Source organism: Arthrobacter sp. PAMC25284 (assembly GCF_019443425.1).
GTDB lineage: Bacteria > Actinomycetota > Actinomycetes > Actinomycetales > Micrococcaceae > Arthrobacter > Arthrobacter oryzae_A.
Genome location: NZ_CP080382.1, coordinates 1,261,757 through 1,376,092 on the forward strand (window position 1 = coordinate 1,261,757; position 114,336 = coordinate 1,376,092).

The 114,336-nt window shown below is 66.7% G+C and carries 95 protein-coding genes, 3 tRNA genes, 10 pseudogenes and 2 riboswitches (1 of these 110 running past the window's edge); of the genes and pseudogenes, 41 read left to right on the top strand and 67 right to left on the bottom strand.

All coding sequences use genetic code 11. The features are described 5' to 3' along the window. The 7 genes and pseudogenes from KY499_RS05950 to KY499_RS05980 form a co-directional block, all read right to left on the bottom strand. Window positions 1–483 carry the 5' portion of a CoA ester lyase gene (locus tag KY499_RS05950; RefSeq protein ID WP_219886467.1) on the bottom strand. Its footprint begins 351 nt before the window's first position, so the window shows 483 of its 834 coding nt (coding positions 1–483); the start codon lies at window positions 481–483; its stop codon lies beyond the left edge, outside the window. Beyond that, window positions 480–1,011, bottom strand: a pseudogene (locus KY499_RS05955) (MaoC family dehydratase). Before KY499_RS05955 ends, KY499_RS05950 begins: the two are co-directional and overlap by 4 nt. Window positions 1,012–1,082: 71 nt before the next feature. Further along, window positions 1,083–1,844 carry a CoA transferase subunit B gene (locus KY499_RS05960; RefSeq protein WP_123254522.1) on the bottom strand — a complete coding sequence of 254 codons (762 nt, stop codon included), beginning with the start codon at window positions 1,842–1,844 and terminating at the stop codon, window positions 1,083–1,085. Between the two features lie 2 nt (window positions 1,845–1,846). Continuing rightward, on the bottom strand, window positions 1,847–2,638 hold the full coding sequence (locus KY499_RS05965) for a CoA transferase subunit A (protein WP_123254523.1): 792 nt from the start codon (window positions 2,636–2,638) through the stop codon (window positions 1,847–1,849). Window positions 2,639–2,698: 60 nt separating this feature from the next. Next, on the bottom strand, window positions 2,699–3,862 hold the full coding sequence (locus KY499_RS05970) for an acyl-CoA dehydrogenase family protein (RefSeq protein ID WP_123254524.1): 1,164 nt from the start codon (window positions 3,860–3,862) through the stop codon (window positions 2,699–2,701). Beyond that, window positions 3,849–6,081: pseudogene (locus tag KY499_RS05975) on the bottom strand (acetyl/propionyl/methylcrotonyl-CoA carboxylase subunit alpha). The gene KY499_RS05970 and the pseudogene KY499_RS05975 overlap by 14 nt, the downstream one beginning before the upstream one ends. A gap of 7 nt (window positions 6,082–6,088) precedes the next feature. Beyond that, window positions 6,089–7,696 carry a carboxyl transferase domain-containing protein gene (locus tag KY499_RS05980; protein WP_219886469.1) on the bottom strand — a complete coding sequence of 536 codons (1,608 nt, stop codon included), beginning with the start codon at window positions 7,694–7,696 and terminating at the stop codon, window positions 6,089–6,091. A 146-nt stretch (window positions 7,697–7,842) separates the two neighbouring features. Between KY499_RS05980 and KY499_RS05985 the strand changes: the two genes are divergently transcribed. Together KY499_RS05985 and KY499_RS05990 are read left to right on the top strand one after the other, a co-directional pair. Beyond that, window positions 7,843–8,478, top strand: coding sequence for a TetR/AcrR family transcriptional regulator (locus tag KY499_RS05985; RefSeq protein WP_219886471.1), 636 nt, complete (start codon window positions 7,843–7,845; stop codon window positions 8,476–8,478). Window positions 8,479–8,894: 416 nt separating this feature from the next. Next, window positions 8,895–9,359, top strand: a complete 465-nt coding sequence (locus tag KY499_RS05990) for a hypothetical protein (protein WP_219886473.1) — start codon at window positions 8,895–8,897, stop codon at window positions 9,357–9,359. A 39-nt stretch (window positions 9,360–9,398) separates the two neighbouring features. Here KY499_RS05990 and KY499_RS05995 read toward each other — a convergent pair. From KY499_RS05995 to pdhA, 3 genes and pseudogenes are all read right to left on the bottom strand, one after another. Continuing rightward, window positions 9,399–10,812, bottom strand: a pseudogene (locus tag KY499_RS05995) (dihydrolipoamide acetyltransferase family protein). Beyond that, a complete protein-coding gene (locus KY499_RS06000; RefSeq protein ID WP_123254530.1) occupies window positions 10,809–11,819 on the bottom strand; it encodes an alpha-ketoacid dehydrogenase subunit beta in 1,011 nt (336 codons plus the stop codon). The pseudogene KY499_RS05995 and the gene KY499_RS06000 overlap by 4 nt, the downstream one beginning before the upstream one ends. Beyond that, on the bottom strand, window positions 11,819–13,063 hold the full coding sequence (gene pdhA / locus KY499_RS06005) for a pyruvate dehydrogenase (acetyl-transferring) E1 component subunit alpha (RefSeq protein WP_219886931.1): 1,245 nt from the start codon (window positions 13,061–13,063) through the stop codon (window positions 11,819–11,821). Before pdhA ends, KY499_RS06000 begins: the two co-directional genes overlap by 1 nt. A gap of 194 nt (window positions 13,064–13,257) precedes the next feature. Between pdhA and KY499_RS06010 the strand changes: the two genes are divergently transcribed. After that, entirely contained in the window at window positions 13,258–13,731 is a 474-nt protein-coding gene (locus tag KY499_RS06010) for an Lrp/AsnC family transcriptional regulator (RefSeq protein ID WP_123254531.1), read from the top strand. Between the two features lie 108 nt (window positions 13,732–13,839). On the opposite strand, the gene KY499_RS06015 is transcribed toward KY499_RS06010, so the two are convergent. Next, on the bottom strand, window positions 13,840–15,459 hold the full coding sequence (locus tag KY499_RS06015; RefSeq protein ID WP_219886476.1) for a cation acetate symporter: 1,620 nt from the start codon (window positions 15,457–15,459) through the stop codon (window positions 13,840–13,842). Further along, window positions 15,456–15,836 (bottom strand): DUF485 domain-containing protein, encoded by a 381-nt coding sequence (locus KY499_RS06020; protein ID WP_123254533.1) that lies wholly within the window; start codon window positions 15,834–15,836, stop codon window positions 15,456–15,458. The genes KY499_RS06015 and KY499_RS06020 overlap by 4 nt, the downstream gene beginning before the upstream one ends. Window positions 15,837–16,079: 243 nt before the next feature. On the opposite strand from KY499_RS06020, the gene KY499_RS06025 reads away from it, so the two are divergent. Genes KY499_RS06025 through KY499_RS06040 form a run of 4 tightly spaced genes read left to right on the top strand, consistent with a single transcriptional unit; the run spans window position 16,080 to window position 19,904 of the window. After that, on the top strand, window positions 16,080–17,297 hold the full coding sequence (locus tag KY499_RS06025; protein ID WP_219886477.1) for a sensor histidine kinase: 1,218 nt from the start codon (window positions 16,080–16,082) through the stop codon (window positions 17,295–17,297). Between the two features lie 48 nt (window positions 17,298–17,345). After that, the gene (locus KY499_RS06030) at window positions 17,346–18,065 is read left to right on the top strand and encodes a LytTR family DNA-binding domain-containing protein (RefSeq protein WP_123254534.1); all 720 of its coding nucleotides are present in this window, start codon (window positions 17,346–17,348) and stop codon (window positions 18,063–18,065) included. Next, window positions 18,062–18,430 (top strand): hypothetical protein, encoded by a 369-nt coding sequence (locus KY499_RS06035; protein WP_375141123.1) that lies wholly within the window; start codon window positions 18,062–18,064, stop codon window positions 18,428–18,430. Before KY499_RS06030 ends, KY499_RS06035 begins: the two co-directional genes overlap by 4 nt. A 7-nt stretch (window positions 18,431–18,437) precedes the next feature. Continuing rightward, window positions 18,438–19,904: a cation acetate symporter gene (locus KY499_RS06040; RefSeq protein ID WP_219886479.1), complete on the top strand. Its 1,467-nt coding sequence runs from the start codon at window positions 18,438–18,440 to the stop codon at window positions 19,902–19,904. Between the two features lie 15 nt (window positions 19,905–19,919). Here the strand turns inward: KY499_RS06040 and KY499_RS06045 are convergent, their stop codons facing one another. The 6 genes from KY499_RS06045 to rpsB form a co-directional block, all read right to left on the bottom strand. Further along, the gene (locus KY499_RS06045; protein ID WP_123254536.1) at window positions 19,920–20,498 is read right to left on the bottom strand and encodes a DivIVA domain-containing protein; all 579 of its coding nucleotides are present in this window, start codon (window positions 20,496–20,498) and stop codon (window positions 19,920–19,922) included. An 81-nt stretch (window positions 20,499–20,579) separates the two neighbouring features. Further along, window positions 20,580–21,500: a phosphatidate cytidylyltransferase gene (locus tag KY499_RS06050; RefSeq protein WP_123254537.1), complete on the bottom strand. Its 921-nt coding sequence runs from the start codon at window positions 21,498–21,500 to the stop codon at window positions 20,580–20,582. Then, window positions 21,500–22,057: a ribosome recycling factor gene (frr, locus tag KY499_RS06055; RefSeq protein ID WP_123254538.1), complete on the bottom strand. Its 558-nt coding sequence runs from the start codon at window positions 22,055–22,057 to the stop codon at window positions 21,500–21,502. Before frr ends, KY499_RS06050 begins: the two co-directional genes overlap by 1 nt. Window positions 22,058–22,184: 127 nt before the next feature. Continuing rightward, window positions 22,185–22,922, bottom strand: a complete 738-nt coding sequence (gene pyrH, locus KY499_RS06060) for a UMP kinase (protein WP_123254539.1) — start codon at window positions 22,920–22,922, stop codon at window positions 22,185–22,187. Window positions 22,923–23,111: 189 nt separating this feature from the next. Beyond that, window positions 23,112–23,948 (bottom strand): translation elongation factor Ts, encoded by an 837-nt coding sequence (tsf, locus tag KY499_RS06065; protein ID WP_219886481.1) that lies wholly within the window; start codon window positions 23,946–23,948, stop codon window positions 23,112–23,114. Between the two features lie 146 nt (window positions 23,949–24,094). After that, window positions 24,095–25,012: a 30S ribosomal protein S2 gene (gene rpsB / locus KY499_RS06070; protein WP_219886486.1), complete on the bottom strand. Its 918-nt coding sequence runs from the start codon at window positions 25,010–25,012 to the stop codon at window positions 24,095–24,097. Window positions 25,013–25,645: 633 nt separating this feature from the next. On the opposite strand from rpsB, the gene KY499_RS06075 reads away from it, so the two are divergent. Continuing rightward, the gene (locus tag KY499_RS06075; protein ID WP_123254542.1) at window positions 25,646–26,197 is read left to right on the top strand and encodes a M23 family metallopeptidase; all 552 of its coding nucleotides are present in this window, start codon (window positions 25,646–25,648) and stop codon (window positions 26,195–26,197) included. Window positions 26,198–26,273: 76 nt separating this feature from the next. Here the strand turns inward: KY499_RS06075 and KY499_RS06080 are convergent, their stop codons facing one another. Both KY499_RS06080 and KY499_RS06085 read right to left on the bottom strand, forming a co-directional pair. Beyond that, entirely contained in the window at window positions 26,274–27,464 is a 1,191-nt protein-coding gene (locus KY499_RS06080; protein WP_123254543.1) for an acyl-CoA dehydrogenase family protein, read from the bottom strand. Between the two features lie 267 nt (window positions 27,465–27,731). After that, complete coding sequence (locus KY499_RS06085) at window positions 27,732–27,959, bottom strand: hypothetical protein (RefSeq protein WP_219886488.1); 228 nt, start codon at window positions 27,957–27,959, stop codon at window positions 27,732–27,734. Between the two features lie 117 nt (window positions 27,960–28,076). Between KY499_RS06085 and KY499_RS06090 the strand changes: the two genes are divergently transcribed. Beyond that, window positions 28,077–29,567 (top strand): NCS1 family nucleobase:cation symporter-1, encoded by a 1,491-nt coding sequence (locus KY499_RS06090; protein ID WP_123254544.1) that lies wholly within the window; start codon window positions 28,077–28,079, stop codon window positions 29,565–29,567. A 205-nt stretch (window positions 29,568–29,772) separates the two neighbouring features. Here the strand turns inward: KY499_RS06090 and KY499_RS06095 are convergent. From KY499_RS06095 to KY499_RS06115, 5 genes are all read right to left on the bottom strand, one after another. Next, window positions 29,773–29,846: transfer RNA gene (locus KY499_RS06095), tRNA-Ile, on the bottom strand. Between the two features lie 136 nt (window positions 29,847–29,982). Beyond that, entirely contained in the window at window positions 29,983–31,179 is a 1,197-nt protein-coding gene (locus KY499_RS06100) for a glycosyltransferase (RefSeq protein ID WP_123254545.1), read from the bottom strand. A 105-nt stretch (window positions 31,180–31,284) separates the two neighbouring features. Continuing rightward, window positions 31,285–32,187 (bottom strand): DMT family transporter, encoded by a 903-nt coding sequence (locus KY499_RS06105; protein ID WP_123254546.1) that lies wholly within the window; start codon window positions 32,185–32,187, stop codon window positions 31,285–31,287. Next, entirely contained in the window at window positions 32,187–32,810 is a 624-nt protein-coding gene (locus KY499_RS06110) for a CDP-alcohol phosphatidyltransferase family protein (protein WP_219886932.1), read from the bottom strand. The genes KY499_RS06105 and KY499_RS06110 overlap by 1 nt, the downstream gene beginning before the upstream one ends. A gap of 56 nt (window positions 32,811–32,866) precedes the next feature. Continuing rightward, window positions 32,867–33,736, bottom strand: coding sequence for a phage holin family protein (locus KY499_RS06115; protein WP_219886490.1), 870 nt, complete (start codon window positions 33,734–33,736; stop codon window positions 32,867–32,869). 185 nt (window positions 33,737–33,921) lie between these two features. Between KY499_RS06115 and KY499_RS06120 the strand changes: the two genes are divergently transcribed. Both KY499_RS06120 and KY499_RS06125 read left to right on the top strand, forming a co-directional pair. Beyond that, window positions 33,922–35,145, top strand: a complete 1,224-nt coding sequence (locus KY499_RS06120; RefSeq protein WP_123254548.1) for a multidrug effflux MFS transporter — start codon at window positions 33,922–33,924, stop codon at window positions 35,143–35,145. 186 nt (window positions 35,146–35,331) lie between these two features. Then, window positions 35,332–35,739 (top strand): hypothetical protein, encoded by a 408-nt coding sequence (locus KY499_RS06125; protein WP_123254549.1) that lies wholly within the window; start codon window positions 35,332–35,334, stop codon window positions 35,737–35,739. Between the two features lie 73 nt (window positions 35,740–35,812). Here the strand turns inward: KY499_RS06125 and KY499_RS06130 are convergent. The 7 genes from KY499_RS06130 to KY499_RS06160 form a co-directional block, all read right to left on the bottom strand. After that, window positions 35,813–35,888, bottom strand: a tRNA-Asn gene (locus tag KY499_RS06130). A 136-nt stretch (window positions 35,889–36,024) separates the two neighbouring features. After that, window positions 36,025–36,097, bottom strand: a tRNA-Asn gene (locus KY499_RS06135). A gap of 53 nt (window positions 36,098–36,150) precedes the next feature. Further along, window positions 36,151–38,076 carry a DNA primase gene (dnaG, locus tag KY499_RS06140; RefSeq protein WP_123254550.1) on the bottom strand — a complete coding sequence of 642 codons (1,926 nt, stop codon included), beginning with the start codon at window positions 38,074–38,076 and terminating at the stop codon, window positions 36,151–36,153. Window positions 38,077–38,192: 116 nt separating this feature from the next. Beyond that, window positions 38,193–39,482 carry a deoxyguanosinetriphosphate triphosphohydrolase gene (locus KY499_RS06145; protein ID WP_219886492.1) on the bottom strand — a complete coding sequence of 430 codons (1,290 nt, stop codon included), beginning with the start codon at window positions 39,480–39,482 and terminating at the stop codon, window positions 38,193–38,195. Continuing rightward, complete coding sequence (gene dusB, locus KY499_RS06150; protein ID WP_219886494.1) at window positions 39,475–40,653, bottom strand: tRNA dihydrouridine synthase DusB; 1,179 nt, start codon at window positions 40,651–40,653, stop codon at window positions 39,475–39,477. The genes KY499_RS06145 and dusB overlap by 8 nt, the downstream gene beginning before the upstream one ends. Before the next feature lie 66 nt (window positions 40,654–40,719). Continuing rightward, window positions 40,720–40,890, bottom strand: coding sequence for a hypothetical protein (locus KY499_RS06155; protein ID WP_219886496.1), 171 nt, complete (start codon window positions 40,888–40,890; stop codon window positions 40,720–40,722). Between the two features lie 222 nt (window positions 40,891–41,112). Continuing rightward, on the bottom strand, window positions 41,113–42,489 hold the full coding sequence (locus KY499_RS06160) for an FAD-binding oxidoreductase (RefSeq protein ID WP_219886498.1): 1,377 nt from the start codon (window positions 42,487–42,489) through the stop codon (window positions 41,113–41,115). A gap of 355 nt (window positions 42,490–42,844) precedes the next feature. On the opposite strand from KY499_RS06160, the gene KY499_RS06165 reads away from it, so the two are divergent. From KY499_RS06165 to KY499_RS06175, 3 genes are all read left to right on the top strand, one after another. Continuing rightward, a complete protein-coding gene (locus KY499_RS06165; protein WP_258190991.1) occupies window positions 42,845–43,603 on the top strand; it encodes an alpha/beta hydrolase in 759 nt (252 codons plus the stop codon). 73 nt (window positions 43,604–43,676) lie between these two features. Then, a complete protein-coding gene (locus KY499_RS06170; protein ID WP_123254554.1) occupies window positions 43,677–44,474 on the top strand; it encodes a DUF1295 domain-containing protein in 798 nt (265 codons plus the stop codon). Window positions 44,475–44,558: 84 nt separating this feature from the next. Continuing rightward, window positions 44,559–45,428, top strand: coding sequence for a 1-acyl-sn-glycerol-3-phosphate acyltransferase (locus KY499_RS06175; protein ID WP_219886501.1), 870 nt, complete (start codon window positions 44,559–44,561; stop codon window positions 45,426–45,428). A gap of 102 nt (window positions 45,429–45,530) precedes the next feature. Here KY499_RS06175 and KY499_RS06180 read toward each other — a convergent pair whose 3' ends face one another. The 3 genes from KY499_RS06180 to KY499_RS06190 all read right to left on the bottom strand — a co-directional run bounded on the left by KY499_RS06180 (window position 45,531) and on the right by KY499_RS06190 (window position 49,179). Beyond that, window positions 45,531–46,523, bottom strand: a complete 993-nt coding sequence (locus KY499_RS06180) for a GNAT family N-acetyltransferase (RefSeq protein ID WP_219886503.1) — start codon at window positions 46,521–46,523, stop codon at window positions 45,531–45,533. A 2-nt stretch (window positions 46,524–46,525) separates the two neighbouring features. Then, window positions 46,526–47,911, bottom strand: a complete 1,386-nt coding sequence (locus tag KY499_RS06185) for a glycine--tRNA ligase (protein ID WP_123254557.1) — start codon at window positions 47,909–47,911, stop codon at window positions 46,526–46,528. Window positions 47,912–48,198: 287 nt separating this feature from the next. Continuing rightward, a complete protein-coding gene (locus KY499_RS06190) occupies window positions 48,199–49,179 on the bottom strand; it encodes a DMT family transporter (protein WP_219886505.1) in 981 nt (326 codons plus the stop codon). 33 nt (window positions 49,180–49,212) lie between these two features. Between KY499_RS06190 and KY499_RS06195 the strand changes: the two genes are divergently transcribed. Continuing rightward, a complete protein-coding gene (locus KY499_RS06195) occupies window positions 49,213–49,449 on the top strand; it encodes an RNA-binding S4 domain-containing protein (RefSeq protein WP_123254559.1) in 237 nt (78 codons plus the stop codon). Window positions 49,450–49,482: 33 nt separating this feature from the next. Here KY499_RS06195 and KY499_RS06200 read toward each other — a convergent pair whose 3' ends face one another. Further along, window positions 49,483–50,139, bottom strand: coding sequence for an alpha/beta hydrolase (locus KY499_RS06200; RefSeq protein ID WP_219886507.1), 657 nt, complete (start codon window positions 50,137–50,139; stop codon window positions 49,483–49,485). A gap of 148 nt (window positions 50,140–50,287) precedes the next feature. Between KY499_RS06200 and KY499_RS06205 the strand changes: the two genes are divergently transcribed. Both KY499_RS06205 and KY499_RS06210 read left to right on the top strand, forming a co-directional pair. Next, window positions 50,288–51,085, top strand: coding sequence for an SGNH/GDSL hydrolase family protein (locus KY499_RS06205; RefSeq protein WP_258191068.1), 798 nt, complete (start codon window positions 50,288–50,290; stop codon window positions 51,083–51,085). A gap of 43 nt (window positions 51,086–51,128) precedes the next feature. Beyond that, the gene (locus tag KY499_RS06210; RefSeq protein ID WP_219886509.1) at window positions 51,129–51,701 is read left to right on the top strand and encodes a hypothetical protein; all 573 of its coding nucleotides are present in this window, start codon (window positions 51,129–51,131) and stop codon (window positions 51,699–51,701) included. A gap of 7 nt (window positions 51,702–51,708) precedes the next feature. On the opposite strand, the gene KY499_RS06215 is transcribed toward KY499_RS06210, so the two are convergent. Beyond that, on the bottom strand, window positions 51,709–53,193 hold the full coding sequence (locus tag KY499_RS06215; protein ID WP_123254563.1) for a CoA-acylating methylmalonate-semialdehyde dehydrogenase: 1,485 nt from the start codon (window positions 53,191–53,193) through the stop codon (window positions 51,709–51,711). Between the two features lie 47 nt (window positions 53,194–53,240). Next, window positions 53,241–54,143 (bottom strand): 3-hydroxyisobutyrate dehydrogenase, encoded by a 903-nt coding sequence (mmsB, locus tag KY499_RS06220; protein ID WP_123254564.1) that lies wholly within the window; start codon window positions 54,141–54,143, stop codon window positions 53,241–53,243. 127 nt (window positions 54,144–54,270) lie between these two features. Between mmsB and KY499_RS06225 the strand changes: the two genes are divergently transcribed. After that, complete coding sequence (locus KY499_RS06225; protein ID WP_219886513.1) at window positions 54,271–55,176, top strand: LysR family transcriptional regulator; 906 nt, start codon at window positions 54,271–54,273, stop codon at window positions 55,174–55,176. Between the two features lie 118 nt (window positions 55,177–55,294). Here KY499_RS06225 and KY499_RS06230 read toward each other — a convergent pair. The 3 genes and pseudogenes from KY499_RS06230 to KY499_RS06240 form a co-directional block, all read right to left on the bottom strand. Continuing rightward, window positions 55,295–56,678, bottom strand: a pseudogene (locus KY499_RS06230) (MFS transporter). A gap of 166 nt (window positions 56,679–56,844) precedes the next feature. After that, complete coding sequence (locus KY499_RS06235; RefSeq protein ID WP_219886515.1) at window positions 56,845–58,050, bottom strand: homoserine O-acetyltransferase; 1,206 nt, start codon at window positions 58,048–58,050, stop codon at window positions 56,845–56,847. Window positions 58,051–58,061: 11 nt separating this feature from the next. Then, window positions 58,062–58,177, bottom strand: a riboswitch (SAM riboswitch). 183 nt (window positions 58,178–58,360) lie between these two features. Then, entirely contained in the window at window positions 58,361–59,677 is a 1,317-nt protein-coding gene (locus tag KY499_RS06240; protein ID WP_123254568.1) for a bifunctional o-acetylhomoserine/o-acetylserine sulfhydrylase, read from the bottom strand. 59 nt (window positions 59,678–59,736) lie between these two features. Continuing rightward, window positions 59,737–59,851, bottom strand: a riboswitch (SAM riboswitch). Window positions 59,852–60,000: 149 nt separating this feature from the next. On the opposite strand from KY499_RS06240, the gene KY499_RS06245 reads away from it, so the two are divergent. Beyond that, entirely contained in the window at window positions 60,001–60,639 is a 639-nt protein-coding gene (locus KY499_RS06245) for a VOC family protein (protein WP_123254569.1), read from the top strand. Window positions 60,640–60,729: 90 nt separating this feature from the next. Here KY499_RS06245 and KY499_RS06250 read toward each other — a convergent pair. Then, window positions 60,730–61,499, bottom strand: a pseudogene (locus KY499_RS06250) (CPBP family intramembrane glutamic endopeptidase). Between the two features lie 58 nt (window positions 61,500–61,557). On the opposite strand from KY499_RS06250, the gene KY499_RS06255 reads away from it, so the two are divergent. Continuing rightward, window positions 61,558–62,238, top strand: a complete 681-nt coding sequence (locus KY499_RS06255; RefSeq protein ID WP_123254571.1) for a histidine phosphatase family protein — start codon at window positions 61,558–61,560, stop codon at window positions 62,236–62,238. Here KY499_RS06255 and KY499_RS06260 read toward each other — a convergent pair. From KY499_RS06260 to tdh, 4 genes and pseudogenes are all read right to left on the bottom strand, one after another. Beyond that, window positions 62,235–63,473, bottom strand: coding sequence for an amidohydrolase family protein (locus KY499_RS06260; protein WP_219886516.1), 1,239 nt, complete (start codon window positions 63,471–63,473; stop codon window positions 62,235–62,237). The genes KY499_RS06255 and KY499_RS06260 overlap by 4 nt on opposite strands. Window positions 63,474–63,484: 11 nt before the next feature. Next, window positions 63,485–64,597 (bottom strand): FAD-binding oxidoreductase, encoded by a 1,113-nt coding sequence (locus KY499_RS06265; RefSeq protein WP_219886517.1) that lies wholly within the window; start codon window positions 64,595–64,597, stop codon window positions 63,485–63,487. A 77-nt stretch (window positions 64,598–64,674) separates the two neighbouring features. Then, window positions 64,675–65,883, bottom strand: coding sequence for a glycine C-acetyltransferase (locus KY499_RS06270; protein WP_219886520.1), 1,209 nt, complete (start codon window positions 65,881–65,883; stop codon window positions 64,675–64,677). Between the two features lie 58 nt (window positions 65,884–65,941). Then, a pseudogene (gene tdh / locus KY499_RS06275) lies at window positions 65,942–66,989 on the bottom strand (L-threonine 3-dehydrogenase). A 144-nt stretch (window positions 66,990–67,133) separates the two neighbouring features. Here tdh and KY499_RS06280 point away from each other — a divergent pair. Continuing rightward, window positions 67,134–68,051, top strand: a complete 918-nt coding sequence (locus tag KY499_RS06280; RefSeq protein WP_219886522.1) for a LysR family transcriptional regulator — start codon at window positions 67,134–67,136, stop codon at window positions 68,049–68,051. A 43-nt stretch (window positions 68,052–68,094) separates the two neighbouring features. Here the strand turns inward: KY499_RS06280 and gatB are convergent. The 13 genes and pseudogenes from gatB to KY499_RS06345 all read right to left on the bottom strand — a co-directional run bounded on the left by gatB (window position 68,095) and on the right by KY499_RS06345 (window position 81,220). Beyond that, a pseudogene (gene gatB / locus KY499_RS06285) lies at window positions 68,095–69,602 on the bottom strand (Asp-tRNA(Asn)/Glu-tRNA(Gln) amidotransferase subunit GatB). Beyond that, window positions 69,602–71,183 (bottom strand): annotated as a pseudogene (gene gatA, locus KY499_RS06290) (Asp-tRNA(Asn)/Glu-tRNA(Gln) amidotransferase subunit GatA). Before gatA ends, gatB begins: the two co-directional pseudogenes overlap by 1 nt. 4 nt (window positions 71,184–71,187) lie before the next feature. Further along, on the bottom strand, window positions 71,188–71,484 hold the full coding sequence (gatC, locus tag KY499_RS06295; RefSeq protein WP_219886526.1) for an Asp-tRNA(Asn)/Glu-tRNA(Gln) amidotransferase subunit GatC: 297 nt from the start codon (window positions 71,482–71,484) through the stop codon (window positions 71,188–71,190). Between the two features lie 196 nt (window positions 71,485–71,680). Next, on the bottom strand, window positions 71,681–72,064 hold the full coding sequence (locus KY499_RS06300; protein ID WP_219886528.1) for a RidA family protein: 384 nt from the start codon (window positions 72,062–72,064) through the stop codon (window positions 71,681–71,683). An 82-nt stretch (window positions 72,065–72,146) separates the two neighbouring features. After that, on the bottom strand, window positions 72,147–72,668 hold the full coding sequence (locus tag KY499_RS06305; protein ID WP_219886530.1) for a hypothetical protein: 522 nt from the start codon (window positions 72,666–72,668) through the stop codon (window positions 72,147–72,149). A 68-nt stretch (window positions 72,669–72,736) separates the two neighbouring features. Continuing rightward, on the bottom strand, window positions 72,737–73,240 hold the full coding sequence (locus tag KY499_RS06310) for a GNAT family N-acetyltransferase (RefSeq protein ID WP_219886532.1): 504 nt from the start codon (window positions 73,238–73,240) through the stop codon (window positions 72,737–72,739). 178 nt (window positions 73,241–73,418) lie between these two features. After that, a complete protein-coding gene (locus KY499_RS06315; RefSeq protein ID WP_123254583.1) occupies window positions 73,419–74,255 on the bottom strand; it encodes an inositol monophosphatase family protein in 837 nt (278 codons plus the stop codon). Next, the gene (gene ligA, locus KY499_RS06320; protein WP_219886534.1) at window positions 74,252–76,576 is read right to left on the bottom strand and encodes an NAD-dependent DNA ligase LigA; all 2,325 of its coding nucleotides are present in this window, start codon (window positions 76,574–76,576) and stop codon (window positions 74,252–74,254) included. The genes KY499_RS06315 and ligA overlap by 4 nt, the downstream gene beginning before the upstream one ends. A 64-nt stretch (window positions 76,577–76,640) precedes the next feature. Then, a complete protein-coding gene (locus KY499_RS06325; protein WP_219886536.1) occupies window positions 76,641–77,420 on the bottom strand; it encodes a PP2C family serine/threonine-protein phosphatase in 780 nt (259 codons plus the stop codon). A gap of 115 nt (window positions 77,421–77,535) precedes the next feature. Then, window positions 77,536–78,765: an adenylate/guanylate cyclase domain-containing protein gene (locus KY499_RS06330; RefSeq protein WP_123254586.1), complete on the bottom strand. Its 1,230-nt coding sequence runs from the start codon at window positions 78,763–78,765 to the stop codon at window positions 77,536–77,538. Then, window positions 78,762–79,355 (bottom strand): PH domain-containing protein, encoded by a 594-nt coding sequence (locus tag KY499_RS06335; RefSeq protein ID WP_219886538.1) that lies wholly within the window; start codon window positions 79,353–79,355, stop codon window positions 78,762–78,764. Before KY499_RS06335 ends, KY499_RS06330 begins: the two co-directional genes overlap by 4 nt. Further along, window positions 79,348–80,256 carry a biotin--[acetyl-CoA-carboxylase] ligase gene (locus tag KY499_RS06340; protein WP_123254588.1) on the bottom strand — a complete coding sequence of 303 codons (909 nt, stop codon included), beginning with the start codon at window positions 80,254–80,256 and terminating at the stop codon, window positions 79,348–79,350. Before KY499_RS06340 ends, KY499_RS06335 begins: the two co-directional genes overlap by 8 nt. 73 nt (window positions 80,257–80,329) lie before the next feature. Further along, the gene (locus KY499_RS06345) at window positions 80,330–81,220 is read right to left on the bottom strand and encodes an NAD(P)-dependent oxidoreductase (protein WP_219886540.1); all 891 of its coding nucleotides are present in this window, start codon (window positions 81,218–81,220) and stop codon (window positions 80,330–80,332) included. 239 nt (window positions 81,221–81,459) lie between these two features. Between KY499_RS06345 and KY499_RS06350 the strand changes: the two genes are divergently transcribed. The 4 genes from KY499_RS06350 to KY499_RS06365 all read left to right on the top strand — a co-directional run bounded on the left by KY499_RS06350 (window position 81,460) and on the right by KY499_RS06365 (window position 86,799). Further along, complete coding sequence (locus KY499_RS06350) at window positions 81,460–83,043, top strand: acyl-CoA carboxylase subunit beta (RefSeq protein ID WP_219886541.1); 1,584 nt, start codon at window positions 81,460–81,462, stop codon at window positions 83,041–83,043. Next, the gene (locus tag KY499_RS06355; RefSeq protein WP_219886543.1) at window positions 83,040–83,282 is read left to right on the top strand and encodes an acyl-CoA carboxylase subunit epsilon; all 243 of its coding nucleotides are present in this window, start codon (window positions 83,040–83,042) and stop codon (window positions 83,280–83,282) included. The genes KY499_RS06350 and KY499_RS06355 overlap by 4 nt, the downstream gene beginning before the upstream one ends. An 81-nt stretch (window positions 83,283–83,363) precedes the next feature. Further along, window positions 83,364–85,064, top strand: coding sequence for a DUF885 domain-containing protein (locus tag KY499_RS06360; RefSeq protein WP_258190992.1), 1,701 nt, complete (start codon window positions 83,364–83,366; stop codon window positions 85,062–85,064). 259 nt (window positions 85,065–85,323) lie between these two features. Then, window positions 85,324–86,799, top strand: coding sequence for a dicarboxylate/amino acid:cation symporter (locus KY499_RS06365; protein ID WP_123254593.1), 1,476 nt, complete (start codon window positions 85,324–85,326; stop codon window positions 86,797–86,799). 107 nt (window positions 86,800–86,906) lie between these two features. On the opposite strand, the gene KY499_RS06370 is transcribed toward KY499_RS06365, so the two are convergent. Then, window positions 86,907–87,467 (bottom strand): hypothetical protein, encoded by a 561-nt coding sequence (locus KY499_RS06370; protein ID WP_219886545.1) that lies wholly within the window; start codon window positions 87,465–87,467, stop codon window positions 86,907–86,909. A 168-nt stretch (window positions 87,468–87,635) separates the two neighbouring features. Here KY499_RS06370 and KY499_RS06375 point away from each other — a divergent pair, with 168 nt between their 5' ends. From KY499_RS06375 to KY499_RS06385, 3 genes are read left to right on the top strand one after another with little or no spacing between them, the layout of a single operon-like run. Next, window positions 87,636–88,025 carry a YbjQ family protein gene (locus KY499_RS06375; RefSeq protein WP_123254595.1) on the top strand — a complete coding sequence of 130 codons (390 nt, stop codon included), beginning with the start codon at window positions 87,636–87,638 and terminating at the stop codon, window positions 88,023–88,025. 38 nt (window positions 88,026–88,063) lie between these two features. Next, window positions 88,064–88,774, top strand: coding sequence for a TetR/AcrR family transcriptional regulator (locus KY499_RS06380; RefSeq protein ID WP_183164435.1), 711 nt, complete (start codon window positions 88,064–88,066; stop codon window positions 88,772–88,774). Window position 88,775: 1 nt separating this feature from the next. After that, the gene (locus tag KY499_RS06385; protein WP_219886548.1) at window positions 88,776–91,316 is read left to right on the top strand and encodes an MMPL family transporter; all 2,541 of its coding nucleotides are present in this window, start codon (window positions 88,776–88,778) and stop codon (window positions 91,314–91,316) included. Window positions 91,317–91,361: 45 nt separating this feature from the next. Here the strand turns inward: KY499_RS06385 and KY499_RS18090 are convergent. The 3 genes and pseudogenes from KY499_RS18090 to KY499_RS06395 form a co-directional block, all read right to left on the bottom strand. Continuing rightward, window positions 91,362–91,493, bottom strand: a pseudogene (locus tag KY499_RS18090) (DNA polymerase V subunit UmuC); the annotation flags it as partial. 128 nt (window positions 91,494–91,621) lie between these two features. Beyond that, entirely contained in the window at window positions 91,622–92,326 is a 705-nt protein-coding gene (locus tag KY499_RS06390) for a GNAT family N-acetyltransferase (RefSeq protein ID WP_219887069.1), read from the bottom strand. A 105-nt stretch (window positions 92,327–92,431) separates the two neighbouring features. Continuing rightward, window positions 92,432–92,851, bottom strand: a pseudogene (locus KY499_RS06395) (HNH endonuclease); the annotation flags it as partial. Between the two features lie 116 nt (window positions 92,852–92,967). On the opposite strand from KY499_RS06395, the gene KY499_RS06400 reads away from it, so the two are divergent. The 3 genes from KY499_RS06400 (at window position 92,968) to KY499_RS06410 (ending at window position 96,408) form a co-directional block, all read left to right on the top strand. Beyond that, window positions 92,968–93,633, top strand: a complete 666-nt coding sequence (locus tag KY499_RS06400) for a nucleoside triphosphate pyrophosphatase (protein WP_123254597.1) — start codon at window positions 92,968–92,970, stop codon at window positions 93,631–93,633. A gap of 137 nt (window positions 93,634–93,770) precedes the next feature. Then, window positions 93,771–95,612 carry an acetyl/propionyl/methylcrotonyl-CoA carboxylase subunit alpha gene (locus tag KY499_RS06405; RefSeq protein WP_375141124.1) on the top strand — a complete coding sequence of 614 codons (1,842 nt, stop codon included), beginning with the start codon at window positions 93,771–93,773 and terminating at the stop codon, window positions 95,610–95,612. 64 nt (window positions 95,613–95,676) lie between these two features. Beyond that, window positions 95,677–96,408, top strand: a complete 732-nt coding sequence (locus KY499_RS06410; RefSeq protein ID WP_123254599.1) for a glutamine amidotransferase — start codon at window positions 95,677–95,679, stop codon at window positions 96,406–96,408. 119 nt (window positions 96,409–96,527) lie between these two features. Here the strand turns inward: KY499_RS06410 and KY499_RS06415 are convergent, their stop codons facing one another. Beyond that, a complete protein-coding gene (locus KY499_RS06415; protein ID WP_123254600.1) occupies window positions 96,528–97,940 on the bottom strand; it encodes an MFS transporter in 1,413 nt (470 codons plus the stop codon). A gap of 306 nt (window positions 97,941–98,246) precedes the next feature. On the opposite strand from KY499_RS06415, the gene KY499_RS06420 reads away from it, so the two are divergent. From KY499_RS06420 to KY499_RS06455, 8 genes are all read left to right on the top strand, one after another. Then, complete coding sequence (locus tag KY499_RS06420) at window positions 98,247–99,647, top strand: MFS transporter (protein ID WP_219886550.1); 1,401 nt, start codon at window positions 98,247–98,249, stop codon at window positions 99,645–99,647. 1 nt (window position 99,648) lies between these two features. Further along, window positions 99,649–101,904 (top strand): molybdopterin oxidoreductase family protein, encoded by a 2,256-nt coding sequence (locus KY499_RS06425; RefSeq protein WP_219886552.1) that lies wholly within the window; start codon window positions 99,649–99,651, stop codon window positions 101,902–101,904. Further along, window positions 101,901–103,502 carry an FAD-dependent oxidoreductase gene (locus tag KY499_RS06430; RefSeq protein ID WP_219886555.1) on the top strand — a complete coding sequence of 534 codons (1,602 nt, stop codon included), beginning with the start codon at window positions 101,901–101,903 and terminating at the stop codon, window positions 103,500–103,502. The genes KY499_RS06425 and KY499_RS06430 overlap by 4 nt, the downstream gene beginning before the upstream one ends. A gap of 454 nt (window positions 103,503–103,956) precedes the next feature. Continuing rightward, on the top strand, window positions 103,957–105,030 hold the full coding sequence (locus KY499_RS06435; RefSeq protein WP_219886556.1) for a YHYH protein: 1,074 nt from the start codon (window positions 103,957–103,959) through the stop codon (window positions 105,028–105,030). 3 nt (window positions 105,031–105,033) lie between these two features. Further along, window positions 105,034–106,287, top strand: coding sequence for a HupE/UreJ family protein (locus KY499_RS06440; protein ID WP_219886557.1), 1,254 nt, complete (start codon window positions 105,034–105,036; stop codon window positions 106,285–106,287). A gap of 10 nt (window positions 106,288–106,297) precedes the next feature. Next, window positions 106,298–106,987: a hypothetical protein gene (locus KY499_RS06445; protein WP_219886558.1), complete on the top strand. Its 690-nt coding sequence runs from the start codon at window positions 106,298–106,300 to the stop codon at window positions 106,985–106,987. A 170-nt stretch (window positions 106,988–107,157) separates the two neighbouring features. Then, window positions 107,158–107,628 (top strand): hypothetical protein, encoded by a 471-nt coding sequence (locus tag KY499_RS06450; protein WP_123255279.1) that lies wholly within the window; start codon window positions 107,158–107,160, stop codon window positions 107,626–107,628. Window positions 107,629–107,738: 110 nt separating this feature from the next. After that, on the top strand, window positions 107,739–108,737 hold the full coding sequence (locus KY499_RS06455; protein WP_123255278.1) for an NYN domain-containing protein: 999 nt from the start codon (window positions 107,739–107,741) through the stop codon (window positions 108,735–108,737). Between the two features lie 142 nt (window positions 108,738–108,879). Here KY499_RS06455 and KY499_RS06460 read toward each other — a convergent pair whose 3' ends face one another. Both KY499_RS06460 and KY499_RS06465 read right to left on the bottom strand, forming a co-directional pair. Continuing rightward, window positions 108,880–109,413, bottom strand: a complete 534-nt coding sequence (locus KY499_RS06460; protein ID WP_219886559.1) for a flavodoxin domain-containing protein — start codon at window positions 109,411–109,413, stop codon at window positions 108,880–108,882. A 114-nt stretch (window positions 109,414–109,527) separates the two neighbouring features. Then, on the bottom strand, window positions 109,528–110,943 hold the full coding sequence (locus KY499_RS06465; protein ID WP_123255286.1) for an NAD(P)H-quinone dehydrogenase: 1,416 nt from the start codon (window positions 110,941–110,943) through the stop codon (window positions 109,528–109,530). Window positions 110,944–111,085: 142 nt separating this feature from the next. Between KY499_RS06465 and KY499_RS06470 the strand changes: the two genes are divergently transcribed. Beyond that, on the top strand, window positions 111,086–111,904 hold the full coding sequence (locus KY499_RS06470; protein WP_219886560.1) for a purine-nucleoside phosphorylase: 819 nt from the start codon (window positions 111,086–111,088) through the stop codon (window positions 111,902–111,904). Window positions 111,905–111,906: 2 nt separating this feature from the next. Here KY499_RS06470 and KY499_RS06475 read toward each other — a convergent pair whose 3' ends face one another. Further along, window positions 111,907–112,383, bottom strand: a complete 477-nt coding sequence (locus KY499_RS06475; RefSeq protein ID WP_258191070.1) for an Rrf2 family transcriptional regulator — start codon at window positions 112,381–112,383, stop codon at window positions 111,907–111,909. Between the two features lie 158 nt (window positions 112,384–112,541). Between KY499_RS06475 and KY499_RS06480 the strand changes: the two genes are divergently transcribed. After that, on the top strand, window positions 112,542–114,281 hold the full coding sequence (locus KY499_RS06480) for a phospho-sugar mutase (protein ID WP_219886561.1): 1,740 nt from the start codon (window positions 112,542–112,544) through the stop codon (window positions 114,279–114,281). The last annotated feature ends 55 nt before the right edge of the window (window positions 114,282–114,336 follow it).

Here is a 114,336-nt window from a genome sequence, read left to right on the forward strand (position 1 = left end):
GTCACCCCTCCCTGTCCGGCTGGAGGTCCCGCCCAAGGAAGCGATCAGGTCCTCGGCACCCCACATCAGGCCCGCCACGTTTGGTTCGGCGGCGATTGCCGCGGCGTTCAGGATGCCGGCGGCGGTCTCACAAAGCGCGATCACACTGAAGTCCGCGAGCGCCGTCAGCTGGGCCGGGTCTTCTGCCTTGGCGAGCATGATGTGCCGGTACGGGGTGTGCTTGAGGCAGTGCAGGTCCTTCTCGAACTCCTCCGTTCCGGCCGGATTGACCCGGATGATGGTCCTGCTCGGATCGAGTTCGGGGACGTCGCCGTTGGCGCCGAGCTGGGCGAGGATGGCGCCCCGGGCCCGCTGTTTGTCCGCGGGGGCGACGGCGTCCTCGAGGTCGACGATCACGCCGTCGGACCGCTCGGCAGCTTTCTGGTAGCGCTCGGGACGGTCGGCTGGGCAAAACAGCAGGGCCGGGCCCATCAATAGACTCATGCGTTCATTGTCCTCTGTTGCGGTGTCTTCTGCGCCTCGGCGTGGGCCTCGCGCGTCCACATCAGGCAGCTGCGGGTGGCCAGGGCCACGACGTCCCCATGCTGGTTCCGGCCGGTGTGTTTCATGGTGACGATTCCCTGTCCCGGGCGGGTTGCCGAGAGCCGCTTGCCGGTGACAACGGTTTCCGTATAGAGCGTGTCGCCGTGATAGAGCGGATGCGGGAAGGACACATCTGTCAGGGCCCAGCTGGGCAATGATGGTGCCCTGCGTCAATTGCGGCACGGACTGGCCCACCACCGTGGCGAGCGTGAACATTGAGTTCATCAGCCGCTGGCCAAAAGGCTGGCCTGCGCTCCACGCCGCGTCCAGGTGCAGCGCCTGGGTGTTCATGGTCATGGTGGTGAACAGGACGTTGTCCGTCTCGGTGACGGTCCGGCCCGGCCGGTGCGCGTAGACGACGTCCTCGTCGAGTTCATCGAAGTAGAGACCGCGCTGCTCGATCACCCGGGCAGGACGGTCCGGGGCCAGGCGTTCGGAGCCGCGAGGTTTGGGGTCATCGCGTTCGGGGTGATCGCGTTCGGACGCAGGTGTTTCCTCAGTCATACCGTCAGTTCCTGGTCTTCCTCAAAGAGTTCAGCGCCGGTCGCCGCGGCGACGTCCTCCACCGAGACGTTCGGGGCGAGTTCGCGCAGCACCAGGCGGGACGCCCCGCCATCGGTCACCACGTCGATCACGGCAAGGTCGGTGATGATCCGGTCCACGCACGCCCTGCCCGTCAGGGGCAGTGTGCAACGGTCGACGATTTTGGGCCCGCCGTTCCGGTCGACATGCTCCATCATCACGATCACCTTCTTGGCCCCGAAGACCAGGTCCATGGCACCGCCCATGCCCTTGACCATTTTCCCCGGGACCATCCAGTTCGCCAGGTCCCCGTTGGCAGCCACTTCCATGGCGCCCAGCACGGCCACGTCGACGTGGCCGCCGCGGATCATCCCGAAGGACGTTGCGGAGTCGAAGAACGCGGCGCCCTGGTTCACCGTGACCGTTTCCTTCCCGGCGTTGATCAGGTCAGGATCGACCTCATCCTCGTCCGGGTACGGGCCGACGCCGAGCAGGCCGTTTTCGGAATGCAGCACCACTTCCACGCCGACCGGAATGAAATTGGGGATCAGGGTGGGCATTCCGATGCCCAGGTTGACGTACTGGCCATTGTGCAGTTCCTGCGCCACCCGGGCCGCCAGCTCGTTCCGCGTCCAGCCTTTTTTGTCCGTACCGTCCTGATGGGCGACGGCGGCCAGCCGGTACTCGTGCCGTACTGCCTCGGGCCGGGGCGGGGCATCGGTAAGCTTGTTCGATTCCATGGCTAGGCTCCTGCCGTCTCTGTGGCGTGGCGGCCGCCGGACGCGGGCACCGCAATCGTCCGTTTTTCGATGCGTTTCTCGACCGCGGGCGCCAGAACCACCCGCTGAACGAAGATGCCCGGAACGTGGACGTGCTCCGGGTCCAGCTCCCCCGGTTCCACAAGTTCCTCGACCTCGGCGATGGTGATCTTCCCGGCCATGGCGCACAGCGGGTTGAAGTTCATCGCAGTGGCGTGGAAGACAAGGTTGCCGTGGCGGTCGCCCTTCCAGGCGTGGACCAGCCCAAAGTCCGGGGTCAGGGATTCCTCCAGGACGTAATCGGCGCCGCCGAAGCTGCGCACCTCCTTGGCCGTCGAAGCGATGGCGACGTTGCCGACGGCATCGTACTTCTGCGGCAGGCCGCCTTCGGAGACCTGGGTGCCAACGCCGGCCGGCGTGAAAAATGCCGGAATGCCGGCACCGCCGGCGCGAAGCTTCTCGGCCAGGGTGCCCTGGGGCGTGAGGACGACTTCAAGTTCGCCGGCGAGGTATTGCCGGGCGAACTCCTTGTTCTCCCCCACGTAGGAGCTCACGGTGCGCCGGATCCGGCCGTCCCGCAGCAGGATCCCCAGACCCCAGTCATCGACACCGCAGTTGTTACTGACGGTCTCCAGCTCCGTGGCTCCCTGCCGGTGGAGGGCATCGATCAGGGCCACGGGAATGCCGCACAGCCCGAAGCCGCCCACGGCCAGCGAGGCGCCGTCGTGAATATCGGCCACGGCCTCGGCAGCGGTGGCGACAACCTTATTAATCATCGTTGATCCCTTCAGGTCTCGACAGGCTCGACCGGTGCTGGCTTGAGAATCGGGGCCCGGTTAGAGTCCCAGTTCCCGGGCAATCAACATCAGCTGCACCTCCGTGGTGCCCTCCCCGATTTCCAGGATCTTGGAGTCGCGGTAGTGGCGTGCCACGGTGAACTCGTTGATGAAGCCATAGCCGCCGAACACCTGGGTGGCATCCCGCGCGTTGTCCATGGCTGCCTCGCCTGCGACCATCTTAGCGATGGCGGCTTCAGTCTTGAACGGCTTCCCGGCGAGCATCCGGGACGCCGCATCGTAGTAGGCCAAACGGGCCGTGTGCGCGCGGGCCTGCATCCGGGCGATCTTGAACGCGATGGCCTGGTACTGGCCAATATTCCGCCCGAAGGCGCTGCGTTCCTTGGCGTATTTCACCGACTGATCCACGCAGCCCTGGGCTGCGCCGACGGCCAGGGCGGCGATCGCGATCCGACCTTCGTCCAGGATCGAGAGGAAATTTGCGTAGCCGCGGCCCTGTTCGCCCAGCAGGTTCGCTTCCGGAACCCGGACGTCCTTGAGCGTCAGGGGATGAGTGTCCGAGGCGTTCCAGCCCACCTTGTTGTACGCCTTCTCCGCCGTGAACCCGGGGGTGCCGGTGGGCACCAGGATGGTGGAGATTTCTTTTTTGATGCTGCCGTCCGGACGCTGTTCCTCACCGGTCACGGCGGTGACGGTGACCAGGCGGGTAATGTCTGTGCCGGAGTTGGTGATGAACTCCTTATTGCCGTTGATGGTCCAGTGGCCGTCCGCGAGCCGGGCAGTGGTCTTCGTTCCGCCGGCGTCGGATCCCGCCTCGGGCTCCGTCAGGCCGAAGCCTGCGAGCGCCGTGCCCGCGGCCAGCATCGGCAGCCATTCCTGCTTCTGCTCCTCGGTGCCAAAGCGGTGGATCGGCATGGCGCCCAGCGAAACGCCCGCCTCCAGGGTGATGGCGACCGACTGGTCCACCCGGCCGAGCTGTTCCAGTGCCAGGGCGAGGGCGAAGTAATCCCCGCCCATGCCACCGAATTCCTCCGGGAACGGCAGGCCGAAGAGACCCATTTCCGCCATCTGCGCGACGACCTCGTACGGGAAGCTGTGCTCTTCGTCGTGTTTGGCGGAGACCGGGGCCACGACTTCGTCGGCGAATTCGCGGACGGTGTCGCTGAGGTCCTGGTATTCCTCGCTGAGTTCAAAACTGGCCATGGGGTGACTCCTTTGTCTGGGCTGTGGCTTCCCCGGCTGTTGCTGTGTGGGGTGCGTCTGTTGCGGGATGGATGGTGGCGAGCACCTGGCCGGCGGCGACCAGGTCGCCGGGGCTAAGGCTGAGGGTGAGGTGGACGGTGCCGGCGAGCGGGGCGAGGAGTTGGTGCTCCATCTTCATGGCCTCCACTGAGAGCAGCACCTGTCCGGCCTGGACCTGGTCGCCGCTGCCGACGGCCACCGAGACTACGGTGCCTGGCATCGGCGAACGCACCGCCGGGTCCGCAGCGCCGTCAACGCGTTCGACGGCGGCCAGCACGCGGGCAAGCCTTTTCTCCCGGGTGAGCAACTCAAGGCGGCAGGACCATCCCTCATTGCCGAGGAAGAGCTCCGTGGGCGCCCCCGGCGTCGGGTTGTCCCCGCCCGGTGTGACGGATCCGGCGTAGACGGGTCCAGACGACGCACGCACGAGCGAATACACCCGGGCTTCGCCGTCGAGGGTCAGCTCTGCGTGGTCGCGGTCGAGGAACCGAAGTGAGGCCTTGCGCTGCGGCCCGCCGTTGATGGTCACTGTCGCCGCGCCCTGCCCTGCCACGCCGGACACCTCTATCGCGGCGACCCCGCCGTCGGGCACGCCCAGGCTGACCCGCCGCGGGGCGTCGGCGCCAAGCCGCCAGCCGTCGCGACGCTGCCAGGGACCGGCTGGCCGGGCGGTATTGTCGTGCGGCTCCGTCGCCAAGGCGAACAGCGCAGCGGCAACAATCTCAAAATCCCCCGGATGGCGGAAAGTGAAGTCCGGCATTTTGCGCCCGATCAGGGCCCGTGTCGAGCCGTCCGGCGCGGACGTCGGCGTCGTTGATCAGCAGGCGCAGGTATTCGACGTTGGTATCGATGCCCAACGCGGTGTAGCCGGCGAGCGCCCGGTCCAGGGTGTCCAGGGCCGCGCTGCGGTCCTCCCCCCACGCGATGACCTTGGCGATCATCGGGTCATAGCTCGAGGAGATCACCATGCCTTCCAGCAGTGAGGAGTCCACCCTGACCTTGCCATTTGCAGCATCGGGCAGTTCGTCCAGCACCACGACCCGCCCAATGGAGGGGAGGAAGTTCCGCTCCGGGATCTCGGCGTAGATCCGGGCTTCTACGGCATGTCCGGTGAGGACGACGTCGTCCTGAGCAACGGTGAGTGCTTCGCCGGCGGCGATCCGGACCTGCCATTCGACGAGGTCGACGCCGGTGACCATCTCCGTGACGGGGTGCTCGACCTGCAGGCGGGTATTCATCTCCATAAAGAAGAACTCGTCCGGGGCGTTGTCCGAGACCAGGAATTCAACGGTGCCCGCGCCGGAGTAGTTGACGCTGCGTGCGGCGTTGCAGGCGGCCTCGCCGATCCTCGCGCGGGTGGCGCCGCCGTCGTTGAGGGCTTCCAGCAGGGGTGAGGGCGCTTCCTCGATGACCTTCTGGTGCCGGCGCTGCAGGGAACATTCGCGTTCGCCGAGGTGGATGACGTTGCCGTGGTTGTCCGCCAGGATCTGTACCTCGATATGCCGGGGCGTCGTCACGAGCCGTTCCAGGAAGAGGGTGTCGTCACCAAAGGCACTGGCCGCAACCCGCCGGGCTGTGGCCAGGGTGGAGGCCAGCTCCGCCGGGTCCTCAACGCTGTGCATGCCCTTGCCGCCGCCGCCCGCGGAGGGTTTGATCAGCAGCGGGAAACCCACGCCGGGCGCGGCCTCGATCAGCTGCGCGTCGGACATACCGGGTTCGGCGATGCCCGGGACCACCGGGACGCCGTACCCGGCAACGTGGTTCTTGGAGCGGATCTTGTCCCCCATGACATTCAGGGAGTCCACTCCGGGGCCAATGAACGTGATACCTGCGGCGTCGAGGGCGCGGGCGAAGTCGGCGTTTTCGCTCAGGAAGCCATAACCCGGGTGTACGGCCTCGGCTCCCGTGTCGCGGCAGGCCTGGAGGATCGCCTCGATCTTGAGGTAGCTCTCGATTGCCGCTGCCGGGCCGATCCGGACGGCGGCGTCGGCCTCCCGCACGTGCCGGGCACCGGCGTCAGCGTCGGAATAGACGGCCACGGAGCGGATCCCCAGGGTGCGCAGGGTACGGATCACGCGGCAGGCGATCTCGCCGCGGTTGGCCACCAGGACAGTGTTGAACAGAGGAGGCTCGGGCGTTGCGTGCGGCGCGGAGCCGGTGCCCGTCAGAGGAATAGTCATGGCTGGCTCACATCCGGAACAGGCCGAAGGAGGTCTCCGGCAGCGGGGTACGGGAGACGACGTCGAGCGCCAGTCCCAGGACGGTGCGGGTGTCCGCGGGGTCGATCACGCCGTCGTCCCAGAGCCGGGCGGTGGAGTAGTACGGGCTGCCCTGATCCTCGTACTGCTCCCTGATCGGGGCCTTGAAGGCTTCCTCAGCCTCGGCGGGCCAGTCCTCGCCGCGGGCTTCGTACTGGTCCCGTTTCACGGTCGCGAGGACGCTGGCCGCCTGGTTGCCGCCCATCACCGAGATCCGGGCGGCTGGCCACATCCAGAGGAACCGCGGCGAGTAGGCCCGGCCACACATGGAGTAGTTGCCGGCGCCGAAGGAGCCGCCGATCACCACTGTCAGCTTGGGTACCCGGGCAGTGGCGACGGCGCTGACCATCTTGGCGCCGTTCTTGGCGATGCCGCCCTGCTCCGCGTCCTTGCCGACCATAAAGCCGGAGATGTTCTGCAGGAAGAGCAGCGGAATGCCGCGCTGGTCGCACAGTTCGATGAAGTGCGCGCCCTTCAGCGAGGACTCGCTGAAGAGCACGCCGTTGTTGGCCACGATGCCCACGGGGTGGCCGTGCAGCCTGGCGAAACCGGTCACCAGGGTGGTGCCGTAGTTCTTTTTGAACTCGTGGAAGCGGCTGCCGTCCACGAGCCGGGCGATGACCTCCCGCACATCGTACTGGGCGTTGACATCCGTGGGGACGGCACCATAGAGCTCCTCCGGGTCCGCTGCCGGCTCGACGGCGGTGTCCACCTCCCAGACCGGCGCGGCGGTCCGGGGCAGGGCCTCGACGATGTCGCGAACGATCTGAAGGGCGTGCTCGTCATTTTCGGCCAGGTGGTCGGTGACGCCGGAGATCGTCGAATGCACATCACCGCCGCCAAGCTCTTCGGCCGTCACAATCTCGCCGATCGCTGCCTTCACCAGCGGCGGGCCGCCGAGGAAGATCGTGCCCTGGTTGCGGACGATCACGGTTTCATCGCTCATCGCCGGAACGTAGGCGCCGCCGGCGGTGCAGGAGCCCATCACCGAGGCGATCTGCGGGATCTTCGCCGCGGACATCCTGGCCTGGTTGAAGAAGATTCGGCCGAAGTGTTCCTTGTCCGGGAAAACCTCATCCTGCTTGGGCAGGAAGGCGCCTCCCGAGTCCACGAGGTACACACACGGCAGCCGGTTCTCCAGCGCGATTTCCTGGGCCCGGAGATGTTTCTTGACGGTCATCGGATAGTACGTGCCGCCCTTGACGGTGGCGTCGTTGGAGATCACCAGGACCTGGCGGCCGTGGACCAGTCCGATCCCGGCAATCACGCCCGCCCCGGGCGAGTCGTCGTTGTACATCCCGTTGGCCGCCAGCGGCGCGATTTCCAGGAAGGGGCTGCCGTCGTCGAGCAGGCGGTCAATGCGTTCCCGCGGCAGCAGTTTCCCCCGGGCGGTGTGGCGGTCCCGGGAGGCCGTCGGTCCGCCGAGGGCAGCGGCCGCGAGCCGGTCCTTTAACTCCCGGGCCAGCCCTGCTTGTGCCTCCCGGTTCGCGGCGAAGGCGGGGCTTGCCGCATCGACCGTACTGGCAAGTGTCTCCATTGACTTCTTCCGTTCCTGGCCCCGTGCCGGGACCGGCGTGGGGCGTTCGTCCAGGCCATTTCGGTTAGTGCCGTATAACTGGAATTTAGGTTAGTCTGGATTAACTGTAATGTCCACCACAAAGTACAGGGAATGAGGATGCGCCGGTGACTGAATTCAGCCAGACAACCGGGCAGGGCCCTGCGACCCAACGCAGCCAGGCCAAGGAAAGCCGGCGGCAGGCCCTGCTTGCGGCGGCGGCTGCCCTGTTTGCCGCCGAGGGGTTCCACCGGGTTTCACTGGAGGATCTCGGCTCGTCGGCCGGGGTGAGCGGCCCGGCCGTGTACCGGCATTTCTCCGGCAAGCAGGCGGTACTGGGCGCCCTGCTGCTCAGCGTCAGCCAGAACCTGCTCGACGGCGGCCGCCGGGTCGTCGCCGATGCCGACGGCACTGCCGCACTGGACCGCCTCGTCGCATTCCATGTCGACTTCGCCCTGCGGAATCCGGATGTCATCCGGGTCCAGGACCAGGACTTCAGCAACCTCGCCGCGGCGGACCAGTCCGAGGTGCGGAGCCTGCAGCGGAGCTACGTCGAACTCTGGGTTCAGGTCCTGGCCGGGATCCACCCGGACACCGAACTGGCCGGGCTCCGGATGCGCGCCCACGCGACCTTCGGTCTGATCAACTCGACCCCGCACTCGGTCCGTGCCCAGGGTCACCGGATCGCCGCGAGGCGGGCCGGGCCGCTGCTGCAGGCCATGGCGATGGCGGCGCTCCTGGCAGCGGCAGATTCCGAAGCCTGAGCCGGACGCCCTTCCACTCCACCTGAATTCCACGGGCCACCACTGCGGAATTCCGCGCCAGCAGCGGGTAATTACAGGGGTCCCTCGCGCTGTAACGCGACGCTCTGCCCTGCATCCCACACGTAGATGTCGGCATATTCCAAGTAGTCAGTCGCGTCGGGGCAGGTAAATCGTCCGGAAGACTACGGTGGCTGACTCACCCCTACGGGCCTAGATTCCAAGGCAGGAACACAACAAATACGGGGGCACTCCGGCCACGTCTTTTTTCCTGGAACGTTAGGGCGGCTTGAATCGCTATGGAAACAGAAAACCAGTGCCCGTCCGGGACGGCTGGCACATCACGTGTCCACCCGGGGAAGCCTGCTGTTGAACCGGTATCCCGTGCGGCCCGGGCATCGGCGCGGCCGGAATCATCCATGGCCGCGGCGAACGAGCTCTCCGCGGATCTGTGGCAGGAGCGGCGCGTCCTGAACGGGCTCATCTGCGCGCTCGAAACCACGGCGTCCGGATCCCCGTGCCGGACTGCACCGGCAGCGGATGACATGGTGCTGACGCTACGGGCCGCCGGGCTGGCCCGGGACATCGCCGTCATCGATCTCGCCCGGGAATGGGATGTCAGTGACGACGCATCACTGCCGGAGCTGATCCTGGGCGCGCCGGAAGACGGACCCTGGCCTTATATCCTCAGCGCACATCTGGAGTCGATGAGGGAGCAGGTGCGCCGAATCGACGACCTTGGGGCAACGCTCCCGGCACCGGCGGGCAAGTCTCACGGCAACGCGCGCCACCGCGACTGCCAGGCACCCGCCGGCGCGGACGGGAACCGCCGCATGGAGACTTTGTCCGTGATCCCGCGCCCGTTGCGCCGCTTCCTCGGCTGAGCCGTCCAGCAGCACGCACCCGCCGGACGCCGGACGCCGTTAGACCATTGCCATGGCCATTCCCGGATCGGCCAGCAATGCGCCGAGATCCTGCAGGAAGCGGGAGCCCTGCTCCCCGTCGACCAGCCGATGGTCAAAGGACAGGCTCAACGTCATAACCTGGCGCAGGGCCACTTCATCCTGGAACTCCCACGGCATTTTACGGACGGCACCGACGGCGAGGATCGCGGCCTCGCCCGGGTTGAGGATAGGGGTCCCGGCGTCGATTCCGAACACACCGATGTTTGTGATGGAGATCGTGCCGCCGGAGAGGTCGGTGGTACTGGTTTTGCCGGCGCGTGCCGTGTCCGTAAGCCCGGTCAGGGCGGTGGAAAGCTCGACGAGGGACATCCGGTCGGCGTCCTTGATATTCGGCACCGTCAGCCCGCGGGGAGTCGCGGCCGCAATCCCCAGGTTCACGTAGTTGAACTGGACAATTTCCTGGCGGGCCTCGTCCCAGCGGGTATTGAGTGTCGGGTGGTTCCGCAGCGCAATCAGCACGGCTTTGGACACCAGGGTCAGCGGAGTGAGTTTCAGGCCCGTATAGGCCCCGGCTGGCTTTGAGTTTCGCCAGCAGCTCCATCGTCGGCGTGACGTCGATGGTCAGGAACTCCGTCGCGTGGGGTGCGGTGAAAGCGCTGGAAACCATGGCCGCGGCGGTGAGCTTGCGTACCCCCCTGATGGCGGTGCGGATCTCCCGTGGCTGCTGTCCGAACTGCCCGTCCTGCTTCTCGTCGGATCCGGGCACCTCAGCAGCAGACCCGGCGGCCGGGCCGTGGGACGCCGCAGGCAGATCCCCGCCGCCCACAAAGTTCCGCACATCGTCTCGGGTTATGAGCCCGCGCTCGCCCGTACCGGCCACCGCTGCCAGGTCGACGCCGAGGTCCTTCGCGAGTTTGCGGACCGGCGGCGTGGACCGCGGCCGCTCAGCCGGTGCTGTTGCGGGCAGATCTTCGGCTGCCGGCGCAGGCTCAACGGCGGCGGGTTCAACGGCGGGCGCGGGCACCGCTGAGGCCGGCGCGGGCACCGCTGCGGCGGACGCGGGCACCGCTGCGGCGGACGCGGCGACGTTGCGGGCGCGGCGGGCGGGCCGGCCGGTGTGTTCAAGGACCGCCCCATAGCCCACCAGGTTCGGCTCCCGCTTGGCCGAGCCGGCGCCGTCGTCCTCAATCTCGAAAGAGACGATCGGCTTGCCGACCTCCACCACGGTGCCGGGCTGCTCGTGCAGGGCGGTGACCACACCTGCGAAGGGGGAAGGGAGTTCCACCACGGCCTTGGCCGTCTCCACCTCGGCAATAATCTGGTTGAGCTCGACGGTGTCTCCCACCCCGATCTTCCAGCTGACGATTTCCGATTCGGTGAGGCCCTCACCGAGGTCCGGAAGCCTGAATTCCTTGATCATCGTGGCGCTCATCCTTCCAGCCCGCTCAGGGAATTGGGGCGGCCCATGGCACGGTCGACGCCGTCCAGAATCCTGTCCAGACCCGGCAGATGGTGCATTTCCAGCTTGGAGTAGGGGTACGGGATGTCGAATCCTGTGACCCGGACCGGGGCCGCCTCCAGGTAATGGAAGCAGCGTTCGGTGATGCCGGCTGCCACCTCGGCGCCAACGCCGCCGGTTTGACCGGCCTCATGTGTGATGACGAGCCGGCCGGTTTTCCGCACGGAAGCCTCCACGGTAGCGAAGTCCACCGGCGCCAGCGAGCGCAGGTCGATGACCTCGATGGAGATGCCGTCGTCTTCGGCGGCCAAGGCGGCGTCGCGGGCGGTCTTGACGAGCGGTCCATATGCCACGAGCGTCACGTCCTTACCCTCGGTGACGATGCGAGCCTGCTCCATCGACAGTGCGGCGGCCAGGTCCTGGGACTCGTCCACTTCGCCCTTGTCGTGGTAGCGGCGCTTGGGCTCGAAGTACAGTACAGGATCGTCCGAGGCGATGGCCTGCTGGATCATCGTGTAGGCATCCTGCGGGTTGGAGACGCTGATAACGCGCAGGCCGGAGGTGTGCGTGAAGTACGCTTCAGGGGATTCGGAGTGATGCTCGGGCGAGCCGATGCCGCCGCCGAACGGGACGCGAATAGTGATGGGCATCTTCACTGCGCCCTGGGTCCGGTAATGGAGCTTGGCAACCTGGCAGACGATCTGGTCGAATCCGGGGTAGATGAACCCGTCGAACTGGATCTCCACCACCGGGCGGTAGCCCCGGTAGGCCAGACCGACGGCGGTGCCCATGATGCCGGATTCCGCGAGCGGGGTATCCACGACCCGGTGCTTCCCGAAGTCCTTCTGCAGACCGTCGGTAACCCGGAAGACTCCGCCCAGGGTACCGATATCCTCGCCCAGGAGGATCACCTTGGAATCATGCTCGAGGGACTTGCGCAGGCCCGAATTAATGGCTCGGGCGAAAGTCATCTGCGTCATCAGCGTGCACCTTCTTCGGAAGCGGCGTCTTCGGGATCGCCGGAGGAGGCCACGTAGCTGGAATATTGGTCTCCCCCGTCGCCGGCCGTGGCCGCGGAGGGATCATCGAAGGACGCCAGGTAGCGGGAATAGTGGTCCTGCTGGCGGTCAAGGACGGAGTTGGGGGTGCTGTATACGTGCTTGAAGATGTCCATTGGCTCAGGCTCGGCCATGCTGATGCAGCCGGCGCGCATCTCTTTGGCAACAGCATCGGCTTTGGCTGACACGCCGGCCTCGAGTTCCTCGCTGAGCAGCCCCTTACGTTCGAGCAGGGACTTCAAGCGCGCAATCGGGTCTTTGCCGGCCCAGTCCTCGAGCTCGTTGGCGTCACGGTAGCGGGTAGGGTCGTCCGCTGTTGTGTGCGGACCCATCCGATAGGTGACTGCCTCGATGAAGGTCGGTCCGCCGCCGCGGCGGGCGCGGTCCACTGCCATCCGGGTAGCGGCCATAACGGCCAGGACGTCGTTTCCGTCGACCCGCACGCTGGGGATGCCGAAGCCGGCGGCACGGTCCGCGAGCTGGATGTGGGACTGCAGCTTCACTGGTTCGGAGATGGCCCAGTGGTTGTTCTGGCAGAAGAAGATCACCGGGGACTGGAAGCTCGCGGCAAAGACCATGGCTTCGCTGACGTCGCCTTCACTGGTGGCGCCGTCACCGAAGTAGGTCATGGCGATCGAGTCGGCGCCGTCGTTCTGGATGCCCATGGCGTAGCCCGTGGCGTGCAGGGTTTGAGCGCCGATGATGATCTGCGGGGTGGCCACGTTGATCGAATAGGGATCCCAGCCGGAGGAGGCGTTGCCGCGCCAGACACGCACAATGTCCGTCAGGTTGACCCCGCGGCAATACACAACGCCGTTGTCCCGGTAACTGGGGAAAATGAAGTCGTCCTCGCGCAGGGCCCGCACGGAGCCAATCTGGGAGGCTTCCTGGCCCAGCAGCGGCGGCCACAGGGCCAGCTCGCCCTGGCGCTGGAGTGCGGTCGCCTCCGTGTCGATCCGCCGGATGACCACCATGTCTTCATAGAGCGAGCCGAGCTGCTCATCGCTGACGTCCTTGAGCCAGGGATCGAACTCGGGGTGGCTGATGCGTTCGCCCGCCGGCGTGATGAGCTGGACCAGGTCCCCACCAATCCGCCGGTATGGTTCTGCAGTATTTCCCGGGCCCCCGGCGGCTGTGCCGCCCTTGCCCGCGTCGTCGGTAAACACGTTGTCCGCCACCTTCTGACGTTGCGTGACCGGCACTCACAGGACTCGTGATCCCGCTGCGCGCCAGCCCTCCGGGCGACGTTGCCCAGATACTTGTGACCCTACTCACACGAGTCATCCGGCACAACCGGCCCCCCGATAACTGAGCATTATGCTCTGTTTCTGGGCGTACGGGCGTGCTAATCTTGCGCATTATGCAACCCTTGGATGGCACTGACACCCGGCTGCTTTCGGCCATGGCACACGATCCGCGGCGCACCGTTGTGGCCCTGGCGCAGAAACTGGGCCTGTCGCGGAATACCGTGCAGGCCAGGATGGCCGGGCTGGAGAAGAAGCACGCTTTTCTCTCGTTTGAGCGCCGCATCAATCCGGCCTCGCTGGGCTACCCGTTGATGGCTTTCATCTCGGTGCATGTCCAGCAGCAGAAACTGGGCCGGCTGGCCCTGGAGCTTGCCGTCATCCCGGAAATCCTGGAGGGCTATGGCCTCACCGGATCCGCCGACCTGCTCCTGCGCGTGGTGGCCCGCGATGCCGAGGACCTCTTCCGGATTAACGGCAAAATCCTGGCGTGCGACGGCGTCGACCGCACCGACACCGCGCTGGCCATGGGCGAACTTATTCCGTTCCGGATCCAGCCCCTGCTGGAGCGCGGCCCCGTCGAGCGCTGACCGGCAGGCGCGGGTCCCCCGGGCGTCAGACGCCAACAGGGGCCCCCAATGGGAGCCCCTGCCGGCAGTTCCGCCCGCCGCCCGGATGACGGCGGGCGTATCGGTTTGTTAGTGGTCAGTAGCCTTTTCGGCGCCGACGCCGGTGAGGGAACGGACCTCCATTTCGGCCTGTTTCGCCACGTCTTCTGTCCGCTTGTCCAGCACCGTGCCCAGCCAGCCCAGGAAGAAGGCCAGCGGAATCGAGACGATTCCCGGGTTGTTGAGCGGGAAGACAGCGAAGTTGGCACCCTGGATCATCGAGGTCTTCGCGCCCGAGACAACAGGCGACAGCGAGATCAGGACGATGGCAGAAATCAGGCCGCCGTACATGCTCCACACCGCACCCTGGGTGGTGAACTTCCGCCAGAAGAGTGAATACACGATGGTGGGCAGGTTCGCCGACGCAGCGACGGCAAAGGCCAGCGCCACGAGGAACGCCACGTTCTGGCCATTGGCGAAGATACCGCCGAGGATGGCAAGTACACCGATCACCACAACGGTCCTGCGGGCGACCTTGACCTCGGTGGCGGCGTCCGCCTTGCCCTTGGCGATCACGCTGGCGTAGATGTCATGGGCGAAGGATGCTGCGGCGGTGATGGTGAGGCCGGCGACGACCGCCAGGATGGTCGCGAACGCCACCGCGGAGATGAAGCCCAGCAGCAGCGGTCCGCCAAGATGGAAGGCCAGCAGCGGTGCCGCCGAGTTGACGCCACCCGGGGCGGACTTGATTGTCTCTGCCCCCACCAGGGCGGCAGCGCCGTAGCCCAGAACCAGCGTGAACAGGTAGAACAGGCCGATTAGCCAGATCGACCAGACAACCGATTTGCGGGCCTCTTTCGCCGTGGGAACGGTGTAGAAGCGCATCAGGACGTGCGGCAGCGCCGCGGTGCCGAGGACGAGGGCGAGCCCGAGGGACATAAAGTCCAGCTTGGAGGTCTCCGACTTGCCGTATTGCAGGCCCGGGTTCAGCATATTCGGGTTCTTGGAGGTCTCCACGGCGCCGCCGAGCAGGTCCGAGAGGTTGAAGCCGTAGATTGCGAGAACCCAGAAGGTCATCACAGCCGCACCGGCTATGAGGAGCACGGCCTTGATGATCTGGACCCAGGTGGTGCCCTTCATGCCGCCGATCAGCACATACATGATCATCAGGGCACCCACGACTATGATCACGAGAGCCTGGCCGCCCCAGTCGCTGATGCCGAGCAGCAGGGAGATCAGGCTGCCGGCACCGGCCATCTGCGCCAGCAGGTAGAAGAAGCAAACGGCCAGGGTCGAAATGGCTGCCGCGATCCGCACCGGGCGTTGCCGGAGCCGGAACGAGAGCACATCCGCCATGGTGAACTTGCCGGTGTTGCGGAGAAGTTCGGCGACGAGCAGCAGCGCCACCAGCCAGGCGACAAGGAATCCGATCGAGTACATGAAGCCGTCGTAGCCGTTGATGGCAATGGCGCCCGTGATACCGAGGAAAGATGCGGCCGAGAGGTAGTCGCCGGCAATGGCAGTGCCGTTCTGCGATCCGGTGAACGACCGTCCCGCAGCGTAGTAGTCGGCCGCGGTTTTGTTGTTCCGGCTGGCCCGGAGCACGATCACCATGGTGACGGCAACGAACACGGCGAAGATGCCCATGTTCAGGAAAGTGGTGTCCTTGAGGTCTTCAATATTTACTGCTGCCGGAACCATGATGTTCATTTCGCCGCTCCGCTCTCGGTGATGCCGGCCTTGTCGAAGCCGTGACCTTCAATCTCGTTCCGGATCTCGGCGGCGATGGGGTCCAGCTTCCGGTTGGAGTAGCTGACGTACCAGCCGGTGATCGCAAACGTGGAGACAAACTGGAGCAGGCCAAGGACCAGGCCGATGTTGATGTTGCCCCAGAGCTTGATGGACATAAAGCCGGCGGCGTAGTCGGCCAGCAGGACGTAGGCAAAGTACCAGAGCAGGAATGCAATGGCCATCGGGAAAACAAAGCTGCGGTGACGTTTACGAAGTTCCTGGAACCGCTCCGTCGATTGGACTTCCGTGAAGTCCACGGCCGCCGCTGCGTCCGTATCCTGGGCGTCGTGACCCATCGTTCCTCCTCTTTGAGACGGGGTGAGTCGACATCGACTGCAGAGCCCCCGGCGTCAATGTGACTACCATCACTCTGCGGTGTGACGGCGGGAACATTCCAGCACGGACGCGCCCTCCGTCGCCCAACGGTCAGGATGCTGCGCCAAGCGGTGCCGGGGGCCGTCTTCCCCCGCAGCGCGGCACGGGTCCCGGGCACTGTGCGGGGTCCGGCGTCCGGCATGCGCCGCGATACGCTGGGCCTCATGCCGGACTCTGCCTTGTTCAACGTTGCCGCCGTCGCCGTGATCGCCATGGCGGTCGCCGTCGTGGTCGCCATCGGGCTGCGGGTCCTGCGATCGTTCCGGGAGCTGGGTACCGACGCGGAGCAGGCCACGTACAGGACGCTGCATGCGGCCTCCCGTGCGGGGCAGCACCTGCGGAATGGCCTGACCCCGTCAGGAGCGGCCAAGGCCAGCCGGCAGTTGCGCGGCCTGCTGGGCAGCGATGCCCTGGCGATCACCAATACCGATGGTGTTCTCGCGTGGGACGGGGCCGTCGAGGAGCTCAGGCCAGCCCTGATGGGGCTCGCAGCAAAAGTCCTGGCAGACGGGCAGACCGCCGTGATTCCGGCCGGGGAGCTCCAGCTGCTGGCCGGCGGCGCCGGCTCCGGGACGCTGCCGCCTGACGTGGAGCGCGCCGTTGTGATAGCACCGATCAAAGCCGGGTCCCGGGTGGTGGGTGTCGTGGCGGCTTTCGCGCCCGCGGCCGGCGCGGGACTGGTGCGGGCGACGGGCGAGGTGGCCGACTGGGTCGCGGCGCAAGTGGAACTGGCCGAGCTGGCCGCCTCCCGCACGCTCCTGATGGAGGCCGAGGTGCGTGCGCTGCGGGCGCAGATCAGCCCGCATTTCATCTACAACTCACTCAACGCGATCGCTTCCTTCATCAACACGGATCCGGTGCGGGCCCGGGAACTGGTGGTGGAGTTCGCCGACTTCACCCGATATTCGTTCCGCCGGCACGGGGACTTCACCACGCTGGCCGAGGAGCTGCGGTGCATCGACCGCTATCTGCTCCTGGAGCGGGCGCGGTTCGGGGACCGCGTGCAGGTCAGCCTGCAAATCGCCCCCGAGGTGCTCAGCACAGTGATCCCGTTCCTGAGCCTGCAGCCGCTGGTCGAGAACGCGGTGCGGCACGGGCTGGAGGCGAAGGAAGGACCCGGCCACATCAACATCACTGCCCATGATTCGGGGGCGTTTGCGGAGGTCACCATCGAGGACGATGGTGTGGGAATGGATCCGGAGGAGCTGCGGTCCGTCCTGGCCGGGCACGCCGACGGCGACCACGTCGGGTTGCGGAACGTCGACGCCCGCCTCCGGCAGGTGTACGGCGACGACAATGGGCTCGTGATCGAGACGGCCCCCGGGGAGGGCACCCTGATCACCATGCGGGTGCCGAAGTCACAGCCCCGCCATGATGCCTGAACCTCGGGGCGTCAGCCGGCCGGATGCCGCCGGCAGTACTCTGGAGCCATGATTAATGTCCTCGTCGCCGATGACGAGTTGCCCGCCGTGGAGGAACTCGCGTTCCTGCTCGGCCGGGACGACCGGATCGGCATCATCCATCGCGCCTCCTCGGGTGCCGAGGCCCTGCGGGCGCTGGAAACCCAGTCCGTCGACGCTGTCTTCCTCGACATCCACATGCCGGCACTGTCCGGGCTGGACATTGCCAGGGTCATTTCCCGCAGCGCCCGCCCGCCCGCGGTTGTTTTCGTGACCGCGGACGAGGAGTGCGCCCTGGAGGCTTTTGAGCTCGCCGCCGTCGATTATCTGCTCAAGCCTGTACGCGCCGAACGGCTCGCGAAGTCCGTTGGCCGTATCAGCGACCTCCTCAAAGAGGGCGCCCGGGCACCGGAGATGATCACCGTGGACCTGGGTGGCACCACCAGGATGATCAGCCGCGAAGACGTCACATACGTCCAGGCCCAGGGCGACTACGCCAGGCTGCATACAACGGATGCCAGCTACCTCATCCGGGTCCCGTTGGCCGATCTCGAACAGCAGTGGGCGGACGCGGGATTCCTGCGCATCCACCGTTCCTACCTGATTGCACTAAACCATGCCAGCCATCTGAAGCTCGCCGCGGCCAGACCCAGTGTCACCGTGGCCGGCGCCGAACTGCCCATCAGCCGGCGGCATCTGCCCGCCGTCCGGGAGAAGCTCGGGACGACCCGGATCAGGCCGCAGCTTTGACCCGGGTCCGCGTGACAGCACCCCGGGGAACGCCGCTGGGCGCCGCCACCGGCGGCGCGGCGGCCGGATCACCTGAATCGACGGAGGAATCCGACGTCGGCCAGGTCTTCGTCCGATCGCTGATCCGGTCCCAGTTGCGGCTGGCCCTCGTGGTTGCGGCCGGCTTCTTGCTCATCCTGCTCGCCTTCCCGCTGCTGCTGGGGATGGTTCCCGGGTTGGCCGGGTCCACGATTGCCGGCCTGCGCTTCGACTGGGTGCTGCTGGGAGCCGGAATCTACCCCGTGATCGGGTTGGGTGCATGGCTCTACGTGCGGTCCGCGGCCCGGAACGAGGCCCGCTACCGGGACCTGGCCGGGGACCGGTGATGCCGCAGTGAATCCGGCCGTCGGGCTGGCCGCGTTTGCCGCCGTATCGGTGGCCACCGCAATCATTGGCTTCTACGGCCTGCGGGTATCCCGGACCACCGGGGACTTTTACGTTGCCTCCCGGACCGTACGTCCGTGGTGGAATGCGTCGGCGATCGGCGGCGAATATCTCTCGGCTGCCAGCTTCCTCGGCGTCGCCGGGCTGATCCTGCTCTCCGGCACGGATGCCTTGTGGTTCCCGGTGGGCTACACAGCCGGTTATCTGATGCTGCTGCTGTTTGTGGCGGCTCCCCTGCGGCGGTCGGGCGCGTACACGATTCCGGACTTCACTGAGGCCCGCCTCGATTCGCGGGCCGTCCGCCGCGTCACCAGCCTCGTCGTGGTGCTGGTGGGGTGGCTGTATATTGTTCCGCAACTTCATGGCGCCGCCCTGGCAATCCGGATCACGACGGGACTGCCGGGCTGGGTGGGCCCGGTGGCAGTCGTCGCCGTTGTCTGCATTACGGTGACGGCCGGCGGCATGCGGTCGATCACCTTCGTCCAGGCATTCCAGTACTGGTTGAAACTGACGGCCCTGGCCGTTCCGGTGCTCTTCATTGTCTTCGCACTGGCCGGCACCGGCCCGGACGCGGTGGCCGATGCTGCAGTGAATCCGACGGCTGCGGCGCCGGCCGGCCCGTATCAAACCATCTCGCTGCTGGTGGCCCTGCTGTTCGGCACGCTGGGCCTGCCCCATGTGCTGGTCCGCTTCTACACCAATCCGGACGGGCAGACCGCGCGGCGTACAACCCTGATTGTGCTCGGACTGCTCTCGGTCTTTTACCTGTTCCCAACAGCTCTCGGGCTGATCGGGCGGATGTTTACGCCGGATCTGGCCCGCAGCGGACAAGCCGACGCGCTGGTGCTGCTGCTGCCGGGCCGGCTGATCGGAGGGCCGGCCGGCGACCTGCTCTCGGCCCTCGTCGTCGCCGGGGCCTTCGCCGCGTTCCTTTCAACGACTTCCGGTCTGGTCGTCTCGCTGGCGGGGGTGATCAGCCAGGACGTCCTGGGCGGGGGCGTGCGCGGATTCCAGTTCGCGGCGGTGCTCTCCGCCGTCGTTCCGCTGGGGATTGCCATGATGACGCAATCGCTGGCCCTGGCCGGGAGCGTCGGGCTGGTGTTCGCCTTCACCGCGTCCACGATCTGTCCGGTGCTGCTGCTCGGCATCTGGTGGCGCGGCCTGACCGATGTCGGCGCGATCGCCGGCATGGTGACCGGCGGGGTGCTCTGCGGCGGCGCGTTGATTGCCGGACCCTTATTCGGCGGGGCGGGTGCGCCGCCATGGCTGGCCGTGCCGGCCGCGTGGACAGTGCCCGCCGCCTTTGCCGTGACGGTCCTCGTCTCACGGGCAACCGCAAACCGGGTGCCGCGGACGTTGACCCGGCTGATGACCAGGCTCCACACCCCGGAACGGCCGCTCGCCACCGAACGCTGAAGATCCCCCGCGGGGTCAGTCGATCGCGGCCATCAGTTCGACGACGCGGTCAAGGAAGGCGTCCACCTGGCTTTCCTCATAGCCATCCCGGCCGGCGGCGGGACGGAACACTGCGCGCCGGACGTTATCGACACTGAGAGGTGTGTCTTCTTCGAGGTAGTCGATCAGTTCGCGGCACAGCTTATCCACGTCAGCGGTGTTGTAGCTGCGCACCTTGGCTTTGGCGGGCCGGCGGAACCGCTGGCCGTCCGGACGGTGCAATCGCCCCCGGAGCACTCCAGCCAGCCGGCCGATTTCACGGAGCCAGGCTTCTTCACCGCTTGCTTGGACGAGTTCATCGCGTTCCCGCCGGGCCAGGGCGTCTTCCAGGCGGTCCAGTGCGGCGTCGACGGCGGCTGCCGCGTACCCGCCCTTGACCGGATCAAACGAGACCGACCGGACGTCCGCACTCTTGACCGGACGTGCCGCCGCCGCGGGTGCTTCAAATGAGACCCGTGCGCGCTCCAGGAACTGATCGACCTGCTTGGCGTTGTAGCCATACTGGCTCCGCTGCACCCGGTCAAAAGACGCAGGAATCTGACGCTGAATGTCCACTGTAACTCTGTTTCCTTCGAAGGCTTTCGGCTGGGTTGCTGGGCACCATTGTAGGTGCCCGGTGTGGGGGGCCTGCCGCTGTTACGCCCCGGCGACGGCCGAGAAAAGGACGACAGCGACCGGCGAGGCAAACACGATCGAGTCGAGCCGGTCCATCACTCCGCCATGGCCGGGGAGAATGCTGCTCATGTCCTTGACCCCCAGTTCGCGCTTGATCATGGACTCGGCCAGGTCACCGGCGGTGGCCGCGGCGACCATACCGACGGCGAGCACCATACCGACCCACCAGGGCTTACCCAACACAAATAGTGCGGCCAGGACACCAATCAGGACGGCGCCGGCGATCGAACCGGCGAAGCCTTCCCACGTTTTCTTGGGGCTGATCTTCGGAGCCATCGGGTGCTTTCCCATCGAGGCGCCCACCAGGTACCCGAAGGTATCGTTGGAGACCACCAGCAACAGGAGTGTCGCGATTTGCCAGGCACCGGGCGGCACCACGCCGTCGGGCCAGAACCCGAGGGGCGTGACGCCGCCGGCCGAGTGCAGCGGCAGCACCGCAAAGCTGATCAGGAACGGCACCCAAGCGAGGGTGAAGACGCCCGCGAAGATACTGCGGGCAGAACCGGCGGCGCTCTCCACCGAACGCCAGAGCAGCACCGCGACGCTGCTGAGCAGCATCGCGAACAGCAGGCTCTCGAGGCCGCCAAAATAGGCCGCGACAGGCATAGCCAGGGTGCCCGTCATGACCGGCACGATCGGCTGGCGGGTGCCGGCCGCCTCCAGCGCCCGGAAGATCTCCCAGACACCGAAGACCGCGAAGACCGTGACCATCGCGACGAACGCCAGCGGCAGGAACAGCAACCCGCCCAGGACGCCAAGAAGCATGCCGAGGCCCACCACGGTTGCGGCGGGAAGGTTGCGGCCCGCCTTCGGAGTGGGGTTCCGGCCATCCCATCCGCGACCCTTGACGCGCGCCCCGGGGGCCTCGTGTGACTGACCCATCAGACCTCGAGCAGCTCGGCTTCCTTGCGCTTGAGCAGCTCGTCGATGCCGTCAACGTGCGCCTTCGTCAGGGCATCGAGTTCTTTTTCGCCACGGTTGCCCTCGTCCTCGCCGGCCTCGCCGTCCTTGACCAGTTTGTCAAGGGTTTCCTTGGCCTTGCGGCGGATGTTGCGGATGGAAACTTTTGCGTCTTCGCCCTTGGACTTGACGATCTTGACGTATTCTTTGCGTCGTTCGCTCGTCAGATCCGGGATGGTGATCCGGATGACGTTGCCATCGTTGGAGGGGTTGGCGCCGACTTCGGAGTCACTGAGCGCCCGCTCGATATCACGCAGCGCCGTCTTGTCGTACGGGGTGATCAGGATGGTGCGCGCATCCGGAACCGCGAAGGACGCCAGCTGCTGCAGCGGCGTCGGGGTGCCGTAGTACTCCACTACGACCTTGTTGTACAGGCCCGGCGTCGCGCGGCCCGTACGGATCGACGCGAAGTCTTCCTTGGCTACCTCAACCGCCTTGTCCATCTTGTCCCCGGCTTCGAGCAAGGTATCTTCGATCACGATCTCTCCTCAGAAATTGGTGCACCGCCGCTGACGGGACAATGCACGGTCTTCGTTGCGTCTGTCTCTTCCGCCACGAGCCTTGAAACAGGGAGGCGGAAGCATCCTCGAAACATCCTAGCCGGTGCTACGGCGTGACGACGGTGCCCAGGACCTCGCCCCGGATGGCGCGAGTGACGTTGCCTTCGCCTTCCATCCCGAAGACGACCATGGTGAGGTTGTTGTCCTTGCACATCGTCATGGCCGTCTGGTCCATCACGCGGATGTCGCGGCGAAGCGCATCGTCGTAGCTGAGCCGGTCGAGCTTCTCGGCCGAGGGATCCTTCTTGGGATCGGCGGTGTAAACGCCGTCAACGCCGCTCTTGGCCATCAGGACGACGTCGGCGTGAACCTCCAGAGCGCGCTGGGCTGCGACGGTGTCGGTTGAAAAGTACGGCAGGCCCGCTCCGGCACCAAAGATGACGACGCGGTTCTTCTCCATATGGCGGATCGCCCGGCGGGGAATGTAGGCCTCCGCCACCTGGCCCATCGTGATGGCACTCTGCACCCGCGTTTCGACGCCGGCCTGCTCCAGGAAGTCCTGCAGGGCCAGGCAGTTCATCACGGTGCCGAGCATTCCCATGTAGTCCGCGCGGGAACGGTCCATGCCGCTCTGGGACAGTTCGGCGCCGCGGAAGAAGTTGCCGCCGCCGACGACGATGGCGACCTCGACGTCGGGCACTGCTGCAGCGATCTGCCGGGCCACACCGCGGACGGTGTCCGGATCGACACCCAGTTTCCCGCCGCCGAAGACTTCGCCCGACAGCTTCAGGAGGACGCGGCGGCGGCTCTTATTTGGCTGGGCTGAATTGGTCACGGTTTCCATGGTGCCTTCCCGTTCGTGAGCTCTCAAAAAGGGTATCCTGCCGGGGGCCGGCGCTGTCACTGCGCCCCGATCCCGGTCCGCCGGCGATTGCTCCCGGCGGCTCGTGCATGTGCCTGTACTGCTGTGTGCATGCAAAAGGGGTGGCCACCGCAGTGACCACCCCTCAGCGTGCCTGACTGGTGTGTCTGACTAGGAACCGACGCGGAAACGTGCGAAGCCGGTACCCTTGATGCCGGCCTCTTCGAGGACCTGCGCAACGGACTTCTTGGCATCCTTGGCGAATGCCTGGTCAACGAGGACCTCGCCCTTGTAGAAGCCGGTCACGCGGCCTTCCACGATTTTGGTCATGGCAGCTTCGGGCTTGCCCTCGGCCTTGGCGGTTTCCTCAGCGATGCGACGCTCGGACTCGACCAGATCGGACGGAACGTCCTCGCGGGTCAGGTAGTTCGGTGACATCGCCGCGATGTGGACAGCCACATCGTGCGCTGCGGTGGCAGCGGCGTCGCCTTCGCCGTCAACGGCGAACAGCACGCCGACCTGGGCCGGGAGGTCCTTGGAGGTCTTGTGCAGGTAAGCGTCAACCGTCGGGGCCTCTAGGCGGGAGATGCGGCGGACAACAACCTTCTCGCCCAGAACGGCGCCCTCTTCGATGACGACCTCGGACAGCGGCTTGCCGTCAACCTCGGTGGCCAGCAGGGACTCAAGATCGCCTGCGCCGGATTCAACAGCGATGGCCAGCACCTTGTCGGCGAGCTGGATGAACTTGTCGGCCTTGGCGACGAAGTCGGTCTCGCAGTTGACCTCGATCATCACGCCGACGCCGCCATCGACCTTGGCAGCAACCAGGCCTTCTGCGGTGGAGCGGCCTTCACGCTTGGTAGCGCCCTTCAGGCCCTTGATGCGGATGATTTCGATGGCCTTCTCGGCGTCACCGTTGGCCTCGTCAAGAGCCTTCTTGACATCCATCATGCCGGCGCCGGTGCGCTCACGCAGAGCCTTGATATCAGCGGCAGTGTAGTTCGCCATGTGAACCCCTCTGTCTAGAAATTTTATGTGGTGTACGGACTGACAGGACAGCTGCTCACCTGGTGAGCGGCCGTCCTGTCAGTACCCCCTGCGTTGCAAACAGCGCCGGGGGCGATCCAGATTTACTTCTCTGCTTACCTGGCTGGTTACTTGGCTTCGCCGGCGGCGTCGTCAGCAACCGGGGCTGCCTCGGCGTCGGCCGGAGCTTCGGCGGCAGCCGGAGCCTCAGCAACAACCGGAGCTTCCTCAGCGGCGGCCGGAGCTTCGGCGGCAGCCGGAGCGGCAGCTTCTTCAGTCTTGTTGCCTTCGAGGAGTTCGCGCTCCCATGCGGCAAGCGGCTCTTCCGGAGCTTCCGTGGTGCCGGTTGCACGCTGGTTGCGGGCGATGAGGCCCTCAGCGACAGCATCGGCAACAACGCGGGTCAGCAGGTTGACGGAGCGGATGGCGTCGTCGTTGCCCGGGATCGGGAAGTCGACTTCGTCCGGATCGCAGTTGGTGTCCAGGATGGCAACAACCGGGATGTTCAGCTTCTTGGCTTCGTCAACAGCAAGGTGTTCCTTCTTGGTGTCAACGATCCACAGAGCGGACGGCGCCTTGGTGAGGTTGCGGATACCACCGAGGTTGGTCTGCAGCTTGGTGAGTTCGCGACGAAGGAGCAGCAGCTCCTTCTTCGTGTAGGCCGAACCTGCGACGTCATCGAAGTCGATCTCTTCGAGTTCCTTCATGCGCTGGATGCGCTTGGAAACCGTCTGGAAGTTGGTCAGCATACCGCCGAGCCAGCGCTGGTTGACGTACGGCTGGCCAACGCGGGTGGCCTGCTCGGCGATGGATTCCTGCGCCTGCTTCTTGGTGCCGACGAAGAGTACGGTGCCACCGTGTGCAACGGTGGCCTTCACGAACTCGAAGGCACGGTCGATGTAGGACAGCGACTGCTGCAGGTCAATGATGTAGATACCGTTGCGCTCCGTGAAGATGAACCGCTTCATCTTCGGGTTCCAACGGCGGGTCTGGTGTCCAAAGTGGACGCCGCTGTCAAGCAGCTGGCGCATAGTTACGACGGGCATGCCGGCGCTCCTTCCGGCAGGTCATTCATGAGGCAGCCCAGAGGCTGTCTTACCCTGCCAATAGTTGACGGTTAATTAGCTCACGCCCAGGCGGGCGCTGCTCCTGGCATCCACTGCGCTTCCCATCCGTGCCTGAAGGCACGGACCGCAGGAGGCGCAGTCCTCCGCGCCGGAAGATTCAACTTCAGACAAGGAGGGCTGGATACGCGTAGTCAGCCGCTGCTCCCCCGCACTCCTGAATGAGACGTGCCGGCTTTGATAAGCGTGAGGGCACAGCAAACTGCTCCACTTAGTGTACTACAGGGACCCCCTCCTGCCGCACCGTTCGGGCCGGTCGCCGGCGCCCTGCGCGGCGGCTTATGGGTCGGCTTGTGCAGCGGTCTGTGCGGCGACTGTGCGGCGACTGTCCGGGGCCCGTCCGGGGACTGCCCGGGGACTGCCCGGGGACCTCAGCGGGGGTCGAACCAGGGCGCGTCCGGAGGGCTGGTGGGCCGGGCAGGGGCGGCCGGGTTGGGTTGCAGCCTGCAGGGCAATGGGCCGCCGGCCGGGTTGAGACGCGCCGCCATCAGGACTTGTCCACATGGCGCTGCGGCCCTCTGTCGCCGGGCAGGGACCCGGCAGCAGGCTATTCCCATGAGGATCCCTACAGTTCCGGTATCACTGGCCCTGACTTTCATCCTGGCGGGTGCCGGCGGGTCCCTCCCGATCCTGACGGCAGGCGGCTCCGCACCGGCGGACGTCCGGATCAGCCACGCGGCCGCCCCCTGGCGTTGGCCGCTAGTACCCAGGCCGGCGCTGATTCGGGCCTTCGATCCGCCGGCCCGGCCGTGGCTAAGCGGGCACCGGGGCGTGGACCTGGGCACGGGCGTCGACCCCGCAGCCGTGCTCGCGCCGGCGGCAGGAACTATCAGCTTCGTCGGTACCGTCGTGGACCGGCCGGTGATCACCGTTGACCATGGCAACGGCTACCGGAGCAGCTTCGAGCCGGTGGAGAGCACCCTGCTGGCTGGCATGACCGTGGGGGCAGGCGAGGTCCTGGGCCGGTCGCTGCCCGGCCATTGCGGGGCACTGGCCTGCATCCACTGGGGCGTGCGGCGGGGAGAGGACTACGTGAATCCGCTGTCATTCGTTGTCGACCTGCGGCCTTCCGTCCTGCTGCCGCCTGTGGACCCGGCGCCGGGATAAGAGCGCAGGATCAGGCCCGATGCGGGCCCAGGAGCAGGCCCGGTGCGGGCGGAGGGCCGGTGCCGGCAGGAGGTGCCTAGACGATCGCTGAGATTCCGGTGATTGCCCGGCCTGTTACGAGGGTGTTGATCTCGTGGGTGCCTTCGTAGGAGTAGATGGCTTCAGCGTCGGCAAAGACCTTGGCCATCTCGTAATCGGTCACAATACCGTTGCCGCCAAGGATGCCGCGGCCCAGGGCAACGCTCTCGCGCATCCTGGCCGTAGTGAAGGCCTTGGCCAGGGCGGACTGCTCGTCCTTGGCCAGTCCGGCATCCTCGAGCTGGGCCAGCCGGACCATCATCCCCATAGAACTGACGGCATTGCCAAGAATCTGCACCAGCTGGTGCTGGACCAGCTGGAAGGACGCGATCGGGCGACCGAACTGGCTGCGCTCCACGGCGTAGCGGCGTGCGATGTCAAAGGCTGCCAGCTGCTGACCGACAGCCTGCCAGGCGACGGCGAGGCGTGTGACCTTGAGGACCTTGTTGGTATCCCGGAAGCTGTTGGCGTGGGCGAGCTTGTAGAAGTCCGGCACAACGACATTGTCCAGGACAATATCGGCGTTCTCCACGGTGCGCAGGGAGATTTTGTTTTCAATTTTCGTGGCGCTGTAGCCCTCGGATGCGGTGTCAACCAGGAAACCCTTGACCTGGTTGTCCGCTTCGTCCCGGGCGTAGATGACGACCCAGTCGGAGAAGGTGGCGTTGCCGATCCAGCGCTTGGCACCGTTGAGGATCCAGTTGCCGCCCTCACGCCGGGCCGTGGTTCTGGTCCCGCCGGCAACATCGGAGCCACCCAGCGGCTCGGTGAGACCGAAGGCGCCGATTTTCTTCAGCGCATAGATGTCCGGAAGCCAGGCGTCCTGCTGCTCCTGGGACGCGAGGGCTTCGATGGAGCCGGTGAAGAGCCCGTCATGGACGCCTATGAAGGTGGCAATCGAGGCGTCGGCCCGGGTGATTTCGGCATGAACAATGCCGGCGAAGAGGTTCGAGTAGCCCTGCCGGCGCACCGGGCTGATGAGGTCAATTTCAGCCAGTTTCGGGATCAGTTCGATCGGGAATTCGCCGCGGTTCCAGCAGTCAACGGCGATCGGCTTGACCTCGCGCGCCAGGAACTCCCGAATCTCAGCCAGACGGTCCTGCTCCTTGCCGCTCAGCAGTTGCTCAAAGGCGAAGAAATCACCGTCGGCATAGGGGAGGTTGTTGAAGTCGATGGCACCTTTAGACATGGCGTTCCTTCACCCGTGGTCGGCAATAAGCGAGAGGGCACAGGCCCTCGCTCCGGCATTATGTTACTGATGAGTAACTTACCGCAGCGCACCTGAGCCTGCAAGTGGACGAACACAGGCCGGACGGCCGGGACGCGCCGCGCCCTGCGGCAGGGGCCTGGCGGCAGGGTCCGGCCGGCGGCCGCATGGCAGCCGCCGGCGCCCTACTGGGCCCCGTCGGGACCGAGGGGGCCTGCAGGCGCATTCGACGACGCGGGGGCAGGTTCTTTAGGTTCCACATAAGAGGGTGTGGGTTTCCGTATCTCCGGTGTTTTCACCGGAGTGCTCCTGGGCAGCCATCCAACGGGCCGTACCGGCGGGCATCTCCACGTCCACGTGCTCGCCGTGCGAGGACAGGCGGCGCCGGAAGGCACTGGCGGTAATCATGACACTGTCCGGGTGGCTGTGCCCGGTGGTCTTGTGCCCCGGCTGATCGGTGTATTCAAGGACTCGCACACGCCGCCGCCCGACAGGGCCCGTGTTGACTTAATGTGACTCAGGTCATAGTCTCATTTTTGGAAGAAAAATTCCACAATGCGTAATATGCACCGGCGATCATGAATAGAGGCTGTCGTGACCCTTCGCAACAATGACCTGACGGACACCGATCTGGCGGTCTCTGACGCCGATCCTTCGTTGTACAACGAGGACCTCGCCCCGCTGCCGGCGTCGAGACGAACCTGGGGATGGTTTGCCATTTTCAACGTCTGGTCAAACGACATCCAGAGCCTGGCCGGCTACACGCTGGCCGCCAGCCTGTTCATTACCGCCGGCATCAATGGCTGGTTCGTTTTTGCCGCCATCCTGCTCTCCGGATTCATCATCAAGGTCCTCGTGGACCTGAGCGGCCGGCCAAGCGTCAAGTACGGCTTCCCGTTCCCGGTGCTTGCCCGCGCGTCGATGGGCGTGCGGGGAGCCCAGTTTCCGGCGATTGTCCGGGCAGTGGTGGCCATTTTCTGGTACGGCGCCCAGACATATTTCGCTTCGACGGCGATTTCCCTGGCGATAAACGCTCTGCTGGGGAGGCCGGGAGGCGCCGAGTTCCTGGGGATGGACTGGGTGTCCTGGGCTTCCTATGTTCTCGCTTCCGCCTTGCAGGTGGCGCTCTTCCTTGGCGGCATCGAACGCATTGCAGGCTTCCTCAACATCGCAGGGCCAGCCGTCTACCTGGTGATGATCGCACTTCTCGTGGCTATCTGGGTGCAGGTGGGTGCTGAGCTGCCTCAGGCGGTCGGCACCATTTTCTCAAGGGCCGACGTGACGGGGTGGGCCGCCTTCTCGGCATTTGCCGGAGTGACGGGGACCATGGTGGCCTACTTCGCCGCCGTCGTCATCAATTTCGGTGACTTTGCCCGAAATGTGCGGACGGAGAAGGCCATGCGCTTTGGCAACCTGACCGGTCTGCCAATCAGTTTGGCGCTGTTCACCTTTCTTTCTGTTTTCATCACAGCAGGCGCCTACCTCCTGTACCAGGGCGGCCAGGGTGAACCGCTGACCAATCCGGCCGACATCGTTGGCCTCGTGGACAACGTTCCCCTGACGGTCCTGGCTGCCGTGACTTTCCTGGTCGCAACCCTGGGTATCAATGTGGTGGCGAACTTCATTCCCCCGTCCTACTCGCTGTCGAATATCAACCCGGCGAAGATTTCCTTCCGCAAGGCCGGCATGATCACAGCCGTCGCCGGGTTCATTATCGGGGCCCTGTGGGTGGCCGTCATCTCAAGCATCGGCCTGCCCAAGTTCGTCGACACGCTCGGAGCCGTACTCGCCCCGCTCTACGGCATCATCATCGCCGACTATTACTTCGTGCGGAAGCAACGCCTGAACCTCCACGATCTCTACTCGATCAACCCCAAGGGCGCGTACTACTTCAGCGGGGGGTGGAACCGCCGGGCCCTCGTCGCCTTTGGGCTGGCCGCCGTATTCTCGATCCTTGCGGTATGGTTGCCGCAGCTCGCACAGCTCAGCGGTTTCGCGTGGCTCTTCGGTGCCGCCTTGGGCGGGATCTTCCACTGGGTGGCGATGCGGAAGTTCGTCGTACAGACTTCCCACCACGACCGGTAGGCCAAAGGCGACCGGGTTGGCGGGGGGCTGGGCCCGCTTTTCATAGCAGGACGTGATGTGCCTGCCAGAGTTGGCGGACACTGTAAGCTGCTCCATCCTGCTGACGGACCTGCCGCTTCTGGAGCGCCCCTCCATGGCTACCTGGGAACATCAAAATGAAAGAGCCCCTGATCTGCGTTTCCGCAGCTCAGGGGCTCTTTTCGGGTAGGGCTACTCGGACTTGAACCGAGGACCTTAGGATTATGAGTCCCGCGCTCTAACCAGCTGAGCTATAGCCCCCCGCCTCCGAAACTGGACAGGCCCCGTGGGGGCCGGACCACATCCGGGCAAAAAACACTCTAACAGGACTAGCCTGCCAGACCCGGCACTGGGACGCGCCAAGGGCGCCCTGTACCGGTCAGGGCAACCGGTCGGGTCAGATGACCAGATCGTCGTAACTGGCCCCGCGGTAGAGGTCCTCAAACGTCTGCAGCGTCCGTTTCATGCTGTGGCTTTCGACCATGCCGCGGCTGCTCTTACCCATCGCCGCGCGCTCATCAGCGGGCAACCCGAGAACCCGCACGAGCTTCGCCGCCAGATCATCGCTGTCGTTCGGGGTGAACAGGTAGCCGTTTTCGCCGTCGCGCACCAGGTGCGGCAGCGCCATAGCTTCCGCCAGCAGGACCGGGGTGGACGCGGACATCGCTTCGAGGGTCACCAGGGACTGCAGTTCGGCCGTGCCGGGCATGCAAAAGACATCCGCCGCCAAATAGGCCTGGCGGAGTTCGTCGTCGCTGGCCAGCCCCAGGAACGTGACCCTGTCCTGCAGCCCGAGCCTGGCGACCTGCGCCTCCAGTGCGGCACGAACTTCCCCGCCGCCAACGATTTCGAGGTTGATGTTGAGGTCTTTTGGCGTCTTGGCAACGGCGTCGATCAGCACGTCCACATGCTTTTCCTCAGCCAACCGGCCCACGAAGAGCGCCGTCGGGCTGGCGTGCGGCTCGAGGGATTCGTCGGGCCCCAGCTCATATGCCGCTGCGTCGATGCCGTTGGACAGTGGCAGGACCTTGCGCAGAAATGCATGCTCATGCATGGCCTTGGCCGCCAGCGGGGTGGGCGTTGTCACGACGTCGGCCTGGCCCATGACCTTGCCCATGTCCTTCCAGGAAATCCGTCCAATGATGTTCTTAAACCACTGCGGGAAGGGCAGGAACGGGTTCAGGTTCTCCGGCATAAAGTGGTTAGTCGCGATGACCCTGATGCCGCGCTTTACGGCCTCGTACAGGACGTGCTCACCAATCATGTAATGGCTCTGGATGTGGACCACGTCCGGCTGGATCCGGTCGAACAACAGGCCGATTTCCTTCTTGATCTGCCAGGGGAAGGTGACCCTGAAGTATTCGTGGGTGGGGACCGCGTGGGAGTGGATCCGGTGAACCGTGGCTTCTGACCTGAATTCGCTGAAACTGGGCCCCTTGTCCGCGCGGCAGGCAAGGACATGCACATCGTGGCCCCTGCCGGTCATCCCTTTGGCGAGACGGTACCCGAACTGGGCGGCGCCGTTGACGTGGGGCGGGTAAGTATCCGCGGCGATCAGGATGGTCAGCGGGTGCTGGTTATCGGGCATGGTCACGGGGAGAACTCCTGGTGGTCACGGTGCTGGCAGCTGGGTCGATGGTGGCCGGCTGGCCGTCGGCGCAGGCGCGCCGGGCCTGCTGCTGACGTCTGATCTGATGCCCTAGGACCGGCCCGAAGCCTTGCGCGCGTCCTTCTTGCGCTTGGTGACCTCGGGGTGGTGCCGTGAAAGGGCTATCACTCCCACGATAGCAAGGGTTGCCGCCGTCCCCATCGCGATGGCGGTCACGGATGGAACATCCGAACGCAACTCACCCAGGATGGCGATGCCGATTGCAATGCCCACGATGGGGTCAACGACGGTCAATCCGGCGATCACAAGATCGGGAGGACCGCCAGAATATGCGCTCTGGACAAACCATGATCCGAGTCCGCCTGCAGCAGCGATCGCGACGACGGAATACCACTGCACGTTCAGCAGGCCCAGTCCGTTGGGATCCAGCAGGTGCTTGCCGATGATGCGGGTCAGGACTGCCACGAAGCCGAACAGCACCCCGGCACCGAGGATGTAGATGAAGGCGCTCATCCGGTGCTTGAACATCAGGGCGAGCGTGCCGAAGAGTCCCACGGCCAGGGCCAGCAGCAGGACCACGGTGAGTTCATCGGTGGAGCTGACGTGATGGTTCTCCTGTGTGACATTTACTGCCAGCACCACGAACAGTGCGGAGCCCGCCACACAGGCCGAGATTGCCACCACCGTCGCCCGATTGATGGTCAGTCCCTGGTCTTTGGCGTTGACCACCGTCGTGATGACAAGGGCAATCGCACCGATCGGCTGGACTACTGTCAGCGGTGCGGTGACCAGGGCGACGGCGTTCATGGCCATGCCGGCGCCCAGCAGCATAAGCCCGAACATCCATCGGGGGTTCCGCAGCAGCCGCAGCAGTCCGTGGGCGCTCAGGGCCAGGCCACCCGTATCGGCCTTGACCGCGCTGCCCTGCCGCTGGGCGCCGATTGCGAGGCAGAAGGCGCCAAGGACCGCAAGAAGCACAGCGAACCAGACCATCAGCGCGGGCCGCCGTCGTCGCCCTTGAGCTCCCGGCCCTTGCGCAGGATCGCGCCGAAGTAGCTGTAGCCGGAGATCCAGTGGGCCACCAGCCCGGCGCCGAGGAAGATCCACGCAGCGGCCGCAAAAGCGTCGCCGGCCACGGCGGGGAATCTGGAGAGCACCAGCAGGGGCGTCCCGACCAGCAAAAGACCGGTCCGGAGCTTCCCGATGAGGCTCACCGGCAAATCCGGATGGCCCCGGAAGAAAAAGAGCGACGCAAACAGCAGGACCATGTCCGGAACCAGCAGCGCAGCCAGATACCACCACTCGAGGACGCCTGCGACGACGAGGGTAACGGCCACGGCGATCAGCGCCAGCCGGTCCGCAATCGGGTCCATGACCCGGCCGAGGTTGCTCATCTGGTTGAAGCGGCGGGCAATATAGCCGTCCACCCAGTCAGTGCTGCTCATGACGGCCAGCACCAGGGCGGCGTAGCCGAATTCCTGCTTCCACAGCACCAGCCAGACGAACAGCGGAACGCCCATAAAACGCACTACGGTCAGCGCGTTGGGGATGGTGAAGACAATGTCGTGGTGGACCTGGGGCTGGTCCTTTCGCCCGCCTGCGCCGATAAACTTCATCCGGTGCGCCGCTTCATGGCTGGCCATGTGGTCGCGTGGTAGTCCAGGGCCGCCGCCTAGCCCTTGAGCAGTTTGCGCAGCAGGAAGATGAAGGCAGCTGCGGAGGCTGTGAAGGCCATCAGCGGCCGCCAGCGCTCGCCGAGCCGGCCGGCCACCTGGCTGTCCGCCGCGGCTGCGGAGGCGTCCCGGGCAGCGGCCATGAATCCGGCGGTCTTGCCGCTGAGTAGTTCCCTGCCGTCCTCGAGCCTGGTCCGGGCGATGGCCAGCACGGCCTTCGCCTGAGGTGCGACGTCGAGTTCGGCGTCCAGTTCGTCCCGCACCCCTGTGAGGTGGGCGCGCCGCTGGTCCAGCCGGCGTCGAAGTTCACTTTCCGTCGGCGGGGGGCCAAAGTCGGGATCGGCGGCGGCCTTGGCTTCCTTCTCCGCCTTGGCCTTGGCTGCCGCCTCGGCCTTGGCGGCCTTGGCGGCCTTGTACTGCTCCGATTTCGGGTCCAATACCGCCGCATCAAAGGCGGAGCCTTCTTTGGCGATACCAAGATCGTGCTTGAGTCCGCGCAGCGTATCTTCCGGCATCAGCGGCATGGCTTTCTTAAACTTCCGAAGTCCGACGAGGGCAACGATCAGCGCAATCAGGAGAAACGCAGCGCACACCAGCAGCGCGGCAAGCCACGCCGGCATGATGGTGGCGAGCCCCATGATGGCCGCCACTACAAGGCCGATGACTAAAAGCATCACGAAGACGAGGGCGACGCCAAAGAACGCCGCGGCGATGCCCAGCTGGATGCCCTTGCGCTTGATCTCCACCTTCGCGAGGGCAATCTCATCGTTGAGTTGCCGGGGTGCCAGCTTAAAAATTAGCTTCAAAGTCCGGGGCAGCGCTGAAATGCGCAGTGCCTCGCTTGTCCCGCCGCTGTGACGTCCGCTCATCGGTCCCGCCTAACTGGTTCCATCCACCGTTCCGCTTGCGCGGGCTTGCCGGGTCTGCACAGCTTCGCACAGTCCCCGGGGTCAAAACTATCATTCAGGCCCTTCACGTGGTCCTGCCTCGGCTGGGTGGCGCGTCATGGGCTCCGGGCGCACCACGCGCTGGCTCGGCCCCTAGTATTGCCTCTGTGAGCATCCCAACGAATCCCGGCGATTTCCTGAGCCGCCGCCGCAAACTCCTGTACATCCTGATGCTCGGCGCGCTGAATGCCCTCGGACCGTTCACTGTGGACCTCTACCTGCCCGCGTTCCCGGCCCTGGAAGCCGGTCTCAACGCCACCCAGGCCCAGGTGCAGCTCACCCTGACCGGAACGTCCCTGGGCTTCGCGCTCGGCCAGCTCGTGGTGGGGCCGCTGAGCGACAAGTTTGGCCGGAGGTTTCCCCTGATCCTGGCCACCGCCATGCATATTGCCGCGTCCCTCGGCGCCGCACTCTCCACTGATATCGGCACGCTGGGCCTCTTCCGGGTGCTGATGGGCATCGGCGCCGCAGGAGGCGCTGTCGTCGCGATGGCCATGGTCCGCGATCTGTTCAGCGGCTACGCCATGGTCCGGATGTTCTCGAGGATGGCGCTCGTCAGTGGCCTCGCCCCGATCCTGGCGCCCGTCATCGGGTCCCAGCTGCTGCTGTTTATGCCCTGGCCGGGCATCTTCCTGTTCCTCGCAGGCTACGGCACAGCCGTCATCGTCGCCGCGATTTTTGTGATCCGCGAGACGCTGCCTGCGGAGCACCGCGGACAGACCGGCCTGACCATGAGGCAGCGGTACCGCGTCTTGTTCACCGACCGGATCTTTGTTGGGCTGCTACTGGTGGGCGGTTTGAACTTCGGCGGGCTTTTCACCTATCTGTCCGCGTCCCCGTTCTTGTTCCAGAACGTCTTCGGATTCAGCCCGCAGGAGTACGGCCTGCTCTTTGGCATCAATTCGCTGGCCATCGTTGCCGGTGTGCAGACCAGTTCGCGGCTGATCAAGCGGGTCCCTCCGCAATGGATTCTGGCCGGCTCCACGACCTGGATGTTCCTGATGGCCGTCCTGATTGTTGTCCTGGACCAGCTGGGCGCCGGCTTGTGGGGTGTCTTGGTGCCGCTTTGGTTCTACATCCTGGGGACCGGCTTTACGTTCCCCACCGTCCAGGTCCTGGCACTGGCCAAGCACGGGGCGCAAGCCGGGACTGCTGCGTCGCTGTTGGGAGCGGCGACGTTTACGGTAGCCGGACTCGTCTCCCCCGTGGTCGGTTGGCTCGGAGGCAGCTCGGCGACACCGATGGGCGCGGTCCAGGCGGTCTGTATCCTGCTGGCTGCCGCTGCCCTGTGGCTCATCGTCAGGCCCCGCACAGTCCCTTCCATCCACTAGACCCGGGTCCAGCCTCCTCCGGCCCTGTCCTCCGCGGGACATGCCCAGTCTTCGGGCCCGCGACTGGGCATAACCGCATCATGTCCAACCGCCAACCCCGGCGCGGGGCATGTCCCTGGGGACGGTGTGAGGACGTTGCCGCCCGGACCTGTTCCGGGAACCAGCGAGGGCGATAAAGTTGTGCTCATGCCCCATTGGGAGGATCCCCCGCCTCTACCGGCCGCATGGCAGCGGCGCGACGCCGCGATCCTGCCGCTGTGGTGGGAGCGGCTGTGCCGCCAGACCAGCCCCCAATCGGCGGCCATCTATGCAGCGGGCCTGTTCACCGATGACAGGCGGCGCCCGATTGCCCAGTGGTATAACGAGGCGGCCGACGCGGCCCTCCTGGTGGCCCCCGAGAGCTCCCCGGAGTGGCCGGTGCAACGGTTCGGCATCTTTTATGCCCCGCCCGGCGGCGGCTTCACGCATGTGAACTCGGCACCGCATGAGTGGCATCCGCGCCAGCCCCGGCAGTCCCCCACCGAGCAGGAGGCCTTCCTGGCCGCCGTGGTCGAGGCGGAACGGTTTCTTCAGGTGGAGATGTACTTCGTCTGAGCTGCCCCGTGCGCGCCGGCAATGCACAAAAAAAGGTCCCGCAGCCAGTGTATTCACCGGCTGCGGGACCCGCTGGCTCCTCCTGCTGGACTTGAACCAGCAACCCTTCGATTAACAGTCGAATGCTCTGCCAATTGAGCTAAGGAGGAATGAAGCAGGTATGACTTTAGCAGAGGTTTTGCCGCTACGGAAATCGGTCGGGCCGCGCCTCCAGACGCCGCCAAAAATACCCCCTCCGGGTATAAAAAAGTCCCCGTTCCGGTTGCCCGGAACGGGGACTGCGCGCTCCTCCTGCTGGACTTGAACCAGCAACCCTTCGATTAACAGTCGAATGCTCTGCCAATTGAGCTAAGGAGGAATGAAGCGGGTACTAGCCTAGCAAACACCCGGCCGGGAAGTGAAATCGCCGGCTCAGGCGTCCGAGCGCAGTGCCCGCCGTCGCATCTCCAACTCCATCAGTTCGCGGTTCAGCCGCTGGAATTCCTCGGGATCAGCCGAGGCGTCCAGACGCTGCAGCTGGCCCATTTTCTCCGCCTTCACCCTGGTGATCTGCAGCTCAAACAGGCGCGCCAGAATATCGCGACAGTACCGCAGCACCCCGTCTGCCGTGCTGGCCGGCAGCGGGACGACGGCGAGTTCGGACACCAGCGGCCGCAGCGGCTCAGGGACTTCCTGCAGCATCTGCTCCACCCAACGCACGGAATCCCCTGCCAGGCCGAGGCCTGTTGCCCGGATGGCCTCGTGGATGGCCAGATACGCCGGGGTCGAGAAGCGCGCCTCGGAGAAACGCAGCCAGGTCTCGCCTTCCAGCAGGCCCGGCTCCTGGAGGGCGACCTCCAGGGCCTGACGCTCCATGGCCGCCACCGGGTCCCGGGGGTCCGGCCGGTTGAAGGACGGCAGGACGGCCGACGGCGGCAGCGGCGCCACGCCCGGCGCCGTCCCCGGCGGGCGGCCCTGCCCCTGTCCGCCGCCGGTGCCGTGTCCCGATCCGCCCGACTGCTGCTGGGCGGCACGTTTGGTGGCCCCGCCGACGGCCCGGCTGACGTCCTCGACCGGCATGCCAAGCCAGCCGGCCAGCTCACGGGCATAGGCCGGACGGATGCCGGCGTCGCGGATCTGGGCTACCACCGGCGCGGACTCACGCAGTGCCGCGATCCGGCCTTCCACGGTGTCCAGGTTGTGCCGCCGGAGAGTGGCCCGGATGGCGAATTCGAACAGCGGGCGGCGAGTCCCGATCAGGTCCCGGACGGCGGCGTCGCCCTTGGCCTGGCGCAGCTCGCAGGGATCAGCGCCGCTGGCCTCGACGGCAACGTAGGTTTGCGCCACGAAGCGCTGGTCCTCTTCAAAAGCGCGCAGCGCCGCCTTCTGGCCGGCGGCGTCGCCGTCGAACGTGAAGATGACCTCGCCCCCGCTGCCGTCGTCGGACAGCAGCCGGCGGGCGATTTTGATGTGTTCGGTGCCGAAGGCCGTCCCACAGGTGGCCACGGCGGTGGGGATGCCGGCCAGGTGGCAGGCCATCACGTCGGTATAGCCTTCCACGACCACGAGTTGGCGGTCCTTGGCGATGTTGCGCTTGGCCAGGTCAATTCCGTAGAGGACCTGTGATTTTTTGTAGAGTGCGGTCTCCGGGGTGTTGAGGTATTTGGGGCCCTGGTCGTCCTCGTAGAGCTTGCGCGCGCCGAAACCGATGGTGTCCCCGGCGATATCGCGGATCGGCCAGATCAGCCGCCCACGGAAGCGGTCGTAGATCCCCCGGTTGCCTTCCGAGAACATGCCGGTGAGCTTCAGTTCGGGATCGGTGTAGCCGCGGCCCCGGAGGTGTTTGAGCAGCGCGTCCCAGCCCTGGGGCGCGTAGCCGACGCCGAAGTGTTCGGCCGCCGCGCGGTCGAAGCCCCGGGCGTGCAGGAAGTTCCGGCCTTCGGTGGCGCCGGGTGTCAGCAGCTGGGCGCGGAAGAACTCGTCGGCGACTTTGTGGGCGTCGAGGAGCCGCTGGCGTCGGCCGATGTCTTCCCGGTTGGGTCCCGAACCGCCGTCCTCGTAGCGGAGTTCGAAGCCGATCCGGTGGGCCAGTTTCTCTACAGCCTCATGGAACGTGGTGTGGTCGAGTTTCTGCACGAAGGAGATGACATCGCCGTCCTCGCCGCAGCCGAAGCAGTGGTAGCGGCCTGCCTGGGGGCGGACGGTGAACGACGGCGAGCGCTCGTCGTGGAACGGGCACAGTCCCTTGTATGACCCCAGCCCCGCCCCCTTGAGGGTGACGTAGCCGTCGACGACTTCCTTGATGTCCGTGCGCTGGCGGACTTCGTCGATGTCTTCACGTTTAATCAGGCCGGCCACAATGCCATCCTAGTGCCGGGCCCGGACACGCACCGGCGCAGTCCGCGGCGGCATGGCAGCGCCGCCGCCGGTGCCCGGCCGTGCTGCCAACGGAATCACGGTCACCGCACCCACCGTCACCACAGTGACGGCAGGCTGCCGACAAGCCGCTCGTACATGGCGAGCGCGGAGCCGTCCGTCAGGGCTGCAACCTGGTCGATCACTACGCGCAGCCGTGCGCCGTCGTCGGCCGCGTCGCGCCAGTCTGCCGCATACATCGGTTCCAGGTGCCGGTCTCCCGTGGCGCGCAAGGCCGTGACCAACGCGTGCAGGACCTCGCGCTGGCGTTCGTAGATGGGCTGGCGGTGCTCGGTGGTCATCACGAAGGTGGTGGCCAGACCCTTCATCACGGCGATTTCCATCACTGTCTCGTCCGGGACGATCAGCTCGGCGTTATAGCGGGTCAGGTTCTCCGGCCCGTACACGGCCCGGGTAGTCTCCAGCGCGCTCTGGCAGAACCGCCCAATGAGCTGGCTGGTCATGTCTTTCAGCGCACCCATCGCCTTGCGGCTGCCATCAGCCTCGCGCACCCAGACATCCGTGGCCTCGAGCCGGGCCAGGGCGGCATCGATCGCGGCGGGATCGTTGTGCGGCAGATACCACTGCTTGGCGTAGCCCACGACCCGGGCACGGTGGTCCGGGTTGTCCATCCAGCGCAGCTGGAAGTGGCCAGCCACGATCGCGTCCTCGACGTCGTGCACGGAGTAGGAGATGTCGTCCGCGAGGTCCATCACCTGGGCTTCAAGGCAGGACCGGCGCTCCGGTGCGCCTGCCCGGATCCAGTCGAAAATCGGCAGGTCGTCCTCATAGGCGCCGAACTTGCTGGTCCGCTCACCATGGATGACCGGGGCGTCCGCGGCGGACCAGGGGTACTTGGCGGCGGCGTCCAGGCTCGCCCGGGTCAGATTCAGCCCGGCGGGGCTGCCGTCCGCGGCCAGGACCTTGGGTTCCAGCCGGGTCAGCAGGCGCAGCGTCTGCGCGTTGCCTTCGAAGCCGCCGATATTGTGCGCCATCTCGTTCAGGGCGGATTCGCCGTTGTGCCCGAACGGCGGATGGCCGAGGTCGTGGCTCAGGCAGGCGGTGTCCACGACGTCCGGGTCGCAGCCCAGGGTGCGGCCCAGCTCGCGGCCCACCTGGGCCACCTCGAGGCTGTGGGTGAGGCGGGTGCGGACGAAGTCATCCGTGTCCGGTGCGACCACCTGGGTCTTGGCGCCCAGCCGGCGCAGCGCCGAGGAGTGCAAGACGCGGGCACGGTCGCGCTCAAAGTCGGAGCGGTAGCTGGTCTTCGTGGGCTCTTCCACCCAGCGTGCGGCATCGCGGCCGGTGTAGCCGTCGATCACGGGGGCCGAGGTTCGGGTCTCAGCCACCGGAGACGTCCAGTTCGGCCAGGGAGATTTCGCGGGACTGGGCTGCGTCGAGCCTGCGGTCCAGCAGCCAGTCCTTGGGCAGGGCCGGTTTCTTGGGTGAGCCAGCGCGCCCGCGCGGCCCCTCCGCGTCCACACCTGGATACGGGGAGTCAAGGTCCAGCTGGTCCAGGGTCCCGCGGAGCACCTCCAGGCTGGTCACGAGCGCCAGTTTGGTCCGCAGTTCACTGCCGACCACGTAGCCCTTGAAGTACCAGGCCATGTGTTTCCGGATCTCGCGCAGCGCCTTGCCCTCATCGCCGAAGGTCTCAACCATCAACTGGGCATGCCGGTACACCCCCTCGGCTACCTGCCGCAGCGCCGGTTTGTGGCGTTCGCTGCTGCCTTCGAAGGCAGCCATGAGGTCCCCGAACAGCCACGGCCGGCCCTGGCAGCCCCGGCCTACAACGACGCCGTCGACGCCGGTTTCCCGGACCATCCGGACGGCGTCTTCCGCGGACCAGATATCCCCGTTGCCGAGCACGGGAATGTCCGGCAGCGCTTCCCGCAGCCGGGCGATCGCGGACCAGTCCGCCTGGCCGGAATAGAACTGGGCCGCTGTGCGGCCGTGAAGTGCGACGGCGGCGACACCGGAGTCACGGGCGATCCGGCCGGCGTCGAGGTAGGTCAGGTGGTCCTCGTCGATGCCTTTGCGCATCTTGATGGTCAGCGGGACGTTGCCCCGGGACGCTTCCTTGACCGCGGTCTGGACAATCGCGGTGAAGAGGTCAATTTTCCAGGGCAGGGCCGATCCGCCGCCGCGCCGCGTCACCTTGGGGACAGGGCAGCCGAAGTTCAGGTCGATGTGATCCGCCCGGTCTTCCTCGACGAGCATCCGCACGGCCGCACCCACCGTGACCGGATCCACGCCGTAGAGCTGAACCGAACGGACCTTTTCATCGTCGTCGTGCGAAATGATGCGCAGCGATTCCGGGGTGCGTTCCACCAGCGCGCGGGAGGTAACCATCTCCGCGACGTAGAGTCCGCCGCCATACTCGCGGCAGAGCCGGCGGAAGGCGGAGTTGGTGATACCCGCCATCGGAGCCAGGATCACGGGGGTATCCACCGTGATGGGGCCCAGCTTCAGGGGCGGGAGTTCCAGCTTCGGGGCGGGAGGCGTTGCTACGACAGTCACCTGTCCATTGTCTCAAAGCCGGGCAAATCGGTGGGGATCGGCGCCGGCTATGTGGACAGCGGGCCTTCAGCCGCGGATGGCGGCCCCGGCGGCCCCGCGAGTCCCCGGTTCCAATTCCGTCCCGCCGGACGGTTCGCCGCCGCGGCCGGCGTCCGGTTCCGTCGCTCCGCTGCCGGTCCGGTCCGTGGACATCGCGGCGGCATCGGCCTGCCCGGAGCCGACCCGGACAGGCCGCATGGCTGAGACGGTCCGGCCGCTTTGACCACAACCACCGCCATCAGCGTCGTCACGGGAACAGCCAGGACGAGTCCCATGGAATCGGCCCGGGTGAATGTCCAGGTGAGCGTGAGGCTCCCCTCAGCAGTCAACCCCATGGGAGAAACCTTGCGGCGTGCTGGGGGAACGATCAGCACGAACCGGATCCGCCGCGCCGGGGCGTTGGGCCGGGGCGTTGGGCCTTTAGGCAGGGGTGATGTTCTGGTTGATGTGGAAGAGATTCTGCGGGTCGTACTTGGCTTTGACGGTCTTCAGCCGGTCATAGTTGGGCCCGTAATTCTCTGCAACCCGGGACTGGTCGTCACCATCCATAAAGTTGATGTAGCCGCCGGGCGCCGAATAGGGGCGCAGGGCCGCCGCATACTCCTTCACCCAGGCGGTGTTCGCTGCATTGTCCGCCGGGTCCTCCCAGAGACCCGCGATGACCGGGGCGAAGTTCACGTTCCGGTTGGCGAACGCCGTGTCGGTCGCGCCGACCCGCTGCACCGCCCCGTCGATGGGGTAGATGTGGACAGCGGTTTGCACGCTGGGGATCGTTGACCCGTAACGGATGTGCGCGTCGATGGCGCCGTCATTGAGCTCCTCAAGGAAGTCGGCCTTCCAGTATCCCTGCAACCCCTTGTGGACCAGTTCGTCGAAGGCCATGTTCAGCGCCGGGTAGGGCATCGGCCCCACCATGGAACCGGCCACCGGAGCCGCGTCCAGGAACGGTTGCCAGCGGGCAGCGCCCTCGGCCGGGTCTCCGGTCCACATTCCGACGACGACACACACCGGCTTGCCATGGAATTCCTCCGGCAGGAATGGCACTGGCGGCCCCTGGGCAAATCCAAGGAACGCCCCCAACTCCTCGGGCGCCGACGCCAAATGGTCCCGGTAGAACTTCGCTGCCATTTCCGCATGCTCGAGGGCGTAGACCACGATGCCGGCGTGGACCATGTCCACCGGATGGAGCCGGAACTCCAGCGAGGTGACGACGCCGAAGTTTCCGCCGCCGCCTTGCAGGGCCCAAAAAAGGTCTTCATTTTCGCTGCTGCTGACCGTGAGGAACTTACCTTCCGCGGTGACGACGTCGGCCGAGATCAGGTTGTCGCAGCTGAGTCCGTACTTCCGGCTCAGATAGCCGATACCGCCACCAAGGGTCAGCCCTGCGACCCCGGTGGTGCCGATGATGCCACCTGTGGTCGCCATCCCGAAGGCGTGCGTCGCGTGGTTAAAGTCCGCCCACGTAGCCCCGGCCTCGGCCCGCGCGGTCCGGGGTCCCGGATCAACCCGGACGCCCCGGGTATTTCCGAAGTCGATCACCAGCGCGTCGTCCCAGGTGCCGAAGCCCGGCGCACTGTGGCCCCCACCGCGAACGGCCAGGTCGATCGAGTGGTCCCGCGCGAAATTGACACAGGCGATGACATCGGCAGGCTGGGACACGTGCACCACGGCCGCAGGCCTCTTATCAATCATTCCGTTGTGCACGGCCCGCGCGGCGTCGTACTCTTCGTCGCCTGGGGTGATGACGTGTCCCCGGACCTGCTCCCGCAGGTCATCCAGGGCAATGGTTGCGCTCATGATCATTACCGCCGTAGTTCCGTGAGACCACGGACCGGACGATGGACTTCGGCTCCCAGCGCGCAAACGACCGGCGGATACCCTCTCAGGCCTACTCCAGGCTTTCGGACCCCGTCAAGGGCACTCCGGCGCACCCGGCAACGGGCTGCGGCGGGCTGCACCGGGTTGCTGCGGCGGGCTTAGGCGGGAAGAGCGCGGGCGTCCTCCCGCCCATCGCGGACCGGCGCGGCTCCGAATGCTTGTTGGAAGCCCGGGAATCCCGAGCCTCTGTCAGCGGTTGCAGCAGATACCTGAATTACCGGCTGCGGAACCCTAGGGTGGGTAATTGACGGATGAGGATACGGAGGACACTGGCGTGGCCAAGGAGATAAAAGACGACCGCGAGCCCGCTGTGGGCGGGCCGGGCCCCGATGCCCGGGCCGTGCTCAGCATCGCCGAAGCCAAGGGACAAACCCGCGGTGTGGCCCTCGTGCTCCACGGCGGACAGGCGAACAGTTACGATACGGTCAGCCGCCTGCGTCTGAGCCCGGTCCGCATGGTGCCTTTTGCCCGGGCCTTGCACGGCCAGGGCGGACCGCACGGCCTCGCCGTCTGGACGCTCCGGTACCGGTACCGGGGATGGAACGGCGAGGATATGTCCCCTGTCCACGATGCCCGCTGGGCGCTGGCCCACATTGCCCGTGAACACCCCGGCGTGCCCGTCTACATCCTCGGCCACTCCATGGGTGGCCTTACGGCGCTGTGCGTCGCGGATGATCCCCAGGTGCACAGCGTGGTTGCCCTGGCTCCGTGGCTCAACGCGGAAACCCCGGTGGACCGGGTCGCCGGGCGCCGGATCCTGATCGTCCACGGCACCGCCGACCGCTGGACCAGCCCGGAGAATTCCCTGGCATACGCCCGCCGCGCCGGCGGCGTGGCCGACACCGTGGACTATGTGGCGCTGACTAGTGCCGGACACTTCATGCTGCGGCGTCTGGCCCTCTGGAACTCGCTGTCCACCGGGTTCATCCTGGATGCGTTCGGCAACCACACCGGGACCCTCGCCCTGGCCGGCCATGCCGAACTTCGCAAGGTTCTGCCCGAAGCCGGCGCGGCCCTCCCGCTGGTGCTCTGATGCTGCGCCGCGGCCATCCGGACCAGGCGCCCTCGCATGTCCTCCTGCCCCGCCCCGCTGATTGGAGCACCTGATGCCACAGTTCCCGCTTGAGGCCTTCCTCGCCAGTTTGCCCTGGGTGGCGGCGGGCATCGTCGTCTTGCTCGCCGTGACCTTCGCCGTCGCCGTGCGAAAAAAGCACCACTCGGTGATAGACACCGTCTGGGGTCTGGGATTTGTGGTGGCTGCCGCTGTGTCCTGGCTGCTGTCCGCCGGTCACGGCGACGACGGCAGGCGGCTGCTGCTGATGGCCCTCGTGGCCGTTTGGGGCATCCGGCTGGCGGTCCATATCGGCATCCGGGCGCACGGCAAGGATGAGGACCCGCGCTATGTCAAGATGTTGTCCTCGGCACCGGGCTCGCGGGACGTCTACGCGCTGCGGAAGGTGTACCTGCCGCAGGGCCTGCTGATGTTCTTTATTTCCCTGACGGTGCAGGTCGGGATGTTCGGCACCGCCGGGCTCGGCTGGCTGGCCGTGCTGGGCGGACTCGTCTGGCTGCTGGGCCTCGTCTTCGAAACCGTCGGCGACCGGCAACTGGAACAGTTCAAAGCCGATCCCGCCAATAAGGGCACCGTCCTGAACACCGGCCTCTGGCGCTATACGCGCCATCCCAACTACTTCGGCGATGCCGCCGTGTGGACCGGACTGTTCCTCGTCGCCGCCGACTCATGGCCCGGCGTCCTGACCGTGCTGTCCCCCGCGGTGATGATCTGGCTGCTGGCACGCGGCAGCGGCAAACCATTGACGGAAAAAGCCATGTCCAGCCGGCCCGGCTACAAGGAATACGTGGAGTCCACCTCCGGGTTCATTCCGTGGCCGCCGCGCCGATGACGGTAGCGACGGCTCTAACAGTCCCCGCGGCACCCGCAGTCCGGGGAGGCCGCCGGGGCCCTCAACAGACCAGCAGGAGGCGCCATGACCCGGCGGTCGCGGCCTGACGACCGCGTTTACCGGTTCCTCACCCGCACCGGCCTGTTATTGCGCCGGCTCTTCGGCATCCGGGTGATTGTCACCGGCCGCGAGCATCTGCCTGCGGCCGGGCCGCTTAACGGTGCGTCCCGCCGGGCAGTCCCGGGAACCGGCGCGGTCATCGCCATCACCCATTTCGGCTACCTCGACTTCGCCTTCGCCGAGATGCTGTTGTGGAGGACCAGTCGCGCCCAGCTACGGTTCCTGATCCACCAAGGCGCGGCCGACCACTGGCTGGCCAGACCCGTGGTCAGCGCTGCCGGCCACGTGATTGTGCCGCACGGCGACCGGAGCGGCACCTACGACGCCGCCGTCGCGAAGCTTCGTGCGGGCGAGTACATCGGCATCCTGCCCGAAGCCGGCGTCAGCCGCAGCTTCCGGGTCCGGGAATGCCGGACCGGGGCCGTCCGGATGGCGGCCGAAGCCGGCGTGCCGATCATTCCGGTCTCTGTCTGGGGCGCGCACCGGCTTCTGACCCGGCACCACGGGTTCTCCCCGTTCCGCGCCTGGCGCGCGCCGGTCCGAATTCATGTCGGCGAACCCCTGCTGCCGGAGCAGCTCCCGGGGAACGGGGCCGGCCCATTCCCGGACCGGTCCGGGGCCATACACGCAGCCACGGACCGCCTCCGGGCGGTCCTCCAGTCCGGGATCGATACGGCGACGGCGGATTTCCCGCTGCGTCCGGGGTCCGGCTCCTGGTGGATGCCCGCGCACCTCGGAGGTGGCGCGCCCAGCGAGACGGAGCGACAGCAAATGGAGGAAGCTGAGGGCCCGCGCCGGGCCCGCGGCGGCCGCATCAGGCACAGCACTCCTTAGGGCAAGCCGGGAAACCAACTGACCCGCAGCGGTTGTCCCGTCCCCCGGGGGACCGGACACCGCTGCGGGTCAGCCTGCAATAGCGTCTGTGCACGAACCTCGTCAGTCGGAAACGACCAGGGTTTCGCTCCCCTGCACCCGTGCTTTGCCGCTGTCCAGCAGCGGCTCGACAACGGTGCGCAATGCAGTCATGGAATCGTCCAGTTCCAGCAGCACCGGGTGCTGGAACGCAATCAACGCCAGCAGGTCCCGGATGGCAGCCTCGGCCCCGGCCCCGCTGAGCTGCGGTTCGTGGCCGAGGAACACCTCGGTCGGTCCGTCGGCGGCCGCACCCTCGGACGGGTCCTGACCGTGAATCCTCTGCGCATAGCTGATGGCGAACGCCTCCAGCCTGCCCTTCCGGCTCGCCGGCACACCCTGGCCGAACGCGGAGGCCTTCGGCGCCCGCACCACGATCGCGCCGTGGGCTCCGCTCAGGTCGTCCAGGAACAACCGCTGCACCATAGCGATGCTGAGGTCGCCGGGCTGGTCCCAGCCGTGGACGGCGCTGTAATAGCGCCCGACGACGTCGCTCAATTCGACCGAGCCGGTCGCGAGATCCTCTACCTGTTCGGCAGCAGCGGCCTCGGAACCGTCACCGAAGACCGGCAACTTGAGCGCGGCCGGCTCGACGGCGACGAGCCGGGAGCGCTGGATCGGGGCCAGTCCGGCCGCCTCGGCGAAGGCGGCGCCGGGGGTGCCGGGTTCGACCTTGCAGCGCAGCCGGGTGACTCCCGACGGCGATTGGGAGGCTTCGTGCCGGAGCAGGCTCAGCAGTGTGGATCCGACGCCCGTGCGGCGGTGGTCGCGGGCGACCTCGATGTAGGCCCAGAGCCGTTCCGGGTGCAGGGCGGCCTCGTGGACCACGGCCGCCGCCACGGGGATGGCGACGCCGTCGACGACGTCTTCGGCCACGATGCACCGACGCCACGGGGCGTTTGCCGAAGGCGCCAAGGTGCCACGGAACTGTCCGGCCTGGACCGTTTCAGGCCCGCCCCAGATTTCCAGCAGCGCGAGGTCATCGCCCTCGCGCCAGGCGCGGTATTCGATGGCCATGCTCAGGCGCCGATCAGGCGTGCGGCCAGGTAGCCCTCCACCTTGTCCAGCGAGACGCGCTCCTGGCTCATGGTGTCGCGTTCACGGATCGTGACGGCCTGGTCATCGAGGGTGTCGAAGTCCACCGTGATGCAGAACGGGGTGCCGATCTCGTCCTGGCGGCGGTAGCGGCGGCCGATGGCGCCGGCGTCGTCGAAGTCGATGTTCCAGCTCTTGCGCAGCTGGGCGGCGAGGTCCTTGGCTTTCGGGGACAGGTCCTCGTTGCGGCTCAGCGGCAGCACTGCGGCCTTGACCGGAGCGAGGCGCGGATCGAGCTTGAGGACCGTGCGGACGTCGACGCCGCCCTTGGCATTGGGTGCCTCGTCCTCGGTGTAGGCGTCGATCATAAACGCCATGAAGGACCGGGTCAGGCCCGCGGCCGGTTCGATCACGTACGGGGTGTAGCGCTCGTTCGTGGCCTGGTTGAAGTAGCTCAGGTCTGCGCCGGAGGCCTTCGCGTGGGTGGAGAGGTCGAAGTCGGTGCGGTTGGCGATGCCCTCGAGCTCGCCCCATTCCGAGCCCTGGAAACCGAAGCGGTATTCGATGTCCGTGGTGCCCTTGGAGTAGTGGCTCAGCTTCTCGAGCGGGTGTTCGAAGAAACGCAGGTTGTCTTCGCGGATGCCCAGGCCGGTGTACCAGGACATGCGTTCCTTCATCCAGTATTCATGCCACTGCTCATCCGTGCCGGGCTCCACGAAGAACTCCATCTCCATCTGTTCGAACTCGCGGGTGCGAAAGATGAAGTTGCCGGGTGTGATCTCGTTGCGGAAGGACTTGCCGATCTGGCCAATGCCGAACGGCGGCTTCTTGCGGGAGGTGGTGAGGACGTTGCTGAAGTTCACAAAGATACCTTGGGCAGTTTCGGGCCGCAGGTAGTGCATGCCTTCCTCGCTGGCCACCGGGCCGAGGAAAGTCTTGAGCAGGCCGGAAAATTCCTGGGGTTCGGTCCACTGGCCACGGGTGCCGCAGTTGACGCAGGCGATGTCCTTGAGGCCGTTCTCGGCCGGACGGCCTTTCTTCTCCTCGTATTCCTCTTCGAGGTGGTCCGCGCGGAACCGCTTGTGGCAGGACAGGCACTCCACCAGCGGGTCCGAGAACACGTCGACGTGGCCCGAGGCTTCCCATACCTGGCGGGGCAGGATGACTGAGGAATCGAGGCCGACGACGTCTTCGCGGCCGCGGACCACGGACTGCCACCATTGGCGCTTGATGTTTTCCTTCAGCTCGGCGCCGAGGGGCCCGTAGTCCCACGCGGACCGGGAGCCACCATAGATTTCACCGGCCTGGAATACGAACCCGCGGCGCTTGGCGAGGGAAATGATCTGGTCGAGGACGGTTTTTGCTGCCATGGGTGACTCCATTTTCTCCAGGGCCGCTGGGTGCGGTCCGCGGTTTGAGCCCCGGGGGCTCCGGCTGGATGCCGGACGGGGCGGGATAAATCAGGTGGAACGAAGGAACAGTACGTGCACGGCAGCACCGCCGGCACGGCGGACTGCACAGACACGGCGGACTGCACAGACACGGCGGACTGCACAGCCACGGCGGACTGCACGAAGCGGTGCCGGGCTCGTAGCGCTGAGGTTGCCTGCAGGAAGCTGCGCCTCTTAGCCTACCGGCCCGCTGCCATTTCGGACCGCTACCTTTTCAGGGTGCCCCGCGGCCAGGGCAGCGTGGCCAGGATGATGGCGATGAGCGTCAGGAACGTGCCCAGGACCGTAGGCAACGCCACGACGGATCCGGGGACGGGCAGCAGCAGGTCCAGCCCAAGGGATCCAAGGAGTTGGCCGGCGATCATGCCGAGTCCGGTGACCAGGACCCCCAGGCTGCGGACCAGCAGCGCCCCGACGCCGATGAAGATGCAGCCCAAGGGACCACCCAGGTAATACCACCATTGGTCCGGCAGTGCGTTGCCGGGACCGGCGACGGCGAGCTTGATCAACCACGAGACCCCCAACACCACGAACCCGGCGATGAAGTTGACCAGGGTCGTGGCGATCGGGGTGCCGTAGTGAACCGTGGCCGTGCCGTTCATGGCCTGTTGGAAACTGACCAGCAGCCCGGCCGCGACAGGCACCAGCAAGATGATCAGGAGTGGCCCGATGCCGGTTCCGCCGCCACCGGTCGGTCCGGCCAGGCGCGGGGATACAGCCCAGAGGACGGAGGCGATGGTCAGGAGGCTGCCGAGTACGCGGATGCCGGTGACGGACTTCTTGCCCGCGGGCCCGATGCCCATCCGGTCCACCAGCAATCCGCTGACCGTCTGTCCGGTGACTGTAGCGACGGTGAACAGTGCGACGCCCAGGGCGCCTACCGTGAATGACTGGGCGAAAACGAAAAAAGCTCCGATGCCGCCCGCCATCGCATAGTACGGCGGGAACCGGCGTTGCCGCAGCGCCGGCAGGATCCAGACCAGCCCTGCCCGGCCCCGCGGCAGGATGAGTGAGACGGCGACCATTACGATGAGTCCGATCGTGAAACTGACCACGGCCGCGGCTATCCCGTCGTCCAGAACGATTCCGAGGGCGCCGTTGATCCGTCCCTGGACAGGAATGAGCAGTCCGGCGGCCACGGCGAGCGGCAGGCCCAACAAAAGCGGCAATTGTGGTGTGGACGTCATTGCTGCCACTTTCTGTCAGGCATCATTGCTTGTATGAGCAACCGGGAAATTGAAGACATTGCCATTCGCGACGACATGATCCGGCTGGGCCAGCTGCTGAAACTGGCAAGCCTGGTCGAGGACGGCGTCGAAGCCGCGGAACTGATCAAGAATGGCCTCGTGAAGGTCAACGGCGAAATCGACGACCGGCGCGGCCGTCAGCTGCATCACGGGGACACGGTCAGCGTCAATGACCGGACCGTTCGGATCAGTACGCCCGCCGGCGACTGACTCTGCGTCCTGGCCGCGCGGGCGGCACCATGGTCATTTCCGGCCGTTGAGCACCTCATGCGTCAGGAACTCCGAGACGTGGCCGATCTCCTGCTGGTTGATGCCGTGCCACATGCCGGCGTAGAGCACCTTGGTGAGCTTGACATGCCGGCGCACCCAGCCCATCGTGAACTCGATTTTGTCCTGCGTGATCACCGGATCCTGCTGGTCCCGCCCCCAGAACATCGGCACGGTCCCGTCCAGTTGGGCGTCCCGGAAGCTCGTGTCCGGGCCGGCGTCGACAACAAACCCTGAGAGCCCGACGACGGCGGCGAAGTCCGCGGGCCGCTGGCGCAGCATCGTGGTGGCCATGGCCATGCCCATCGAGAATCCGAGCAGCGTCACCGAGGGGTGGTTGGCCTTCACTGAGTCCAGCCAGTCCAGCACGTACGATGACGCATCCATCACGGCGTCGAGGGTGTAGTCGATGGAGGCCGTCAGCGGGAACCAGGTGAAGCCGGGACCCGTGGCGATGGGCGCGCGCACGGCGGCGACAACAAAGTCCGCGGGCAACAGTTCGGCCAGACTGAAAAGATCCTGTTCGTTGGCGCCGTGGCCGTGCAGCAGGATCAGCAGTGGTTTACCGGCGCGGTCCGCCTCGGACTTGGACCACAGGACGACGGGTGCAGGGAAGGCATCAGCAGGCATCATGGTTCCATTCTTACAGTTACCGAACAGTAACAACCTACGGGTGGCGCCGCTTCGCGGGAACGGTCAGGATGTGAGGGTGAGCGAAACCGGAGCCTTGAGGAAAACGCCGGTCGGCGTCGGCATCCACCCGTGGACGCGCTATGTGGCCATGGGCGATTCGTTCACCGAGGGAATCGGTGACCCCGAACCGGCAAGTCCGGGAGGCCACCGCGGCTGGGCGGACCGGGTCGCCGAGGAGTTGAGCCGTGGCCACAGCGACTTCGCCTACGCCAACCTTGCCGTCCGTGGCCGGTTGCTGCAGCAGATTGTCGACCAGCAAATGGCGCACTGCCTCTCCTTACGGCCGGACCTCATCTCGCTCTCAGCGGGCGGCAATGACCTGATCCGCCCCGGCGGCGATCCCGATGTATTGGCCGAGAAGCTGGATTCAGTAGTCCAGATCCTGAGCCTGGGCGGTGCCACGGTGGTCTTGTTCAACGGTCCGGATTCGGGGGCTTCGGTGCTTGGCCGGATCCGGAGCAAGATTGCGATCTACAACGAGAACCTTCGTACCGTCGCGGCCCGGCACGATGCTGTGATCGCGGACATGTGGTCCCTGCGCCAGCTCCGTGATCCGCAGATGTGGGACGCCGACCGGCTGCACTTTTCACCCCTCGGCCATCACACCATCGCTGCAATGGTGCTGGATGCGCTCAATGTCGAGCACAGCCTGGAGCCGCTCTCCCCCAAGCCCCTGCCACAGGCCGGCTGGCGGGAGGCCCGCTCCGGCGATCTGGTGTGGGCCAGGGAGTACTTTGTGCCGTGGGTGGTCCGCCGGTTGCGGCACCAGTCATTGGGCGACGGCGTCACGGCCAAGCGGCCCTCGCCGGGCCCGGTCTTCGGTCCCGGGGTGCCGTTGGGGTCCGGCGAGGGCCCGCCCGGCACCGACGAGCCCGCACGCTTGTGACCCGGTGCCATACTGGAAGGACACTCCTGAGAGGTGCAGTACCGTGAGCAATCTGTTCTTATGGATCATCATTTTATCCTTCCTGGTCCCGATGGCGCTGCGGATGTACCGGAGATCCGTGCAGCGCCGGAACCAGGACCAGGGCCTGAACAGCGGCTATCCGGGTCAGCCGGACGGGCGGGCCCCGGGTGCGTTCGGACCATTCCCGGGCCAGTATCCAGGCCGGCCAAATACCCAGCCGCGGGATGGCTACACCCAGCAGGACTATTTCAGTGGCGGGTTCCGGCCGCCCTACCCGGGCCAGCCGGTGCCGCCCCTGCCCCAGCCCCACCCGGAGCAGGGCTACCCCGGACAGGGCTACCCCGGGCAGGCCTATCCGGGCCAGCCGATCCCGGACGCGGCCCCCTACCAGGACAGCCCCGGATATACGAAGAATCCGCCGTCCTCCCAGCAGCCGCCGACCGGCGGCCCCGGCGCCCCGGCCCCGGCGGCCTCCCCGTCAACCCCACAGGGGTTCCGGGCGCGCAAGCTCGCGGAACTCGACCGGCGCTACAGCGACGGCGAACTTGCCATGGAGGAATACATGGCCCTGCGTGCCGAAATCATGAAGGGCTGACCACCGATCAGTTGACCTGCGGGAAACCAAGGTCGATCACTGAGGTGGAGGGATCGGGCCAGCGGGTGGTGACCACCTTGCCGCGGGTGTAGAAACGGATGCTTTCCGGGCCGTACATGTGGGTGTCGCCGAAGAGCGAGTTCTTCCACCCGCCGAAGCTGAAGGTGCCCACCGGGACCGGAATCGGGACATTGACACCCACCATGCCGACCTCGACGTCGAATTCGAACTGCCGGGCGGCACCGCCGTCGCGGGTGAAGATGGCCACACCGTTGCCAAATTCGTTGTCGTTGACCAGCTGCACGGCGTCGCTGTAGCTTTCCACCCGCACCACGGACAGGACCGGGCCGAAGATCTCATCGTCGTAGACCTTCATACCTGGCTTGACATGGTCAATCAGGCTGACGCCGATGAAGAAGCCGTTGGAATCGAACTCCTGCGTCCGGCCGTCCACCACGACAGTGGCGCCTTCGTCCGCAGCGCCGCCAACGTAGGAGGCGACCTTGTCGCGGTGCTCGGCGGTGATGAGCGGCCCCATCTGCGAGGCCGGGTCCGTGCCCGGGCCGATCTTCAGCTCGGCCATCCGGCTCGTGATCGCCGCAATGAGGTCATCGGCGATGTTACCCACCGCAACCAGCACGCTGACCGCCATGCAACGCTCTCCGGCGGAGCCGTAGGCGGCTGAAATGGCGGCGTCGGCGGCCATATCGAGGTCAGCGTCGGGCAGAACGACCATATGGTTCTTGGCCCCGCCGAGGGCCTGGACACGTTTGCCGTGGTCCGCGGCGCGGCGGTAGACGGACTGGGCGATCGGTGTGGAGCCGACGAAGCTGATTGCTTTGACCTCCGGGTGTTCGAGGAGGACGTCCACGGCTTCCTTGTCTCCGTGCACCACATTGAGGACCCCTGCCGGCAGGCCGGCTTCCATAAAGAGCTGGGCGATGAAGACGGCTGAGGACGGGTCCTTTTCGCTAGGCTTGAGCAATACCGTGTTACCGCACGCCAGCGCGCTGCCGATCATCCACAGCGGCACCATGGCAGGGAAATTGAACGGTGTGATGCAGGCAACGACACCGACGGGCTGGCGCACCGAGTGGACGTCGACGCCGCTGGCCACCTGTTCGGAGCGCTCCCCCTTGAGCGCCTGGGACAGCCCGGTGGCGAATTCGATGTTCTCCAGACCGCGGGTGATCTCGCCCTCGGCGTCGGAGAGGACCTTGCCGTGCTCGCTGGTCAGGATCGCTGCCAGCTCGGGGCGGCGCTGCAGGAGCAGTTCGCGGACGCGGAAGAAGATGTTGGTGCGTTTGGCCAGGCTCATCGCCCGCCAGCCGGGCAGGGCGGCGCGGGCGGCCGCGATGGCCTCCTCGACACGTGCCGCCGAAGCCAGCACCACTTCCTTTTCCTGCTCGCCGGTGGCCGGGTTGAAGACCGGGCCGAAGCGCTCGGCGTCGTGGATCAGTTCGCCGTTGATGACGTGTGGGATGCGTTCCATGGGATCTCTTTCGTGAAGTGTGTCGTGAAGGCCGGTACTGCGGCGTGCTAGCGAGCGGCGTCGAGGGAACCGTCGACGAGCTTGACGATCATGGAGCAGTCCATGCCGGACTGGCCGGAGTCGATCAACCGCTGGAAGAGCTGCTGGACGTGCTCGCCGATTTCGAGCGGGGTGCCGGTGTCGCGGGCGGCGCTGATGGCCAACCCGATGTCCTTATTGGCCAGCTCGGTGGTGAACGTGGGCGCGAAGTCGTTGTTTGAGGCGGCGGTGGGCACAACGCCGGGCATCGGGTACCAGGTCCGCATGGCCCAGCTGTCCCCGGAGGAGACAGCTGCGATGTCCCAGAAGGTCTGCTTGTCCAGGCCCAGCCGGTCAGCCAAAACGGCCCCCTCGGCCGCCGCGGCCAGGCTGATGAAGAGCATGAGGTTGTTGCAGATCTTTGCGGCCTGGCCGGATGTTGCACCGCCGGTCGGGAAGATGTTGGCGGACATCGGCGTGATGTAAACGCTCGCATCGGCGACGGCTCCGGCCTCTCCGCCGACCATAAAGGTCAGGGTTCCGGCTTTCGCTCCGCTCATTCCGCCGGAGACGGGGGCATCAACAAAGCGGAAGCCTGCCTCCGCAGCGGCGTCGTGCAGGGCCTGGGCGGAGGCGATGTCTATCGTCGAGGAGTCGATGAGCAACGTGCTGGTGACGGCGTGGGCGAGTACGCCGTCCGGGCCGAGGTACACGGCGCGGGCGTGCTCACCCTTGGGCAGCATGGTGAAGACAGCATCCGCCCCCGCGACTGCCTCGGCGATACCGGCCGCGGGCTTGACACCCGCAGTTTCGGCGGCGGCAACGGCCTCGGGATTGAGGTCGAACCCACGCACTTCGTGGCCGGCGGCTACCAGGTGTCCTGCCATGGACCCGCCCATGTTCCCCAGTCCGATCCAAGCGATTACTGCCATGACGAAAGCTCCTTTGCTCGTGGTGTGCTGTGGCCTGTGTCAACCATCACACGCTGCTAGAGTGCATTCAAGGTAAAAAACCACAGACGGCGTGTGCATGAATGCACAGATGTAGGAGCGGCACCAGATGGACCTGAAGCGGCTACCGAGCCCGGATGACCTGCTGATCCTGCTGACGGTGGCCCGGCTGGGCCGGTTCAACGCTGTCGCGGAAACTCTGGGCACGACCCACACCACCATTTCGCGGCGAATTCTGGCATTGGACAAACAACTCGGGGGCCGGACCCTCGAACGCATCCCGCACGGCTGGGAACTCACCGAACTCGGCAGCCAGGCGGTGGCCGCTGCCGAATCGATTGAGGGCACCCTTGGCCTCCTCGCCGGGCGGCTCAGCCACAGCGGCGACACGCTCTCCGGCGTCGTCCGGATCAGCACTCCCGACGGTTTTGGCGCCGAGTTCGTGGCCCCGGCCCTCGTGCGCCTGCAGCGTGCGCACCCCCTGCTCAACGTCGAACTGCTCAGCGACACCCGCAAGGTCAGCAGAAACCGGTCCGGGGTGGACCTGGAAGTGGTGGTCGGCAACCTCGAACCCGGCAACGCCCAGCCAATTTTTCTGAGCAACTATTTCCTGCGGCTGTACGCGAGCCCCTCGTACGCCAGGGATCACGGGCTTCCTGAGACCCTGGATGATGTCCGGCAGCACGGCTTCGTCTCGTACGTGGAGTCCGCGCTCAAAGTGGAGGAACTGGGCCACCGGTCCACCCAGTTGCCGGTCCCCCGGTCCAGTTTCCAGGCGACGAGCATCTTCGCCCAGGTCGAGGCTGTGCGCCGCGGTGCCGGCATCGGACTGCTGCCGAACTTTATGGTGACACGCAGGACCGGGCTCCTGCCGGTACTGCCCCATGACTTCCAGCGCCAGCTCCCCATCTGGGCGGTGGCGCGTGCCGAATCGCTGCGCTCGGCCGCCGTCCAGGCCGTGCTCGCCTCGCTCCGCAGCGAAATCCAGGACCGCGGGGAAGACCTCGGCGGTTAGGGCGCGAGACTGCGGCAGACGACAGCCGCCCCCGTCCGGATGGTCCGGGCGGGGGCGGCTGTCGTTTTGGCGCTTATTGCGCAGCGTTATGTCCTTGCTGGTGGCAGGAAACGCGGCCTTATCGCTTGGCGGCTGCGAGCAGATCGGCGGTCCCGCGGGCGTCGGCTGCGTCGACGTCGTGCAGGGAAATCCCCTTGGTCTCCTTGAGGAAGTACACCGCAACCAGGGTCACGATGCACGCCCCGAGCAGGTACAGGGCTACCGGGACGGAGGACTTGAACTGGCCCAGCAGGGATGCTGCGATGATCGGAGCCATCGAACCGGCAACGATCGAGGTCACCTGGTAGCCCAGGGAGACACCGGAGTAGCGCATACGGGTCGGGAACATCTCGGCCATGATCGAGGGCTGACCGGCGTACATGAGGGCGTGGAACATCAGGCCGATCGTAATCGCGGCAAGAATAATGAGGTCGTTCCCGGTGTCCATCATCGGGAAGGCGAAGAAGCCCCAGGTGCCGCCGAGAATCGCGCCGGCCGCGTAGACCGGTTTGCGTCCGAACGCGTCGGAGAGCCGGCCGACCAGCGGGACCGCGCAGAAGTGGATGAAGTGCGCCACGAGCAGGAGCAGCAGGATCCGTGAGGTGTCCGTCTGCACGATGACCTTGAGGTAGGTGATGGAGAACGTAACCACGAGGTAGTACAGGATGTTCTCCGCGAAGCGCAGGCCCCATGGCGGTGAAAACGCCCCGCGGGTAGCGGCGGAACACTTCGGCGACGCCGTACCCCTTCTTTTCCAGGGTCACTTCCTTCTGTGCTTCGAGGAAGATGGGGGCGTCGCTGACCTTGGTGCGGATGTAGTAGCCGACCAGAACGATGACGGCAGAGAGCCAGAAGGCAACCCGCCAGCCCCAGCCGAGGAATTCCGCGGGCGCCAGGGTGGAGGACAGGGTGAACAGGACGCCGGTGGCGAGCAGGTTGCCCAGCGGCACCGCGGACTGCGGCCAGCTGGACCAGAAGCCGCGGGACTTGCTCGGGCTGTGCTCGGCGACCAGAAGGACGGCGCCACCCCATTCGCCGCCGACAGCGAAGCCCTGGGCGAAGCGGAGGAAGACCAGCAGGGCCGGGGCCCAGTAGCCGATCTGGGCGAAGGTCGGCAGGCAGCCCATCAGGAAGGTGGAGACGCCGACGAGGATGATGCTCAACTGCAGCAGTTGTTTGCGGCCGAACTTATCGCCGAAGTGGCCGAAGACGATGCCGCCGATCGGGCGGGCCACGAAGCCGACGGCGTAGGTCAGGAACGCGGCGATGATGCCGTCCAGCTCCGTACCGGAATTGGGGAAGAAGACCTTGCCAAAGACCAGGGTGGCCGCGGAGGCGTACAGGAAGAATTCGTACCATTCAACGACGGTGCCGGCCATCGAGGCCGCTACTACCTTCTTTAGTCCGGAGGACTCCGGATCAGTCTGCGCGGGGCGCCTCGCGGCGGGATTACCAACACTCATGGGAACTCCTCTGGCGTCTTCTTCGACACCGTTTGAACCAATGGACTCGGATGCGTGTGACATGGCGCACACGGCATCATTACCCATGAGTATGTCCGGCTCCAGCCCTGGTCTCAACGGCCATTAGCGCAGGGCGCATCTGCAAATATGCACAGACCAGCCGGGGCTAGCCGAAGAAGTGGCTGCGTAACTGCCCGCTGAGCTGGCCGATTTCGGTCAGGAATCCGTCGTGTCCGATGGGCGAGTCGATCATGTGCAGGACGGCGCCACCGGGCAGCGCCTCGGCCAGTTCCAGGGACTGGGCAGGGAAGTACAGCCGGTCGGACTCCACGGCTGCGATCAGGAACTTCGCTGTGGCCGCCGCCAGGGATGCGCTAAGGGCCCCGCGCCCCCGGCATACGTCGTGGCTCATCAGCGCTTCGGTGATGGCGATGTAGCTGTTGGCGTCGAAGCGCCGGACCAGCTTGCTCCCTTGGTGGTCCAGGTAGCTCTCCACCTGGTAGCGCCCCCGCCCGGCCACCGATCCGGCTTCCAGCGGAGCTTCGGCCCCCTGGGGATTCCGGCCGAACCGTCCGTCCAGTTCGGCGGCGGAGCGGTACGTGATGTGCGCGATCCTGCGCGCCAGGGCGAGGCCGGCTTCCGGCTGCGGACCGCCGTAGTAGTTCCCGCCGCGGAAATTGGGATCCTGCCGGATCGCCAGGGTCTGGGCCTGCGCAAAGGCGATCTGCTCGGCGGTGCTGCTCGCGCCGACTGAAATCACGGCGCAGTGCCGGACCCTTTCCGGGTAGGTAACGGCCCATTCGAGGGCACGTGCCCCGCCCAACGAACCGCCCAGGACAGCGTACCAACTCCCGATCCCCAGGGCGTCAGCGAGCCTGGCCTCGGCCGCGGTGGTGTCCCGCAGGGTGACCAGCGGGAACCGGGATCCCCAGGGCTGTCCGTCCGGCGCCGGCGTCGAGGGCCCCGTGGAGCCGTAGCAGCCGCCCAGGATGTTGATGGAGACCACGAAGTACCGGTCCGTATCCACGGGCGCACCGGGGCCGGCGAGTTCTTCCCACCAGCCGGGCTCCTCGCTGGCGCCGCGCGTGACGTGGGTGTCCCCGGTGAGGGCGTGTTCGATCAGCACGGCGTTGGAGCCGTCGGCGTTAAGGGTGCCCCATGTTTCGTAGCCGAGGACCACGTCCGGGAGCGTCACGCCGCATTCGAGGTCCAGGGCACCGATCCGGAGGTACTGGACGGTCCCGTCCGGCGCCCCGGCCGGGGGCGCAGGGTGAACGTCCGCGACCCGGGCCGGTGCGGACGCTGCGCATGTCCCGGCGTTGCGGGACGGTGTGGTTTCGGGGACACCACTGCGGGTGATGGAAATCGTCATGTGCGGACCTCACTTAGCGCTTGCCCGCCGTCGACTGAACGGCAGGCCAGGTCCTCACCCGGGGCACCCCGCCGCTAAAGGAGGGTTGCCGGCCAGCAAGCCGGGGCTGTCACTGGCACTCATGACCTTTTATGAGTGTACGAAACAGGGCGGGGAAATGGCGAAGAATGTGACTTCCATATGACAGCCGGACCTGGCCGCAGGAATTTCCCCATCTTTGAGGGCCGGTTCGGGCGGGCCGCCCCGAAACATCGGCGGGTGCCGGCGTCGTTGGCGCAAAGATGGGGAAATCCGGCGCAGGCCGGTAGCCCTACGCGGTCTTCGCTGCCCGGAATCCGGCGTCGAGATCAGAAAGGATGTCATCAATGTGTTCCAGTCCCACGGAGAGGCGCACGAGTCCCGGGCTGACGCCGGCGATCTCCTGCTGTTCCGCGGTGAGCTGGCTGTGGGTGGTCGACGCCGGATGGATGACCAGCGAGCGCACGTCGCCGATGTTGGCAACATGGGAGTGCAGTTCGAGGGCATCGACGAAACTCTTGCCGGCCTCCGCTCCCCCGGCGATGGTGAAGCTGACCACGGCACCGGTTCCCTTCGGCCCGTACGTGCGGCCCCGCTCGTACCAGGGGCTGGACGGCAGTCCGGCGTAGGCGACGGAGTCCACGTCGTCCCTGGCTTCGAGCCATTCGGCAACACGGGTGGCGTTGGCTACGTGGCGTTCCATCCGCAGGCTCAGCGTCTCGATGCCCTGGGCAATAAGGAACGCATTAAACGGCGAGACCGCCGAGCCGAGGTCCCGGAGGAGCTGGACCCTGGCCTTGAGGATATAGGAAAGGTTGGCCCCGAGGGCGCCATCCTTGCCCAGGTCCCGGGCGTACACGATGCCGTTGTAGGTGGGGTCCGGGGTGTTGAAGCCGGGATACCGTTCCGGGTCCTTGCCGAAGTCGAAGTTGCCGGAATCCACGATCACGCCGGCGATCGCGGTGCCGTGGCCGCCGAGGTACTTCGTGGCGGAGTGGACCACAATGTCCGCTCCCCATTCGATTGGCCGGATGAGGAAGGGTGTTGACAGGGTGTTGTCGACGATCAGCGGCACCCCGGCCTCGTGGGCAACCTTCGAGATGCCCTCGAGGTCCAGCACGTCCTGGCGGGGGTTGGAGACCACCTCACCGAAGAACAGTTTGGTGTTCGGCCGGACAGCCTGGCGCCACTGCTCGAGGTTGTCCGGATCGGCCACAAACGTAACGCTGATGCCGAACTTTTTCAGGGTGTGGGCGAACAGGTTGTACGTTCCGCCGTAAAGGCTGGGACTTGCCACGATGTGGTCTCCGGCTTCGGCCACGTTCAGGATGGCGAAGGTCTCGGCCGCCTGGCCAGAGCTCAACAGCAGGGCTCCGAGGCCGCCTTCGAGGCTGGCCACGCGCTGCTCCACCGCGTCCTGGGTGGGGTTGCCGATCCGGGTATAGATGGGCGCCAGTTCCGCGAGGGCGAAGCGGTTGGCGGCGCTTTCCGCGCTCGGGAAGACAAACGAAGTTGTCTGGTAAATCGGCAAGGCCCGCGCACCGGCGGTGGCGTCCGGCTCCTGGCCGGCATGGATCTGGCGGGTTTCGAAGGACCAGGAATTGGTCATTGTTGGCTCCTGACGGAATCGGGCACGGCCGTTCCGGGCCTCGATCCGGAACGGCACGGGCGCCGCGCTTGCCCTCCGGCGGTCGCCGGACAGCCAGGTCCTCACCCGGGGCACCCCACCGCGAGTGAGGGTTGCCGGCCAGCGAGCCGGGGCTGGATGCTGGCACTCATGACCTGGCTTCAGTGTAAGTACAGTGCTGCGGCGCCAATAGCTTTGTGACGAACATGTCGCTGAGCTGGGCCTGGGCCGCTACTGAATGACATCCCACCACGGTTAGGTACGCCTAAGCTGAGAGGCCCATCACAAAGTGCCAAGATGAAGGCATGCGCATGGATCACGTTTCTTACGCCTGTGAACACGATGGCTTGGCAGCCACCACCGAACGTATTGCGTCTGCCCTCGGCGTTGAAGCCGTGAAGGGCGGAGTACACCCCCGCTTCGGGACCCGCAACATGATCATCCCGCTCGCGGGCCACAAGTACCTGGAAGTCGTTGAGGTACTGAACCACCCGGCGTCGGACAAGGCACCGTTTGGCCAGGCAGTGCGGGCACGCTCCGAAGCGGGCGGCGGCTGGATGGGCTGGTGTGTCGAGGTCGATGACCTCGCGCCCTTCGAGCAACGGCTGGGCCGTGCCGCGGTGAAGGGCAACCGCAAGTTCCCCGACGGCCGCGAGCTCGTCTGGAAGCAGATCGGCATCCTCGGCCTCATCGCCGACCCGCAGGTCCCGTACATGCTCAAATGGGACGGCGATCCGGATCTGCACCCGTCCAACGCCTATGCGAGCGAAGTCAAGATGTCCAGCCTCACCATTGCCGGCTCTGCGGAGCGCGTCACCGAATGGCTCGGCGAACCAGTGGAAAAACCCCTGGAAGACGTCGCCGTGGAATGGCTCGCCCCGCACGGTACCCCCGGAATCCTGTCCGTCACATTCGAGACGGCCTCGGGCGCCGTTACGATCTAAGGCCCGGGCCCCCCATATTTCGGCTGCCATTCAGGGGTGCCAGAGTTGTCACCCCTGAACGGCGGCCGGACTTTGTTTAACCGGCTGTTTTCAGCCCAGCCCCACGGCCTTGCCGAACAGGCTGAACCCCACAAATGCCACGGTATCCAACACCGCATGGGCGATCACGAGAGGCATCACCCGCTTGGTGCGGGTATAGATCAGCGCGAACACCACCCCCATCACGGCGTTGCCGATGAACGGCCCGAATCCCTGGTAAAGGTGGTAGCTGCCGCGCAGCACGGCACTGGCAGCAATGGCCACGGGTACGCTCCAACCGAATTTCCCCAGCCGGTCCAGCAGGTACCCCACCACGATCACTTCCTCCACGATGCCGTGGCGGACCGCGGACAGGATCAGGACCGGCACCGTCCACCAGTAGGCATCGAGCGCGCTGGGGATGATCGCCGTCGTAATGCCAAGCGCCCTGCCCGCGGCATAGAGGGCCCCAGGGACGGAATCCCGATCACGGCAGCCAGACCCAGCCCCTGGCCGAGGTCTTTCCCCGGCCGGGCGAAGTTGAAGCCCAGTTTCCGGAAGGCCGAGGTGCCGCGGTCTCCGGCCGCACGGTGTTCCGAGAGGAAATAGATCACCAGGACCACCGGGACGAGGGCAAAGACGATGTCCAGTAACTGGTATGTGAGATCGAAGTATTCGCGGCTGCTCTTCGAACGGTTCAGTGTGGAGGTCCCCTGGGCCAGTGGTGCCCTGGTCATCTTGTCGAGCAGCTGGACCACGGAATACACGGCAGACTGGCCCAGGGACAGCCCCAGGACGATCAGGACTTCGAGCCGCAGCCGGCGGCGGGAGGGAACCAACATGCTCCTATCTTGCCCGGTGTTGCTGGCAGTCGCCTGCGGTTGCCTATGCTTGGGGTTTATGAGTGCGCCCGGGAAAATCATCATGATCCGGCACGGCCAGTCCGCTGCCAACGCCGACACCTCAATTTACAACCGCGTGCCGGACTACCGGATCCCGCTGACCGCACTGGGGGTGGAGCAGGCAAGGGCCGCGGGCGAGGAGATCCGGCGCCAGTTGGACGGCCGGCAGGTCTGCGTTTATGTCTCCCCGTACCTTCGTGCTTACCAGACGCTCGAAGCGCTCAACCTGGGCCCGCTGGTCGAGCGGGTCATCGAGGAACCGCGGCTGCGGGAGCAGGACTGGGCCAACTTCCAGCTCGCCGGCGAGATCGAGGACCAGAAGGAGCTACGCAACGCTTACGGGCACTTCTTCTACCGCTTCCGCGAGGGCGAATCCGGCTCCGATGTGTACGACCGGATCTCCTCCTTTATGGAGACCCTCTACCGGCACTGGTCCAAGCCCAGCTACGCACCGAATGCGCTGTTTGTGACGCACGGGCTGACCATGCGGCTGTTCTGCATGCGCTGGTTCCACTGGTCTGTGGAGTATTTTGAGTCCCTCAACAACCCGGAAAACGCCGAAGTCCGGACACTGCTGCGGACGACGGGCGGCAAATACGAGCTGGACAAGCCGTTTACCCAGTGGGAGCAGCGGCGCGTGGATGAGACGGTCCTGGACGCCCCGCCCATGTTCTTCTAGCGCACCCGCTGCGGGACGCCGGCCCGCCACACGGCGTGGGTCAGCGGGATGCCCGGCCGGTAGGCCAGATGGGTGGCCGACGGCGCATTCAACAGGTGCAGGTCGGCGCGGTGCCCGACGGCGATCGAGCCCACCGCGCGTTCGCCGTCGACGTCGTTCCCTCGCTCCCGTCCCAGCGCCAGGGCGCCGCCGTAGGTCGCGGCGCGCACCGCTTCCTGCACGCTGAGGCGCATCTGCAGCACGGCCGTGGTGACGCAGAACGCCATCGACGACGTATATGAGGTGCCCGGGTTGCAGTTGGAGGCCAGGGCAATCTGCACGCCGGCGTCGAGCAGTTCCCGTGCCGGGGCCAGCGGCTGCCGGGTGGACAAATCGCAGGCCGGCAGGCAGGTCGCCACAGTGCCTCGGGGTCCGCTTCCCGACGAACCTCCCGCAGCACCGTCGCCGGCATTCCAGCCGGACCAGCTGGCTGCGAGGGCCTCGACGTCGGCGGCGGCGAGGTAGTTCACGTGGTCGACACTTGCAGCACCGAACTCCACCGCGAGCCGTACCCCCGGCCCCTCGCCGAGCTGGTTGCCGTGGACACGGAGCCCCAGCCCGGCCTCCCGGCACGCCTGGAGCACCCTGCGGGACTGGTCCTCGCTGAAGGCACCCCGTTCGCAGAAGACATCGGCCCATTGCACGTAGGGCCGGACCGCGGCCAGCATGGGACCGCAGACGAGGTCCGTGTATTCCCCGGCGTCCGCTCCAGCGGGCACCAGGTGCGCGCCGAGATAGGTGACCTCGTCCGCCACGGTGGACGCGATCCGGGCGCTCCGGGCCTCGTTCTCCACGTCCAGGCCATAGCCGGTCTTGGTCTCCAGGTACGTGGTTCCTTGCGAGACGGCCTCCGCGACCCGTCCCAGGGCGAGCCGGGTGAGGTCGAAGTCACTAGTAGCTCTGGTGGCCCCGGTGGTCACGGCAATGCCGCCGGCGCTGTAGCTCTCCCCCGCCATCCTGGCCTCAAACTCGGCGGTGCGGTCCCCGGCAAAAATCAAATGGGTATGCGAATCCACCCAGCCCGGCAGCACGGCCCGGCCCGCCGCATCCACCGCCTCATCCGCGGCCGGGGCCCCGGCCGCAGCGCCAATCCACGCGATCCGCTCGCCTTCGATCACCACTGCCGCGTCGCGGAGGACACGCTGCTCAGCGTCCTGGGTCATCAGCTCGGCGATGTTGGTGATGAGGGTACTCATGCGTCCATTCTTCAGCGCCGGATGGACCAGCGGGTGGCAGCCAGCGCCTCGATTGTCCGGGATTCCAGATCGTTGGTGCCGGCGGGTGTCGCGGCTCCACCTCCGGCGAGGATCAGTCCGGCGGCGAGCTCGGCGATTGCCGAGGATGTCTGGAAACCGTAGCCGCCCTGGCCCGCAAGCCAAAAGAACCCGGGGGCTTCGGCGTCGAATCCCACCACGGGGACGCCATCGGCGGCTTCGGTGCGCAGCCCGGTCCAGGCCTGGCGGATGCCCCGGATGCCGAGGCTGGTGATGCTGTTCAACCGGGTGATGAGCGCTTCGACGTCGCCCTCGCGGGGTTGTGCGTCTTCGGCGCCGCTGGGCACCGATTCCGACGGCGAAATCAGCACGTGCTGGCCGTCCGGCCGGAAGTAGAAGTTCCCTGTGGAGGCCACCATCGGGGTGCCGGTGCGGAGCGGGTGTTCGACGTCGACGATTGCCGCAGTGCGCCGGTACGGCTGGAGCCCGAGTTTTTCAACGCCGCTGAGGACGGCCAGTTCGTCCGCCCAGGCGCCACCGGCGTTGACCACCACTCCGGCCTGGAACGCTTCCGCGCCGGCGCCGATCTGCCAGCCGGTGCCCAGCCGCTGGACCGAGTGCACCCTGGCGCCGGTGAAGAATTCCACGCCCTCGGCCGCGGCGAACTCCCGGTGGTCATCCATCAGCAGCGGAGCGTTGCAGGCGTAGGATCCGGTGTCCAGCCCTGCCGCCTCAAACGAGTCCGGGTGCAGCGCGGGGCACAGCCTGAGCGCCTCGGTGTGGCTGATGCGGTGCATGTATCCGCTGGCCTCGCGGCTGACGCCGGCCTCGTCCCCGATCAGCATAAAGCTGCGCGGCGAGAGTACCGGTTCCGGACGCGTGCCCTCCTCCATCGCGATGAGTTCCAGGGTCCGCTCCGTGAGTTCTCGGACCACGGGCGGGCCGTAACTGGGGATCAGCTGCCGGGCGGAGCGCCCGGAGGTGTGGTAGGCCAGGGTCTGCTCGGCTTCGACCACGGCGACCCGGCAACGTCCGGCCAGGGCGGAGGCAAGGGACAGTCCGGCTATGCCGCCGCCCACAATGACGACATCGTAATTAGCTGACATGACTCCATCCTTGCAGACCTCGGGAGCCGCGGCACGACTTCCGGGACATCAGTTGCCGGCCGGCGCATAGTGGTCGGTTAGGAGGCAACCGCCGCGCGGCTGTTGACGAAGGCGCGGACGCAGGCTTCGACGTCGTCGGCGCTGTGCGCGGCGGAGAGCTGGACGCGGATCCGGGCCGCTCCCTTCGGCACCACGGGATAGCTGAAGGCGGTGACGAACACGCCGTGCTGCAGCATCTGGTCGGCAACCTTCGCAGCCAGGACTGCGTCGCCGAACATCACCGGGACAATCGCGTGTTCCCCGGGAAGCAGTTCGAAGCCTTCCTCCTCCATTCGTGTCCGGAACAGCGCGGCGTTGGCAAACAGTGCGCTGCGCAGTTCACCTGAGCCTTCGACGAGGTCCAGGGCCGTCAGCGTGGCGGCAACGATGGCCGGCGCCAGCGAGTTGGAGAACAGGTAGGGGCGGGCCTTCTGGCGCAGCATGGCCACAACCTCGCTCCGGCCGGAGACATAGCCGCCGGAGGCCCCGCCGAGGGCCTTGCCGAACGTGCCGGTGTAGATGTCCACGCGCTCAGAGACCCCGGCGTGCTCCGGAGTGCCCGCACCGGTTGCGCCCATAAAGCCCACGGCGTGGGAGTCGTCCACCATCACCAGGGCGTCGTACTTGTCGGCGAGGTCGCAGATCGCCTCAAGCGGGGCGAGGAAGCCGTCCATGGAGAAGACGCCATCGGTGACGATGATCATGCGCCGGGCCGGGTTCTCCTGGGTGCTCGCCTCGATCAGTTTCGATTCGAGGTCCGCCATGTCCCGGTTGGCGTAGCGGAAGCGCTGCGCCTTGCAGAGCCGGATGCCGTCGATAATCGAGGCGTGGTTCAGGGAGTCGGAAATGACGGCGTCTTCCGGACCGAAGAGCGACTCAAAAACACCGCCGTTGGCGTCAAAGCAGCTGGAGAACAAGATGGTGTCCTCGGTGCCAAGGAATTCTGAAACGCGGGCTTCCAGGGTCAGGTGCAGGTCCTGGGTGCCGCAGATGAAGCGGACACTGGCCATGCCGAATCCGCGCTCGTCCATGGCTGTCTTGGCCGCGGCGATGATGTCCGGGTGGTCTGCCAGGCCGAGGTAGTTGTTGGCGCAGAAGTTCAACACCTCGGCGCTGCGCTGGCCGATCTGGCCGGCTTTGATGCGGTTGGCCTGGGGTGAATCAATGTGCCGCTCGGTTTTGAACAGCCCGGCAGCGCGGATCCCGTCCAGTTCCTGCTGCAGCTGGTCCTTGATGGCTGAATACATGAGGTGCGCTCCTGGGTGGATTGACGTGGGGTGGGGAGTCGACGCGGGACGGACGGGCCTAGAAGCCGGTCCAGTCCAGGACCACTTTGCCGCCGGAACCGGCGCCGGCGATCTCGAAGCCCTTCTCCCAGTCCGCGGCGGGCAGGGTGTCGGTGACGACGGCGGAGATGTTGGCGCGAAGTACCGGGTTGGAAGACAGCATGGCGCTCATGGCGTACCAGGTCTCAAACATTTCGCGGCCATAGATGCCCTTCAGGGTCAGCATGTGAGTGACGACCTTGCCCCAGTCGATGTCGATGGACTGGCTGGGCAGTCCCAGCATTGCGATCCGGCCGCCGTGGTTCATGTTGTCGATCATCTCAGGCAGCGCCGTAGGGTGTCCCGACATTTCCATGCCGATGTCGAACCCTTCCCGCATGCCCAGCTCCCGCTGGGCCTCCCTGACCCGCATCTTCGAGACGTCGATCGCGAGATCGACGCCGAGCGTGCGGGCCAGTTCCAGCCGCGGCGCGGAGACGTCCGTGATGGCAATCTTGCGGGCGCCGGCGTGGCGGGCGACGGCGATGGCCATCAACCCGATCGGTCCGGCACCGGTGATCAGGACGTCCTCGCCGACGAGCGGGAAGCTGAGGGCGGTGTGGACGGCGTTACCGAAGGGGTCGAAGATGGCCCCCAGTTCCGGTGTGACGGACGGGTCGTGGTGGACCCAGACGTTGGTTTCCGGGATCACAACGTATTCGGCGAAGGCGCCGTCGCGCTGGACACCGACACTGACGGTGTGAATGCACATCTGCCGGCGTCCGGCGCGGCAGTTGCGGCAGATCCCGCAGACGACGTGGCCTTCGCCGGAGACCCGGTCACCGACTTTTACGTCCCGGACGTCCGCGCCGATCTCCACGACCTCGCCGTAGAACTCGTGGCCGGCGATCAGCGGGGCATTAATGATGCCCTGCGCCCACGCGTCCCAGGACTGGATGTGCAGGTCGGTGCCGCAGATGCCGGTGGTCATGACCCGGATTTTGACGTCCGAGGGTCCGGTTTCAGGCTCCGGGCGATCGGTCAGTTCGAATCCCGCGTGCGGGCCCTGCCTTGTAGAGAGCCTTCATTAGCTTCCTTACGGTGTTGTGACTATGGTGCCTGGATCAGGCGGGTGGGACGACTCACCCCATTAGACCCACTCAAAAGCGTTAGCACAACCGATATTTTCTCAATCGACGATTTAGATTTAGCTTGCGGATAGACTGTCCCGCATGGAAATCCATCAGCTCGAAATGCTCCGGGAACTCGGGGCGCTGGGCAGCGTCAAGGCCGTCGCGGAAACCCTGCTGGTCACTCCGTCGGCCGTATCCCAGCAACTGGCCGCCCTGCAAAGGACGGTCGAGGTTCCGCTGACCCGGAAGGAGGGCCGGAACCTGGTCCTGACCGGGGCCGGTCAGGCGCTGGCCGACGCCGGCGCCGGCGTCGTCAGTGCAATGGCCGATGCGAGGATGGCAATCGGTGCCTACCACGGCTCGCCCGTGGCTCCGGTGACCCTGAGCGGCTTCCACAGTGCGGGCCAGGCGCTGTTTGCCCCGCTCGCCCGGCTGCTGGACGGTCCGGACAAGCCGCGGATCCTGCTCTCCGACGAGGACGTGGCGCAACAGGACTTCCCGGCTCTGACGGCCCGGTATGACCTGGTGCTCGCGCACCGGATGGACCACAGCCCGCGCTGGCCGGAGGAACGCGTCGCGGTGATTCCGCTCGCACACGAACCGCTGGATGTGGCGCTGCCGGCCGGGCACCGGCTGGCCGGCCAGCCGGTGGTGGGCGCGGACGACGTCGCCGGCGAGCCATGGGTGACCAGCCACGCCGGGTACTCCCCCGCGGACGTGCTCACCGCCGTCGCCGCCGTCGCCAGCACGGAACTGAACATTGTCCACCGGATCAACGACTACTCCTCGGTGGCGGCGCTTGTGGCGGCCGGCACCGTGGTCGGACTGCTGCCGCGGTATACGGCCCGGCCGGTGCTGAGCCCGGGCATTGTGCTGCGGCCGCTGGAGGGCATCAGCACCCGGCGCCGGATCGACCTCCTGGCCCGGCCGGAGAACCTTAAACGCAAATCGGTCATGATGGTCTGCGAAGCACTGCAGAACATCATGACCGAACTGGCGGACCAGCCCGCGGGGTGACCCGTGCGGGCCGAACCCGTGACGCCAGCCTTCGACGGCGGTGTTAACCCTCGACGCCGAGTCGCTCCAGGATGAGTTCGCGGACGCGCCCGGCATCGGCCTGCCCGCGGGTGGCCTTCATAACCCCGCCCACGATCGCGCCGACGGCCTGGACCTTGCCGCCGCGGATCTTGTCCGCGACGCCGGGCTGCGCGGCGAGGGCCGCGTCGATGGCTTCCAGCAGGGGGCCCCGTCGTCGGAGACCACGGCGAGGCCGCGCTTCTGGACGATCTCCTCCGGGGTTCCTTCGCCGGCGAGGACGCCGTCGAGGACTTCGACGGCCATCTTGTTGTTGATCTTGCCGGCCTCGACCATGGCGTTCAGTTCCACGATGGTGGCCGGCCTGACACCGAGCTGGCCCGGATCGACGTCGGCGTTCTTGGCCCGTCCGACAATCTCGCCCATCCACCACTTGCGGGCCACCGTGGCGGTGGCACCGGCGGCGATGGTCTCCTCGATCTCATCCATCACACCGGCGTTGACAACGTCCCGGAATTCGAGATCGGAGTAGCCCCAGTCGGCCTGCAGGCGCTTGCGGCGGGCAGCCGGCGGCTCGGGCAGCGTGGCCCGGAGCTCCTCGACCCACTCGCGGGACGCAACGATGGGGACGAGGTCCGGTTCCGGGAAGTAGCGGTAGTCGTCGGCATCGGACTTGGGCCGGCCCGACGTCGTGGTGCGGGTGTCCTCATGCCAGTGCCGGGTTTCCTGGACGATGGGCTCGCCGGCATCCAGGACGGCGGCGTGCCGCTGGATCTCGTAGCGGACGGCATGTTCGACGGCGCGCAGCGAGTTGACGTTCTTGGTCTCCGAGCGGATGCCGAAGCGTTCGCGGCCGTACGGGCGCAAGGAGACGTTGGCGTCGCAGCGGACGTTCCCGCGCTCCATCTTCGCGTCCGAGACCCCGAGGTTCTTGACGATCTCGCGGACCGCGGCCACGTAGGCCTTGGCGAGTTCCGGCGCGCGGGACCCGGCGCCCTGGATCGGCTTGGTGACGATCTCCACGAGCGGGACACCCGAGCGGTTGTAGTCCACGAGGGAATAGTCCGCACCCTGGATCCGGCCTGCGGCGCCGCCCATGTGGGTGAGCTTGCCGGCATCCTCTTCCATGTGGGCGCGTTCGATCTCGACTCGGAACACGGTCCCGTCGGCAAGTTCGACGTCCAGGTAGCCATCGAACGCAATCGGCTCGTCGTACTGGGAGGTCTGGAAGTTCTTCGGGGTGTCCGGGTAGAAATAGTTCTTCCGGGCGAAGCGGCAGGTCTCGGCAATGGTGCAGTTCAACGCCAGGCCGATTTTGATCGAGGACTCGATCGCCTTCCTGTTCACCACCGGGAGCACGCCGGGCAGGCCCAGGTCCACCTCGTTGACGTTGGTGTTCGGCTCGTCACCAAAGACGTTCGGCGCGGAGGAGAACATTTTTGTCTTCGTGTTGAGCTCGACGTGAACCTCGAAACCCAGGACGGGATCGTACTTCTCCATCGCCTCTTCGAAGCTGAGGGTTGCGTCAGTCATTAGTGGGAACCTCCGTGGCTCGAAACAGCCTCAGTCGAAACAGCGTCAGTTGGTGCGGATTCCGTCAGCGACGGCGCCTTGTCCAGCAGCGGGCCGCCCCACTGCGCCTCGAGCAGGGATTCCAGCACCGCACCGACCCGGTAGAGGCGGGCATCCTGGCGGGCCGGGGCCAGCAACTGGATGCCGACGGGAAGCCCGTCCTCGTCGGCCAGGCCGCCGGGCAGCGAGAGTCCGGGGACGCCGGCCATGTTGGCGGGGATGGTGGCGACGTCGTTGAGGTACATCGCGAGCGGGTCGTTGAGTTTCTCACCGAGCTTGAAGGCCGTGGTGGGGGCGGTCGGGGAGATCAGCACGTCGGCCTGTGCGAAGGCGGCCTCGAAGTCGCGCTGGATCAGGGTGCGCACCTTCTGGGCCGAGCCGTAGTAGGCGTCGTAGTACCCGGCGCTCAAGGCGTAGGTGCCCAGGATGATGCGCCGTTTGACCTCGTCGCCGAAGCCGGCGGCGCGGGTGGCGCCCATGACGCGTTCGATCGTGAGCGGGGCGTCCTTGGGAAGCACGCGCAGACCGAACCGGACGCCGTCGAACTTGGCGAGGTTGGACGAGGCCTCGGAGGGCATGATCAGGTAATAGGCGCCCAGGGCGTACTTGAAGTTGGGGCAGGAGACCTCAACGATCTCGGCGCCGGCGGCCTTGAGCAGTTCGAGCGACTCATTGAAGCGGTTCTCGACGCCGCGCTGGTAGCCCTCGCCGTGGAGTTCCTTGATGATGCCGATCTTCATGCCCTCGACGTTGCCGGTCCTGGCGGCGGCCACGAGGTCTTCCAGCGGATCCGGCAGCGAGGTGGAGTCGCGCGGATCGTGGCCGCCGATGACCTGGTGCAGCAGGGCCGAGTCGAGCACCGTGCGGGAGACCGGGCCGATCTGATCCAGCGAGGAGGCCATCGCGATGGCACCGTAGCGGGAAACCCCGCCGTACGTGGGCTTGACGCCGACCGTGCCGGTGACGGCGCCCGGCTGCCGGATCGAGCCGCCGGTGTCCGTGCCGAGCGCCAGCGGCGCTTCAAACGCCGCGACGGCGGCAGCGGACCCGCCGCCGGAGCCGCCCGGGATGCGCTCCAGGTCCCACGGGTTGTGGGTGGGGCCGTACGCGGAGTGCTCGGTCGAGGAGCCCATGGCGAATTCGTCAAGGTTGGTTTTGCCCAGGATGGGCATCTTCGCGGCGCGGAGCCGCTCGACCACGGTGGCGTCGTAGGGGCTGTGCCACCCCTCGAGGATCTTCGACCCTGCCGTGGTGGGCTGGCCGACGGTGACGATGAGGTCCTTGACGGCGATCGGTACGCCGGCGAGTTCGTGCAGTTCCGCGGCGGCGGCGCCTCCGGCGGCGCGGATGGCGTCCACCTCGGCGGCGACCGCGAGGGGCCTCGTCCGTGTTGACGTGGAGGAAGGCGTGGACCTTGCCGTCGACGGCGGCGATGCGGTCCAGGTAGGCCTGGGTGACCTCGACCGAGGTCACCTCCCCGGCGGCCAGTTTCCCGGCGAGCGCGGCGGCGGAGAGGCGGATCAATTCATTGCTGTCTGTCATGTTCTTACGCCTCATCCAGGATTGCCGGTACCTTGAAACGGCCTTCGTACCCGTCGGGGGCACCGCTGAGGGACTGCTCGGCCGTGAAGGTGTGTCCCACGACGTCTTCGCGGAACACGTTGGTCAGCGGGATCGGGTGGGAGGTTGCCGGGACGTCATCGCCCGCTGCCTCACTGACGGACTTAACCGAATCGACGATGACGGCGAGTTCGCCGGCCATCCTGTCCAGTTCTTCGTCGCTCATCTCGATGTGCGCAAGATGCGCGAGGTGCGCGACGTCGTCGCGGTTGATCGCAGCCATGGATCTCCCCTGCAAAGTTAGGATATTTTCCGAACCAGTCTACGTGGGTTGAAGTGCTGTTACCTTCCGGCTGACTATGGTTGCGCGCCGGACGGCTGGACAACGAACGCGGGGTCTCTTCCCGCCCATGCCAGTGACCGCAAGGGACGTTAAGTGACCCCGCGTTGCTGTGGCGGTGCCGGGGGTGCCGCTGGTGTTAGCTGGCGCTCTTCTGGGCGACGAGTTCGATCTCGACGAGCATCTTTGGGTCCAGGAACGGCAGAACGTGGACAAGGGAGAGCGTGGGGCGGATCTCGCCGAAAACTTCGCCATGGGCGCGGCCGGCGTCCTCCCACTTGCTGATGTCCGTCAGGTACAGCTTCGACTGGACAACGTCGGCAAAGCCGAAGCCCGCGTCGGCGAGCACGGCGCCGAGCTTGTTCAGAATGAAGCGTGTCTGGGTGTAGAAATCATTGCCCACGATGCCGTCCTCGCCGCTCGCCGCCGTGGCGGAGATGTAGAGCGTGTTGTCCACCTGGACCGCGCGGGAATAGCCGAGGGTCTGTTCCCACGTGGAGCCGGTGCCGAAGGTTTTGCGCATGGTGGGCCTTTCTAGGGGGGCGTAGAGTCGGCACCACTTTAGGTCCGGTGTGCGCCTCGCCGGAAAAACCTGCGGCTTTGTGTCAGCCGGCGATATCTCCGGCCTCGCGGAAGGCGTTGGTCCGGGCGTGCTCGTGGGCACGGTCCAGGACGGCGATTTGTGCGAGGGCTTCCTCTGTGAGGGCCGCAAAAACCGCCGGGTCGAGGCCGAGCTCCGGCGCCAGGTCCTCCAAAGTCTGCCAGGCGCCGAGTTTGCCGAGGATGGCCGCACGCATCAGTTCGGTCTCCAGGACCATCGTCATTGGTGACCGGCTGACGATCCGTCCGTTCAGTTTGAGCCTGCCGAGGTGTTCCGCGATCCACGCCGCCGCCTGGCGGTGCGGCCGCTGCGGCACCCCGAGGTCGCGGATCAGGCGGCGGAGGAAGTGCCGTTCGCGGCGGATGTCCACACTGAGCCGCGCGATTTCCGCGGCGAACGGGGTGTCGGCGAAGGCCCGGGCCATGCGTCCGGTCCGGGCCACCCCCGCGGTGGATCCGGCCAAGTGGTCGGCAAGGTACAGGCCCAGGAGCTTGGCGTCGATGGAGCTCGGAATGTGCGGTGCCATGGAATCTCCCACTGTGGTCTGGTCGCGGCGACGGTTGAGCACACCCTACCGTCGCCGGAGCCCCTGTGTCAGAGGTCTTGGCGGTAGACCAGGAGCTTGATGTCCGTGTCCGGCACGAGCCAGTCACGCTCGGGGACCCGTTGGAAGCCGGTCTTCCGGTAGAGCCCGTGGGCGCTTTCCCAGGTCATGCCGGTGGTGAGGGCGACGCCGTGCACTCCCGGGAGCGCCTTGGCGTGCTCGATGATGGCCAGCACCATGGCCTTGCCGGCGCCGCTGCGCTGGACGGCCGGATCGACCACAAGCATCCGGAATTCCAGTTCGTCGCTGCGGGCGATGTCCGCGTACGGTTCCCCGGCGACGGCGAGCGTCACGGACCCCACAACCTGGCCATCGCGTTCCGCAACCCAGATCGTGGCCTTCGCGTGGCGGCCGGCGACATCCTGGATCTGCCGCATGTAGGGGTGGTCGGCGCTCTCAAAGTAGCCTGCGGCCAGGTAGGCGTCCCGGGTGATGCGCGCGATGGCGTCGTAGTCGGCGGGCACGGCGGGGCGGATCAGGATTTGCGAAGGCACCTGTCCATGTTACGGGCGGCAGCTGCCGTGGGACCGCAAAAGGGCGGGTTCCGTGACTGAACTATCAGTCCCGGCAGGCTGGCCGCCGCCGCATCGTTTGCGCCCCGGAGGGCAGCTGCAGGCGTCGGCCGGCAGATGACGGATTAAGGCCGGCAGGCTGGTCTCAGCCGGCAGACTGTCAGAGCGGAAACTTGCCGGAAAGTTCCAGCGGTCCCGCGCACATCCAGGCCGACAGCCGTTCCTCGGCGGAGGGCCCACCGGCCAGCATGCTGGTGAGGCGCGGACGCCGCACCCAGCAGCCGGCTTCCTCGGCGATCAGGGCACCGGCGGCGAAGTCGTGCTCATTGAGCCCGCGTTCACCGTAGGCATCAATGCTGCCCTCGGCCACGAGGCACAGATCCAGTGCGGCGGAGCCGAGCCGGCGCACGTCGGCGAAGCCGTCCATGAGGCTGCCCAGACCGGCCGACTGCTCCGCCCGAACGTCCGGATCGTAGCTGAACCCGGTCGCCAGGAGTTGTCCCGTCCGCCCGGGAGCCGGACCCAACAACCGCGTCAGCCGGCCGTTTTCCTCCAGCCAGGCGCCCGCGCCGCGGGCGGCATAGTACGTCCGGCCCAGGGCCGGGGCGTTGACAACGCCGGCGAGCCAGACGCCGTCGGCATCCGCGACCGCGACGGAGGTGCCGTAATAGACGATATTGCGGATGAAGTTGGTGGTCCCGTCCAGCGGATCGACGGACCAGCGGTAGCCGCTCGGATCCGGGGGCAGGACGGTGCCGCCCTCCTCGCCCGTGATGGCATCATGCGGACGGGCGGCGGTGATGACGTTCCTGACGGCTGTCTCCGCGGCCAGGTCGAAGGCCGTGACCCAGTCGCCGGCATCGCCCTTGTTGCTGACCTCGAGCGTGTCCGCGGTCCGCCCTGCCAGCACGGCGGCACCGGCCGCGGCGGCCGCCTTCGCCAGTGTCAGCAGTGCGCCGTCGGTGGGGCTCTGGTCGTTGTCCTGGCTGGCGTTCATGCGCCCTCGGCTTTCCGGTGGTCTTCGCCGCCGTCGTCGTCGTTGTTGTCGTTGGTGTCGCTGGCCTCGCTCGTATCCTCCGGCGCCGCGGACGTTTCCGCCGCTTCCTGCGGGCCGTTGGCCAGCAATGCGCGAAAGCCGTCCTCGTCCAGGACCGGAATACCGAGCTGTTCGGCCTTGTCGAGTTTAGTGCCGGCGCTTTCGCCGGCCACCACGTAGCTGGTGTTTTTCGAGACCGAACCGGCGGCCTTGCCGCCGCGGATCAGGATGGCCTCTTTGGCCTCGTCCCGGCTGAAGCCGGGAAGGGTGCCGGTCACAACGATGGTGAGTCCTTCCAGCGTTCGCGGTGTGGACTCGTCCCGTTCGTCCTCCATCCGAACTCCGGAGGCGGCCCAGCTGTCCACGATTTCACGGTGCCAATCCTCGGCGAACCACTCGGTCAGGGCCGCGGCAATCACCGGGCCGACACCGTCGACGTGAGCCAGGTCCTCCTCGGAGGCCCGGCGGATGGCATCCATGCTCCCGAACGCGGTGGCGAGGGCGCGGGAGGCGCGTGGCCCGACGTGCCGGATGGAGAGTGCGACCAGGACCCGCCACAGCGGCTGGGACTTCGCCTTCTCCAGTTCGCGGAAGAGTTTGACGGTCGTGGCCGTGGGTTTCGACGGCGTTTTGGCCGTGCCCTTGCTGTAGAAGTACGGCACCAGCTCAAATTCTCCGGTTGCCACGCCTTTGGAGCGTTTTTCGCGCCGGATCCGGACGTCGGCGAGGTCCTCGTCCGTGAGGTCGAAAAGTCCCGCCTCGGTGGTCAACGGCGGGGTTTCCGGCTCGTTCGGCTGTGTCAGGGCGATGGCGGCTTCCCAGCCGAGGGCCTCGATGTCGAAGGCTCCGCGGCCGGCGAGGTGGAAGACCCGTTCGCGCAGCTGTGCCGGGCAGGAGCGCGCATTGGGGCAGCGGATGTCCACATCGCCCTCCTTGGCCGGTGCCAGCGGGGTGCCGCAGGCGGGGCATTCGGTGGGCATGATGAAGTCCCGGACCGGCGGGTCCTGTTGGTCCCGCAAGGCCAGCACCGGGCCGACGATCTCCGGAATGACGTCCCCGGCCTTGCGCAGCACCACGATGTCGCCGATCTTCACGCCCTTCGCGACGACGACTTCCTGGTTGTGCAAGGTGGCCATTTCGACCGTGGACCCGGCGACCTTGACCGGTTCCATCACGCCGTAGGGGGTGACGCGGCCGGTGCGGCCCACATTGACTTGAATGTCCAGCAGCTTGGTGTGGACTTCCTCGGGCGGGTACTTGTAGGCGACGGCCCAGCGCGGCACGCGGGAGGTGTAGCCGAGGGCCCGCTGGGTGGCGAAGTCGTCGACCTTCACCACGATCCCGTCAATTTCGTGCGTGAGGCTGTGCCGCTTGTCCCCGTAGCGGGTGATGAACTCCAGCACTTCCTTGACCCCGGGGAGGACCTCAAAATAGGGGCTGGTCGGCAGTCCCCACGCGGCCAGCTGGCGGTAGGTTTCGGACTGGCTGACGGTCTCCAGCCCCTCGCGGGCGCCAATTCCGTGCACATACATCCGCAGCGGGCGTTTAGCAGTTTCCGCAGGGTCCTTCTGCCGCAGCGAGCCGGCGGCGGCATTTCGCGGATTAGCCAGCGGCGCCTTGCCTGCCGCGACCAGTGCCGCGTTGAAGTCGGCAAAGGCCCGGGAGGGGATAAAAACCTCGCCCCGGATTTCCACCTCGGCGGGGAAGTTCCGGCCTTCGAGCTGCTGCGGGATTTCCTTGATTGTGAGGACATTGTGGGTGATGTCCTCCCCCGTGGTCCCGTCGCCGCGGGTGGCGGCGCGGATGAGCACACCGTCACGGTAGAGCAGGTTGACGGCGAGGCCGTCGATCTTGAGTTCGGTCAGCCAGGCCGGCGCTCCGGTTCCGTTGCCGAACCTGGCGGCGCCGGCCCCCGCCTTCGCTATCCAGGCTTCCAACTCCTCAAGCGAGAAGACGTCCTCGAGGCTGTACATGCGCTGCAAATGCTCGACGGCGGCGAAGGCCGCGGACACTTCCCCACCGACCTCCTGGGTCGGCGAATCGTTGGCGACCAGTTCGGGGTGCAGGGCTTCGAGCGTTTCCAGGTTCCGGTAGAGCTCGTCGAACTCGGCGTCGGAGACTACCGGCGCATCTTCCTGGTAGTACGCGAAGCGATGCTTGCGGACCTGCTCCACGAGCTGTTCGTACTGTTCGCGGATGTCCTCCGGGGGCACCGGTCTCCCGTCCGGGTCCTGGTGTTGACGCTGTTCTTCGGTGCCGGCGGCCGTCTTCCCTGTGCTCACAGACCTATCCTGCCCTAGATCGGGCGCCCTGTCCGGTCAGGGTGGACAGGACAGGGCCAACCGGTCAAGCGTCCCCGGGCTGCGCGTCGATGACGATGGCGGTGACGTTGTCCCGCCCGCCGCTGCGCAAAGCGGCTTGGATCAGTTCGTCCACCGCCGCCTGCGGGTCCCCCTCTGCGGCGAGGATGGCGGCAATCGCGTCGTCCTCGAGTTCGCCCGTCAGCCCGTCGGAGCAGACCAGCATCCGGTCGCCCGGCGCGGCGGGGAGCAGCCAGAAATCGGCGGCGGCTTCGTCCCCGGCGCCGAGGGCCCGGGTCACGACGTTCCGGCGGGGATGAACGGCGGCCTGGGCCCGGGTGAGGTGTCCGGCGTCAACCATTTCCTGGACTGCGGAGTGGTCCACGCTGATCTGGGTGAGGACACCGGCGCTGAGCCGGTAAATCCGCGAGTCGCCGATATTCATGACGAGCCAGTTCGGCTGGCCCGAGCGTTCCACCACGACGAGCCCGGCGAGGGTTGTTCCGGCGCGGGACCCGGTGGCTTCGCGGATCCGAGCGTTTGCCGAGAGCAGGTATTGCTGCACGACGCCGGCGCTGGCCTTCCGGCCGCCGCCGGGGAGTTCGGCGATCTTGGCCAGCGTCCGAACGCAGATGGCGCTCGCCACCTCGCCCGCCTCGTGTCCGCCCATTCCGTCGGCGACCGCGAAGACGGGGTCCAGGGCGATCAGCGAGTCCTCGTTGTTTTCCCGGACCAGTCCAATGTCCGTGCCGAACCCCCAGCGCAGCCGCACACCCCGGGCGGCGCCGTGCGCTGCGGGGGGGACGGCGTCCGGCTCTGGGTTCATAACAGTCCTAGGTGAGGTTGCGCTGCAAAGATCGATCGCGGTCTTTCACCCGGCAGGGGTTGCAACCGCAGGTCCGACTATGGCACACAGGCGGGCGAACTGAGAAGCCTGCGGCTCAGTCCAGGACCAGGCCGTGGCCGCGGCCGCGCTGCAGTTGGACCGGATGGATCTCGCCGAAGCCACGGACGTCCTCGGCCGGGCGGGGCGAGAGCACGAACCTGTCGTCCTGGTCCAGCGCGGCCGCGGTCATCGAATCCACGAGCACCGCGCCCGGATCGGCCAACGCGGTCAGCCGTGCGGCGAGGTTCACGGTCGGCCCGTAGATGTCGCCCAGCCGGGACAAGATCCGGCCCCAGACCATGGCCACCCGGGCCTGCGGCAGGATTTCGTCTTCGGTGAACGCCTGCGAAAGGGCGAGCGAAATTTCGGCGCCGGCCGCCGGAGTCTCCGCGATGTAAAGGACTTCGTCGCCGACGGTTTTGACCAGCCGGCCGCCGCCAACCGAAATGATCTCGGCGCACTTGTTTTCGAAACGCTGCACCAGTTGGGCCAGTGTCTTTTCGTTCATCCGGCGGGACAGGCTGGTGTAGGAGACAAGGTCCGCGAAGCCGACGGCCCTGGCGAGTGGAAGCGGGGCGTCGTCCTCGTCTCCTTCGCGGCCCTCTTCGCTGGAGATGAGGCCTGCTTCGGCCCGGACGGCCAGCCGCTGGACCCCGGCATTGAGTTGGCGGCGCCACGAATAAAGCAGCATCTCCTCCAGGGCGTCCACGAGCGACGGCAATTCACTGACCAGACGTTTTCGGGCCACCGAGTCCGGCACTCCCTGCTGGTGGACCAGGTCCTCGACGAGCGCCTCGATCTGCCAGACGACCATTCTGTCCGTCATTTGACCGATGGCCCTGGTGACGGAGATAGCGGCCTCTTCGGTGAGTTCACCGGCGCGCACCAGGTTCACGATGCCCGCCAGTGCCGCCTGGTCGCGTTCGGTGAAGGCCACGTCGTCGTCGCCGAGGTTGGGGAAGCCGAGGGCGCGCCACAGTTTCCGCGCGGACAGGAGTGAAAGTCCGGCCCCGGCGGCTACCTCCCGGCGGCGCAGCGTGCGTTCCCCGCCCAGCAACCTCGTTTCGAGGGCCTTGGCGGCGAGCCGCTCCGCGGAGAGGGTACCGGTGGCCGGGGCCGCGTCCGCTGACGGGGAACTTGCACCGGCGGTGTTGGCGCCGGAGTCAGGAACCGTTTCGAGCACGGCCTCCTCGAGGGTGGCATTCTCGACGACAGCATGCGGCGTCTGCGCCGCCCCGTCATTCACGGGGCTGCGGATCTCCTGTTGGACATCCTCAGCGTTCATCTCATCCACCTTCTCTCGTCTCTCGCAGTCTGGCCTGGTTGGGGCATGCGCAGCATGGCATCGGCTCCGGCTGTCCCCCCGCGCGGAAGATCATTGATCGCGTCCTGCAGGAAGTTCCGGAAGGTGCCGATCTCCGGGATGTCCGGAACCACGGCCCGCAGAGGGTACCCGGTATCCAAGGATATATTCCCGGATCGAAATACGCGCTGGAGAAGTGTCTGCTCCACCTCGACATCATGGACTGCGGCCAACGAGACCTGCTGGTCCCGGCGTCTTAACATTCCGTAACGGGCAACTAATCGCTGGCTGGTCAGCGTGTAGTGCGTGCCGTGCCAGGCCAGAAACCTGGGCAGGCAGTAGCCGAGGATGACCCACACCACCAACGCGGCGCAGCCCGCCAGCAGCCAGACATCCCATTCGCGGGTGATGAACGGGACGAGTTTCGCGGGGCCCCCCGTGTGGATCCAGGCGCTGGCATATGCCCCGGCCGCGGCAAGCACAATGACAACCAGCGCCGGAACCATCAGGGTCCGGGGCTGTGGCCGGGTCACGACAATCACTTGCTCTCCCGGCAGGAGATCTTTACGCATAACCGCTCTCGGCCCCGGGCGGAGTCCACGGGCGCAGGTGCACAACGTCCCCGGCCGTCACCACGTGCTCGTGCTCTGCGGAGTCGACCACCAGCAGCGATCCGTAGTCATCGAGGCGCGTGGCGTGGCCGATAATTTCGTGGTCCCCGGGCAACTGGGCGCGGACCTGTTTGCCCAGGGTGGTCAGCGCGGCCTCAACGCGTTTGTGCAGCGGGCCGCCACCTGCCATCCCGGCGGCCGGATCGCCGTCGGCGTTGCAGAAGCTGCGGTACAGCGCGGCGAAGCGGGAAAGGTAGCTCTTGAGCAGCGCTGTCCGGTCCACTGTGGCGGGGTCCTCCAGCAACACGGACGTGGCCGTGGGCACCGGCAGCTCAGCCTCGGTGAGCGTGACGTTCAACCCGGTGCCGAGGATTACCGGGGGTGCCGAGCCGTCGCCCATTGGCCCGAGTTGCGCCAGGATGCCGGCCACCTTCCGGCCGCGCACCAGGACGTCATTGGGCCACTTGAGTTCGGCCGGGATAGCCGCCGTTTCCAGCAGGGCCTCGCGCAGGGCAAGCGCCGAGAGCAGCGACAGCCAGGAGTAGCTGTGCGTGGGCAGCGGGCGGCCTTCGGCGTTCACCGGCCGGAGCACTATCGAGACGGAAACGGAGCTGCGGGGAGGCGCTTCCCACCGGCGGTCCAGCCGGCCGCGGGCGGCGCTCTGGTGCTCGGCGGCCAGGACGGACAGATCGGGCCAGGCCCGGGGGTCCTCGGTGACGCCGCGGAGGAGGTCTGCGTTGGTGGACCCGGTGGAGTCCACCACGTCGATTTTTGGAATGCCGCAGGCGGACAGAAACGCCCCGTCGCTGAGGGCATTGCGGTCCAGCGGCGGACGGTCCGGGGTCTCCTGCACGGCTTCCATGCTTGAATCCTACCGAGTCAGCGCCCCTGCGGCTCCGGTCGAAGCGCCACGGGTGCGGTAATCCGCAGGAAACTCAGAGGAATATGTCAGGGATGAGCCTGTCCTCCGGCGCGCCGAGGCTATAGGGGGTGAAGTCCGTGACACCGGCAGCAGCCAGGACCTGCTCGTCGGTGTAGAAGTTGCCGCTCCTGCGCCCGGAATCCGGCAGCGCATGGCCCCCGGTCAGGATGGCGTGGGCGGCGTCAGCCATGATCGCCGGGCGGCGGGCGCCGCGGGCAGCCTCGTCTCCGCCGGGCATGTTCCGGATAGCCGCGGTGTCGATCAGGGTGCGGGGCCAAAGCGAGTTGACCCGGACGCCGTCCGCCTGGAGCTCCTCGGCGAGTCCCAGGGTCGTCAGGCTCATCCCGTACTTGGCCATCGTGTAGGCCAGGTGCAGGCCGGCCCACTTGGGATCCAGGTTCAGGGGCGGCGAGAGCGTCAGGATCTGTCCGGCGCCGGAGGCCCGCAGGGCCGGCAGCGCCAGCTTGGAGAGCAGGAAGGTGCCGCGGACGTTAATGTCCTGCATCAGGTCGTAGCGTTTCATATCCACCGCGGCCGTCGGGGACAGGTCGATCGCCGAGGCGTTGTTGATGACGATGTCGATCCCGCCGAACCGTTCGACGGCGGCGGCCACCGCGCCGGCGACATCCGCGTCGTTGCGCACATCGCCGACGACCGGGAGCGCGGACCCGCCGGCGTCCTGGATCTGTTCGGCCGCGGAATACACGGTGCCCTCAAGCGTGGCATGCGGCTGGCCGGTCTTGGCCAGCAGGACAATATTTGCCCCGTCCTGCGCGGCCCGGGTGGCGATCGCCAGGCCGATGCCGCGGCTGCCCCCGGATATCAGGATAGTGCGGCCGTGAAGGGATCCGGCGGCCAGATACGGTGTTCCTGCGGCTGGCGAACCATCATTACTCGACGTCATGCCCACACTCTAGCGGACTTATATTACTCATGAGTAACATGGTGTTTCCGGCGAGACTCACCCGGAAAGTTGTAGGTTACCTACACCCATCTGCGCCTGTGGCGTCATTAGACTTGCCTGCAGGCCCTCCCCTTGTGTGGATTCCGACTAAACACGATCTAACCACCGCACGGCGCAGGGCCTTCGATCCACAGAACATTCAGCGCCCGATTTATCAGCAACAGAGCCGGAGACACTTGATGAGCCACGATCTGACCACGACCGCGGGCAAGATTGCCGACTTCCGCGACCGCCAGGCCCGTGCTGAGCAGCCGTCCGGTCCGGAGGCAATTGACAAGCAGCATGCGCGCGGCAAGAACACGGCCCGCGAGCGCATCGATCTGCTGCTCGATGCCGGCTCCTTTGTGGAATTTGACGCGCTGGCCGTGCACCGCTCCACGGCGTTCGGGATGGACAAGAAAAAGCCGCTTGGCGACGGCCTGGTCTCCGGCTACGGCACTGTCGACGGCCGGCCGGTCGCCGTCTACAGCCAGGACTTCTCCGTGTACGGCGGCTCGTTGAGCCAGGTCAATGGCGAAAAGATCGTTAAGGTCCAGGAATTCGCACTGCGCACCGGTTGCCCCGTCGTCGGCATCCTCGACGGCGGCGGCGCACGGATTCAGGAGGGCGTGGCCTCGCTGGCGATGTTCGCGGACATTTTCCGCAACAACGTCCATGCCTCCGGCGTCGTCCCGCAGATCTCCCTCATCATGGGCCCCTCCGCCGGCGGCGCGGCCTACTCCCCCGCCCTGACGGACTATGTGGTGATGGTGGACAAGACCTCGCACATGTTCATCACCGGCCCGGACGTCATCAAGACGGTCACGGGCGAGGACGTCGATATGGAGACACTCGGCGGCGCCCGCCAGCATAACGCCACCACCGGTACGTCCACGTACCTTGCTTCCGACGAGACCGACGCGATCGAGTTCGTCCGTGAACTGCTGGACTTCCTGCCGTCCAATAACCTCTCCGAGGCCCCCGTGCTGGAGAACGAGCAGGAACTGGACCTGGACGAGGACGATCTCGCCCTCGATGAGCTCATTCCGGACTCGGCCAACCAGCCCTACGACATGCGCAAGGTCGTCGAACAGATCGTGGACGACGCCCACTTCCTGGAAATGCAGTCCCTCTACGCGCCGAACGTGATGATCGGCTACGGCCGGGTCGAGGGCCACACCGTGGGCATCGTCGCCAACCAGCCAATGCAGTTCGCCGGCACCCTTGACATTTCCGCCTCGGAGAAAGCGGCACGCTTCGTCCGGCACTGCGACGCATTCAACATCCCGATCATCACCCTCGTGGATGTGCCCGGATTCCTGCCCGGCAAGGACCAGGAGTTCCAGGGCATTATCCGGCGCGGCGCCAAATTGCTCTATGCCTACGCCGAGGCCACCGTGCCCAAGCTGACCGTGATCACCCGCAAAGCCTACGGCGGGGCCTACATCGTGATGGGCTCCAAGAAGCTCGGTGCAGACCTGAACCTGGCCTGGCCCACCGCGCAGATCGGCGTGATGGGCGCCCAGGGCGCGGTCAACATTCTGTACCGCCGCGAACTCGCCGCGGTCGCGGAGGCAGGCGGCGACGTCGAGGCCAAGCGCGCCGATGTGATCCGCCAGTACGAGGAGGAACTCCTCAACCCGTACCAGGCCGCGCAGCTCGGCTATGTGGACGCCGTCATCGCCCCGTCCGAGACCCGGGCGCAGATCGTCAAGGGGCTGCGTGCACTGCGGGACAAGCGCGCGGCACTGCCCGCGAAGAAGCACGGGAACATCCCGCTGTGACGCCGGCGAACAACACCACCTCCCCGGCCGACGACGCGCCCGCCACAGCAGTGCTGTCCGTCGTCAAGGGGGACCCGACGCCGGAGGAGCTGGCGGCGCTGACCGCCGTCGTGCTGTCCCTGGGACACGGCGGCAGCGGGACCCCGGAAAAGCGCGGAGTCCGGCACTGGATCCGGCGGCAGCAGCTGAGGCTGGCTCCCCGCCCGGGCCCGGATGCCTGGCGCCGCAGCCTCGGCTGAACCCTGTCGCGGCCCGCTCGGCCAGGCGGAACGCCCCTGGCGGTCCTTCCGCCGCGACCCCGCCGGGGCTAGTCTCGTCGGGTGACTATCAACACGACTGCCCCAGACAACACTGCCCCGGCGCGCCCGCACACGGCCATCGACGCTGTCGCCGACGCCTACACGGATACCCTCATCCGGCTCAATCCGAGCTTCGCCACCGAACTCGGACTGCCGGGCCACGAGACTGAGTATCCGGACTTCTCCCCCGCCGGCCTCGCAGGATTCGCGGACGCTGCGCGCGGGGCACTGGCCGCGCTTGAGGGACTGGAACCCGCGGACGACGTCGACGCGGTCACCCTCGATGCCATGCACGAGCGGCTGGGCCTGCAGCTGGAGTTCCAGGCCTCGGGCTGGGACGCCGCCGAACTGAACAACATCGAGTCGCCCGCTCAGCAGATCCGCGCCATTTTTGACCTCATGCCGACCGATACCGCAAAGCACTGGGAGCACATTGCCGGCCGCGCACACCATGTGGCGGGCGCGATCGACGGCTACATCGAATCGCTGCGCACGGCCAGGGAAGACGGCAAGGTCTCCGCCGCCCGCCAGGTCAGGATTGTGATCGAGCAGGCCACCAAACATGCCGCCGCGGACGGGTACTTCGCGAAACTCGCCGCGGATGCCAGGACCGGCACGGGGGCATTGCCCGCCCCGGTACAGTCCGCGCTCGACGCCGGCACGGCCGACGCGCGCGTGGCGTACTCCCGGCTGGCCGGTTTCCTTGAGACCGAGTTGCTGCCCGCAGCCCCGGCGCGGGACGCGGTGGGCCGGGAACGCTATGCCCTCGCGTCCCGTGCCTTCCTGGGCGCCACCGTGGACCTGGAAGAGACCTATGCCTGGGGCGTGGAGGAACTTGACCGCATCATCGCCGAACAGGAAATGGTCGCCGCCCAGATCCGACCCGGCGCCACGGTGGAGGAAGCCAAGGAAATCCTCAACCAGGATCCCGCGCGGCAGCTCCAGGGCACTGCCGCCCTGCAGGCCTGGATGCAGGGGCTCTCGGACAAGGCGGTGGCCGAACTGGCCGGCGTCCACTTCGAGATCCCGGACGTGATGAAAACCCTCGAATGCCGGATCGCCCCCACGGACGAAGGCGGTATCTGGTACACCGGGCCGTCAGAGGACTTCAGCAGGCCCGGCCGGATGTGGTGGTCCGTTCCAGCCGGCGAGGATACCTTCACCACGTGGGCCGAGACCACCACAGTGTTCCATGAAGGCGTTCCAGGCCATCACCTGCAGGTCGCCACGGCGACCTACCGCCGCGAGCTGCTCAACAAATGGCGCCGCAGTGTCTGTTGGACCTCCGGCCACGGTGAAGGCTGGGCGCTCTACGCCGAGAAGCTTATGCAGGAGCTGGGATACCTGAAGGATCCGGGCGATCACATGGGCATGCTGGACATGCAGCGGATGCGCGCGGCCCGCGTGGTGTTCGACATCGGCGTCCACCTGGAGCTTGCGGTTCCGGAGCGCTGGGGCTCGGGCGACTGGACGCCGGACAAGGGCTACGGTTTCCTGCAGCAGAATCTCGCCATCAGCGAAGGGCAGCTGAAGTTCGAGTTTGCCCGTTACCTGGGCTGGCCCGGCCAGGCGCCGTCGTACAAGGTGGGTCAGCGTCTCTGGGAGCAAATCCGGGCTGAGCTCGCCGCCCGCCCCGGCTTCGAGCTCAAGGAGTTCCACACCAGGGCCCTGAACATCGGTTCCGTGGGGCTGGACACGCTCAAGCGCGCGCTGCTGGGGTAGGTGCCTGACCGCTCCCGGCCCGAAGGCCGGGCATCCGGCAGCGTGCGTCTAAGCGAGGAACGAGCGAGCACGCATAGGATGTCCGGCCTTCGGGCCGGCCGCACGAGACAATCGCCACACCGGGGGCTGGAATAACTTCACAAACGGGTAGTCTTCCGGCGGATTTGCCGGGATTAGCCGGCCGGTACGAACAAGATGCCCCGTAACATTACTCAACATCCGTTCGTCATGCTAGGAACTCCGGCTCTAGCGTGTTCCGGTGAGCACTCAGACAAGCACCCCCACCTCCGCAGGAACGCCCGGTTTCCAGCTGCCCAAATGGGCCGGCTCGTTCGGTTTCCAGATCATTGCCGCCCTGATCGTCGGCCTCGGCCTTGGCTTGCTGGCCAAGTACACCGGCAGCACCAAGGCCGAGCCCAATGCCCTCGGCGCCACGTTGCAGACCATCGGCTCTAGCTACGTCTCGCTGCTGCAGACCGCCGTGGTCCCGCTGATCTTCACCGCCGTCGTCAGTTCCATCTCCAACCTGCGTGCCGTCTCCAATGCCGCGCGGCTGGCCTGGAACACCCTGCTCTGGTTCGCAATCACGTCCCTGATCGCGGTGCTGATCGGCATCGGCCTGGGCGTCCTCCTGCAGCCCGGCGCCAACACCGGCATCCCGCAGGAGACCCAGTACGCCGGCAAATCCGGCAGCTGGTGGGCCTTCCTGACCGGCCTGTTCCCGAAGAACTTCCTGGGCCTGGGCGCCAGCACCAGCGTCACGGACGGCGTTGCCACCACCGCGGTGAGCTTCAATGTGCTCCAGATCCTCGTAATTGCGATAGCCGTCGGCATCGCCGCGCTCAAGGTGGGCAAGGCCGCCGAGCCGTTCCTGACCCTCAATGCTTCCGCTCTCGCCGTCATCCAGAAAGTGCTCTGGTGGATCATCCGGATTGCCCCGCTGGGCACCGTTGGCCTGATCGGCAACGCCGTGGCCATTTACGGCTGGGACACCATCGGTTCCCTCGGCAAGTTCACGGTGGCGATCTACACGGGCCTGGCACTCGTACTGTTTGTGGTCTACCCGGTCCTGATCCGCAGCCACGGCCTGTCCGTCCGGCAGTACTTCTCCGGCGTCTGGCCGGCCGTGCAGCTGGCGTTCGTATCCCGCTCCTCGGTGGGGACCCTGCCGCTGACGCAGCGCGTGACCGAACGCAGCCTCGGCGTCCCCCGCGCGTACGCGTCGTTCGCCGTGCCGCTGGGCGCGACCACTAAGATGGACGGCTGCGCCGCAATCTACCCGGCGGTCTCCGCGATCTTCGTCGCCCAGTTCTTTGGCATCCAGCTGGACGTCACCCAGTACGTCCTCATCGCGCTCGTCTCCGTGCTGGGATCCGCCGCAACGGCCGGCACGACGGGAGCCGTCGTGATGCTGACTCTGACGCTCTCCACCCTGGGGCTGCCGCTGGCCGGTGTCGGGCTGCTGCTGGCCATCGACCCGATCCTCGACATGGGCCGCACCGCCGTCAACGTCGCCGGGCAGGCGCTCGTTCCGACCATCGTGGCCAAACGCCAGGGCATCCTGGACGAGTCGTTGTATAACGCGCCGCGCACGGGCGATCCGTTCACCGACGACTCCGGTGAGACGGCCGCCGATGCGACAGCCGCCGATTCCGCCGGCAGCCCGCCGACCGCCCCTGACGCGACCCGTGCGCCGGCCGTCGACGCCCGCGAACTGGCTGACGCGAAGGCCTGACCCTCCGCAGTCCAGTCCCGTGCTAACGACGGATTCCCCCGGTACACCCGGGGGAATCCGTCGTTGACACGGCCGCATTGGGCGCCGCTGCTGCGGGTGCGGACTGCTTAGCGGCCGCCTCCGCCGATCACGCCCTGTTCGACGGCCTTGGTCACGGCATCAGCCTCGGCCTGCGTGAGCTTGCCATCGGTGACCGCGGTATCCAGCCTGGTCTTGAGTGCCGTGGCACGCTCCGACCGCTCCTCCGTTCGAAGCTCTTCGAGTGCCGCGGTGACCTTCGACTCATCGATCCCGAGCGTCCCGGCCACTGACTTGGCCATCGCGGACTCCATGGCGGTCCGGTCCGGCCTGGTGCCATCCGCCGGCGGGGTGGCCGGTTTGTTGGCGTCCCGGAACGCCTTCAACGCATCCGTAACCTTGCTTTCCTCGACTCCGAGCTTGGTCGCCAGTTCCGCGGCGCGTTCGCCGCCCTGCATTCCGCCGCGTCCGTGGCCGACGTGCTTGCCTTGGCCCCCGTCGGCAGCGGCGCCGTCAGAGCCGTCAACCGACGCAGTTGAACTCGGGCTCGGGGCGGTGGCCGCGGAGGCCATCGAGCTAACGCCGAGTCCGGCGCCAAGGGCCAGCGCCCCGGCTGCAATGCCGAGCGTGAGTCTCTTCGTATGTGACATGTTTTTCTCCTCTTTCGTCCGCGTGGATGCGACTGCTGGTGGTGATGTCTCGTTCCAAGACGTAACTCCAGTCTGCGGAGGCGGGTTCTGCGTGAGCTGTTCGGAACCTTTCATTGTGCTGTGAATGCTGTCCGGCCCCGGGCCGCGCTGAACCGGTAGGCTTCGGGCATGCTGATCGTCACTTCGGACAACATCCCCGGCCACCGGATAGACGCCGTCTTCGGCGAAGTCATGGGCCTGACCGTCCGCGCCCGGCACATCGCCGCCCAGGTGATGGCAGGGTTCCGGTCCATCGGCGGCGGGGAACTGCCGGAGATGACCCGGGCCTTGTACGAAAGCCGGCAGCAGGTCATGGCCCGGATGGTCACCGAGGCGGAACAGCGCGGTGCTAACGCCATTGTTGCCATGCGGTTCGACACCTCGGAGCTCGGACCGAACTGGACCGAGGTCTGTGCCTACGGGACGGCCGTTTTCGCCATCCCGCTCGCCGCCGGTGAACCGGGCGCCACCGGCCAGTCCATCCGGCTCAGGGAGTCCGGCCAGGACCAGCCCCACTAAGCTTGCGCATAGTGCAAAGATGCACATAGTGTAACTTCATGCCGTTATCGATCTCCGACCCTGCGGAGCCTGTGCTCTCGCGCCGCGAACTCAATAAGGCAGCGACCCGCCAGGCCATCACCGACGCGGCGCTCAGCCTGCTGCGCAGCAGCGGCCCCGGCAATTTCACTGTCGAGGACATCGCCGACGCCGCCGGGATCTCCCGGCGGACGTTCTTCAACTACTTCAGCAGCACAGAGGCAGCCATAGCCTCGATAACGTTCGGCTTCCTGGACACGGCCCTCCGGCAGTTCCGGCGCCGGCCCGCCGGCGAACCCATCATGGAATCGGCCCGGGCAGCGCTGGTGGAACTCGCCGACCCGATGACCGTCGCGCCCATGGCCGAGCTCCACAGCCTGGGCCAGGCCAATCCACAGCTCAGCCGCTCCGAACTGGAAGCCTGGGACCACTGCACCGAGCAGATTATCGAAGCCGCCCGCGAGCGCGTGCCGGGCGGCTCAGGCGCCGACGAACTGTATCTCCGTGCGCTGGCCGGGTCCGTGATTTCCTGCGGCAAAGCCGCCATGGACGTCTGGTTCGCCAGGTGCGGCGGCGACCTTAGCCCCGCGTCCCTCACCACCCTCCGGCAGCTCCTCATCGATGCCATGACCCTGCTGGGCTCCGGCTTCGCCGGCCCGCAGCCCCGCACAACCGGCCCAACATCCGTACCTTCTGCCGCCGCTTCCACCCCGTCCCCAGATCGGAACTGACATGGCACTTTTGCTCTACCGGCTCGGCAAGTACTCCTACCGGCACCGCTGGCTCGTCATCTCCCTCTGGCTTGCCGTGATGGTGGCTGTCGGCGGAGCCGCTGCGGCCTTCCACGGCACCATGTCCAATAACTTCCAGATCCCTGGCACCGAAACCCAGCAGGTCGCGGACAAGCTCAAAAAGGAGCTCCCCGCCGCCTCCGGCGGATCGGCCGGGATCGTCTTCGAAGCCGGCGACGGGCCGTTCAGCCAGGCGGCGAAGGACGCGGTTTCCGCGGCCCTGACCAGGCTGGAGACCCTCCCCGATGTCCAGTCCACGGTGGATCCCTTCGCGACGCAGGCCCAACTGGAACAGGCCGCCGCAGAGCTCGCCGCCGGCGAACAGCAGGCCGCCGGCGGCAGGAAACAGCTGGAGCAGTCCGCCGCCGAACTCGCCGCCGGCAAAGCCCAGATCGCGGCCGCGGAACAGCAAATGGCCGCCGCCGGTATGCCGCCCGCCGCCATCGAGGCCCAATTGGGCCAGCAAAAGGCCGCGCTGGCCGCCGGACAGGAACAGCTCGACGCCGGCACCAAGGACCTCGACGCCGGCGCGGCGCAGCTCGCCCTCGTCCAGCGCCAGCTCGACGCGTCCCAAGGCCTGCGGCTCGTCTCCGAAGATGGCACCGCCGCGATAGCCCAGGTCCAGTTCAAGACCTCCATCAACGGCCTCGCCCCCGAGGTCCGCCAACAGGTCCAGGACATCGCCGGGGAAGTTTCCGCGGCCGGCGTGACCGCCTATGCCAGCAAGGAAATCACCGAGGATATCTCCGAGCTGTTCGGCATCTCCGAAATCCTCGGCATCGCCATCGCCGCCCTGGTCCTGATCGTAATGCTCGGCACCCTGATCGCGGCCGGCCTGCCCCTGCTGATGGCCCTCGTCGGCGTGGCGGTGGGCGTCGGCGGCACCTTCGCGCTCAGCGGCGCCGTGGACATGAGTTCCATCTCCCCGATGCTCGCCCTGATGCTGGGCCTCGCCGTCGGGATCGACTATTCACTCTTCATCGTCAACCGCCACCGCGGCCAGGTCCTGGCGGGCATGGACCCGGAGGAATCCGTCGCCCTCGCTACGGGAACCTCCGGCAACGCCGTCCTCTTCGCCGGCTTGACCGTCATCATTGCCCTCGCCGCACTGGTCATCCCCGGACTGCCCTTCCTGGCCGTGATGGGCCTCTCCGCCGCCGCTACGGTGGCGGTCGCCGTCGTCGTCGCCCTGACTTTGACCCCCGCGGTCCTGTCAGTCATCGGATCAAAACTCATCTCGAAGCGGGCGTGGGCGAAGGCTGCGAAGCACAATGCCCAGCCCGGCCACGAGAGCGAAGACCGGGCCAGGGACGAACGCCGCAGCAGCCACGGCTGGGGCGGACTCGTCACCCGGCACCCGGTCGTGGCGCTGCTGGCGGGCGTGGCACTGCTGGGCATCATCGCCCTGCCGGCCGGCCAGTTGCGGCTCGCACTGCCCGACGGCGGCTCCGAGCCGGTCGATTCGCAGGCCTACAAGTCCTACGAAGTCACCGCCCGCAGCTTCGGTGAAGGCACCACGGGCCCGATCGTCGTCGTCGGGGACCTCCCCGCCGGGCTGACCGAGGCTGAGGCCCAGGCCAAGCAGTTGGACGTCGCCGATGCCCTGCGCAGCGTGGACAACGTCAGCGCAGCCGTCCCGGTCGCCCTCAGCACGGACCGCCGCACAGCGGTCTTCCAGGTCATCCCGGCGGAAGGCCCGGCCAGCGCCAGCACCGTCCAGGTGGTCTCCGATTTGCGTGGCAACAAGACCGAGATCGCGGATGCCACGGGGGTCAGCATCGGACTCACCGGCCAGACCGCCGGGAACGTGGACGTCTCGGCCAAGCTCGGCGACGCCCTTCCCCCGTACCTGGCGATCGTCGTCGGGCTCTCGCTGATCCTGTTGCTGCTGGTCTTCCGCTCGATCGTTGTACCGCTGCTGGCCACCGGCGGATTCCTGCTCTCCCTTGCCGCCGCCTTCGGCGCCGTCGTCGCTGTGTACCAGTGGGGCTGGCTCGGCGCCGTCTTCGATGTCCCGAATCCGGGTGCTGTGCTCAGCTTCCTGCCCATCATCCTGATCGGGGTGCTGTTCGGCCTGGCCATGGACTACCAGGTCTTCATCGCCTCCGGCATGCGGGAGTCCTACATGCACGGCGAGTCGGCCAAGCACGCGGTCCGCTCCGGCTTCAGCCACGCCGCGGCCGTGGTCGCCGCGGCCGCGATCATTATGGTCAGCGTGTTCGCCGGCTTCATCTTCTCGCACCTGACCATGGTCCGGCCGCTCGGGTTCGCGATGGCCTTCGGGGTGCTGGTGGATGCCTTTGTGGTCCGGATGACGATCGTCCCGGCCGTGATGTACTTGCTCGGCGAGAAGGCCTGGTGGCTGCCGCGCTGGCTTGACCGCATCCTGCCGGATGTGGACGTCGAGGGTGCGAAGCTCCGCACGACGGGCGCCGGCAGCGATGCGGCTAACGTGGAGCCGGTCGAGGCTGCGGCCCGGTAGCAGCATTTCGTCCGCCAAAGCCGCCCCTGATCCTTGCGAAGGGCGGGCGGCTTTGGTGAGCAGCACCGGGTCGGCGGTGGGCATTGGCGGGGCCACGCACACGGAGGGGCAGGAAGTGTCTTTCGGTTTGAAGTGAGAGGTGCCGGCGGACGCGGAGAGGACTTTGGCGTCGAGGCCCGCACAGGGTCCCAGTGGCAGACCCGTCGAAGGCCCGGGTTCTCCGCCGCAGCACAGCCCGCTGGTCGGACCGGCAGCTTATCCTCTTTGCGGTAGCGCACTTGCCCCAACGCGAAAAACCGGTAGTTTCAAGGAGCCGACAGACTGACGAAGTACTCTTGCTGGACCGGCACACGGCCCAGCTTCTGGGCCGTGTGCAGCGAGGGCAAGTTCCCAGCGTGGATGTGGCCCCAAACGATGTCCGCCCCCGAGCGTTGACGGGCCAGGAACGTGGACTGGATCGCCGGAGCCAGGCCCTTGCCACGCAGACGTTCCGCCAGGAACATGTCCAGCATGCAGACCGCACGTCGGCCAAAGAGCGGTGCGATAGTCGCGGCGGCCAATCCCGCAAAGCCTTGATTGTCGCGCAGCGACATCAGCAGGCCCTGGTCCGCGGCTTCCTGGAGCCCCTTTTGGTCGGACTCCGAAACAAACGAGGCCAGCTCTGGGGTGTCGGACCGCCACGACTGATGTTCGTGCTGGTACCCGGCAAACACTTCAGTCGCTGCTTCCGGCCATGACGTCGTCAGAGTCCCGGTCAGCTCCCGCTCGTCAGCTCTCGCCGCTACGTCCATGCGTCCGGCCACGAGGGTTGCCCAGCGTTCGGCGGAGACGATGTCGAGGCCGGGTTGCTCCCAGAATGTGAAGCCACGCACCCCAACGCCGCAGTAGGCGTCCGTCACTCGGGCGGCCAGCGCATCAACTGCCTCGGCGTTGAACCCGGCAGGAAGGTACTCCAGTGGCGGGGCAGCGAATGCGGCGAGTTGGTGGTCCGGCAGCCCAAAAGGATTCATGGAAACCAAAGCTATCGTGTGGGCCCGCGGCCTGAGTCGTACGGAACTATCCGCCACCCGTTGGTTAGCTCGGCCCGCTCGTTCACCGGCGGGGAAGGCGACCCCGCTGTCTGCCTGGACCAGAGTTCTGTCCGTCATGACGAGCTCGATTTCGATCCCGCTGATCCCGCCGGGCCGCCCGGTAGTTCGTTCGGTCAGTGCATCGGCCATAAGCTGCCCGCGGCTCCTCGCATCGCCGGCGGGGCGGGCGGCGTCCGCGTGGCGGCGCGTCCGGTGACGGACCGCGGATCCCGCCGATAGGCGGCCGCCCTCGTCGCGGCGATGATGGCCCGGTCACCGGCGTTGCGCAAGGCGCCTGTGTCGGCTGCGAGCTCCTCGTCCACAGCGGCCCCGGTCCGCAGTTGCGAGGCGCGTCGTTTCCCGCATCAAGAGCGCGGCGCGCCATTCGTTGAGCTGGCCGGTATCCAGCGCCGGCCGGGGCCGGGAGGCGGCCACGATCCGGAGCAGGTCCGCGAGCGACATGCCTGCCAATTGAACCACTTCGGACTTCTGATTGCCGTCCATGGAAAAGCCTCCTGAGCACCTCTGACTTCTATTGCCGAGCCATCTGCCGCTACGAGACGGTGAACTAGGCTGGTGCGGTGACCCGCCTTATTCTTGCCTCCCAGTCCCCCGCCCGCACCAAGCTGCTGACCGACGCCGGCATCGCCCACGAGATCCTGGTCTCGGACGTGGATGAGGACGCCGTCCAGGCCCGCTACGGGGTGACCGACCCGCACGACACCGCCCTGCTGCTGGCCCGCGCCAAGGCCGAGGCCGTCGCCTCGCTGCCGGAGGCGGACGGAGCCCTGGTGATCGGCTGTGATTCGGTCTTCGAGTTCGACGGCGAGGCGCATGGCAAGCCGTACACGGCCGACGTCGCCCGGGAACGGATGCTGCGGATGAGCGGCAGCAAGGGGGTCCTGCACACGGGCCACTGGTTGATCGATTGCCGGGACACCGACAGGGACCCGGCCGGCGGGGCCGCCGGGTCCGGCGCGACGCTGGGGTCCGTCACCTCCGCCGAGGTGCATTTCACCGAGATGACGGAGGCGGAGATCGACGCCTACATCGCCACCGGCGAGCCGTTGCACTGCGCGGGCTCCTTTACCATCGACGGCTTCGGCGGGGCCTTCATCCACAAGGTCGACGGCGACCCCCACACCGTCGTCGGGCTCTCCATTTCAACCCTCCGCGGGCTGCTGAACCACGCCCACGTCGGCATCACCGAACTCTGGGACACCGGGACGGCCGTTCCCGCCGAATAGCGGACCTTATGGGGCTATTTCGGGGCCCGTTGTAGCAACCCTACAAAGGCTGTGCCGTTTACCCGCGGATTCCGCAAGTAATATCAGCGGACCCCACAAAACCGCGCTAGGCTCCCAGAAGGAAAGAAGGAGACGCCTTGTCAGCAAAATCGGAGCAGTCCGCAAGTCCAGTGCCCCCGGCCACCGCCGGCGCCCGTCCGATGAGCAAGGTGCTGATCGCCAACCGCGGCGAAATCGCCGTGCGCATCATCCGCGCCGCCCGCGATGAAGGCCTCGCCTCCGTGGCCGTCTATGCGGACCCGGACAGGGACGCGCTGCACGCCCGGCTGGCCGACGAGGCTTACGCACTCGGCGGCAATACCGCCGCGGAGTCCTACCTCGTGATGGACAAACTGATCGACGTGGCCCACCGCTCCGGGGCGGACGCCATCCACCCGGGCTACGGGTTCCTGGCGGAGAACGCCGAGTTCGCCGCCAAGGTCATCGACGCCGGCATTACCTGGATCGGCCCCTCCCCCGCGGCGATCTCCGCCCTCGGCGACAAGGTCCAGGCCCGCCACATCGCCGAAAAGGTCGGTGCTCCCCAGGTCCCCGGCACCGCCGACCCGGTGGAATCCGCCGAAGAAATACTTGCCTTCGTCGACCAGTTCGGTCTGCCGGTTGCCATCAAGGCGGCCTTCGGCGGCGGTGGCCGCGGCATCAAGGTTGCCCGCACCCGCGAGGAAATCCCCGAACTCTTCGAGTCGGCCGTGCGTGAGGCCGTCGCCGCCTTCGGCCGCGGCGAGTGTTTCATTGAGCGCTTCCTGGACGCCCCGCGCCACGTCGAGACCCAGTGCCTCGCCGACGCCCACGGCAACGTCGTGGTGGTCTCCACCCGTGACTGCTCGCTGCAGCGCCGCAACCAGAAGCTCGTCGAGGAGGCCCCGGCCCCGTTCCTCACCGATGATCAGAACCAGCGCCTTTACGACTCCTCCAAGGCCATCCTTAAGGAAGCCGGCTACCTCGGGGCCGGTACCTGCGAATTCCTCGTCGGGCAGGACGGCACCATTTCCTTCCTCGAGGTCAACACCCGGCTGCAGGTGGAACACTGCGTCTCCGAGGAGGTCACCGGAATCGACCTGGTCCGCGAACAGTTCCGGCTCGCCCGCGGCGAGGAACTCGGCTACGGCGATCCCGAGGTCCGCGGCCACTCGATTGAATTCCGGATCACCGGCGAAGACCCGGGGCGGAACTTTATGCCCGCACCGGGAACCATCACCGGACTGAAGAACCCGACCGGCCCCGGCGTCCGGATCGATTCCGGCGTGGAGCAGGGCGACGTGATCAGCGGAAACTTCGACTCCATGCTCTCCAAGCTGATCGTTACGGGCGCCACCCGGGCCCAGGCGCTGCAGCGGTCCCGCCGCGCGCTGGAGGAAATGGTGGTCGAGGGCATCCCGACCGTGATCCCGTTCGACCTCGCAGTGGTGACCAACCCTGACTTCGCCCCCGCCGAGGGGCCGTTCAAGGTCCACACCCGGTGGATTGAGACCGCTTTCGTCAACAACATTCCCGCCTGGACTCCGACCGGTGCCGGCGCCGAGGAGTACGACGCCGGCGAACGCCAGCGCGTCGTCGTCGAAGTCGGCGGCAAGCGCCTGGAAGTTGTACTGCCGGCGTCGCTGGGCGCAGGCACGGGCGGCACGGGCGCTGCCAAGCCGGCCAAGGCCAAAAAACGTGTCCGCAGCGGCGGCACGGCCGCCGCTGCCAGCGGCAACGCCCTGACCTCGCCCATGCAGGGCACCATCGTCAAAGTGGCCGTCATGGAGGGCGCCCTGGTCTCCGAAGGCGACCTCGTCGTGGTGCTCGAGGCCATGAAAATGGAACAGCCGCTGACCGCGCACCGCTCCGGCATCGTGATCGGGCTGGCCGCTGCCGCCGGCGAGACCGTCTCCGCCGGAGCCATCATCGCCCTGATTGAGGACAGCCCGGCGGAGTAGCCGCCGCGTGGCCGGCCCCGGCGCACCACTGGCGTGCCGGGGCCGGCCCATGCACACTGGGTCTGTGAAACCCTTCCTGCTCCTCGCCTCACGGGCCGAGGACGACGCCGCCGAGGACGAATACCACTCTTACCTGCGTTACGGCGGACTCACCGCGGGACAGCTGCACCGTATCCGGATGGAAGCCGCTCCCCTGCCGGAACTGGATCTGGACGACTATTCCGGCGTGATCGTCGGCGGCAGTCCGTTCACCTCCAGCGACCCGGAAGAGGAAAAGAGCGCAGCCCAACACCGGGTGGAGCGCGAGCTTGCCGCGCTCCTGGACCGGATCGTGGCGGCTGACTTCCCTTTTTTGGGCGCCTGCTACGGGGTCGGGACACTGGGCCTGCACCAGGGCGCGGTCATCGACCGGACCTTTGGCGAAGGGCTCGGCGGGGTGACCATCAGGCTCACCGACGAGGGGCTCGCGGATCCCCTGCTCAAGGGCATGCCGGAGCACTTCACGGCCTTTGTCGGCCACAAGGAAGCCGTCCGGGTCCTGCCCGCCCACGCGGTGCTGCTGGCCGGCTCCCTGTCCTGTCCCGTGCAGATGTTCCGGATCCGGAACAACCTATACGCGACCCAGTTCCATCCGGAGCTCGACGTCGGCGGCCTTATCACCCGTATCGATATCTACCGCCATGCCGGGTATTTCCCGCCCGAATCAGCCGAAGAGCTGATGGCCGCCGCTGGACTTGTCATCGTCACGGAGCCCATGACCATCCTGCGGAACTTTGTGGAGCGCTACGCCTCGTAGGCACCGCCGGGTAGGCGCCGCCGGATGCACGAAGACCCGGTGTGTTAAGCGAACACACCGGGCCTCTCCGTTCAGCACACCGGCGTCAACTCGCCGGTTTCACTACAGGAACTGAGTCCTCAGGCGACGTTGTTCTCATAGTCCAGGTCGCGGGTTTCCTTGCTGACGAACAGGGCGATCAGCGTCAGCACGGACATGGCGGTGAGGTACACACCGACCAGCACGGGGCTGCCGTCGCCAATTTCCCAGAGCCAGACGGCGATGAACGGGGCTACGGCTGCGCCGAGAATGCTGGCGACGTTGTAGCTGACCGCGGAGCCGGTGTACCGGACGTTGGTCGGGAACAGCTCCGGCAGCAGCGCACCCATCGGACCAAAAGTCAGGCCCATCAGTGAGAAGCCGATCACCAGCAGGCCCATGGTGCCCACGAAGCCGCCGCTGAAGAGCGGGACAAACAGCAGGCCGAAGACGAAGATGCCGCCGGTGACAGTGAGCAGCATCTTGCGGCGGCCGTACTTCTCGGCCAGCGGCCCGGAGACCAGGGTGAAGATACCGAAGAACACCACGCCGGCGATCAGCATCCAGAGGAAGTCGTTGCGGCTGTAGCCCAGACCGGGCACAAACGCGGCCGCTGCCGCCTCGGACATCGGCTTCCCGGCCTTCTCGGCTGCGGCCCTGGCCGTATCCAGGCTGGAGGCCCGGGTGCCGTAGGTCAGCGTGAAGGTGGTCATCAGGTAGAAGAGCACGTAGGTGGCGAGCATGATGAAGGTGCCGAGGATCAGCGGGCGAAGGCTGGTCTTGAACACCCGGGCCAGCGGGAGCTTGGCGACCTCTTTGGATTCAAGCACCTTGGTGAACGCGGGCGTTTCGATGAGCTTGAGCCGGACGTACAGCCCAATGATCACCATCACGGCGCTGAGCAGGAACGGCACGCGCCAGCCCCACTCCATGAAGGCCGTCGGGGACAGCGCGTAGCTGAAGACCAGGAAGATGACGTTGGCGATGATGAAGCCAATCGGCGCCCCCAACTGCGGGAACGTGCCGTAGATGGCGCGTTTGTTGGCCGGGGCGTTCTCTGTGGCCAACAGGGCCGCACCGCTCCACTCGCCGCCGAGCGCCAGGCCCTGGGCGAAGCGCATGACCACAAGCAGCGCCGGCGCCCAGAATTCCCAGCCCGGGACCAGCGCGGTCGGCAGGCAGCCGATGAGGAAGGTGGCAATTCCCATGGTCAGCAGCGACGCGACCAGGGTCCCCTTCCGGCCGAATTTGTCGCCGAAGTGGCCGAAAACAATAGAGCCGAGCGGACGCGCGATGAACGCCACGCCGAAGACTGCGAAGGAACTCAGCAGCTGGGTGGTCTCGTTCTGGCCTGGGAAGAACAGCTTGGGGAACACGAGCACGGCGGCCGTGGCATAGACGTAGAAGTCGTAGAACTCGACGGTGGTGCCGATCAGGCTGGCGACAATCACGCGGCCGCGCGAGTTCACCTGCTTGCCGGCCCCCTGCTGAGTCAGGGTGACATTTGAGGACATAGAGAGACGCTTTCTTGAGGACCGGACGGGGTTTCTGCGCAGAAAACGCCATGGGCCGCCCGAAAAGAGGGATTTGGGTAGAGACCGATAATAGTTCCCGACCATCCGGTCAGTTGATGAATGTCCACCATTTGGACATTCACGCATTGTCTCACGTGATGGACCTCACAGTTGACCTCACCGAACCCTCACGCCTCCGGATAGGCGCCGATAGGGAAACGTCACAGCCCGTTAACAAAGCGCGAGGGTTCCGGAAACGCAAGATCCCTACCGTGGAAGGACCACACCCCAAAGGAGGTCTCCCCCGTGACTGCCGAAAGCACCGCACCCGTCCGCGACACCCGCGCCGCCGACACCCTTACCCTTGAGCACCGGCCCGGCCGCTGGATCGCCAACTGGGATGCCGAGAACAAAGACCAGTGGGAGTCGGTGGGCCGTCCCATCGCCCGCCGGAACCTGAACTGGTCGATCTTCGCCGAGTTCCTGGGCTTCGTCGTCTGGCAGCTGTGGTCCATCGTGGTTGTCCAGCTGCCTGCAGCGGGCTTCACGTTCACCACCTCCGAAATCTTCTGGCTGATTTCCATGCCAAGCCTGGTCGGAGCCACCCTCCGGATCCCCTACACCTTTATGGTCCCCCGCTTCGGCGGCCGCAACTGGACCATCGTCTCGGCCCTGCTGCTGCTCATTCCCGCCATCGGACTGGCCCTGTGCGTCTCCAACCCGGCCACCCCGTTCGGTGTGATGCTGCTGGTCGCGGCCCTCGCAGGCTTTGGCGGCGGCAACTTCGCCAGCTCGATGGCCAACATCACCTTCTTCTACCCGGCCCGGGAAAAGGGCTGGGCGCTGGGCCTGAACGCAGCGGGCGGAAACCTCGGTGCCGCCGTCGCGCAGCTCGCCGTTCCGATCGCCATCACGCTCCTGGCTGCCGGCACCGTGAACCTGCCCGCCGCCGGGCTTATCTGGGTGCCGCTGATCCTGCTGGCGGCATTCGGTGCCTACAAGTACATGGACAACCTCACCAGCGCCAAGGGCGATGTGGCCGGTTCGCTCGCCGCCCTGAAAGAACCGCACCTGTGGATCATGGCGCTGCTGTACATCGGCACCTTCGGCTCGTTCATCGGCTTCGCCGGGGTCTTCCCCAAGCTCATCAAGGACTACTTTCCGGAGTTCTCCTCGATCGGCGTCGGCACTGTGGCACTCTCGCTGGCCTTCCTCGGCCCGCTGGTCGGTTCCCTGGCCCGCCCCTACGGCGGACGCCTGGCGGACCGCCGGGGCGGCGCCCGGATGACGGTGGCAGCCTTCGCCGCCATGGCCGTCATCACGCTGACGATGGTCTGGACCCTGCCGCTGAAGAACTTCTGGCTCTTCCTGTTCCTGTTCATGCTCCTCTTCACCGCCAGCGGCTTCGGAAACGGCGCCACCTACCGGATGATTCCGGTCATCTTCGCCACCTCCAGCCGCGCCGCACGCTCCGGAGCCAGCACGGTGGCCACCCAGCGCCTCGCCTCCTCGGCACTCGGCCTCATCTCCGCCATCGGCGCCTACGGCGGCTTCGTCATCCCGCAGGTGCTAAACGCCTCCAACAGCGCCAGCGGCTCCTACACCCCGGCCTTCTACGGCTTCGTCGGCGCCTACGTGCTGATGCTGGTCGTCTGCTGGGCCTGCTACATCCGCAACGCCAACCGCAACGGAAACGGACACGTCTAACATGAGCCCCAGCGCCGCCACGCACTGCCCTTACTGCGCCCTGCAGTGCGCCATGACGCTGACCTCCCCGAAGGCTCTGACCCCGGCTGAAACGCCGGGGTCAGAGCCCGTGGTGGCCGCACCGGCAATACAGGTGCCCGCTGCGGACACGCTGACGCCGGCGGCCCCGCTGCTGGACGTCAGCGGGCGGGACTTCCCCACCAACCGCGGCGGCCTGTGCCGCAAGGGCTGGACGTCGGCGTCGCTGTTGAACCACCCGGGCCGCGTCATCGAACCTCTGCTCAAGGGCCCGGACGGCGTCCACCGGCCCATCAGCTGGGACGACGCCCTGGCGTTTGTCACCTCCGCCGTAAAGCAGACCCGTGCCCTGCACGGGGCGGACGCCGTCGGCGTATTCGGCGGCGGCGGACTGACCAATGAGAAGGCCTACCAGCTGGGCAAATTCGCCCGGCTGGCCCTGGGCACCTCACGGATCGACTACAACGGACGCTTCTGCATGTCCTCCGCGGCCGCGGCCGGCATGCGCGCCTTCGGCCTGGACCGCGGACTGCCGTTCCCGTTGGCGGACCTCGACGCCGCCAGCACCATCCTGATGCTCGGCTCAAACGTCGCCGAGACCATGCCGCCCTTCGTTCAGCACCTCCAGGGCGCCCGCGACGCCGGCGGACTGATTGTGGTGGATCCCCGCCGCTCCGCCACCGCGGCCTTCACGTCCGACGGCGGCGGCCTGCACTTGCAGCCGCTGCCGGGCACCGACCTCGCGCTCCTTCTCGGCCTCTCCCACGTGGTGATCCACGAAGGCCTGGCCGACGCGGGGTACATTGCGGCCCGCACTACCGGCTACGACTCCCTGGCCCGCAGCGTCGCCTCCTACTGGCCCGAACGGGTCCAGTCCCTCACCGGCGTTCCCGCCGGGCTGATCCGGGACACCGCCCGGCGGCTGGCAGACGGCGCCACCAAGGGCGGCAGCTACATCCTCACCGGCCGCGGCGTGGAACAGCACGTGGACGGCACGGACACCGCCACCGCCGCCATTAACCTGAGCCTGCTGCTGGGTCTGCCGGGCTCGGCGCGCAGCGGCTACGGCACCCTCACCGGCCAGGGCAACGGCCAGGGCGGCCGCGAACACGGCCAGAAGGCCGACCAGCTCCCCGGCTACCGCAAGATCACCGATCCCGCGGCCCGCGCCCACATGGCCAAGGTCTGGGATGTTCCCGAATCCCTCATCCCCGGCCCCGGTGTCCCCGCCGTCGAGCTCCTGAAGTCCCTGGGACAGCCCGACGGCGTCCGCTGCCTTTTCGTGCACGGCGCCAACGTGGCGGTCTCCGCCCCGGACGCCAACGCCGTCATTGCAGGCCTGCGCAGCCTGGACTTCCTCGTGGTGTGCGATTTCTTCCTGTCCGAGACCGCCGTCGAAGCAGACCTGATCCTGCCGGTAACGCAGTGGGCCGAAGAGGAAGGCACACTGACCAACCTCGAAGGACGGGTGCTCCGCCGCCGCCACGCCCTCGCTCCCCCGCCCGGGGTCCGCAGCGAGCTGTGGATCATGGCCCGGCTGGCCGAGGCCCTGGATGCCCCGTCGACCTTCAGCGCGGACCCGGAAACCGTCTTCGAGGAATTGCGCCTTGCCTCGGCCGGCGGCCTGGCCGACTACTCCGGGATCGACTACGCCATGCTGGACCGCGGCGACGCTGCCTACTGGCCCTACCCCGCCGGCAGCGAAGGCACGCCCCGGCTGTTCCTCGACTCGTTCGCCCACGCGGACGGCCGCGCGGTGTTCACCGCCGTGACGCCCCGGCGTCGGGCTTCTCCCTCTTCTCCGGCGGCAGAACCGGCCCGCAGGAACCGCGGCGGCAAACCGATGACGCTCATCACCGGCCGGCTCCTGGAGCACTACCAGTCCGGGGCGCAGACCCGCCGGGTGGCCGCCCTCGCCGAGGCCCAGCCGGAAGCCCGGCTGCAGCTCCATCCCGCAACGGCCGCCGCCCAGGGCATCGCCGACGGCGATCTCGTCTTGATCTCGAACGCGCGCGGCGAGGTTGCCTGCCGGGCCGCCCTGAGCACGGACATCCGCCCGGAGACAGTGTTCTTGCCCTTCCACTTCCCCGAGCTGGAGAGCGCCAACCGTCTCACCGAAGCGGCCACGGACCCCATCTCCGGGATGCCCGAGTTCAAATTCAGCACAGTGTGGATCCGCCCGGCCGCGGCCGTACGTGTCACTGGTTTTCCCGTCCTTCAAGCAGAGGAGTCCTCATGAGCGAGCGGATTGTGGTGGTGGGTTTCGGACCCGTCGCCGCGAGGCTGATTGACGAACTGCTGCCGGCCGTACGCAAGGGCCTGGCCCGGCTGACGGTCATCGGAGAGGAGCCCGAGGCGGCCTACAACCGTGTCCTCGTGGCCGACCTCGGCGTCGGCCGCACCACGGAGGAGGCGCTGGCACTGGCGGACGCTGCCGCGCTGATCGCCGACGGCGTCGACGTCCGGCTGGGAGTACGCGTCCGCCGCGTGGACCGCGCCCGCCAGCGGCTCATCCTCACCGACGGCACCTCCCCCGGCTACGACCGGCTGGTCTTCGCCACCGGCTCCCGCCCGGTGATCCCCAACCTGACAGGCCTGAACCCGGATCCGGCGGCCCCGGTGCTGCCCCCGGGCGTGACCGCCCTGCGGGATCTGCGCGATGCCGCGGTGCTGCGGAGCGCTGTCGCCGGCGGCAAGCGCGTGGTGGTCCTCGGCGGCGGCGTGCTGGGCCTGGAGACGGCGTTGGCCGCGGCCGAGGAAGGCGCCACGGTGACTGTGGTGCACAACGGACCGCACCCGCTGGGCCGGAACATCGACCGCGGCGGCGGGGCCGTGCTGGCCACGAGCCTGCGCAACTGTGGTGTGCGGATGGCCGGGAACGCCCGGTCCACCGGCCTCGAACACAACGCCCCCGACGGCGGCTTCTCAGCGCTGCTCCTGGACGATGGGTCCGCGATCGACGGCGACCTGCTGGTGCTCTCCTGCGGTGTCCGCCCGCGGACGGAACTCGCCGAGGGCTGCGGACTCTCCACCGGTACCGGCATCCTGGTGGACCATAAGCTCCGGGCACACCATGAGCCGCACATCTTCGCGATCGGCGACTGCGCCGAGGTCCGCTGCCCCGATCCGGAATGCGCCGAGTGCCGCACCGCGCGCGGACCGTCCGGGCTGGTGGGTCCGGGGTGGCGGCAGGCCGAATGGCTGGCCGAGTATTTGATGCTGCTGGCTGCGGAGTCTAAAGCTGATGCCGGGCCGTCGTCGGACGCTGCGGCGGATGCTGCTGCGGGTGCCGACGCGCTGCCGCCGCTGGCACCGGAACAGCCGGGCGTTATAGTCCTCAAGGCCCGCGGCATGAACATGGCCGTGGCCGGGGACAACGGCGCGGAGCCGTGGGATGAAGAGGCGCTCGCCACCGGGGCGGTCAATGGACGGGCCCGGCTGCAGGTGGCCCAGTGGGCCGATCCGGAGCATGGCCGTTACGTCAAGATGATCACCCGCGCCGGAGTCCTGGAGGGGCTTGTGGCGGTGGGGATGCCCCGCACCGCGGCCGAACTCGTGCAGCTCTTCGAACGCGGCGCCGAACTCCCGGCGGACCGTTCGCTCCTGCTGCGCCTCGACGGCCCGGACCAGGTGGCAGCCGCCGGCGCGGCCGACCCGGCACGGACCGTGTGCCGGTGCGCCGGCGTCAGCGGCACCGCGATTGCCTCTGCTGCAGCTGACGGGTGCGGCACCGTGTCCGAGGTCTCGGGCGCCACCCGCGCAGGCACGGGCTGCGGCGGCTGCCACGAGGACATTAGGGGGATCATCGAGGCCCACTTTCAAGGGGCCGTCGCTTAACGGGTGAAGTGCGCTCAACGCGGGAAGGTCCGAGTTGAGCGCGATTAGCATGTCCAGGCTTTCTGTTTGCCGGAACCTCCCCTGCGACTAAGTGGCCCGGCCGCACGCGTAACGCCAGACCAGCCGTTGCAGTGATAAGGCTTTCCCGCCAAAATTCGGTTGCCGGCGCTGCAGTCCCACCACGTTGCGGGCCTGGAAATGTGGTCGGAAGATCTCCTCCACGGTGAAGGCTCGCCCGCGGGTGCCGTCTCGCGACGCGAGGCAGTTCAGTATGGTGATCGTCCCTGCGACAGGGTCGGCACCGCTCAGGGCTCGCTGATTAGGGTGATTGCCCGCAGCGCGGGAAGCCCCCGTCCGTCAGGATGCCTGACGGGGGTTCCCGTTCTTATAGTGCTGTGTGCTTTCTAAAGCATCGACACAGCCTCATCACAGCATCGATGGCTACCTTGAATCCATGATTTCATCTCCTCCCCATGCACTTCGTCGCCCGTCCGCGGTTGCCGGCCTGCTTTCAGTCGTTGCCCTCTTCGCCTCTTCATGCTCCTCGCCCGGTACGACCACGGACGCCACGACAACCGAGGCCTCCGCGACCGCCACGCAATCCGCCGCGGCATCAACCGGCGTTGACCTGACGCTGTTCAAGGCCGGTGCAGTTGTTGGCGATCCGTCCACGGTGGACTGCACGCTGAGTGGAGGCGCCGAGACAACCTGCTACGAGATCACGATCTCCGGCTATCCCACGGACCATGAGGTCGGACCGTTCTGCCCCGAAACCATCACCACGGGCGCGGACAAGGCCGGTATCTGGTTCGACGGCGAAGGCGTCTACGACCTCGACGGGGAGTTCATCGCGAACCTTGCTGAGAAGTACAACGACAGCGGTTGGCAGATGTACGACGAAAACGGCAACGTCTTCGTGACTGATACTGCAGAAGCCTTCGAAGCCGCAGCGCGCCCCGACGTCGATCCGGCGTACCAGAACTACTGCATTGAAGGCAGCGTGGACTATCTGGAGAACGGTGAGCCCATCACGTCCACCGTCCTGATCCCGACGAGCCCCGTGGCCGCTGCGGCCCCGAGCGAACCTCAGGGAAACCAGGGCGTCACGCTGGACGGTGTGATCATCGCCGCCTCGGCGCCGGTCGACGCCATCCTCGGGGCTTACACGATCGCATCATTCGACGATTGCGGCGGCCACTTCAACCCGTTCGAGGGTTACCACCTGCACGGGGCAACGGGATGCTCCGAGACCGGAACGGCCAGCGAGGGCGAAACCGCCATGTTCGGCTACGCCATGGACGGTTACCCCGTGCACAGCCCGTACAGCGAAGCTGAACTTGCGAACGTCCAACTGGACGAATGCAACGGACACACCACCGAGGCCGAGGGTTACCACTATCACGCGAACTCCGCCGCAAAAAACCAGGTGATCCAGTGCCTGGTCGGTCAAACCGTCGCCGGTGAAGGGGATGGTGGTGGTCCCCCGGCCGGAGGCGTGCCCGCGGGCGGTGCGCCCGGCAACAACTGATCCGTGGCAAATAAAGTATTGTGGCGGCCCGCGCCACACCGGTGGGCCGCCGCGTTGCTCGGACTCGCCGCAACAGGCATCCTCCTCGCGGCGGCGCCGGCTGCGTACGCCCACGATGAAACGAGCGACGCACTGTCCCTTGCTGTTGAGGAAAACCGCATTGTGGGCACTGCGCTGGTCGAGTACACGGACCTCGGGTTCAAGGACACCTCAGGCGACGGGCTGCTCGACGAGTCCGAGTTCAAGGAGCAGCAGTCTGCAGTCTCCGCGGGCCTCGTATCTACCGCGCGTGAACGGGTCGAGCTTGTAGTCAACGGGACCGAAATGTCGATAGTCGGGGCCGGTCTCTCCTTTCCTGAAAAGGACACCGGCACAGCATCGGCGGACGTCGGACTCGCCTTCGTCTCTGGACCGTTCGACGGCGGGTTGTCGCAACTGGCGTTCTCCTGGGGCTTCAACTCGCCGGGTGACACGGTGGTGGTTTCCGATGCAGACAGTGCGGTCGTAGGACAACTCAGCGACGACGGCACGGTCACGTTCACGCTCGACACGTGGGCCACCGCAACGTCTTTCCTCCGGCAAGGTGTCGAACACATTCGGCTCGGGCTCGACCACACGCTTTTCCTCGTGGTGCTGACGCTCGGCGTGGTGGGTACGCAAATCACCCGCGCCACGGCATGGCGCGTCGTCAAGCTCGTCACAGCCTTCACGGTCGGCCACGCAGTGAGCCTCTGCCTGGCATATTTCAGCTTGCTTCCCGTGCCTGCGCAGATTGTCGAACCTGCCATTGGGCTGTCGATCGCCGGCGTCGCCGCCCTCGTGGTGCGTTCGAAACTGGGAACGCATCCCTGGTGGATCGCGGGCGTGGTTGGCTTGGTGCACGGACTGGGCTTTGCGTCGAGTCTCGCCGATCTCGGGCTGGCGACGGCGGACCACGCCGTCGCCCTCCTGACCTTCAACCTCGGGATCGACCTCGCGCAGGTCGCCGTCGTGGGCATCGTTATGGCTTCCTATGCCCTGCTGGGGAGGCTCCTTCCGCGCCGGGTCGAATTCGTCCGGCTTGCCGTCTGCGTCGCGATTGGCGCCGTGGGCCCTGTTCTGGACAGTGACGCGACTCATCCCGTGATGATCGGCCTACGGGACGTGCTGCCCACCGGCGAATCATCGACATCAGGTAAATGTCAGAGGAATGGAATCAATCCACTCCCCGGACTCAAACGCGTCATCCGAATCGGCCGGTCGCCGAATGGCAGGTAGCATCGGGGCCATGAGCGCCGACGACGAGGACATCACCGACGAACTGCTGGCGGACGCCGGAAAACTTACCGGGCTGAGCCTGGAACTGCTGGGCCTCGACCCGCACCCGGATGACATGACCGCTGAGCAGCGGCTCCTGTTTGATCCCGAGGATCTGGCGGAGATGTCAGCCGCCGCTTCGGAGGACCGCGAGAAAGCCCTGCGCCAAACGCGCCTGCTCGCCGGGTTGCTGTGGAACTCATCGAGTGTCCTGCTGGACCAGCTCTTCCGCGACCTTGAAACTCTGGGCCAGCTGGAGACCGTCACCCCTGCCAACATTGCCGGGTCCTCGGCCCTGTTCTCGCTGCCACCCCAGTTCGCCGCCGACTACGACGTCAAGTTCACCCGGAAGTTCATCGTCGTCGCCTCCGACGTCACCGCGTCGCTGGTCCGGGGCTGGACCGCCCCCGGCTGCCTCGCCGCCGAACTCGCCGTGCGCGCCCTGCTGGATCAGGCGCAAATCACCGAAGACATCTACGAACTGGACCTTCCGGACGACTGGCGGGCCGCCGTCGAGGAAGTTCTGCTGGAAGACGCGGACAGCGAATGGCTGTACGCGGACGACGCCGACGGCGGCGCCGGCACTGTCCCGCCCGGCGTCGGGCAGTGGTTCGAGTCCTTCACCCCCGCCGACACGGTGCCACCCTACGCCCGCAGCTAGAGCCACCGCCAAAACGGGACAATAACGGCGTAAGGGTGCGGTACGGGGATCAGAGTTCAGTGTGCTGGATTACAGAACCCCGAACCAACGGGTGCGTAGGGTGGGGCTGGTCATCCGGCATCCATCCCTCATAGGAGACCACTGTGCGCCTACGAACCATCCTTGCCCCCATGAGCATCGCCGCCCTGGCGTTGCTCGCTCCGAGTCCGGCGTTCGCGGACGCGGGCGGCAATCCCCCCATCGACTCCAGCGCCAGCGCGTCACATCGCATCAACGGGGCGGCCGTGAGTTCCCTGCCGGAGGACCAGCGCAGGCTGTCGGTCGAAGGCAAACTCGGCAGCGACGGTGTGGCCGACGGACGGCTGTCCTTCACGCATCAAAGCCCGTCGGGGCTATCCCATTTCACGGCCCGGGTGACATGCCTGGAGTTCCATGACGGCCGGACAGAAGTCAGCGGAACCATCACCAAGGGCGAGACCGCAGCCGGGGTTATCCTCGACGGCAAGATGGTGGCCTTCACCCTCGACACAGAAGGTGCGCAGAACTTCTCCCTCCCCCAGATCGGTCCCGGAGCCGCCAACTGCGGTGGTGGCCGGGATGAGACCGTGCCTGTAACCCAGGCGGGCTTCCACGTCCGCTGATTCATCCGCGGTAATCTGTCCCGGCCCGTGCGCGACCTGCCCGGCGTTCGGCGCGCACGGGCCGTCCCAAACATCCACGGCGGACGGACCCGGACGGTAGCATCAAGCCCATGGTCACGCAGAGTGCAATATTCGTTGACGCCGGATTCCTGCTGGCCGTCGGAGGTACCCAGGTTGCCGGGACGTCCCTGCGGTCGGCCTTCCGGGTGGACTTCGAGCGGCTCATCCGGGGCATCCTGGACCGTACCGTCGAGCACTCCGGGCTCAACGCCCTGCGGGTTTACTGGTACGACGCCTCTAAAGACGCCCTCTTCACGGACCAGCACAAACAGATCGGCCTCCTGCCGGACGTGAAGGTCCGGCTCGGCCGCATCTCTTTCAGTGGTGAGCAGAAGGGCGTTGACCTCAAGCTTGGACTGGATCTGGTCGGGGTGGCCCGGAACCGGGCGGCGTCGATCGCCTACCTGGTCTCCGGCGACGATGACCTTGCGGAGGCCGTCGAGGAGGCGCAGGACCTCGGCATGAAAGTGGTGCTGGTGGGTCTTGAAAACCCCGGGCACCGGCTCGGCGTGATGTCCGTGGCGGAGCATCTGGCCCTGCGGGTGGACAGCATCATCACTCTTCCCGCGGAACTCATCGAGGCCTGCTTCACCAAGTCGGTGACCGAGGCGCCGCGGCCCTCCACGGATGCGGCAGCGCCCGCCGGGACAGACCTCGCCGGTCCTGTCCCGAAACCGGCAGCGCCGCCGGCGGCCAAGCCGGGACCGCCGCGCAAGCCGTTCCATCCCGCGGTGCCGCGGCCGCACCCGGCCGAAGCCCACATCGTCTACAGCTCCGGCGGGTCATCGGGGCACACCCCGCACTTCGAGGACACCGCGATGGACGTTGCCCGGGACGTCGGGGAAAGTGTCGCCGCGAGCTGGTACGGAACCGTGTTCCAGGGGGATCTGAACGATCTACTGGCGGACCGGCCCATCCTGCCGGTCGAGATCGACAGGGTCCTGCTGAAGGACTGCGCGCAGCGCATCGGCGAGTACAAGACCGATCTCCAGGGGGTCCGCCGCGCGCTGCGCGAAGCGTTTTGGCAGAAGCTCGACGAGCTCATCTAGCTGCTCAGCCCAGGTGCACGGGCAGCGTCCGGCACCGTGTCCAGAACGGCATCGGTTCAAGTTCGCGCCCGGAGCGGTCCACAGCCAGGCGGGTCAGCCAGGAACTCCGGACTCCCGATCGTAACCGGATGGGTGATGGCAGTCAGGATCCCAGGCCTTCCAGGAAGTCCTCGGTGAAATGCTTCACGCCGTCCCATTCGGTATAGACGTAATCGCGCGTGGTGTCCGTGTCCCCGGTGCCCGCGCGGCTAGCGATCGTCTTCATCACCTGCTTCGTCACGAACCCGTAGTGGGTGTAAAGCAGTGCGCCGCCGAACAAGCCAACGCGGGCCGGACGCCACCCGGTCGCCGCCTCGAATTTCTCCACATAGCGTTCCGCCTCCTGCTCCCCGCCGTGGGCGGCGGCGAGGCTGACCGAGAACAGCGCGGACGGCAGGCGCTGGAGGGCCTCACGGTTGGTCCGCACGAAGTCCCGGACCTGGCTTTCGTGTTTGCCGATATGGACAGACGCCCCGACGATGACGGCATCCACACCGTCGGGAAGGCCGTCTCCGGCCGACTTAATGTCAGCGGTCGTTGCCTCATGTCCGTGACTGCGGATCACCCCGGCAATATACTCGGCGATTTTTGCTGTTTGTCCTTCGACCGTCCCGTACGGGACATAGACCGTGGCCATGCCCCCAGTCTGGCCGCCACACGGCAGACGGCTGTAGAGGACAAAGTCCCCCGGCACGCCCGTCCCGCCCGGCGGCAGCGCAGGAAGCCAGGCACGAGGAGCCAAGCCCCGGGGCTACATCCTCACGTGCAGGCGCCGGGCCGCTTCGGAGATGGACCCGCTCAGCGACGGGTACACCGTAAAGGTGCTGGCGACGTCGTCGACGTGCAGTTTCTGGGTCACGGCGAGGGCGATCGGGAAGATCAGCTCGGAGGCGTTTGGCCCCACAACCACGCCGCCGATCACGGTGCCGGAGCCCTTGCGGGCGAAGATTTTGACGAAGCCGTCGCGGTGGTTTCGCATCTTGGCGCGGGCGTTGCTGCGCAGCGGCAGCTTCACAACGTCGGCCTGGTACTTACCGGAATCGATCTCCGCCTCGGAGACGCCCACGTTGGCGATTTCGGGCGAGGTGAAAATGTTGGACGCCACCTGGTGCAACTTCAGCGGCATCACGGCGTCGCCCAGGAAGTGCGCCACCGCGATCCTGCCCTGCATTGCAGCTACGGAAGCCAACGCCAGGATGCCGGTGCAGTCGCCGGCCGCGTAGATGTTTGGGGCAGTGGTGCGGGAGACGCCATCGACTTTGATGTGACCGCTCTCGGTGACCGCGACGCCGGCTTCCTCCAGTCCCAGCCCGTCGGTGTTCGGGATGGACCCGACACAGACCAGGCAGTGGCTGCCGGTGACGGTGGAGCCGTCACCGAGGGTGGCCACAACGCCGTCCTCGGTGCGTTCTACCGATTCGGCGCGTGAGCGGGAGAGCACCGTGAGCCCGCGGCGTTCGAAGACGCCTTCAAGGACCTCAGCGGCGTCGGTGTCGGACCCGGGCAGCACGCGGTCACGGCTGGAAATCAGGGTTACCTTGGAGCCCAGGCCGTTGTAGGCGGAGGCGAATTCGGCGCCGGTGACGCCGGAGCCGACCACGATGAGGTCCTCCGGAAGCTCGTCCATGTTGTAGATCTGGGTCCAGTTCAGGATCCGCTCGCCATCCGGCCGGGCGGTGGGCAGCTCGCGCGGGTGCGCGCCGACGGCGAGCAGGATCGCGTCGGCCTCAATGGTTTCGGTGCCCCCGGCGGTCTGGACTTCGATCGTGTGGTTGTCCAGCATCCGGCCGGACCCGATCATGATCCGCACGTTCTGGTTCTCCAGGCCCTTGCGGATGTCCTCGGACTGGTTCCGGGCCAGGCCCAGCAGCCGGTTGTTGATGTGCTTAAGGTCCGCGCGCATCGTCGGCAGGCAGTCGCCGCCGTCGACGTCGAACTTGACGCCCAGCTCCCCCGCCTCGCTGACTCGGGTCATCAGATCCGCCGTCGCGATCAGGGTCTTGGACGGCACTACGTCAGTCAGCACCGCCGAGCCGCCAAGGCCGGCCCGTTCAATGACGGTGACCTGGGCCCCCAGTGAGGCGGCGACCATGGCGGCTTCGTAGCCGCCGGGCCCTCCGCCGAGGATTGCGATGCGGGGTGAGCTGAAATCGGGATGCATAGTCACAATCAGCCATTGTCCCCCATCCGGACCGGCCCCACCAACGGGTCCGCCCGGCATATGCCTGCAGCGTCCGGATCAGCGTGCCGGAAGCGTCGGCCGGCGGCGTCTGCTGGGCAGCGGCGGAGACACGCGATAGCTTGTACCGGTGAGTACAACAGAATTCCTGAACACAGATCCCTTTGATGCCGCCCGCAACGCCGCGGCCTACATCGCCGAAGAGACGGGCGTGGATGCCCACGACGTCGCGCTTGTGCTCGGCTCGGGCTGGGGTGACGCCGCCGACCTGATCGGCGAGACCACTGCCACCCTGTCCGCCGCAGAAATCCCGGGCTTCTCGGCGCCGGCCGTGGAAGGCCACGTAGGCACGATCCGCTCGGTACTGACCAAGGACGGCAAACGCGCCCTGGTCCTGGGTGCCCGCACCCATTACTACGAGGGCAAGGGCGTCCGCGCCGTGGTCCACGGGGTCCGCACCGCCGCGGCCGCCGGCTGCAAGACCCTCGTCCTGACCAACGGCTGCGGCGGCCTGAACGAGAACTGGACGCCCGGCACCCCGGTCCTCATCAGCGACCACATCAACCTCACGGCCACCTCACCGCTCGAGGGTGCCACTTTCGTGGACCTGACGGACCTCTATTCCTCCCGGATCCGCGGCCTCGCCCGCGAGGTGGATCCGACCCTGGACGAGGGCGTTTACGCGCAGTTCACCGGCCCGCACTACGAGACGCCGGCCGAGGTGCAGTACGCGAAGCGGATCGGCGCCGAACTGGTGGGCATGTCCACCGCGCTCGAGGCCATTGCCGGCCGCCATGCGGGCATGGAGGTCTTCGGCATCTCCCTCGTGACCAACCTTGCTGCCGGCATCAGCCCGGTGCCGTTGAGCCACGGCGAAGTCCTCGAAGCCGGCCAGGCTGCCGGGCCGCGGATCTCGGCGCTGCTCGCGGAGATTATCGCCAAGCTCTGACGCTAGTCCTCCGCGGCCAGGAAATGCAGGGCCTTGGCCTTGACCGCCGGGAACCGCCGCTCTATCGAGTCGGCGATCCCGGCGATCGTCTGGCGTGCCAGCGCCTGCCGCCACGCCAGTTCGGCCTGGCGCATGGTCTGCGAAATCAGGCACGTCCGGGCGAAGTTCTCCTGTGCTTCCGGTTCCGGGACACTGCCCAGGATCGCCTCGCAGCGGAACGCGGGCTCCGGGCCCTCCAGAGCCAGGACGATGTCCAGGACCGTGATGTTTTCCGGTCGGCGGGCGAGGTGGAAACCACCACCCGGGCCTGAGACAGAGGTCAGAATCCCGGCGCGGACGAGCGCTTGGAGTTGTTTCTTCAGGTATTCGGCCGGGAGCTGGTAGTACGCCGCCAGCCGGGCACTGTTGACCGCGTCGCCGGCCGGGGTCCAGGCCATGTTCACGCAACTGTGGAGGGCCCATTCCACACCACGCCCCATCTTCACTTGCCTGACATTACGTGTCCGGAAAAAGGGGGTCAAGGGCCCCGCCGCCGAGCCTGCGCCGGCCCGTTTCACGCTCTGGCGTGATGGATCTGGTATCCGGCTTCAGCTTGTCGAGTGGGGACAACGGCCCAATTGCGGCTAGTTTTGTTCCCATGACGTCAACGGATGCCGATTTCAGCCGCTTGCTCGCCGATGCCCGCACCTGGGCCGGCCAGGATCCGGACCCTGCCACCGCGACAGCCCTCACGGAGCTGATCCGGCAGACGGAGGACGGAGCCGCCGCAGCCGGCCAGGAACTCGCGGACAGCTTCCGCGGCACGCTGCAGTTCGGCACCGCCGGGTTGCGCGCCGCACTGGGTCCAGGCCCCAACCGGATGAACCGGGTGGTGGTGCGCCGCGCCGCCGCCGGCTTCACCGCGTTCCTGACCGAGACGGTGGGCAATGCCTCCCCGGGCACCCGGCCGCGCGCCGTCGTCGGCTATGACGCCCGCTACAACTCCGATATCTTCGCCGAAGAAACCGCCGCGATCCTCACCGCCGCCGGTGTTGAGACCTTCCTGATGCCGTCCGCGCTGCCGACCCCACTGCTTGCCTACGCCGTCCGGGCGCTCAACTGCGACGGCGGCGTGATGGTCACGGCCAGCCACAACCCGCCGCAGGACAACGGCTATAAGGTCTACCTGGGCCGGCACGCCGTCGAGGACAGCGGCCGCGGCGCCCAGATCGTGGCACCCTACGACGCCCTCATCGCGGCCAGGATCGATGCCGTCGGCGCCACCGCCTCCATCCCGCTCGCCGCAAACGGCTGGACCGTCCTGGACGAGTCAGTTGCGGCGGACTACCGGGCCGCCGTCGCCGGGCTCGCGGCACCGGCGCACTTCCCCGCCCGGGCCCTGAAAATTGTTTTGACACCGATGCACGGCGTCGGCGGCGAAACCGCGGTATCGGTGCTGAACGCCGCCGGCTTCGCCGACGTCACGGTCGTCAGCGAGCAGTCCGAACCGGACCCTGACTTCCCCACCGTGAGCTTCCCGAACCCCGAGGAACCCGGCGCGTTGGATCTGGCCCTCGAACTCGCCGGCGGTCTGGACGCTGACCTCGTGATCGCCAACGACCCCGACGCCGATCGGGCCGCCGTCGCGGCAAAGGACCCGGACACCGGTCTTTGGCGCATGCTGCGCGGCGACGAAGTCGGAGCGCTGCTGGGGGCGCACGTCGCCGCACGGCTCGACGCCGCCGGCGAGGACCCGACAGGGGTCTTCGCAAACTCGATCGTGTCCTCACGGCTGCTCGCGCGGATCGCGACGTCGGCCGGCTACACCCACGAGGAAACCCTGACCGGGTTCAAATGGATCGCCCGCGTCCCCGGGCTGCGCTACGGCTACGAGGAAGCCCTGGGCTACTGTGTCGCGCCGGAGCTCGTCCGGGACAAGGACGGGATCTCCGCGGCCGTGCTCATTGCCGAACTGGCTGCCGCTGCCAAAGCGGACGGAAAGACGGTCTTCGACACCCTGGACGAGCTCTACCTCGTGCACGGGCTGCACGCGAGTGACCAGCTCAGCATCCGGGTGGCGGACCTCGGACTGCTGGACGCCATGATGAACCGGCTGCGGGTCAGCCCGCCGGAATCGTTCGGCGGCTCCGCCGTCGACGCCGTCACCGACCTCGCCGAAGGCAGCGAACACCTCCCGCCGACCGAGGGCCTGCTCTACCTGACCAGGGACCTCAGCCGGGTCATCATCCGCCCCAGCGGGACGGAACCGAAATTGAAGTGCTACCTGGAGGTAATCCGGAGCGTCGACTCCGCCGCGGAACTCCCGGAGGCACGCCTGCAGGCCCGCGCGGCGCTCGATGCCGTCCTCGCGGACGTCCGCGAGGCGCTCGGACTCTAGGCGCCCGGACTCTAGGTGCTCGGACTCTACGCGCCCGGACTTTAGGTGCCCTGAG

What these genes read in the sequence shown, in the direction of transcription:
- mmsB (WP_123254564.1), bottom strand. Translation starts at nt 54,143, where the DNA reads ATGGCAGTAATCGCTTGGATCGGACTGGGGAACATGGGCGGGTCCATG.
- KY499_RS06450 (WP_123255279.1), top strand. Translation starts at nt 107,158, where the DNA reads ATGAGCATCGCCGCCCTGGCGTTGCTCGCTCCGAGTCCGGCGTTCGCG.
- KY499_RS06115 (WP_219886490.1), bottom strand. Translation starts at nt 33,736, where the DNA reads ATGAGCGGACGTCACAGCGGCGGGACAAGCGAGGCACTGCGCATTTCA.
- tsf (WP_219886481.1), bottom strand. Translation starts at nt 23,948, where the DNA reads ATGGCGAACTACACTGCCGCTGATATCAAGGCTCTGCGTGAGCGCACC.
- KY499_RS06300 (WP_219886528.1), bottom strand. Translation starts at nt 72,064, where the DNA reads ATGCGCAAAACCTTCGGCACCGGCTCCACGTGGGAACAGACCCTCGGC.
- KY499_RS06190 (WP_219886505.1), bottom strand. Translation starts at nt 49,179, where the DNA reads ATGACGTCCACACCACAATTGCCGCTTTTGTTGGGCCTGCCGCTCGCC.
- KY499_RS06435 (WP_219886556.1), top strand. Translation starts at nt 103,957, where the DNA reads ATGATTTCATCTCCTCCCCATGCACTTCGTCGCCCGTCCGCGGTTGCC.
- KY499_RS06315 (WP_123254583.1), bottom strand. Translation starts at nt 74,255, where the DNA reads ATGAACGCCAGCCAGGACAACGACCAGAGCCCCACCGACGGCGCACTG.
- KY499_RS06240 (WP_123254568.1), bottom strand. Translation starts at nt 59,677, where the DNA reads ATGACCAATTCCTGGTCCTTCGAAACCCGCCAGATCCATGCCGGCCAG.
- KY499_RS06280 (WP_219886522.1), top strand. Translation starts at nt 67,134, where the DNA reads ATGGAAATCCATCAGCTCGAAATGCTCCGGGAACTCGGGGCGCTGGGC.
- KY499_RS06245 (WP_123254569.1), top strand. Translation starts at nt 60,001, where the DNA reads ATGCGCATGGATCACGTTTCTTACGCCTGTGAACACGATGGCTTGGCA.
- KY499_RS06460 (WP_219886559.1), bottom strand. Translation starts at nt 109,413, where the DNA reads ATGGCCACGGTCTATGTCCCGTACGGGACGGTCGAAGGACAAACAGCA.
- KY499_RS06125 (WP_123254549.1), top strand. Translation starts at nt 35,332, where the DNA reads ATGCCCCATTGGGAGGATCCCCCGCCTCTACCGGCCGCATGGCAGCGG.
- KY499_RS06305 (WP_219886530.1), bottom strand. Translation starts at nt 72,668, where the DNA reads ATGGCACCGCACATTCCGAGCTCCATCGACGCCAAGCTCCTGGGCCTG.
- KY499_RS06345 (WP_219886540.1), bottom strand. Translation starts at nt 81,220, where the DNA reads ATGACGTCGAGTAATGATGGTTCGCCAGCCGCAGGAACACCGTATCTG.
- KY499_RS06255 (WP_123254571.1), top strand. Translation starts at nt 61,558, where the DNA reads ATGAGTGCGCCCGGGAAAATCATCATGATCCGGCACGGCCAGTCCGCT.
- KY499_RS06455 (WP_123255278.1), top strand. Translation starts at nt 107,739, where the DNA reads ATGGTCACGCAGAGTGCAATATTCGTTGACGCCGGATTCCTGCTGGCC.
- KY499_RS06335 (WP_219886538.1), bottom strand. Translation starts at nt 79,355, where the DNA reads ATGCGTAAAGATCTCCTGCCGGGAGAGCAAGTGATTGTCGTGACCCGG.
- KY499_RS05960 (WP_123254522.1), bottom strand. Translation starts at nt 1,844, where the DNA reads ATGGAATCGAACAAGCTTACCGATGCCCCGCCCCGGCCCGAGGCAGTA.
- KY499_RS05990 (WP_219886473.1), top strand. Translation starts at nt 8,895, where the DNA reads ATGGCCGCGGCGAACGAGCTCTCCGCGGATCTGTGGCAGGAGCGGCGC.
- KY499_RS06375 (WP_123254595.1), top strand. Translation starts at nt 87,636, where the DNA reads ATGCTGATCGTCACTTCGGACAACATCCCCGGCCACCGGATAGACGCC.
- KY499_RS06025 (WP_219886477.1), top strand. Translation starts at nt 16,080, where the DNA reads ATGCCGGACTCTGCCTTGTTCAACGTTGCCGCCGTCGCCGTGATCGCC.
- pyrH (WP_123254539.1), bottom strand. Translation starts at nt 22,922, where the DNA reads ATGGAAACCGTGACCAATTCAGCCCAGCCAAATAAGAGCCGCCGCCGC.
- KY499_RS06010 (WP_123254531.1), top strand. Translation starts at nt 13,258, where the DNA reads ATGCAACCCTTGGATGGCACTGACACCCGGCTGCTTTCGGCCATGGCA.
- KY499_RS06330 (WP_123254586.1), bottom strand. Translation starts at nt 78,765, where the DNA reads ATGAACGCTGAGGATGTCCAACAGGAGATCCGCAGCCCCGTGAATGAC.
- KY499_RS06185 (WP_123254557.1), bottom strand. Translation starts at nt 47,911, where the DNA reads ATGGCAGCAAAAACCGTCCTCGACCAGATCATTTCCCTCGCCAAGCGC.
- KY499_RS06195 (WP_123254559.1), top strand. Translation starts at nt 49,213, where the DNA reads ATGAGCAACCGGGAAATTGAAGACATTGCCATTCGCGACGACATGATC.
- KY499_RS06205 (WP_258191068.1), top strand. Translation starts at nt 50,288, where the DNA reads ATGGGCGATTCGTTCACCGAGGGAATCGGTGACCCCGAACCGGCAAGT.
- KY499_RS06155 (WP_219886496.1), bottom strand. Translation starts at nt 40,890, where the DNA reads ATGCGGCCTGTCCGGGTCGGCTCCGGGCAGGCCGATGCCGCCGCGATG.
- KY499_RS06015 (WP_219886476.1), bottom strand. Translation starts at nt 15,459, where the DNA reads ATGAACATCATGGTTCCGGCAGCAGTAAATATTGAAGACCTCAAGGAC.
- KY499_RS06475 (WP_258191070.1), bottom strand. Translation starts at nt 112,383, where the DNA reads ATGGGGCGTGGTGTGGAATGGGCCCTCCACAGTTGCGTGAACATGGCC.
- KY499_RS06350 (WP_219886541.1), top strand. Translation starts at nt 81,460, where the DNA reads ATGAGCCACGATCTGACCACGACCGCGGGCAAGATTGCCGACTTCCGC.
- KY499_RS06030 (WP_123254534.1), top strand. Translation starts at nt 17,346, where the DNA reads ATGATTAATGTCCTCGTCGCCGATGACGAGTTGCCCGCCGTGGAGGAA.
- KY499_RS06075 (WP_123254542.1), top strand. Translation starts at nt 25,646, where the DNA reads ATGAGGATCCCTACAGTTCCGGTATCACTGGCCCTGACTTTCATCCTG.
- gatC (WP_219886526.1), bottom strand. Translation starts at nt 71,484, where the DNA reads ATGGCTGCGATCAACCGCGACGACGTCGCGCACCTCGCGCATCTTGCG.
- KY499_RS06180 (WP_219886503.1), bottom strand. Translation starts at nt 46,523, where the DNA reads ATGGCCATCGAATACCGCGCCTGGCGCGAGGGCGATGACCTCGCGCTG.
- KY499_RS06000 (WP_123254530.1), bottom strand. Translation starts at nt 11,819, where the DNA reads ATGACGCAGATGACTTTCGCCCGAGCCATTAATTCGGGCCTGCGCAAG.
- KY499_RS06260 (WP_219886516.1), bottom strand. Translation starts at nt 63,473, where the DNA reads ATGAGTACCCTCATCACCAACATCGCCGAGCTGATGACCCAGGACGCT.
- KY499_RS05980 (WP_219886469.1), bottom strand. Translation starts at nt 7,696, where the DNA reads ATGGAGACACTTGCCAGTACGGTCGATGCGGCAAGCCCCGCCTTCGCC.
- KY499_RS06080 (WP_123254543.1), bottom strand. Translation starts at nt 27,464, where the DNA reads ATGTCTAAAGGTGCCATCGACTTCAACAACCTCCCCTATGCCGACGGT.
- KY499_RS06200 (WP_219886507.1), bottom strand. Translation starts at nt 50,139, where the DNA reads ATGATGCCTGCTGATGCCTTCCCTGCACCCGTCGTCCTGTGGTCCAAG.
- KY499_RS06425 (WP_219886552.1), top strand. Translation starts at nt 99,649, where the DNA reads ATGAGCCCCAGCGCCGCCACGCACTGCCCTTACTGCGCCCTGCAGTGC.
- KY499_RS06105 (WP_123254546.1), bottom strand. Translation starts at nt 32,187, where the DNA reads ATGGTCTGGTTCGCTGTGCTTCTTGCGGTCCTTGGCGCCTTCTGCCTC.
- KY499_RS05965 (WP_123254523.1), bottom strand. Translation starts at nt 2,638, where the DNA reads ATGATTAATAAGGTTGTCGCCACCGCTGCCGAGGCCGTGGCCGATATT.
- rpsB (WP_219886486.1), bottom strand. Translation starts at nt 25,012, where the DNA reads ATGCCCGTCGTAACTATGCGCCAGCTGCTTGACAGCGGCGTCCACTTT.
- KY499_RS06340 (WP_123254588.1), bottom strand. Translation starts at nt 80,256, where the DNA reads ATGGAAGCCGTGCAGGAGACCCCGGACCGTCCGCCGCTGGACCGCAAT.
- KY499_RS06415 (WP_123254600.1), bottom strand. Translation starts at nt 97,940, where the DNA reads ATGTCCTCAAATGTCACCCTGACTCAGCAGGGGGCCGGCAAGCAGGTG.
- KY499_RS06020 (WP_123254533.1), bottom strand. Translation starts at nt 15,836, where the DNA reads ATGGGTCACGACGCCCAGGATACGGACGCAGCGGCGGCCGTGGACTTC.
- KY499_RS06265 (WP_219886517.1), bottom strand. Translation starts at nt 64,597, where the DNA reads ATGTCAGCTAATTACGATGTCGTCATTGTGGGCGGCGGCATAGCCGGA.
- KY499_RS06175 (WP_219886501.1), top strand. Translation starts at nt 44,559, where the DNA reads ATGACCCGGCGGTCGCGGCCTGACGACCGCGTTTACCGGTTCCTCACC.
- KY499_RS06380 (WP_183164435.1), top strand. Translation starts at nt 88,064, where the DNA reads ATGCCGTTATCGATCTCCGACCCTGCGGAGCCTGTGCTCTCGCGCCGC.
- KY499_RS06050 (WP_123254537.1), bottom strand. Translation starts at nt 21,500, where the DNA reads ATGGGTCAGTCACACGAGGCCCCCGGGGCGCGCGTCAAGGGTCGCGGA.
- KY499_RS06370 (WP_219886545.1), bottom strand. Translation starts at nt 87,467, where the DNA reads ATGTCACATACGAAGAGACTCACGCTCGGCATTGCAGCCGGGGCGCTG.
- KY499_RS06480 (WP_219886561.1), top strand. Translation starts at nt 112,542, where the DNA reads ATGACGTCAACGGATGCCGATTTCAGCCGCTTGCTCGCCGATGCCCGC.
- KY499_RS06430 (WP_219886555.1), top strand. Translation starts at nt 101,901, where the DNA reads ATGAGCGAGCGGATTGTGGTGGTGGGTTTCGGACCCGTCGCCGCGAGG.
- KY499_RS06385 (WP_219886548.1), top strand. Translation starts at nt 88,776, where the DNA reads ATGGCACTTTTGCTCTACCGGCTCGGCAAGTACTCCTACCGGCACCGC.
- KY499_RS06160 (WP_219886498.1), bottom strand. Translation starts at nt 42,489, where the DNA reads ATGAGCGCAACCATTGCCCTGGATGACCTGCGGGAGCAGGTCCGGGGA.
- KY499_RS06390 (WP_219887069.1), bottom strand. Translation starts at nt 92,326, where the DNA reads ATGAATCCTTTTGGGCTGCCGGACCACCAACTCGCCGCATTCGCTGCC.
- KY499_RS05970 (WP_123254524.1), bottom strand. Translation starts at nt 3,862, where the DNA reads ATGGCCAGTTTTGAACTCAGCGAGGAATACCAGGACCTCAGCGACACC.
- KY499_RS06235 (WP_219886515.1), bottom strand. Translation starts at nt 58,050, where the DNA reads ATGACGATTTCCATCACCCGCAGTGGTGTCCCCGAAACCACACCGTCC.
- KY499_RS06225 (WP_219886513.1), top strand. Translation starts at nt 54,271, where the DNA reads ATGGACCTGAAGCGGCTACCGAGCCCGGATGACCTGCTGATCCTGCTG.
- KY499_RS06445 (WP_219886558.1), top strand. Translation starts at nt 106,298, where the DNA reads ATGAGCGCCGACGACGAGGACATCACCGACGAACTGCTGGCGGACGCC.
- KY499_RS06325 (WP_219886536.1), bottom strand. Translation starts at nt 77,420, where the DNA reads ATGAACCCAGAGCCGGACGCCGTCCCCCCCGCAGCGCACGGCGCCGCC.
- KY499_RS06110 (WP_219886932.1), bottom strand. Translation starts at nt 32,810, where the DNA reads ATGAAGTTTATCGGCGCAGGCGGGCGAAAGGACCAGCCCCAGGTCCAC.
- KY499_RS06270 (WP_219886520.1), bottom strand. Translation starts at nt 65,883, where the DNA reads ATGTATTCAGCCATCAAGGACCAGCTGCAGCAGGAACTGGACGGGATC.
- KY499_RS06170 (WP_123254554.1), top strand. Translation starts at nt 43,677, where the DNA reads ATGCCACAGTTCCCGCTTGAGGCCTTCCTCGCCAGTTTGCCCTGGGTG.
- KY499_RS06215 (WP_123254563.1), bottom strand. Translation starts at nt 53,193, where the DNA reads ATGGAACGCATCCCACACGTCATCAACGGCGAACTGATCCACGACGCC.